The 111,349-nt window shown below is 72.5% G+C and carries 106 protein-coding genes, 4 tRNA genes and 1 riboswitch (2 of these 111 only partly in view); of the genes, 77 read left to right on the top strand and 33 right to left on the bottom strand.

Annotated features, from left to right (window positions below; all coding sequences use genetic code 11):
- From ACZ6KO_RS12965 to ACZ6KO_RS12955, 3 genes are all read left to right on the top strand, one after another.
- On the top strand, positions 1 to 2,055 hold the 3' portion of the coding sequence (locus ACZ6KO_RS12965) for a HelD family protein (RefSeq protein ID WP_469303670.1). Its footprint begins 279 nt before the window's first position; 2,055 of the gene's 2,334 nt are visible here — the last part of the coding sequence; the start codon falls outside the window, past its left edge; it ends in the stop codon at positions 2,053 to 2,055.
- A 434-nt stretch (positions 2,056 to 2,489) separates the two neighbouring features.
- Positions 2,490 to 3,914: an NAD-dependent malic enzyme gene (locus ACZ6KO_RS12960; RefSeq protein ID WP_469303668.1), complete on the top strand. Its 1,425-nt coding sequence runs from the start codon at positions 2,490 to 2,492 to the stop codon at positions 3,912 to 3,914.
- A 311-nt stretch (positions 3,915 to 4,225) separates the two neighbouring features.
- Complete coding sequence (locus ACZ6KO_RS12955) at positions 4,226 to 4,507, top strand: HU family DNA-binding protein (protein WP_030875040.1); 282 nt, start codon at positions 4,226 to 4,228, stop codon at positions 4,505 to 4,507.
- 96 nt (positions 4,508 to 4,603) lie between these two features.
- Here the strand turns inward: ACZ6KO_RS12955 and murA are convergent, their stop codons facing one another.
- Positions 4,604 to 5,944, bottom strand: coding sequence for a UDP-N-acetylglucosamine 1-carboxyvinyltransferase (gene murA, locus ACZ6KO_RS12950; protein WP_401450680.1), 1,341 nt, complete (start codon positions 5,942 to 5,944; stop codon positions 4,604 to 4,606).
- 285 nt (positions 5,945 to 6,229) lie between these two features.
- Between murA and ACZ6KO_RS12945 the strand changes: the two genes are divergently transcribed.
- From ACZ6KO_RS12945 to ACZ6KO_RS12870, 16 genes are all read left to right on the top strand, one after another.
- A complete protein-coding gene (locus ACZ6KO_RS12945) occupies positions 6,230 to 6,790 on the top strand; it encodes a YqgE/AlgH family protein (RefSeq protein WP_469303665.1) in 561 nt (186 codons plus the stop codon).
- A gap of 29 nt (positions 6,791 to 6,819) precedes the next feature.
- Positions 6,820 to 7,104, top strand: coding sequence for a DUF3039 domain-containing protein (locus tag ACZ6KO_RS12940; RefSeq protein WP_401450676.1), 285 nt, complete (start codon positions 6,820 to 6,822; stop codon positions 7,102 to 7,104).
- 235 nt (positions 7,105 to 7,339) lie between these two features.
- Complete coding sequence (locus tag ACZ6KO_RS12935) at positions 7,340 to 8,986, top strand: beta-N-acetylhexosaminidase (protein WP_469303663.1); 1,647 nt, start codon at positions 7,340 to 7,342, stop codon at positions 8,984 to 8,986.
- 316 nt (positions 8,987 to 9,302) lie between these two features.
- Positions 9,303 to 10,184, top strand: coding sequence for an FAD binding domain-containing protein (locus tag ACZ6KO_RS12930; RefSeq protein ID WP_469303661.1), 882 nt, complete (start codon positions 9,303 to 9,305; stop codon positions 10,182 to 10,184).
- Positions 10,181 to 12,571, top strand: coding sequence for a 2Fe-2S iron-sulfur cluster-binding protein (locus ACZ6KO_RS12925; RefSeq protein WP_469303659.1), 2,391 nt, complete (start codon positions 10,181 to 10,183; stop codon positions 12,569 to 12,571). The genes ACZ6KO_RS12930 and ACZ6KO_RS12925 overlap by 4 nt, the downstream gene beginning before the upstream one ends.
- Entirely contained in the window at positions 12,568 to 14,922 is a 2,355-nt protein-coding gene (locus tag ACZ6KO_RS12920; protein ID WP_469303657.1) for a xanthine dehydrogenase family protein molybdopterin-binding subunit, read from the top strand. The genes ACZ6KO_RS12925 and ACZ6KO_RS12920 overlap by 4 nt, the downstream gene beginning before the upstream one ends.
- Positions 14,923 to 15,121: 199 nt before the next feature.
- On the top strand, positions 15,122 to 15,637 hold the full coding sequence (locus ACZ6KO_RS12915) for a hypothetical protein (protein WP_469303655.1): 516 nt from the start codon (positions 15,122 to 15,124) through the stop codon (positions 15,635 to 15,637).
- Positions 15,637 to 17,091, top strand: a complete 1,455-nt coding sequence (locus ACZ6KO_RS12910; RefSeq protein ID WP_469303653.1) for a WXG100 family type VII secretion target — start codon at positions 15,637 to 15,639, stop codon at positions 17,089 to 17,091. Before ACZ6KO_RS12915 ends, ACZ6KO_RS12910 begins: the two co-directional genes overlap by 1 nt.
- A 20-nt stretch (positions 17,092 to 17,111) precedes the next feature.
- Complete coding sequence (gene mycP / locus ACZ6KO_RS12905) at positions 17,112 to 18,284, top strand: type VII secretion-associated serine protease mycosin (protein ID WP_469303651.1); 1,173 nt, start codon at positions 17,112 to 17,114, stop codon at positions 18,282 to 18,284.
- 80 nt (positions 18,285 to 18,364) lie between these two features.
- On the top strand, positions 18,365 to 18,793 hold the full coding sequence (locus ACZ6KO_RS12900) for a hypothetical protein (protein WP_401450658.1): 429 nt from the start codon (positions 18,365 to 18,367) through the stop codon (positions 18,791 to 18,793).
- 19 nt (positions 18,794 to 18,812) lie between these two features.
- Complete coding sequence (locus tag ACZ6KO_RS12895; protein ID WP_469303648.1) at positions 18,813 to 21,122, top strand: DUF6571 family protein; 2,310 nt, start codon at positions 18,813 to 18,815, stop codon at positions 21,120 to 21,122.
- Positions 21,122 to 21,670 (top strand): hypothetical protein, encoded by a 549-nt coding sequence (locus tag ACZ6KO_RS12890; protein WP_469303645.1) that lies wholly within the window; start codon positions 21,122 to 21,124, stop codon positions 21,668 to 21,670. The genes ACZ6KO_RS12895 and ACZ6KO_RS12890 overlap by 1 nt, the downstream gene beginning before the upstream one ends.
- A gap of 202 nt (positions 21,671 to 21,872) precedes the next feature.
- Entirely contained in the window at positions 21,873 to 23,351 is a 1,479-nt protein-coding gene (locus ACZ6KO_RS12885) for an MFS transporter (RefSeq protein ID WP_469303642.1), read from the top strand.
- 32 nt (positions 23,352 to 23,383) lie between these two features.
- A complete protein-coding gene (locus ACZ6KO_RS12880) occupies positions 23,384 to 23,584 on the top strand; it encodes a hypothetical protein (RefSeq protein ID WP_469303640.1) in 201 nt (66 codons plus the stop codon).
- The gene (locus ACZ6KO_RS12875; RefSeq protein ID WP_469303637.1) at positions 23,581 to 23,988 is read left to right on the top strand and encodes a type II toxin-antitoxin system death-on-curing family toxin; all 408 of its coding nucleotides are present in this window, start codon (positions 23,581 to 23,583) and stop codon (positions 23,986 to 23,988) included. The genes ACZ6KO_RS12880 and ACZ6KO_RS12875 overlap by 4 nt, the downstream gene beginning before the upstream one ends.
- Positions 23,989 to 24,127: 139 nt before the next feature.
- Positions 24,128 to 25,912, top strand: coding sequence for a DEAD/DEAH box helicase (locus ACZ6KO_RS12870; RefSeq protein ID WP_469303635.1), 1,785 nt, complete (start codon positions 24,128 to 24,130; stop codon positions 25,910 to 25,912).
- A 107-nt stretch (positions 25,913 to 26,019) separates the two neighbouring features.
- Here ACZ6KO_RS12870 and ACZ6KO_RS12865 read toward each other — a convergent pair whose 3' ends face one another.
- The gene (locus tag ACZ6KO_RS12865) at positions 26,020 to 27,087 is read right to left on the bottom strand and encodes a hypothetical protein (RefSeq protein ID WP_469303633.1); all 1,068 of its coding nucleotides are present in this window, start codon (positions 27,085 to 27,087) and stop codon (positions 26,020 to 26,022) included.
- 467 nt (positions 27,088 to 27,554) lie between these two features.
- Between ACZ6KO_RS12865 and ACZ6KO_RS12860 the strand changes: the two genes are divergently transcribed.
- Positions 27,555 to 28,196 carry an IclR family transcriptional regulator gene (locus tag ACZ6KO_RS12860; protein WP_190182650.1) on the top strand — a complete coding sequence of 214 codons (642 nt, stop codon included), beginning with the start codon at positions 27,555 to 27,557 and terminating at the stop codon, positions 28,194 to 28,196.
- A 261-nt stretch (positions 28,197 to 28,457) separates the two neighbouring features.
- Positions 28,458 to 29,255 carry a YlbL family protein gene (locus ACZ6KO_RS12855; protein WP_469303631.1) on the top strand — a complete coding sequence of 266 codons (798 nt, stop codon included), beginning with the start codon at positions 28,458 to 28,460 and terminating at the stop codon, positions 29,253 to 29,255.
- Here ACZ6KO_RS12855 and ACZ6KO_RS12850 read toward each other — a convergent pair.
- From ACZ6KO_RS12850 to ACZ6KO_RS12840, 3 genes are all read right to left on the bottom strand, one after another.
- Complete coding sequence (locus ACZ6KO_RS12850; protein WP_469303628.1) at positions 29,185 to 30,531, bottom strand: MFS transporter; 1,347 nt, start codon at positions 30,529 to 30,531, stop codon at positions 29,185 to 29,187. The genes ACZ6KO_RS12855 and ACZ6KO_RS12850 overlap by 71 nt on opposite strands.
- A gap of 48 nt (positions 30,532 to 30,579) precedes the next feature.
- On the bottom strand, positions 30,580 to 31,173 hold the full coding sequence (locus ACZ6KO_RS12845) for an ArsR/SmtB family transcription factor (RefSeq protein ID WP_469303625.1): 594 nt from the start codon (positions 31,171 to 31,173) through the stop codon (positions 30,580 to 30,582).
- 66 nt (positions 31,174 to 31,239) lie between these two features.
- Positions 31,240 to 31,710, bottom strand: coding sequence for an Lrp/AsnC family transcriptional regulator (locus ACZ6KO_RS12840; RefSeq protein ID WP_469303917.1), 471 nt, complete (start codon positions 31,708 to 31,710; stop codon positions 31,240 to 31,242).
- Positions 31,711 to 31,832: 122 nt separating this feature from the next.
- Between ACZ6KO_RS12840 and hppD the strand changes: the two genes are divergently transcribed.
- Positions 31,833 to 32,978: a 4-hydroxyphenylpyruvate dioxygenase gene (hppD, locus tag ACZ6KO_RS12835; RefSeq protein WP_469303623.1), complete on the top strand. Its 1,146-nt coding sequence runs from the start codon at positions 31,833 to 31,835 to the stop codon at positions 32,976 to 32,978.
- Positions 32,979 to 33,441: 463 nt separating this feature from the next.
- On the opposite strand, the gene ACZ6KO_RS12830 is transcribed toward hppD, so the two are convergent.
- Complete coding sequence (locus ACZ6KO_RS12830; RefSeq protein WP_469303619.1) at positions 33,442 to 34,902, bottom strand: tetratricopeptide repeat protein; 1,461 nt, start codon at positions 34,900 to 34,902, stop codon at positions 33,442 to 33,444.
- Between the two features lie 96 nt (positions 34,903 to 34,998).
- Between ACZ6KO_RS12830 and ACZ6KO_RS12825 the strand changes: the two genes are divergently transcribed.
- A complete protein-coding gene (locus tag ACZ6KO_RS12825; protein ID WP_469303617.1) occupies positions 34,999 to 36,387 on the top strand; it encodes an FAD-binding oxidoreductase in 1,389 nt (462 codons plus the stop codon).
- 37 nt (positions 36,388 to 36,424) lie between these two features.
- On the opposite strand, the gene ACZ6KO_RS12820 is transcribed toward ACZ6KO_RS12825, so the two are convergent.
- Entirely contained in the window at positions 36,425 to 36,907 is a 483-nt protein-coding gene (locus ACZ6KO_RS12820; protein ID WP_469303614.1) for an SsgA family sporulation/cell division regulator, read from the bottom strand.
- 273 nt (positions 36,908 to 37,180) lie between these two features.
- On the opposite strand from ACZ6KO_RS12820, the gene ACZ6KO_RS12815 reads away from it, so the two are divergent.
- Positions 37,181 to 38,629, top strand: coding sequence for an RDD family protein (locus tag ACZ6KO_RS12815; protein ID WP_469303610.1), 1,449 nt, complete (start codon positions 37,181 to 37,183; stop codon positions 38,627 to 38,629).
- A 68-nt stretch (positions 38,630 to 38,697) separates the two neighbouring features.
- Positions 38,698 to 39,447 (top strand): RDD family protein, encoded by a 750-nt coding sequence (locus tag ACZ6KO_RS12810; RefSeq protein ID WP_469303607.1) that lies wholly within the window; start codon positions 38,698 to 38,700, stop codon positions 39,445 to 39,447.
- 81 nt (positions 39,448 to 39,528) lie between these two features.
- Here the strand turns inward: ACZ6KO_RS12810 and ACZ6KO_RS12805 are convergent, their stop codons facing one another.
- Positions 39,529 to 39,825, bottom strand: coding sequence for a hypothetical protein (locus tag ACZ6KO_RS12805; protein ID WP_469303605.1), 297 nt, complete (start codon positions 39,823 to 39,825; stop codon positions 39,529 to 39,531).
- A gap of 384 nt (positions 39,826 to 40,209) precedes the next feature.
- Between ACZ6KO_RS12805 and ACZ6KO_RS12800 the strand changes: the two genes are divergently transcribed.
- Positions 40,210 to 42,615, top strand: coding sequence for an immune inhibitor A domain-containing protein (locus tag ACZ6KO_RS12800; protein WP_469303603.1), 2,406 nt, complete (start codon positions 40,210 to 40,212; stop codon positions 42,613 to 42,615).
- A gap of 157 nt (positions 42,616 to 42,772) precedes the next feature.
- Positions 42,773 to 43,078 carry a hypothetical protein gene (locus ACZ6KO_RS12795; protein ID WP_401450610.1) on the top strand — a complete coding sequence of 102 codons (306 nt, stop codon included), beginning with the start codon at positions 42,773 to 42,775 and terminating at the stop codon, positions 43,076 to 43,078.
- Positions 43,079 to 43,085: 7 nt separating this feature from the next.
- Here the strand turns inward: ACZ6KO_RS12795 and ACZ6KO_RS12790 are convergent, their stop codons facing one another.
- Together ACZ6KO_RS12790 and ACZ6KO_RS12785 are read right to left on the bottom strand one after the other, a co-directional pair.
- Entirely contained in the window at positions 43,086 to 43,688 is a 603-nt protein-coding gene (locus ACZ6KO_RS12790) for an isochorismatase family protein (protein WP_469303600.1), read from the bottom strand.
- Between the two features lie 101 nt (positions 43,689 to 43,789).
- A complete protein-coding gene (locus tag ACZ6KO_RS12785) occupies positions 43,790 to 45,118 on the bottom strand; it encodes a nicotinate phosphoribosyltransferase (RefSeq protein WP_469303598.1) in 1,329 nt (442 codons plus the stop codon).
- Positions 45,119 to 45,199: 81 nt separating this feature from the next.
- Here ACZ6KO_RS12785 and clpS point away from each other — a divergent pair, with 81 nt between their 5' ends.
- The 8 genes from clpS (at position 45,200) to ACZ6KO_RS12745 (ending at position 50,595) form a co-directional block, all read left to right on the top strand.
- Complete coding sequence (gene clpS / locus ACZ6KO_RS12780; protein WP_401450602.1) at positions 45,200 to 45,514, top strand: ATP-dependent Clp protease adapter ClpS; 315 nt, start codon at positions 45,200 to 45,202, stop codon at positions 45,512 to 45,514.
- A complete protein-coding gene (locus tag ACZ6KO_RS12775; RefSeq protein WP_469303595.1) occupies positions 45,514 to 46,116 on the top strand; it encodes a DUF2017 domain-containing protein in 603 nt (200 codons plus the stop codon). Before clpS ends, ACZ6KO_RS12775 begins: the two co-directional genes overlap by 1 nt.
- 390 nt (positions 46,117 to 46,506) lie before the next feature.
- Complete coding sequence (locus ACZ6KO_RS12770; RefSeq protein ID WP_469303593.1) at positions 46,507 to 47,970, top strand: amino acid permease; 1,464 nt, start codon at positions 46,507 to 46,509, stop codon at positions 47,968 to 47,970.
- Between the two features lie 80 nt (positions 47,971 to 48,050).
- Entirely contained in the window at positions 48,051 to 48,473 is a 423-nt protein-coding gene (locus tag ACZ6KO_RS12765; RefSeq protein ID WP_401450594.1) for a M67 family metallopeptidase, read from the top strand.
- A 77-nt stretch (positions 48,474 to 48,550) separates the two neighbouring features.
- Complete coding sequence (locus ACZ6KO_RS12760; protein ID WP_401450591.1) at positions 48,551 to 48,658, top strand: putative leader peptide; 108 nt, start codon at positions 48,551 to 48,553, stop codon at positions 48,656 to 48,658.
- A gap of 89 nt (positions 48,659 to 48,747) precedes the next feature.
- Positions 48,748 to 49,035, top strand: coding sequence for a MoaD/ThiS family protein (locus ACZ6KO_RS12755; RefSeq protein WP_469303590.1), 288 nt, complete (start codon positions 48,748 to 48,750; stop codon positions 49,033 to 49,035).
- Complete coding sequence (locus tag ACZ6KO_RS12750; RefSeq protein WP_469303588.1) at positions 49,035 to 49,985, top strand: PLP-dependent cysteine synthase family protein; 951 nt, start codon at positions 49,035 to 49,037, stop codon at positions 49,983 to 49,985. The genes ACZ6KO_RS12755 and ACZ6KO_RS12750 overlap by 1 nt, the downstream gene beginning before the upstream one ends.
- A 163-nt stretch (positions 49,986 to 50,148) precedes the next feature.
- Positions 50,149 to 50,595, top strand: a complete 447-nt coding sequence (locus tag ACZ6KO_RS12745) for a DUF7144 family membrane protein (RefSeq protein WP_469303586.1) — start codon at positions 50,149 to 50,151, stop codon at positions 50,593 to 50,595.
- Positions 50,596 to 50,617: 22 nt separating this feature from the next.
- Here ACZ6KO_RS12745 and ACZ6KO_RS12740 read toward each other — a convergent pair whose 3' ends face one another.
- Entirely contained in the window at positions 50,618 to 50,971 is a 354-nt protein-coding gene (locus ACZ6KO_RS12740; protein WP_469303584.1) for a DUF488 domain-containing protein, read from the bottom strand.
- Positions 50,968 to 51,384, bottom strand: a complete 417-nt coding sequence (locus tag ACZ6KO_RS12735) for a hypothetical protein (RefSeq protein ID WP_469303582.1) — start codon at positions 51,382 to 51,384, stop codon at positions 50,968 to 50,970. The genes ACZ6KO_RS12740 and ACZ6KO_RS12735 overlap by 4 nt, the downstream gene beginning before the upstream one ends.
- A gap of 212 nt (positions 51,385 to 51,596) precedes the next feature.
- Here ACZ6KO_RS12735 and ACZ6KO_RS12730 point away from each other — a divergent pair, with 212 nt between their 5' ends.
- The gene (locus tag ACZ6KO_RS12730) at positions 51,597 to 52,349 is read left to right on the top strand and encodes an MBL fold metallo-hydrolase (RefSeq protein WP_469303580.1); all 753 of its coding nucleotides are present in this window, start codon (positions 51,597 to 51,599) and stop codon (positions 52,347 to 52,349) included.
- Positions 52,350 to 52,450: 101 nt separating this feature from the next.
- On the opposite strand, the gene ACZ6KO_RS12725 is transcribed toward ACZ6KO_RS12730, so the two are convergent.
- Both ACZ6KO_RS12725 and ACZ6KO_RS12720 read right to left on the bottom strand, forming a co-directional pair.
- Positions 52,451 to 53,674: a PTS transporter subunit EIIC gene (locus tag ACZ6KO_RS12725; protein WP_469303915.1), complete on the bottom strand. Its 1,224-nt coding sequence runs from the start codon at positions 53,672 to 53,674 to the stop codon at positions 52,451 to 52,453.
- Between the two features lie 360 nt (positions 53,675 to 54,034).
- Positions 54,035 to 55,339 (bottom strand): PTS transporter subunit EIIC, encoded by a 1,305-nt coding sequence (locus ACZ6KO_RS12720; protein WP_469303577.1) that lies wholly within the window; start codon positions 55,337 to 55,339, stop codon positions 54,035 to 54,037.
- 152 nt (positions 55,340 to 55,491) lie between these two features.
- Between ACZ6KO_RS12720 and ACZ6KO_RS12715 the strand changes: the two genes are divergently transcribed.
- The 4 genes from ACZ6KO_RS12715 (at position 55,492) to rdgB (ending at position 57,749) form a co-directional block, all read left to right on the top strand.
- Positions 55,492 to 55,803: a PTS sugar transporter subunit IIB gene (locus tag ACZ6KO_RS12715; RefSeq protein ID WP_469303575.1), complete on the top strand. Its 312-nt coding sequence runs from the start codon at positions 55,492 to 55,494 to the stop codon at positions 55,801 to 55,803.
- Between the two features lie 106 nt (positions 55,804 to 55,909).
- Positions 55,910 to 56,635: a ribonuclease PH gene (gene rph / locus ACZ6KO_RS12710; RefSeq protein ID WP_401450567.1), complete on the top strand. Its 726-nt coding sequence runs from the start codon at positions 55,910 to 55,912 to the stop codon at positions 56,633 to 56,635.
- Between the two features lie 99 nt (positions 56,636 to 56,734).
- Entirely contained in the window at positions 56,735 to 57,127 is a 393-nt protein-coding gene (locus tag ACZ6KO_RS12705; RefSeq protein WP_469303573.1) for a hypothetical protein, read from the top strand.
- 19 nt (positions 57,128 to 57,146) lie between these two features.
- Complete coding sequence (rdgB, locus tag ACZ6KO_RS12700) at positions 57,147 to 57,749, top strand: RdgB/HAM1 family non-canonical purine NTP pyrophosphatase (protein WP_469303570.1); 603 nt, start codon at positions 57,147 to 57,149, stop codon at positions 57,747 to 57,749.
- A gap of 64 nt (positions 57,750 to 57,813) precedes the next feature.
- Here the strand turns inward: rdgB and ACZ6KO_RS12695 are convergent.
- The 4 genes from ACZ6KO_RS12695 to bcp form a co-directional block, all read right to left on the bottom strand.
- Positions 57,814 to 57,898: transfer RNA gene (locus ACZ6KO_RS12695), tRNA-Leu, on the bottom strand.
- 43 nt (positions 57,899 to 57,941) lie between these two features.
- The gene (locus ACZ6KO_RS12690; protein ID WP_469303566.1) at positions 57,942 to 58,466 is read right to left on the bottom strand and encodes an HNH endonuclease; all 525 of its coding nucleotides are present in this window, start codon (positions 58,464 to 58,466) and stop codon (positions 57,942 to 57,944) included.
- A complete protein-coding gene (locus ACZ6KO_RS12685; RefSeq protein WP_469303564.1) occupies positions 58,463 to 59,101 on the bottom strand; it encodes an HNH endonuclease signature motif containing protein in 639 nt (212 codons plus the stop codon). The genes ACZ6KO_RS12690 and ACZ6KO_RS12685 overlap by 4 nt, the downstream gene beginning before the upstream one ends.
- Positions 59,102 to 59,236: 135 nt before the next feature.
- Entirely contained in the window at positions 59,237 to 59,704 is a 468-nt protein-coding gene (gene bcp / locus ACZ6KO_RS12680) for a thioredoxin-dependent thiol peroxidase (protein WP_469303561.1), read from the bottom strand.
- A gap of 100 nt (positions 59,705 to 59,804) precedes the next feature.
- Here bcp and ACZ6KO_RS12675 point away from each other — a divergent pair, with 100 nt between their 5' ends.
- The 3 genes from ACZ6KO_RS12675 (at position 59,805) to ACZ6KO_RS12665 (ending at position 61,026) form a co-directional block, all read left to right on the top strand.
- Positions 59,805 to 60,125 (top strand): DUF3618 domain-containing protein, encoded by a 321-nt coding sequence (locus ACZ6KO_RS12675; protein ID WP_469303559.1) that lies wholly within the window; start codon positions 59,805 to 59,807, stop codon positions 60,123 to 60,125.
- A gap of 82 nt (positions 60,126 to 60,207) precedes the next feature.
- On the top strand, positions 60,208 to 60,510 hold the full coding sequence (locus tag ACZ6KO_RS12670; protein ID WP_264203395.1) for a GroES family chaperonin: 303 nt from the start codon (positions 60,208 to 60,210) through the stop codon (positions 60,508 to 60,510).
- A gap of 91 nt (positions 60,511 to 60,601) precedes the next feature.
- Positions 60,602 to 60,673: riboswitch (guanidine-III (ykkC-III) riboswitch) on the top strand.
- A 32-nt stretch (positions 60,674 to 60,705) separates the two neighbouring features.
- Positions 60,706 to 61,026, top strand: a complete 321-nt coding sequence (locus ACZ6KO_RS12665) for a DMT family transporter (RefSeq protein ID WP_401450553.1) — start codon at positions 60,706 to 60,708, stop codon at positions 61,024 to 61,026.
- Positions 61,027 to 61,049: 23 nt separating this feature from the next.
- Here ACZ6KO_RS12665 and ACZ6KO_RS12660 read toward each other — a convergent pair whose 3' ends face one another.
- Positions 61,050 to 63,458, bottom strand: a complete 2,409-nt coding sequence (locus ACZ6KO_RS12660) for a transglycosylase domain-containing protein (protein ID WP_469303555.1) — start codon at positions 63,456 to 63,458, stop codon at positions 61,050 to 61,052.
- 208 nt (positions 63,459 to 63,666) lie between these two features.
- On the opposite strand from ACZ6KO_RS12660, the gene ACZ6KO_RS12655 reads away from it, so the two are divergent.
- From ACZ6KO_RS12655 to ACZ6KO_RS12635, 5 genes are all read left to right on the top strand, one after another.
- Entirely contained in the window at positions 63,667 to 64,470 is an 804-nt protein-coding gene (locus ACZ6KO_RS12655) for an ABC transporter permease (RefSeq protein ID WP_469303911.1), read from the top strand.
- Positions 64,463 to 65,347, top strand: a complete 885-nt coding sequence (locus ACZ6KO_RS12650) for an ABC transporter permease (protein WP_469303552.1) — start codon at positions 64,463 to 64,465, stop codon at positions 65,345 to 65,347. The genes ACZ6KO_RS12655 and ACZ6KO_RS12650 overlap by 8 nt, the downstream gene beginning before the upstream one ends.
- Before the next feature lie 6 nt (positions 65,348 to 65,353).
- Positions 65,354 to 66,373, top strand: a complete 1,020-nt coding sequence (locus ACZ6KO_RS12645; RefSeq protein WP_469303550.1) for an ABC transporter ATP-binding protein — start codon at positions 65,354 to 65,356, stop codon at positions 66,371 to 66,373.
- Positions 66,374 to 66,431: 58 nt separating this feature from the next.
- Entirely contained in the window at positions 66,432 to 67,193 is a 762-nt protein-coding gene (locus tag ACZ6KO_RS12640) for a DUF1707 domain-containing protein (RefSeq protein WP_469303548.1), read from the top strand.
- A gap of 84 nt (positions 67,194 to 67,277) precedes the next feature.
- Positions 67,278 to 68,597 (top strand): DUF445 domain-containing protein, encoded by a 1,320-nt coding sequence (locus ACZ6KO_RS12635; protein ID WP_469303546.1) that lies wholly within the window; start codon positions 67,278 to 67,280, stop codon positions 68,595 to 68,597.
- Positions 68,598 to 68,812: 215 nt separating this feature from the next.
- Here the strand turns inward: ACZ6KO_RS12635 and ACZ6KO_RS12630 are convergent, their stop codons facing one another.
- Both ACZ6KO_RS12630 and ACZ6KO_RS12625 read right to left on the bottom strand, forming a co-directional pair.
- Positions 68,813 to 69,124, bottom strand: coding sequence for a hypothetical protein (locus tag ACZ6KO_RS12630; protein WP_469303544.1), 312 nt, complete (start codon positions 69,122 to 69,124; stop codon positions 68,813 to 68,815).
- A gap of 77 nt (positions 69,125 to 69,201) precedes the next feature.
- Positions 69,202 to 69,378 (bottom strand): hypothetical protein, encoded by a 177-nt coding sequence (locus tag ACZ6KO_RS12625; RefSeq protein WP_469303541.1) that lies wholly within the window; start codon positions 69,376 to 69,378, stop codon positions 69,202 to 69,204.
- A gap of 144 nt (positions 69,379 to 69,522) precedes the next feature.
- Between ACZ6KO_RS12625 and ACZ6KO_RS12620 the strand changes: the two genes are divergently transcribed.
- The 3 genes from ACZ6KO_RS12620 to ACZ6KO_RS12610 all read left to right on the top strand — a co-directional run bounded on the left by ACZ6KO_RS12620 (position 69,523) and on the right by ACZ6KO_RS12610 (position 72,168).
- Positions 69,523 to 70,059: a GNAT family N-acetyltransferase gene (locus ACZ6KO_RS12620; RefSeq protein WP_469303539.1), complete on the top strand. Its 537-nt coding sequence runs from the start codon at positions 69,523 to 69,525 to the stop codon at positions 70,057 to 70,059.
- A gap of 35 nt (positions 70,060 to 70,094) precedes the next feature.
- Positions 70,095 to 71,111 (top strand): hypothetical protein, encoded by a 1,017-nt coding sequence (locus tag ACZ6KO_RS12615; protein ID WP_469303537.1) that lies wholly within the window; start codon positions 70,095 to 70,097, stop codon positions 71,109 to 71,111.
- A 70-nt stretch (positions 71,112 to 71,181) separates the two neighbouring features.
- Positions 71,182 to 72,168 carry a YDG/SRA domain-containing protein gene (locus ACZ6KO_RS12610; protein ID WP_469303534.1) on the top strand — a complete coding sequence of 329 codons (987 nt, stop codon included), beginning with the start codon at positions 71,182 to 71,184 and terminating at the stop codon, positions 72,166 to 72,168.
- 23 nt (positions 72,169 to 72,191) lie between these two features.
- Here the strand turns inward: ACZ6KO_RS12610 and ACZ6KO_RS12605 are convergent, their stop codons facing one another.
- Complete coding sequence (locus ACZ6KO_RS12605; protein WP_469303532.1) at positions 72,192 to 73,199, bottom strand: SEC-C metal-binding domain-containing protein; 1,008 nt, start codon at positions 73,197 to 73,199, stop codon at positions 72,192 to 72,194.
- Between the two features lie 56 nt (positions 73,200 to 73,255).
- Here ACZ6KO_RS12605 and ACZ6KO_RS12600 point away from each other — a divergent pair, with 56 nt between their 5' ends.
- The 4 genes from ACZ6KO_RS12600 to ACZ6KO_RS12585 all read left to right on the top strand — a co-directional run bounded on the left by ACZ6KO_RS12600 (position 73,256) and on the right by ACZ6KO_RS12585 (position 76,330).
- A complete protein-coding gene (locus ACZ6KO_RS12600; RefSeq protein WP_469303530.1) occupies positions 73,256 to 74,098 on the top strand; it encodes a class E sortase in 843 nt (280 codons plus the stop codon).
- A gap of 118 nt (positions 74,099 to 74,216) precedes the next feature.
- Positions 74,217 to 74,513 carry a DUF6412 domain-containing protein gene (locus tag ACZ6KO_RS12595; protein ID WP_469303907.1) on the top strand — a complete coding sequence of 99 codons (297 nt, stop codon included), beginning with the start codon at positions 74,217 to 74,219 and terminating at the stop codon, positions 74,511 to 74,513.
- A 108-nt stretch (positions 74,514 to 74,621) separates the two neighbouring features.
- Positions 74,622 to 75,350: a YidC/Oxa1 family membrane protein insertase gene (locus tag ACZ6KO_RS12590; protein ID WP_469303528.1), complete on the top strand. Its 729-nt coding sequence runs from the start codon at positions 74,622 to 74,624 to the stop codon at positions 75,348 to 75,350.
- Positions 75,351 to 75,472: 122 nt separating this feature from the next.
- The gene (locus tag ACZ6KO_RS12585) at positions 75,473 to 76,330 is read left to right on the top strand and encodes a fumarylacetoacetate hydrolase family protein (RefSeq protein WP_469303523.1); all 858 of its coding nucleotides are present in this window, start codon (positions 75,473 to 75,475) and stop codon (positions 76,328 to 76,330) included.
- 91 nt (positions 76,331 to 76,421) lie between these two features.
- On the opposite strand, the gene ACZ6KO_RS12580 is transcribed toward ACZ6KO_RS12585, so the two are convergent.
- Entirely contained in the window at positions 76,422 to 77,498 is a 1,077-nt protein-coding gene (locus ACZ6KO_RS12580) for a Gfo/Idh/MocA family protein (protein WP_469303521.1), read from the bottom strand.
- A 56-nt stretch (positions 77,499 to 77,554) separates the two neighbouring features.
- On the opposite strand from ACZ6KO_RS12580, the gene ACZ6KO_RS12575 reads away from it, so the two are divergent.
- From ACZ6KO_RS12575 to ACZ6KO_RS12515, 13 genes are all read left to right on the top strand, one after another.
- On the top strand, positions 77,555 to 78,685 hold the full coding sequence (locus ACZ6KO_RS12575; protein WP_469303519.1) for an ROK family transcriptional regulator: 1,131 nt from the start codon (positions 77,555 to 77,557) through the stop codon (positions 78,683 to 78,685).
- A 798-nt stretch (positions 78,686 to 79,483) separates the two neighbouring features.
- Entirely contained in the window at positions 79,484 to 80,290 is an 807-nt protein-coding gene (locus ACZ6KO_RS12570; RefSeq protein ID WP_469303517.1) for a hypothetical protein, read from the top strand.
- Between the two features lie 133 nt (positions 80,291 to 80,423).
- Entirely contained in the window at positions 80,424 to 81,185 is a 762-nt protein-coding gene (locus ACZ6KO_RS12565; RefSeq protein ID WP_401450511.1) for a GntR family transcriptional regulator, read from the top strand.
- Positions 81,186 to 81,341: 156 nt separating this feature from the next.
- Positions 81,342 to 82,463 carry a TIGR03364 family FAD-dependent oxidoreductase gene (locus tag ACZ6KO_RS12560; protein ID WP_469303512.1) on the top strand — a complete coding sequence of 374 codons (1,122 nt, stop codon included), beginning with the start codon at positions 81,342 to 81,344 and terminating at the stop codon, positions 82,461 to 82,463.
- Positions 82,464 to 82,468: 5 nt separating this feature from the next.
- Entirely contained in the window at positions 82,469 to 83,191 is a 723-nt protein-coding gene (locus tag ACZ6KO_RS12555; RefSeq protein WP_469303510.1) for a phosphonatase-like hydrolase, read from the top strand.
- A complete protein-coding gene (locus ACZ6KO_RS12550) occupies positions 83,188 to 84,237 on the top strand; it encodes an ABC transporter ATP-binding protein (protein ID WP_469303508.1) in 1,050 nt (349 codons plus the stop codon). The genes ACZ6KO_RS12555 and ACZ6KO_RS12550 overlap by 4 nt, the downstream gene beginning before the upstream one ends.
- Complete coding sequence (locus tag ACZ6KO_RS12545) at positions 84,230 to 85,177, top strand: 2-aminoethylphosphonate ABC transporter permease subunit (RefSeq protein ID WP_469303506.1); 948 nt, start codon at positions 84,230 to 84,232, stop codon at positions 85,175 to 85,177. The genes ACZ6KO_RS12550 and ACZ6KO_RS12545 overlap by 8 nt, the downstream gene beginning before the upstream one ends.
- Positions 85,164 to 85,961, top strand: coding sequence for an ABC transporter permease (locus ACZ6KO_RS12540; protein WP_401450500.1), 798 nt, complete (start codon positions 85,164 to 85,166; stop codon positions 85,959 to 85,961). The genes ACZ6KO_RS12545 and ACZ6KO_RS12540 overlap by 14 nt, the downstream gene beginning before the upstream one ends.
- Positions 85,962 to 86,099: 138 nt before the next feature.
- Complete coding sequence (locus ACZ6KO_RS12535) at positions 86,100 to 87,182, top strand: 2-aminoethylphosphonate ABC transporter substrate-binding protein (protein WP_469303504.1); 1,083 nt, start codon at positions 86,100 to 86,102, stop codon at positions 87,180 to 87,182.
- Positions 87,183 to 87,475: 293 nt separating this feature from the next.
- Positions 87,476 to 89,029 carry an alkaline phosphatase family protein gene (locus ACZ6KO_RS12530; protein ID WP_469303501.1) on the top strand — a complete coding sequence of 518 codons (1,554 nt, stop codon included), beginning with the start codon at positions 87,476 to 87,478 and terminating at the stop codon, positions 89,027 to 89,029.
- 182 nt (positions 89,030 to 89,211) lie between these two features.
- A complete protein-coding gene (locus tag ACZ6KO_RS12525) occupies positions 89,212 to 89,991 on the top strand; it encodes an HAD-IIA family hydrolase (RefSeq protein ID WP_469303499.1) in 780 nt (259 codons plus the stop codon).
- A 100-nt stretch (positions 89,992 to 90,091) separates the two neighbouring features.
- On the top strand, positions 90,092 to 90,709 hold the full coding sequence (locus ACZ6KO_RS12520; RefSeq protein ID WP_469303496.1) for a hypothetical protein: 618 nt from the start codon (positions 90,092 to 90,094) through the stop codon (positions 90,707 to 90,709).
- Positions 90,710 to 90,725: 16 nt separating this feature from the next.
- Entirely contained in the window at positions 90,726 to 91,388 is a 663-nt protein-coding gene (locus ACZ6KO_RS12515; protein ID WP_469303494.1) for a class F sortase, read from the top strand.
- Between the two features lie 95 nt (positions 91,389 to 91,483).
- Here ACZ6KO_RS12515 and ACZ6KO_RS12510 read toward each other — a convergent pair.
- Positions 91,484 to 91,557, bottom strand: a tRNA-Lys gene (locus tag ACZ6KO_RS12510).
- Positions 91,558 to 91,774: 217 nt separating this feature from the next.
- Between ACZ6KO_RS12510 and ACZ6KO_RS12505 the strand changes: the two genes are divergently transcribed.
- The 5 genes from ACZ6KO_RS12505 (at position 91,775) to ACZ6KO_RS12485 (ending at position 99,150) form a co-directional block, all read left to right on the top strand.
- On the top strand, positions 91,775 to 93,364 hold the full coding sequence (locus ACZ6KO_RS12505; RefSeq protein ID WP_469303905.1) for a peptidoglycan-binding protein: 1,590 nt from the start codon (positions 91,775 to 91,777) through the stop codon (positions 93,362 to 93,364).
- A gap of 11 nt (positions 93,365 to 93,375) precedes the next feature.
- Positions 93,376 to 96,393 carry an SPFH domain-containing protein gene (locus tag ACZ6KO_RS12500; protein WP_469303492.1) on the top strand — a complete coding sequence of 1,006 codons (3,018 nt, stop codon included), beginning with the start codon at positions 93,376 to 93,378 and terminating at the stop codon, positions 96,391 to 96,393.
- A gap of 179 nt (positions 96,394 to 96,572) precedes the next feature.
- Positions 96,573 to 97,187: a lytic polysaccharide monooxygenase auxiliary activity family 9 protein gene (locus ACZ6KO_RS12495; RefSeq protein WP_469303490.1), complete on the top strand. Its 615-nt coding sequence runs from the start codon at positions 96,573 to 96,575 to the stop codon at positions 97,185 to 97,187.
- A 64-nt stretch (positions 97,188 to 97,251) separates the two neighbouring features.
- On the top strand, positions 97,252 to 98,949 hold the full coding sequence (locus ACZ6KO_RS12490) for an AMP-binding protein (RefSeq protein ID WP_469303488.1): 1,698 nt from the start codon (positions 97,252 to 97,254) through the stop codon (positions 98,947 to 98,949).
- A gap of 127 nt (positions 98,950 to 99,076) precedes the next feature.
- Positions 99,077 to 99,150: transfer RNA gene (locus tag ACZ6KO_RS12485), tRNA-Lys, on the top strand.
- Between the two features lie 97 nt (positions 99,151 to 99,247).
- On the opposite strand, the gene ACZ6KO_RS12480 is transcribed toward ACZ6KO_RS12485, so the two are convergent.
- Complete coding sequence (locus ACZ6KO_RS12480) at positions 99,248 to 100,006, bottom strand: IclR family transcriptional regulator (RefSeq protein ID WP_469303486.1); 759 nt, start codon at positions 100,004 to 100,006, stop codon at positions 99,248 to 99,250.
- Positions 100,007 to 100,246: 240 nt separating this feature from the next.
- On the opposite strand from ACZ6KO_RS12480, the gene ACZ6KO_RS12475 reads away from it, so the two are divergent.
- Positions 100,247 to 101,485 carry an LLM class flavin-dependent oxidoreductase gene (locus ACZ6KO_RS12475; protein ID WP_469303484.1) on the top strand — a complete coding sequence of 413 codons (1,239 nt, stop codon included), beginning with the start codon at positions 100,247 to 100,249 and terminating at the stop codon, positions 101,483 to 101,485.
- A 263-nt stretch (positions 101,486 to 101,748) separates the two neighbouring features.
- Complete coding sequence (locus ACZ6KO_RS12470; RefSeq protein WP_469303482.1) at positions 101,749 to 103,449, top strand: glycosyl hydrolase family 18 protein; 1,701 nt, start codon at positions 101,749 to 101,751, stop codon at positions 103,447 to 103,449.
- Positions 103,450 to 103,553: 104 nt separating this feature from the next.
- Here ACZ6KO_RS12470 and ACZ6KO_RS12465 read toward each other — a convergent pair whose 3' ends face one another.
- Both ACZ6KO_RS12465 and ACZ6KO_RS12460 read right to left on the bottom strand, forming a co-directional pair.
- Positions 103,554 to 103,940: a hypothetical protein gene (locus tag ACZ6KO_RS12465; RefSeq protein WP_469303480.1), complete on the bottom strand. Its 387-nt coding sequence runs from the start codon at positions 103,938 to 103,940 to the stop codon at positions 103,554 to 103,556.
- A gap of 145 nt (positions 103,941 to 104,085) precedes the next feature.
- On the bottom strand, positions 104,086 to 105,813 hold the full coding sequence (locus ACZ6KO_RS12460) for a putative bifunctional diguanylate cyclase/phosphodiesterase (RefSeq protein WP_469303477.1): 1,728 nt from the start codon (positions 105,811 to 105,813) through the stop codon (positions 104,086 to 104,088).
- Positions 105,814 to 106,266: 453 nt separating this feature from the next.
- Here ACZ6KO_RS12460 and ACZ6KO_RS12455 point away from each other — a divergent pair, with 453 nt between their 5' ends.
- Entirely contained in the window at positions 106,267 to 107,508 is a 1,242-nt protein-coding gene (locus tag ACZ6KO_RS12455; RefSeq protein ID WP_469303474.1) for a M6 family metalloprotease domain-containing protein, read from the top strand.
- Positions 107,509 to 107,563: 55 nt separating this feature from the next.
- Here ACZ6KO_RS12455 and ACZ6KO_RS12450 read toward each other — a convergent pair.
- From ACZ6KO_RS12450 to ACZ6KO_RS12435, 4 genes are all read right to left on the bottom strand, one after another.
- Positions 107,564 to 107,637: transfer RNA gene (locus ACZ6KO_RS12450), tRNA-Lys, on the bottom strand.
- 18 nt (positions 107,638 to 107,655) lie between these two features.
- Complete coding sequence (locus ACZ6KO_RS12445) at positions 107,656 to 108,246, bottom strand: bifunctional DNA primase/polymerase (protein ID WP_469303471.1); 591 nt, start codon at positions 108,244 to 108,246, stop codon at positions 107,656 to 107,658.
- 164 nt (positions 108,247 to 108,410) lie between these two features.
- A complete protein-coding gene (locus ACZ6KO_RS12440) occupies positions 108,411 to 108,746 on the bottom strand; it encodes a hypothetical protein (RefSeq protein WP_469303469.1) in 336 nt (111 codons plus the stop codon).
- Positions 108,747 to 108,827: 81 nt separating this feature from the next.
- A complete protein-coding gene (locus ACZ6KO_RS12435; RefSeq protein WP_469303467.1) occupies positions 108,828 to 109,376 on the bottom strand; it encodes an NADPH-dependent FMN reductase in 549 nt (182 codons plus the stop codon).
- A 110-nt stretch (positions 109,377 to 109,486) separates the two neighbouring features.
- On the opposite strand from ACZ6KO_RS12435, the gene ACZ6KO_RS12430 reads away from it, so the two are divergent.
- Positions 109,487 to 109,969 (top strand): MarR family winged helix-turn-helix transcriptional regulator, encoded by a 483-nt coding sequence (locus tag ACZ6KO_RS12430; RefSeq protein WP_469303465.1) that lies wholly within the window; start codon positions 109,487 to 109,489, stop codon positions 109,967 to 109,969.
- A gap of 6 nt (positions 109,970 to 109,975) precedes the next feature.
- Here ACZ6KO_RS12430 and ACZ6KO_RS12425 read toward each other — a convergent pair whose 3' ends face one another.
- Positions 109,976 to 111,313, bottom strand: a complete 1,338-nt coding sequence (locus ACZ6KO_RS12425) for an AAA domain-containing protein (protein ID WP_469303463.1) — start codon at positions 111,311 to 111,313, stop codon at positions 109,976 to 109,978.
- Positions 111,310 to 111,349 carry the 3' portion of a hypothetical protein gene (locus ACZ6KO_RS12420; RefSeq protein WP_469303460.1) on the bottom strand. Its footprint extends 1,544 nt past the window's final position, so the window shows 40 of its 1,584 coding nt (coding positions 1,545–1,584); the start codon falls outside the window, past its right edge; its stop codon occupies positions 111,310 to 111,312. Before ACZ6KO_RS12420 ends, ACZ6KO_RS12425 begins: the two co-directional genes overlap by 4 nt.

Here is a 111,349-nt window from a genome sequence, read left to right as displayed (position 1 = left end):
GGCAAGGACGGCGAGCGCGGCCCCGACGGCGCCTACACCTCGGTGGACCCGGCCGACGACGCGATCCGCGCCGACCTGACCGCCGACGTCGCCGAGACCCTGCACATCGGCCGCATCGGCGTGCTCGACGCCGACTACTCGCCGCTGGTCATCGACTGGCGGGCACCGGCCGCCGCGCCGTTCTACCGCTCCACGCCCAAGGACCCGGGCCGGGTCGTGCGCCGGCGCGTGATCCGTTCCAAGGGGCGCAAGGTGCTCGGCGTCGAGGACGACCTGATGCGTCCCGAGGTCACCGCGTTCCTCGACGGCGTCGAGCTGCCCGCCATCGGCGACGGTGCGCTGATGGCCGCGCTCGGCCGGGCCCGTACGCACTCCATGCGCGACATCGTCTCCTCCATCCAGGCCGAGCAGGACCTGGTCATCCGGGCGCCCGCCGCGTCGGTCGCGGAGGTCTCCGGCGGGCCGGGCACCGGCAAGACCGCGGTCGCCCTGCACCGCGCCGCCTACCTGCTCTACCAGGACCGGCGCCGCTACTCCGGCGGCATCCTGATCGTCTCGCCGACCCCGCTGCTGGTGGCGTACACCGAGGGCGTGCTGCCCTCCCTCGGCGAGGAGGGCCAGGTCGCCATCCGCGCCCTCGGTTCGCTGGTGGACGGCGCCGAGGCGACGACGTACGACGATCCGGCGGTGGCCCGGATCAAGGGCTCCTCGCGGATGCTCAAGGTGCTGCGCAAGGCCGTCCACGGATCCCTGGAGCTGGGCGGAGCGCCCGACCGGCTGCGGGTGGTGGCCTTCGGCCGCCGCCAGGAGCTGGAGGCCGACGAGCTGAACCGGATCCGGCAGTCGGCGCTGGGCGCCTCCACGCCGGTCAACCTGCTGCGGCCGCGGGCGCGCCGGCTGCTGCTGGACGCCCTGTGGGCCAAGTCGGGCGGCGCGGGCCGGCACTCCGACCCGGAGCTGGCCGCCGAGCTGCGCTCCGGCTTCGACGACGACGTCTCCACCGAGGACTCCTTCCTGGAGTTCCTGAACGCCTGGTGGCCGGAGCTGACCCCGCGCGGGGTGCTGACGGCGATGGCCGACGAGCGGCGGCTGGGCCGCTGGTCGCGGCGGGTGCTCAACCCGGGCGAGACCCGGCGGCTGGCGCGCTCGCTGCGCCGCGCGGAGCTGTCGGTGCACGACGTGGCGCTGCTGGACGAGCTGCACGGGCTGCTGGGCGCCCCGGCGCGGCCGCGGCGCAAGCGGGAGTTCGACCCGCTGGACCAGCTCACGGGCCTGGAGGAGCTGATGCCGACCCGTGAGGAGACCTCGCGGGAGCGGGCGGAGCGGCTGGCGGCGGAGCGTACCGAGTACGCGCACGTGATCGTCGACGAGGCGCAGGACCTGACGCCGATGCAGTGGCGGATGGTGGGCCGGCGCGGCCGGCACGGCACGTGGACGGTGGTCGGTGACCCGGCGCAGTCCTCCTGGTCGGACCCGCAGGAGGCGGCGGCCGCGCGGGACGAGGCGCTGGGCAGCCGGCCCCGCCGGCGCTTCACGCTGACCGTGAACTACCGCAACCCGGCGGAGATCGCCGCGCTCGCGGCGAAGGTGCTGCGGCTGGCCATGCCCGGGATGGAGCCGCCGACGGCGGTCCGCTCGACGGGTCTCACGCCCCGTTTCGTGGCCGCCGGTGCGGGTGCCGGTACCGGTGCCCGTGCCGGTGCGGGTGCGGACGGTCTGGGCGAGGCGGTCCGCGCGGAGACCGAGCGGCTGCTGGGCCAGGTGGACGGCACGGTCGGCGTCGTGGTCGCCATGGACCGGCGCGCGCAGGCGGCCGGCTGGCTGGCCGGCCTGGGCGAGCGGGCGGTGGCCCTGGGCAGCCTGGAGGCCAAGGGCCTGGAGTACGACGCCACGGTGGTCGTCTCCCCGGCGGAGATCGCCGCGGAGTCCCCGGCCGGCCTGCGCGTGCTGTACGTCGCCCTGACGCGCGCCACGCAGCAGCTGACCGTGGTCTCGGACGACCGCGACACCCCGGACGCGGCGGGCGTCCCGGAACTCCTGCGCGACCAGGCGTAGGGCGTACCGCCGGACGGTCCGCGCCCACTCGCGTGGTGAGGCCGGGTCAACTGCCGGGAGGGGGATCCGTTCCGGCGATCCTTTGTTAGCCTGGGTAGCGACACCGGCTCGATCCAAGCCCCCGGGCCCAACCTTCGTCGCCTAGAGCGACCACTTGCCGCGAGGCGAGCATGGCGGGTCGGTGTCATAGACGTTGCTACAGGTCCGCGCCCCTCACCTCATGAGGGGCGCGGACCTTTTTCGTACGGACCCACCCTTCCCCGCGGCCCCGCGTATCTCGTATGGTGGAAGTGTCTTTCCGAAATTTGTAGCTGGTTACCTTGTACCGGCCAGTAGGTGGGACGATCGGACAACAGGTCCCGCCGCGCCTGCCGCGTGTGGGGCCCGTGTACAGCGAAAACAGGGAACCCCAGGGAATGCAGAGGAACACGGCCATGGCAACGGCGCCCAGCGTCTCGTACTCGATGACGGTCCGCCTGGAGGTGCCCGCGAGCGGAACAGCGGTCTCCCAGCTCACCACCGCCGTGGAGTCCTCCGGCGGCTCGGTCACCGGCCTCGATGTGACGGCCTCCGGCCACGAGAAGCTCCGTATCGACGTCACGATCGCCGCCACGTCCACGGCGCACGCCGACGAGATCGTCGAGAAGCTGCGCGGTATCGAGGGCGTCTCGCTGGGCAAGGTCTCCGACCGTACGTTCCTCATGCACCTCGGCGGCAAGATCGAGATGGCGTCTAAGCACCCCATCCGCAACCGTGACGACCTCTCGATGATCTACACCCCGGGCGTGGCCCGCGTGTGCATGGCGATCGCCGAGAACCCCGAGGACGCCCGGCGTCTGACCATCAAGCGCAACTCCGTCGCAGTCGTGACGGACGGCTCCGCCGTCCTGGGCCTCGGCAACATCGGCCCCAAGGCCGCGCTGCCCGTCATGGAGGGCAAGGCGGCCCTCTTCAAGCGGTTCGCGGGCATCGACGCCTGGCCGCTGTGCCTGGACACCCAGGACACCGACGAGATCGTGGCGATCGTCAAGGCCATCGCCCCGGGCTTCGCCGGCATCAACCTGGAGGACATCTCCGCCCCCCGCTGCTTCGAGATCGAGGCGCGCCTGCGCGAGGCCCTGGACATCCCGGTCTTCCACGACGACCAGCACGGCACGGCCATCGTCGTCCTGGCCGCCCTCACGAACGCACTTCGCGTCGTGGGCAAGGCAGTTGGGGACGTCAAGGTCGTCATGTCCGGTGCCGGCGCGGCCGGTACGGCCATCCTCAAGCTGCTGCTCGCGGCCGGCGTGAAGAACGCCGTCGTCGCGGACATCCACGGTGTCGTGCACGCGGGCCGCGCCGACCTCGTCGACGCCCACGCCGATTCGCCGCTGCGCTGGATCGCCGACAACACCAACCCCGAGGGCTACACCGGCACTCTGAAGGAAGCCGTCGTCGGTGCCGACGTGTTCATCGGCGTCTCGGCCCCCAACGTCCTTGGCGGAGAGGACGTCGCGGCCATGGCGGAGGGCGCCATCGTGTTCGCGCTCGCGAACCCGGACCCCGAGGTCGACCCGGCCGTCGCCCGTCAGACCGCCGCCGTGGTGGCCACCGGCCGCTCGGACTTCCCGAACCAGATCAACAACGTGCTGGTCTTCCCGGGCGTCTTCCGCGGTCTGCTGGACGCCCAGTCCCGCACCGTGAACACGGACATGATGCTCGCCGCGGCCAGCGCGCTCGCCGACGTCGTCGGCGAGGACGAGCTGAACGCGAACTACATCATTCCGTCCGTCTTCAACGACAAGGTGGCCGGCGCGGTCGCCGGAGCCGTCCGCAAGGCCGCCACGGCCGCTGTGACGGGCCCCACGTCCGCCTGATCCCGGCGCGTCGCGGGATGCGGCGGGTGCGGGCCGCCTCTAGGGTTGCGGGGATGCCCGCGAGGTCCGCGGCTGCCGCGTCCCCGTTTCACCCACGGGCGCGGACGGAGCGTCACCGCGGCGTGACTGTGGCGCTTTTCGTGTGACCCTGGCGGGTGCCGGATTGGCTTTCCCGCCGCTGGTGGGGGCAGGATGCGTAACCGTGGCGAGAGGGTCTGACGGCAGACCCGGGTCCGGGGACTGTCCGAGGGCCCTGGCAGCATCGGCTTCGATCTCACGCCTCATAGGCAAGTTGAACACGGGAGTACAACATGAACCGCAGTGAGCTGGTGGCCGCTCTGTCCGAGCGCGCCGAGGTGACCCGCAAGGACGCCGACGCCGTTCTGGCCGCGCTCGCCGAGACCATCGGCGAGGTCGTCGCCAAGGGCGACGAGAAGGTCACCATCCCCGGCTTCCTGACCTTCGAGCGCACCCACCGTGCCGCTCGCACCGCTCGCAACCCGCAGACCGGCGACCCCATCCAGATCCCGGCCGGCTACAGCGTGAAGGTCTCCGCGGGCTCCAAGCTCAAGGAAGCCGCCAAGGGCAAGTAAGTCCCTTGTACGACGGCTTGCAGGCCTCGTAGAACGACGAAGGGCGGCCACCCGGTACCGGGTGGCCGCCCTTCGGCACGTTCGCCGCTACGGGCCCTACACGAGGTCGCCGTTGGGGAGCTCGACCTTCGCGCCGAGTTCCACCAGCTTCTCCATGAAGTTCTCGTAGCCGCGGTTGATCAGGTCGATGCCGTGGACCCGCGAGGTGCCCTCGGCCGCCAGGGCCGCGATCAGGTACGAGAAGCCGCCGCGCAGGTCGGGGATGACCAGGTCGGCGCCCTGCAGCTTGGTCGGGCCGGAGACGACCGCGGAGTGCAGGAAGTTGCGCTGGCCGAAGCGGCAGGCGGAGCCGCCCAGGCACTCGCGGTAGAGCTGGATGTGCGCGCCCATCTGGTTGAGCGCGGAGGTGAAGCCCAGGCGCGACTCGTAGACCGTCTCGTGGACGATGGACAGGCCCGAGGCCTGCGTCAGCGCCACGACCAGCGGCTGCTGCCAGTCGGTCTGGAAGCCGGGGTGGACGTCCGTCTCCAGGGCGATCGCGTTCAGCGGGCCGCCGGGGTGCCAGAAGCGGATGCCGTTGTCGTCGATCTCGAAGGCGCCGCCGACCTTCCGGTACGTGTTCAGGAAGGTCATCATCGAACGCTGCTGGGCGCCGCGCACGTAGATGTTGCCGCCGGTCGCCAGGGCCGCGGAGGCCCACGACGCCGCCTCCAGACGGTCCGGGAGCGCCTTGTGGTTGTAGCCGCCGAGGCGGTCCACACCGGTGATCCGGATGGTCCGGTCGGTGTCCATGGAGATGATGGCGCCCATCTTCTGCAGGACGCAGATGAGGTCCTCGATCTCCGGTTCCACCGCGGCGTTGCTCAGCTCGGTGACGCCCTCGGCCAGGACGGCCGTCAGGAGCACCTGTTCGGTCGAACCGACCGACGGGTAGGGCAGGCGGATCTTGCAGCCGCGCAGCCGCTGCGGGGCCTCCAGGTACTGACCGCCTTCACGCTTCTCGATGGTGGCGCCGAACTGGCGCAGCACGTCGAAGTGGAAGTCGATCGGCCGGCCGCCGATGTCGCAGCCGCCCAGGCCCGGGATGAAGGCGTGGCCGAGGCGGTGCAGCAGCGGGCCGCAGAAGAGGATCGGGATGCGCGAGGAACCCGCGTGGGCGTCGATGTCCGCGACGTTCGCGCTCTCGACGTGGGTGGGGTCGAGCACGAGCTCGCCCGGCTCCTCGCCGGGGCGGACCGTTACGCCGTGCAGCTGCAGCAGGCCGCGCACGACCCGGACGTCACGGATGTCGGGCACGTTGCGCAGGCGGCTCGGCTCGCTGCCGAGCAGAGCGGCGACCATGGCCTTGGGCACGAGGTTCTTCGCACCGCGGACACGGATCTCGCCCTCGAGCGGGGTACCGCCGTGGACAAGCAGGACATCGTCTGTGCCGGTCATGAATCTCGCGTTCCGGAGTTCTTTCCGGCGGGGCCGGAGAGAAGGTGGGCAGGGGGCCAGATAGAAGGGTAAGGGGCACCACCCCCCGGTTCGTAAGGCTGACGTGGCCGTAGGACTGTCATGAATTCGCCACAGCACCCTGAGTGGCGGTGTCATGGCGGAGGGTTGCATTCCGCCAGCCGGCCGTACGCGCGCTCCTCGCTGCTGCCGTGCGCCCTGAGCTGCGTGCAATCCGGTACGACCGCCCGCTCCCCCCGGAGGGCGAAGATGCGGGATCATGTCGGCATGACCGAGGTGTCCTCCCTCACAGGGCGGCTGCTCGTGGCCACCCCCGCCCTCGCGGACCCGAACTTCGACCGCGCGGTGGTGCTGCTGCTCGACCACGACGAGCAGGGCTCGCTCGGCGTGGTCCTCAACCGGCCCACCCCCGTGGACGTCGGCGACATCCTGCTGCCCTGGGCGGCGCTGGCCGGCGATCCGGGGGTGGTCTTCCAGGGCGGCCCGGTCGCCCTCGACTCCGCCCTCGGCATCGCGGTGATCCCCGGCGAGGAGGGCCCGCTGGGCTGGAGACGGGTGCACGGCGCCATCGGCCTGGTGGACCTGGAGGCGCCGCCGGAGCTGCTGGCCAGCGCCCTGGGGTCGCTGCGGATCTTCGCCGGGTACTCCGGCTGGGGCCCCGGCCAGCTGGAGGACGAGCTCAGCGACGGCGCCTGGTACGTGGTGGAGTCCGAGCCCGGGGACGTGTCCCACCCGGTGCCCGAGCAACTGTGGCGGGCGGTCCTGCGGCGCCAGCGCAGCGAGCTCGCGATGGTCGCCACCTATCCGGACGACCCGTCGCTCAACTGAGGCCCGCGGGGTTCAGTACCCTTGCCGGTATGAGCACTCTTGAGCCCGAGCGCGGGACTGGCGCGGGGACCCTCGTAGAGCCGACGCCACAGGTGTCCCACGGCGACGGCGACCACGAGCGCTTCGCCCATTACGTCCAGAAGGACAAGATCATGGCGAGCGCACTCGACGGGACTCCCGTCGTCGCGCTCTGCGGCAAGGTCTGGGTGCCGGGCCGCGACCCGAAGAAGTACCCGGTCTGCCCCATGTGCAAGGAGATCTACGACTCCATGGGTCCCGGCGGGGACAAGGACAAGGGCGGCAAGGACAAGTAGCCCCCACCGACCGGCCGTCCGGCCGGGGTCACGGCCACGGCCGCGGCTCCCGCCGTCGCGGGACGGCGCACGGCGCACGACGTACGACCACGACCGAGGGCCCCCGGGGCGCGCGACCGCGCGTTCCGGGGGCCCTCGGCGTACTAGGGTCGGCGGCAAAGCGCTCCGCGAAACGGTCGTTGCGCATCGTGCAACGATCTGCGCGTCCTGCGCGTCCGTCCGGCGAAGGGACGTCATGGATCTCATTCCGGCACCGGTGCACGTGGCCGTCGGCCCCGGCCACCTCGAACTCCTCGACCCCGCCCTGGCCGTCGGCCCCGGCACCGAGCGGGTCGCCCGCTGGCTGCGCCGGGAGCTGGGGGCGGCCACCGGCTGGGAGCTGCCCACCGCGCGGCCGGACGGCGTACGGGACGGCGGGGCGGACGGCGTGCGGGACGTCGTGCGGCTGCGGGTCGACGCGGCGCCGGCCCCCGAGGCGTACCGGCTGACCGTCGGCGCGGACGGGGTGGAGCTGGCCGGCGGGAGCGCGGCCGGGGTGTTCTGGGCCGCGCAGACGCTGCGTCAGCTGCTGGGGCCGCGGGCCTACCGGCGGGCGCCGCTGCGGCCGGGCCGGCCCTGGCGGCTGCCGCACACCGCGATCGAGGACGCCCCGCGCTTCGCCTGGCGCGGCCTGATGCTCGACGTCGCCCGGCACTTCCTGCCCAAGGACGGCGTCCTGCGCTACCTGGACCTGCTCGCGGCGCACAAGCTCAACGTCCTGCACCTGCACCTGACGGACGACCAGGGCTGGCGCGTGGAGATCAAGCGCTATCCGCGGCTCACGGGCGTCGGCGCGTGGCGGCCCCGCAGCCGGCGGGGCCACGGCTCCTCGCGGCTGTGGGACGACACCCCGCACGGCGGCTTCTACACCCAGGACGACCTGCGCGAGATCGCCGCGTACGCCGCCGAGCGGCACATCCGCGTGGTCCCCGAGATCGACGTGCCCGGCCATGCGCAGGCGGCGATCGCGGCGTACCCCGAGCTCGGGAACACCGACGTCGTCGACACCGCCGGGCTCGGCGTGTGGGACCGGTGGGGCATCAGCGAGAACGTGCTCGCGCCGACCGAGGCCGTCCTGCGCTTCTACGAGGGCGTCTTCGAGGAGCTGCTGGAGCTCTTCCCGGCGGAGGTCTCGCCGTTCGTGCACATCGGCGGCGACGAGTGCCCCAAGGCGCAGTGGCGGGCCTCGGCCGTCGCGCAGGGCCGGATCCGCGAGCTCGGCCTGGCCGGCGAGGACGAGCTGCAGGCGTGGTTCGTCCGGCACTTCGACACCTGGCTCGCCGCGCGCGGGCGCCGCCTCATCGGCTGGGACGAGATCCTGGAGGGCGGACTGGCCCCGGGCGCCGCGGTCTCCTCCTGGCGCGGCTACGCGGGCGGCGTCGCGGCGGCGCAGGCCGGGCACGACGTGGTGATGTGCCCGGAGCAGCAGGTCTATCTGGACCACCGTCAGGACGGCGGCGCGGACGAGCCGGTGCCCATCGGGTACGTGCGCACGCTGGAGGACGTCTACCGCTTCGAGCCGGTGCCGCCGGAACTGTCGCCGGCGGCCGCGGCGCACGTCCTGGGCGGGCAGGCCAACGTGTGGACCGAGGTGATGGAGAACCAGAACCGGGTGGACTACCAGACGTTCCCCCGGCTGAGCGCCTTCGCCGAGGTGATGTGGTCGGCCCTGCCGGCCCCCGCCGAGCGCGACTGGGCGGGCTTCGCCGCCCGGATGGCGGCCCACTACGCCCGGCTGGACGCGCTGGGGGTCGACTACCGGCCGCCGGGCGGGCCGCGGCCGTGGCAGCGGCGGCCGGGCGTGCCGGGGCGCCCGAGGGAGGGCGCGCCCCCGCGGGTATGAGGCCGTGGTGGCTGCGAGGCGGTGGCTGCGAGGCGGTGGCCGTCGGGTGCGGGGGCCGTGGCCGTCGGGTGCGGGGCCGCGGCCTGGCCGATCCGGGAAACGTGCCACATCTGCCGGAATGTCCTCTGATACGGGGTAAATCGGGCGAGTTGGTGCGGTGGGCGGGGGAGGGGATGGCCCAGGGGGCGCCCGGCGGACCCTCGCGCCGGGCGGTGCGGAAGATGTGCCAGAGTTGCCACGTCCCGGCGGTGAGCACGTACCGTACGGCGGACAGGCGCGAGCGCCGGGACCGGGACATCGGGAAGGGGCAGCTGGGTTGACCACGCACGCACCGCACGCAGCGCAGGCGGCGCAGTCCGTGACGCTGCCGGCCTCGCTCGACGAGGCCGTGGCGGCGCTCGCCGCCATGCCTGCCGCAGTACCGGTTGCCGGAGGCACCGATCTGATGGCGGCCGTCAACGCCGGACTGCTGCGGCCCGCCGCACTGGTCGGCCTCGGCCGGATCAACGAGATCCGCGGCTGGCAGTACCAGGACGGACACGCGCTGCTCGGCGCGGGACTCACCCACGCCCGGATGGGACGGCCGGATTTCGCCGCCCTGATCCCGGCGCTGGCCGCGGCCGCGCGCGCCGCCGGCCCGCCGCAGATCCGCAACGCCGGCACGCTCGGCGGCAACATCGCCAGCGGGGCCCCCTCGGGCGACGCGCTGCCGGTGCTGGCCGCGCTGGAGGCGGTGCTGGTCATCGTCGGCCCGGAGGGCCGGCGCGAGATCCCGGTCTCGCACCTGCTGGCGGGCCGCGAGATGCTGCGCCCCGGCGAACTGATCGGCTACGTACGGGTGCCGCTGCTGCACGCCCCCCAGGTGTTCCTGAAGGCCACCGGCCGGACCGGGCCGGGCCGCGCGGTGGCCTCGGTCGGCCTGGTCCTCGACCCCGCCCGGCGCGGCGTGCGCTGCGCGGTCGGCGCGGTCGCGCCGATGCCGCTGCGGCCGCTGGAGGCCGAGCAGTGGGTGGCCTCGCTGATCGACTGGGACGGGGAGCGGACGCTGGCACCGGAGGCTCTGGAGGCCTTCGGCGAGTACGTGGCGGCCGCCTGCGTACCGGACCAGGGCGACCCGGTTCCGGCGGGTGTACTGCATCTGCGGCGGACGGTGGCCGTGCTGGCACGGAGGGCCCTGGGGAGGGCGCTGACCTCATGAGTGAGAACGAGAACGTTTCCGGTACCGGCGGCTTCGGCTGGGAGCCGGTGCCGCACGGCGGCGACTACGACTCGGACGCCACGGCGTTCGTCAAGCTGCCCGACGACATGCTGGAGGCGCTGGGCACCGGCGAACCGCTGGCCGCGCCCGGGCACGGGTACGTCCCGCCGCCGATGATCGTGCCGCTGAACACGGCGGCCACCGCGGACCCGTCGGCGACGGGCACGTGGTCGCTTCCGGTGCAGTGGCCGGAGGCGGGTGCGGACGGCGGTGGGGCCGACACGTCGACGGCGGAGTGGCAGTTCCCGGATGCCGTGCGGGCCACGCCCGCCGTGCCCGTGACGCCGTCCGCCGACTGGAGCCAGGCGCCGGCCACCCTCCCGGGCGGAGCGGCCGCGCCGTGGGCCTCCCACCCGGACTTCGCCGCGGCGGCCGCGGGCGCGGACGCCGACGCGGACGCCGGCGAGCCCGAGGGCGGCCCCGCGCCGACCACCCTGAGCGCCGGCGTCCTCCCGGACGCCACCGCCCCGGCGCCGGCATCCGGCCAGCGGCTGCTGGGCGGTCCGGGCGTCGGCACGACCCCCGCGTTCCGCCGCGTCCTGGGCGGCCCCGGCGTGGGCACCCTCCCCGAGGGCGAGCCGGGCATCCACCCGGCCCCGGACATCGAGGCCACCCACGCCACGGCCCCCGCCCCGGCCCCGGCCGAGCGCCCGCACCCGACGGGCACCCCGGCCTCCGGCCACACCCTGGGCGAGGGCATCTCCTTCACGGGCGCCGAGCACACCGATCCGTACGCGGCCCCGCACGGCCACACCCTGGGCGGGGGCGTGTCGTTCGCCGACGCCACCGGTCACGGCGACCCGTACGCACCGGCGGCCGGTTACCCCGGTGCCCCGGAGCACACCCCGGCGGACGGCGTACCGGTCCCCGGCGAGGGTTCCGGCCACACGCTGGGCGGAGGCGTGCCGGTTGCCGGTGACGGTTCCGGTCACACGCTGGGCGGCGGCGTGCCGGTCCCTGGCGAGGGTTCCGGTCACACGCTGGGCGGCGGCGTCTCGTTCGCCATCGTCGAGCAGGGCGACCCGTACGCGTCGGGCGGTGCGTACGCCGTCTCGGCCGAACACCTCCCGCCGACGCCCGCCACGCCCGGGACGGCGCCCGCCGGTACGCCGTTCACCACCACCGGCGCGTACGCCGGTCACACGCCCGCCGAGGGGACCGTGTTCCCCGGTGGCGCGAGCGCCGACGGCGAGCCGTACGCCGGCCCGGGCGGCCACACCCCGCCCGAGGGGGTCGCCTTCCCGGCCTCCGCGCCGGCCGATGCCGACGGGTACGCCGCGCACACGCCCCCCGGGGGAGTCGCCTTCCCCGGCGCCACCGAGGAGCACGTCGGGGCCGACGCCGCCGGTCACACTCCGGCCGAGGGTTTCGCGGCCGCCGGGCACGGCGACGTACACGCGGGTCACACCCCGGCCGAGGGCGTCGCCCTTCCCGGTGCGGCGCTCGCCGGGGGCGAGCACGCCGACCCGTACGCGGGTCACACTCCGGCCGAGGGGATCGCGGTCGCCGGGCACGGCGACGCGCCCGCGGAGCACACCCCCGTCGACGAGGCGCAGACCCCGGACCCGGGCGCCCTGCTGCCCGAGGGGGAGGCGGCCGCGCAGGCCGACGGGAGCGGTACCGCCCCCGATCACGGGGGGCACCACGAGCACCCGCTCGCCTCCTACGTGCTCCGCGTCAACGGCGCCGACCGCCCCGTCACCGGCGCCTGGATCGGCGAGTCGCTGCTCTACGTGCTGCGCGAGCGCCTCGGTCTCGCCGGCGCCAAGGACGGCTGCTCGCAGGGCGAGTGCGGCGCCTGCGCCGTCAAGGTCGACGGCCGGCTCGTCGCGTCCTGCCTCGTGCCCGCCGCCACCACCGCCGGCAGCGAGGTCCGTACCGTCGAGGGCCTCGCCCAGAACGGCGAGCTGTCCGACGTACAGCAGGCCCTGTGCCGCTCCGGCGCCGTCCAGTGCGGCTTCTGCGTGCCCGGCATGGCCATGACCATCCACGACCTGCTGGAGGGCAACCACGCCCCCAGCGAGCTGGAGACGCGCCAGGCCCTCTGCGGCAACCTCTGCCGCTGCTCCGGCTACCAGGGCGTCGTCGACGCCGTCCGCGAGGTCGTCGCCGAGCGCGACGCCACCGCGGCGGCCGCAGCCGCTGTCGCCGCCGAAGCGACCGCCGCGGGCCCCGGCCCTGGCCCCGACTTCGGCCCCGGCCCCGGCCCCGACTTCGGCCCCGGCCCTGGCCCTGACTTCGGCCCCGGCCCCGAACCCCGTATCCCGCACCAGGCCGCCCCCGGCGAGGGCGGTATCCACCCCGACCACCACGGAGGCATGGCGTGAGCGGGAACGACGCGGCGACGGCGACGGCGACCGTCACGGCCGCGACCGACCCCCTCGGCGGCACGGGCGCCGGTGCGGGCGACGAGGGACCGCAGTCCGCCCCGCGCGGACTCGGCGCCTCCGTCCTGCCCGCCGACGCCCGCGCCAAGACCGAGGGCACCTTCCCCTACGCCGCCGACCTCTGGGCCGAGGGACTGCTGTGGGCCGCCGTGCTCCGCTCCCCGCACGCCCACGCCCGCATCCTCTCCGTCGACACCTCCGCCGCCCGCGAGATGCCGGGCGTACGCGCCGTCGTCACCCACGCCGACGTCCCCGGCGCCACCACGCACGGCCGCCGCATCGCCGACCGGCCCGTCTTCGCCCACGACGTCGTGCGCCACCACGGCGAGCCCATCGCCGCCGTCGCCGCCGACCACCCCGACACCGCCCGCCTGGCCGCCGCCGCGATCGCCGTCGAGTACGAGCTGCTGGACGCCGTCACCGACCCCGAGCAGTCCTTCGGAGCCGCCCCGCTCCACCCGGACGGCAACCTGATCCGCCACATCCCGCTGCGCTACGGCGACCCCGAGGCCACCGGTGAGGTGGTCGTCGAGGGCCTCTACCGCATCGGCCGCCAGGACCCGGCACCCATCGGCGCCGAGGCCGGCCTCGCCGTGCCCCGCCCCGACGGCGGCGTCGAGCTCTACACCGCCTCCACCGACCCGCACACCGACCGCGACCTGGCCGCCGCCTGCTTCGGCCTGGAGCCCGAGCGGGTCAAGGTCGTCGTCACCGGCGTCCCCGGCGCCACCTCCGACCGCGAGGACTCCGCCTTCCAGCTCCCGCTCGGCCTCCTCGCGCTGCGCACCGGCTGCCCGGTCAAGCTCGCCGCCACCCGCGAGGAGTCCTTCCTCGGCCACGCCCACCGCCACCCGACCCTGCTGCGCTACCGCCACCACGCGGACGCCGAGGGCCGCCTGGTCAAGGTCGAGGCGCAGATCCTGATGGACGCCGGCGCCTACGCCGACTCCTCGGCCGAATCCCTCGCCGCCGCCGTGGCCTTCGCCTGCGGCCCGTACGTCGTTCCGCACGCCTTCGTCGAGGGCTGGGCCGTCCGTACCAACAACCCGCCCTCCGGCCACGTCCGCGGCGAGGGCGCCCTCCAGGTCTGCGCGGCCTACGAGGGCCAGATGGACAAGCTCGCCGCCGCCCTCGGCATCGACGGCGCCGAACTGCGCCTGCGCAACGTCCTGGCCACCGGCGACCTGCTCCCGACCGGCCAGACGGTGACCTGCCCGGCCCCGGTCGCCGAACTCCTGCAGGCGGTGCGCGAGGCCGAACTGCCCTCCCTGCCCAAGGACTCCCCGGCGGAGGACTGGCTGCTGCCCGGCGGCCCCGAGGGCGCGGGCGAGCCCGGAGCCGTACGGCGCGGCGTCGGCTACGGCGTCGGCATGGTCCACATGCTCGGCGCGGAGGGCGCCGACGAGGTCTCGACGGCCACCGTCAAGGTGCACGACGGCATCGCCACCGTCATCTGCGCGGCCGTGGAGACCGGTCAGGGCTTCGCGACGCTGGCCCGCCAGATCGTCCAGGAGGTCCTGGGCCTGGACGAGGTCGTCGTGGCCCCCGTCGACACCGACCAGCCCCCGGCCGGCCCCGCCACGCACGGCCGCCACACCTGGGTGTCGGGCGGCGCGGTCGAACGGGCGGCGAAGATGGTCCGTACGCAGCTGCTCCAGCCGATGGCGCACCAGCTCGGCATGTCCACCGAGCTGCTCCAGATCACGGACGGCCGGATCACGTCGTACGACGGCGCGTTCTCGACCACGGTGGCGGAAGCGGTGGCCGGCAAGGAACTCTGGGCCACCGCCCAGTGCCGCCCCCACCCCACCGAGCCGCTGGACGCCGACGGCCAGGGCGACGCGTTCGTCGGCCTCGCCTTCTGCGCGATCCGCGCGGTGGTCGACGTGGACGTCGAGCTCGGCTCGGTCCGCGTCGTGGAACTCGCCGTCGCCCAGGACGTCGGCCGCGTCCTCAACCCCCGCCAGCTGCACGCCCGTATCGAGGCGGGCGTCACCCAGGGCGTCGGAGCGGCCCTCACCGAGAACCTCCGCACCGTCGCCGGCCTGGTCCGCCACCCCGACCTCACCGGCTACGCCCTGCCGACGGCGCTGGACGCTCCGTCCGTCCGCATCGTCAAACTGGTCGAGGAGCGCGACGTGGTGGCCCCCTTCGGTGCCAAGGCGGCGAGCGCGGTCCCTGTGGTGACGGCGCCCGCGGCGGTAGCCTCGGCAGTGCGTGCGGCGACGGGCCGCCCGGTCAACAGGCTCCCGATCCGGCCTTCCTCGGCGGTGGCGGGAACCAACTCGTGACCGTGTGACCCGCATTGCACGTGCAACCCCGTACTTGGGACTGTCGGAACCGGTCGCTAGAGTGATCGGTACGTCTGCGTGAGTCCGCGCGCGAACGGGTGCGAACAGGCCCGGGGACGGGGACAAGTACGGGTACGGGGACGAGGTGCGGCGGCAACGCCGTGTCAACGGGGAGCAACGGGGAGTCGGGGAGGCCATCGTGGCATGGGAAGGGGTGTTCGCCTCGCTCGGGGGCGGCATGTCGAGCACGGCATCGCTGATCGCCGCACAGGCGAAGAGGCTTTCGGTCGAGTACGACCAGCTGGACAAGTACAAGAGCCGCGTCGACGAGCTGATCAAGAAGCTCGAGGGCTCGGCCGCGGGTGACAAGCAGCTGAAGAAGGAAGGCGACCTGCCCAAGAACAACCTGGGCACGGGCTTCACCGAGGCGGCGGCGCTGCACACGGCGTACACCAGGACCGTCACCGAGCTGCAGACGCTCTCGCACGTGCTCACCCTCCAGCTGGAGGCACTGGCCATCGCGGTCGTCTTCTCGCGCAAGGGCTACGAGAACATGGACGACGAGACGAAGCGCACGATGGCGGGGCTGGCGGCGACGATCTCGGAGAAGTACGACGCGAAGCGCGATCCGAACGCGCGGCGTGTCGGGAACGGGAACCCGCAGAGCGATCCGAAGCAGGGGAACGACGGCGGCACGGCCGGGGGTGAGTTCTGATGGCGACGACGAATTTCGAGGACTACACGCACCAGCAGCTGCTGGCCATGATCGCCTCGGTCAACAGCGGTGCGGCGAGCGGCCGCGGCAAGGACCTGGTCGAGGCGGCCAAGGTCATCAAGCAGATCGGCGAGGACCTCAAGAAGTACCGCGTCGCGGACTGGGAGGGCGAGGCCGCCGACGCCTTCAACGAGTGGGTCAACGAGACCGGCAACACCACGCTCCGGCTGGCCGAGTACAGCGACGAGAGCGGCAAGTGGATGACGCGCGCCGCGGCGACGATGGGCGACTCGAAGTCGGCGATGCCGGCGTTCGACACGTCGGCGCAGGAGAACTATGACTCGGCCCGCAAGTACCGCAACGACCCGGACTCGCAGGAGATCGGCTCGAAGGCCCACTCGAAGCTGGCGTCGGACCGGCGCGAGGCGATCACTGCGATGACGCGGCTGGCGCAGTCATACGAAGCGTCGACGACGGGGCTGAACGGCCTGACGCCGCCTACTTATGCGCCGCCGCCGGACAATTTCGTGCCGCAGAGTGTGGGTAGTCGCGACATTGTTCGACCTGGTGGGGACGGCACTGGTTCCAGGGGCGTTGGTAGGTCGGACAAGTATGTGGCGCCCAGAGCTGACAGTGGCGATACGTCCAACAAGCCCGGCTGGGTGCCCGGACATGGCCCTAACCCGGACGCCACGGTGCCGTCGACGTCCACTCCGCCTCCGTCGGTCCCCGACAAGGACGTGAACGTCGATCTCGACAGCGTCCAGACGCTTCCGCCCTCGACGCAGCCCGCGACGCCGAACCTTCCCGCGCCTCCTGTCGGTCCCGGTCCCGGTCCCGGCAACCCGGGTCCGTTTCCGCCCTTCACCCTTCCGCCGACGGCCGGCCCCGGCCCGGGTCTGCCCGGTCCCGGCGGTCCGGGCACCCGCCCGCCGCAGTCCGGTCCTGGCCCTCTCGGCAAGAGCCCGGTTTCCCCCGGCCTGCCCCCGCGCGACAACGGCATCAGCGGTGGCCGTCAGATCACGACGAGCGGCCCGAACACCGGGATCCCGCGCAGCACGGTCATCGGCCACGGCGAGGGCGGACAGTCCGGCCAGACCGGGCGTGCGATGGGCGGTAGCGGCGGTCTGGGCGGCGGCGGTGTCGGCGGACCGAACAACACGGCCGGTGGCCGACGTCTGGCTCAGGAGCCGGGCGGTCTGGTCGGCGGACGTCAGCCGGGAGCGGGCGGCCGTTCGAGCACGGGAGGTCAGCCCTTCACGCAGGGCGGTTCCGGTCTCGTACGCAACCAGGGCCCCGGAGCGGTCGGCGGTCCCGTCGGTCACGCCGGCGCGGGTGCCCGTACCGCGGGCAAGCGTCGCGAGGGCCCGAACGGCGAGCGCCCTGATTACCTGACCGAGGACGAAGAGACGTGGCAGGGCAACCGTCGTGTTGTCCCGCCCGTGATCGACTAAGCGAACGGATCCTGCACGAGATGCGCATGCGTAAGACCACGTCTGCCCTGATCGGCCTCCTGCTGGCCGGAGTCGCCGCGACTCCGGCCCACGCGGAGACCATCCGGTCCATGCAATGGCATCTCGACTCGATGCAGGCCGACGAAATGTGGAAGTCGAGCACAGGAAAGGGCGTCGTTGTCGCGGTAATTGACACCGGCGTCGGAGCTGTGTCGGAACTCGAGGGCCAGGTCCTGCCCGGCAAGGACCTGGCTGTCGGTTACAAGGGCAATGAGCGTACCGACTACGAGAACCACGGCACGGCTATGGCCGGGGCGATCGCCGGAACAGGCAAGGGGGCCGCTGGTGGTGGGGCGTTCGGCCTCGCCCCTGGGGTCAAGATCCTTCCGATTCGGGTGCCGCATGAGAATTCTGTGGGCAAAACGCCGTCGTGGGTCGAAGCGATTCGGTTCGCGGCCGATTCCGAGGCGAAGATCATCAACATCTCCATGGCACGCAAGGGGGAGGACCCTCAGCTTCCGGAGGCGGTGAAGTATGCCCTCTCGAAGGGGAAGCTGATCTTTGCAGGTGTGGGTAACACCGGTGTGGGAGAGAATGCCGTGCTTTACCCGGCAGCGACTGCCGGGGTGGTTGGCGTGGCAGGTATCGATCGGCAGGCCAACGCCACCAAGGAGTCGCAGCACGGTCCCCAGGTGGACCTTTCGGCCCCTGGTGTGGACATCGTCTCCCCCTGCACGGGGGAGACCGGGGTCTGCAAGGGCCACGGAACCAGTGACGCGACTGCCCTCGCCTCCGCCTCCGCCGCGCTGATCTGGTCCGCTCACCCCGACTGGACCAACAACCAGGTCCTGCGCGTCCTCCTCAACACCTCCGGCAAGCCCCGCGACGGCGCGCAGCGTAACGATTCCATCGGCTACGGCATCGTCCGGCCCCGCGTCGCCCTCACCACCCCCGGCGACCCCGGCCCCGCCAACGAGTTCCCGATGCCCGACCTCGCCGCCGCGGCAGCCGGGTCGAAGTCGCCGTCCGGGCCCGCCGGTTCGCCGGCTGCCACGACCGGCGACACCGCCGCGCCCAAGGCGCAGCAGGACACCGGCGGGCTGCCCTGGACCTGGATCGGGCTCGGGATCGCGGTATGCGTGCTGATCGGCGGCGCGGTCACGGCGGTTGTCGTCAGGCAGCGGAACCGGTAGACAAGGCGGCGCCGAACCGAGCGGGCCGCCCCGCCGGTCGCCGGCCGCTGGACGCACACACCGAGAACGGGGAACATCGCATGTCCTTCGAGCAAGAGTGGTCCTCGGCGCGCTCCGGCGCCCACACCGGCGTGGCGATGCGGCTCAACCAGGTCGCCCCCGAACCCGGCGGCGGCAGCGGCGGCAAGGCCGACCTGAAGATCGAGGACGACCACATCGGGGCCATCGGCAGCGAGGCGTTCAAGCTGCACAACCGCCTCCAGACCGACGGCGACCACGCCCGCGTCGCCACCTTCGAGGGCGCGAACGCGCTCACGCGGCAGAACTTCACCAGCGGCTCCGCCCTCCTCATGGTCCACGACCGCTGGAGCTCCCAGCTGAAGGTGCTCGTCGCCGCCTGCGCGAACATCTCCAACCACTGCGACTACACCGTCACCCATCACGAACACGAAGAGCGCGACCTCGTCACCACGCTCAACGCCTCGAAGATCAACGAGTACCTCAAGTAGCCGAGGAAGGCCCGAGCGCATGCTGACGTTCGAGAACGTGATGAAGGCGCCCCTGGACCAGCTGAACACCGCGGTCACGGACTGGGGCGCGATGGTCAAGAAGCTCGACGAACTGGCCGAGTCGGCCCGTACGGGGATGAAGGCGCGCGCCGACAAGGCGGACTGGTCCGGCGTGAACGCCGACGTGACCAAGCCGTTCGTGCACAAGACGGCGAAGGAGTTCGAGGACGCCGCCAAGGAGGCCAAGGGCATCCACCAGCTGCTGTCGGACGGGCACACGACGATCAAGTTCGCCCGGGACCAGCTGAAGAAGGTCGTCGACGAGGAGGCTCCGGCGGCCGGGTTCCGCGTGGACGAGGCCGGCAAGGTCTCGGCGATCCCGATGGACCCCAAGACCGCGTACGCCGCCCGGCACGACCCGGACTACCCGGAGGTCCTGCGCAAGCAGGAGGAGAACCGCAAGGCGTGGCAGGCGAAGATCGACCGGCTGGTCGAGGACTGCCAGGACGCCGACGACTCGCTGGCCCGCGCGCTGCGCGCCAACGTCACCGACGACCACAACTTCACCGCGCCGAAGTACACCTCCCTGGACGGGGAGCAGGCCGACCGGGCGGCGCAGCTGATGAAGACCATCAGCAAGGACCCGGGCGGTACGGCGCGCAACGTGGAGAAGCTGCGCGAGCTGGAGGACCTGCTCGACGACAACCGCACGGACCCGGAGTTCTCCACCGCCTTCTACCGCACCATGGGCCCCGAGGGCACGCTGGAGGCGTACGCCCGGATGTCGATCGACGCCTCCTCGCTGGGTGAGCCGGGCAAGGACCGGCTGGCGATGGTCGGCAACATCCAGAGCGACATGGGCGCGATGCTGGGCCTGGCGACGCAGAAGAACGTGCCGAACCACCTGGACGCGGCCTGGACGACCGAGCTGATGAAGGCCGGCCGCAAGCCGATGGACGTGGGCCGGGTGTCGCCGGTGTACGGCTACCAGGCGCTGGGCGCGCTGCTGCACGAGGGGAAGTACGACAAGGACTTCCTGACGTCGGTCGGGCGGGACATGGTGGCGATGGACCGCCAGAACCCGAAGATCTGGGAGCACAACGCGCCGATCGACCCCAAGACGGTGCTCAGCCAGGACAAGGACGGCAGCCGGGGGTACTACCCGCTGACCGGGCTGATGGACGCGATGTCCCAGAACCCGGAGGCGGCGACGGCGTTCTTCAACGAGCCGGTGCGGCAGGACAGCAACCGCGACGGGATCGTCACGACGGCCGACAAGGTGGTCGAGGGCCAGCACGGCAAGATGCAGGGCATGGTCGACTACATGCTGGACAAGGAGTCGTGGGCCGGCAGCTTCGACCTGGCGGTCGGACACCCCGGCGGCGGGGCGCTCCCGGCCCAGCAGGCCGTGGGCAACGCGCTGGAGGCAGCGGTCACCGGCCGTGCCATCCCGGGCGAAGAGGACGCCAAGCCGGTGCCGCACACCAAGGAGATGACGGACGTCATGGAACGGGTCGTCCAGAAGGTGGGCGACGAGCCGGGCCTGGTGGCGGCGGACCCGGACGAGGACAAGAAGCCGAAGCTCGGGGCGCTGTCGGGCCACTTCGGCAACATGACGGCGGAGTACATCGCAGACTTCCAGGCGTCCGCCGAGAACGGTGGCGGGCAGATCAAGGTCACCGGGGAGATGGCCAAGTTCGACGAGGCCACCGTGGCCCGCTTCCTCGGCGCGGTCGGCCAGGACCCGGGAGCCTACGGCGCGATCACCAACGCCAACCAGGCGTTCACGGCGGTCCTGGTCAATGACGTCATCCAGCACCGCAGTGAGCACAGCCTCCTCGGCGAGGCGGTGGAGGTCGCCGTGACGCCGGGCGGCCAGATCGCCGGCTTCCTGACGGAGGCCCGTGCCCAGGGCATGCACGGCGAAACCGCCCACAAGAACGAGGAGTACGTGAAGGGCGTCGAGGACGGCGCGAAGTGGATCAACCGCGGCATCACGGCCGCCGGCGGCAAGTACCTCGAACTGGTGCCGATCGCCGGTGACGTCGTGGAATGGGTTCAGGAGGACGTCACCGAGCTGTTCGTCGAGGACGCCAAGGACAAGGGCAAGGAGGAGACGGGCAAGACCGAGAAGGCCGTGGGGGAGATGTACTCGCAAGCGGACATCAGCAACAGCACCGCGGCCGAGCGGGCGGTACGGCACGCGGCCGCGGGATCGGGCCTGTCCCAGAAGGACATCGACACCCTGGCCGGCGTGGCGTCCAAGGAGTCGTCGGTCGCGCACTCGGTCGGCCGTGGCCTGGTGGACAGCTCGAAGGCGCCGTCCTGATGCGCACGGCGAAACCGGCTCGCAGAGTTGCCGTCGTACTGGCTGCCGGGATATTGCTGGCCGGCTGTTCGGAGCCCGAGGAGAAGAAGGCTGCCGAGCCCGAGGTCCCGGACCGTCTGTGCTGGGGAGCCTTCGACGGGAAGACGGTGGCACCCCTGCTCGGCAGCGGGAAGACGGTCACGGAGGACACCAGGGACGCGTTCTCGCTGCCGGCCGATCTCAAGACGGTCACGTGCCGGGTGCAGCTGGACGCGGCAACGGTGATGACGGCGTCCGTGTGGCGCAAGCCGATGGGGAGCGACGCGTTCTGGCAGGCCTTCGACGCGCTGCACCCGGACAAGCTCGACCTGGGGCGCAAGGGTCTGGTGTGGGACGGTGGCGCCACGCTGCTCTACACCTGCCGGACCCCGGCGGAGTCCTTCGAACTGGAGCTCAGGATCGGTGACGGCCCGGCGTCCATCGACAGCACGAAGGCCAAGGCGCTGAACACCCAGCTGATGAAGGACCTCCAGGCCTTCACCAGCAAGCAGCTGAACTGCGCACCGTGACGCAGAGACCCGAAGACCACCCCGTGCGCCACCCGGGTGGCCCATGCCGGAGGACGTGACCGGAATCGGGTCGGTGTGACTCCCCGCGGGCGGGGAGCGCTGTCGGGGAGGTGTCCGGGTCGGGGTCCTACGTCCCGCGACCTAGGGGAAATCCGTCCGCTGGACAGGGGCCAGAACCTGTCACGGACCTTACGCTGGGGCGATGAGCGCCTCCCTGGACCCCGCAGCCCCGCACATATCCGATCCCGCCCCGCCGGCACCGCCGCGGGGCGGGATCCTGGGGCCCGCGCACCGGACGCTCAGCATCGGGATCATCTCCGTCGTCTTCCTCATCGCCTTCGAGGCCATCGCCGTCGGCACCGCCATGCCGGTCGCCGCGCACGAGCTGGACGGGGTCGGGCTGTACGCGTTCGCGTTCTCCTCCTACTTCACCACCAGCCTCTTCGCCATGGTCCTCTCCGGCCAGTGGTCCGACCGCAGCGGCCCGCTGCGCCCCCTGACCGTCGGCATCGCCTCCTTCGCGGCCGGCCTGGTGCTGGCCGGGACGGCCGGCGCCATGTGGGTGTTCCTGATCGGCCGGGCCGTCCAGGGCTTCGGCGGCGGCCTCGTGATCGTCGCCCTGTACGTCGTCGTCAGCCGCGCCTACGACGAACGGCTGCGCCCCTCGATCATGGCGGCGTTCGCCGCGGGCTGGCTGGTGCCGTCCATCGTCGGACCGCTCGCCTCCGGAACCGTCACCGAGCACCTCGGCTGGCGCTGGGTCTTCCTCGCCATCCCGGTCCTGGTCGTCGTACCGCTGGCCGTCGCGCTCCCCGCGATCCGGCGGACCGCGTCCGGCCCCGTGGACCCCGGCGCCCCGCCCGTGCCGTTCGACCGGCGGCGGATCCGGCTGGCGCTGGGCATCGCGCTGGGCGCGGCCCTGCTCCAGTACGCCGCCCAGGACCTGCGGTGGCTCTCGCTCCTGCCCGGTGCCGTGGGCGTCGCGCTGCTGGTGCCGGCGGTGCGGGGACTGCTGCCGCGCGGCACCTACCGGGCGCGGCGCGGGCTGCCCTCGGTGGTGCTGCTGCGCGGGGTCGCGGCCGGTTCGTTCATCGCGGCCGAGAGCTTCGTCCCGCTGATGCTGGTCACCCAGCGCGGGCTGAGCCCGACCCTGGCCGGGTTCTCGCTGGCGCTGGGCGGGGTGACGTGGGCGCTGGGCTCCTGGGTGCAGTCCAAGGGGCGCGTGCAGCCCTACCGTGAGCGGCTGATGGTGCTCGGCATGATCATGGTGGCCGCCGCCGTCGTGGGCGCGCCCGCCGTGCTCATCGACGCCGTACCGGTGTGGACCACGGCCGCGGTCTGGGCCGTGGGCTGCTTCGGCATGGGCCTGGTGATCGGCTCGACGAGCGTGCTGCTGCTGAAGCTGTCGCCGCCGGAGGAGGCGGGCACGAACTCCGCCGCCCTGCAGATCTCCGACGCCCTCGCCAACGTCGTGCTGCTGGCCGGCGGCGGGGCGGCGTTCGCCGCGCTCGGCGGCGGCGCGGTGGGGGTGGCGCACACGCTGACCGAGGGCGCCGCGACCGCCTCCCACCCGGGTGCGTTCGTCGCCGTGTTCCTGCCGATGGCGGCGGTCGCCCTGGCCGGCGCGTGGGTCGCCACCCGGCTCCACGCGAAGCCGGCCGCGCCCGGGAAAACCGGCTGAGCGGCCCCGGCGCCGGGCGGTACCGTCGCCGCGTGAACGAGCTCATCCTGACCCTGTCCCCGGCCGAGCGCGCCGCGCTCGACGACCTCGCCGACGCCACCGGGCGCACGCCCGAGGAGCTGGCGCTGGACGCCGTACGCGGACGGCTGACCGCCGACCGGCAGAGCGTGGGGCGGCACGCCCAGCGGCTGGCCCTGCGGCACGCCGCCCTGCTGAAGCGGCTCGGCGCATGAGCGCCCCCGAGCAGGTGCGCCACCTGACGCTCGCCGAGGTCACCGACCTCGCCGCGTACGCCTGCCTCGCCCAGGACCAGGCGGTCGAGCTGCGCGCCCCGGGGCTGCTGGAGTCGGCCGTCCACCGGCCCCGGGCGCGCATGTTCGGTACGTCCGCGTACGAGGACCTGTACGAGCAGGCGGCCGCGCTGCTGCACGCCCTCGCCACCAACCACCCGCTGGTGGACGGCAACAAGCGCACCGCCTGGCTCGCGGCCGTCACCTTCCTCGCCGTCAACGGGGCCGATCTGGCCGACGCCGACCAGGACGTGGCGTACGACCTGGTCATCGACGTGGCCTCCGGTGCCGAGGCCGATCTGCCGCGGATCGCCGCCCGGCTGCGCGCCCTGCACGCCGCCGTGTGACCCTCGCCGCACCCCCCGAGGTCACGGGCCTGTCCCGCCCGCCGGGGCGGGCCCGCACCGGTAGGGTGGCCCGGTTGTCCTACGTACGACCGCAACAGCCTGCGCGTACCAGATACGCCGAGAGCCCGAACCGGAGACCGTGACTACTACCGCCTCCCACCACCTCTCACCCGCCTTCCCCGGCCGTGCCCCGTGGGGCACGGCCAGCAAGCTGCGTGCCTGGCAGCAGGGAGCGCTGGACAAGTACGTCCAGACCCAGCCGCGGGACTTCCTCGCGGTCGCCACGCCAGGCGCCGGAAAGACCACCTTCGCGCTGACCCTCGCCTCCTGGCTGCTGCACCACCACGTGGTGCAGCAGGTGACGGTCGTCGCCCCCACCGAGCACCTGAAGAAGCAGTGGGCCGAGGCCGCGGCCCGGATAGGCATCCGGCTCGATCCCGAGTACTCGGCCGGGCCGCTGAGCAAGGAGTACCACGGCGTCGCCGTCACTTACGCCGGTGTGGGCGTACGGCCGATGCTGCACCGCAACCGCTGCGAACAGCGCAAGACCCTCGTCATCCTCGACGAGATCCACCACGCCGGTGACTCGAAGTCCTGGGGCGAGGCGTGCCTGGAGGCCTTCGACCCGGCGACGCGCCGGCTGGCCCTGACCGGAACCCCCTTCCGGTCGGACACCAACCCCATCCCCTTCGTCACCTACGAGGAGGGCAACGACGGGATCCGGCGGTCCTCCGCCGACTACACCTACGGGTACGGCAACGCGCTCGGCGACGGCGTCGTCCGGCCGGTGATCTTCCTGTCCTACAGCGGCAACATGCGCTGGCGCACGAAGGCCGGCGACGAGATCGCCGCCCGGCTCGGCGAGCCCATGACCAAGGACGCCATCTCGCAGGCCTGGCGCACGGCGCTGGACCCGCGCGGCGACTGGATGCCGAACGTGCTGCGCGCCGCCGACCAGCGGCTGACCGAGGTCAGGAAGGGCATCCCGGACGCGGGCGGCCTCGTCATCGCCTCCGACCAGGACTCGGCGCGCGCCTACGCCAAGCTGATCCGGGAGATCACCGGCACCAAGGCCACCCTCGTCCTCTCCGACGACACCGGCGCCTCGAAGAACATCGACACCTTCAGCGGGAACGACGAACGCTGGATGGTCGCGGTCCGGATGGTGTCCGAGGGCGTCGACGTGCCGCGCCTGGCGGTCGGCGTCTACGCCACGACCATCTCGACGCCGCTGTTCTTCGCGCAGGCGGTCGGGCGTTTCGTGCGTTCGCGCAGGCGCGGCGAGACCGCGTCCGTGTTCCTTCCGACGATCCCCTACCTGCTCGGCTTCGCCAACGAGATGGAGGTCGAGCGCGACCACGTCCTCGACCGGCCGAAGAAGCAGGGCGAGGAGGACCCGTACGCCGAGTCCGAGAAGGAGATGGAGGAGGCGAACCGGCAGGAGGACGAGGACACCGGCGAGGACGAGCAGATGTCCTTCGAGGCGCTGGAGTCCGACGCCGTCTTCGACCGGGTCCTCTACGACGGCGCCGAGTTCGGCATGCAGGCGCACCCGGGCAGCGAGGAGGAGCAGGACTACCTCGGGATCCCCGGTCTGCTGGAGCCGGACCAGGTGCAGCTGCTGCTGCAGAAGCGGCAGTCGCGGCAGATCGCGCACAGCCGCCGCAAGCCGGACGCGGCGGCGGACCTGCTGGAGCTGCCGGCGGAGCGGCGGCCGGTGGTCTTGCACAAGGAGCTGCTGGAGCTGCGGAAGTCGCTGAACACGATGGTCGGCGCGTACGTCCACCAGAGCGGCAAGCCGCACGGGGTGATCCACACCGAGCTGCGCCGGGTGTGCGGCGGGCCGCCGAGCGCGGAGGCGACGGCGGGGCAGCTGCGGGAGCGGATCAAGAAGGTCCAGGAGTGGGCGACGCGGATGCGGTAGCCCGCTACGGAATGTACGACGGGGTCCGTGCGGAGGTTCGCACGGACCCCGTCGGCGTGTGCGCCGGAGCCGGGAGGCTACGGCGCTACGCGCTCACACCTCACACGTCACGCGGTGGGACGGCGACGGCGGCCGGTGCCGGCGACGAGCGCGGCGCCCATGGCCAGGGCCACGCCCGAGGCGCCGAGGGCCCAGCTGGTGGCGGCGTCGGAGCCGGTCTCGGCGAGCTGGCCGCCGCCGGTCGCGGTGGTGCCGGTGGTGCCGGTGCCGGGGGCGACGATCGGCGTGGTGGTGGTGCCACCGTTGGGCTTGGTGGTGTTGCCGCCGCCGGTGTTGCCCGTGTTACCGGTGTTGCCGGTGTTGCCGCCCGTGCTGCCACCGCCGGTGACGATCTTCGAGCGGTACATGACGCTGTCGGACCAGATCTCCTCGCCCTCGGTCATGCTGAAGCCGACCGTGTGCAGGCCGATGCCGGTGGCCGGGGTGCCCTTGGAGAACTTCAGGCGCAGCTTGATGTCGACGCTGTCCTTCTTGGCGATGGGGCCGGTGCCGATGAAGAGGCCGTAGGCCTCCTCGGAGCCGTAGGCCTCGACCGGGTACCAGTCGAAGGACCCGCCGTCGCCCTCGAGGTAGGCCTCCAGGTGGATCTGGTCGGCCTTCATCTTCAGGGTGTCCGTGGCGATGAGGTTCAGACCCAGGGCGTAGTCCTCCAGGTCGCCACCGGCGGAGTTGTCCACGTGCAGGGTGAACGTCTTCCAGTCGCCGCCCGCGGTGAAGCTGGACGGCACGCCGCTCAGCGTCACCTTCGGGCCGTTGGCGACGAACTCCTCGTCGAGGTCGAGGTCGAGTTCCTCGTCGGCCTTGGCCGCGGGCGCCGGCGTCTGCGGCTTCTCCGCGACGGGCGGGGCCGGGACCACCGGGGGCTGCACGGCGGGCTGCGCCGGCACCGGCGGGGTGACGGCGGCGCCGTCCTTGGCCGGGCTCTCGGCCGCCGGGGTCTGCGCCGGGGTCTCGGTCTTGGTCTCCGGGGCCGCGGCGGGCGAGCCGTCGCCCTTCGGCGCGGCGTCCGGGACGATGACGGCCGGGTTCTCCTGGGCCATGGCCGGCGAGGCCATCAGGACCGTCGGACCGGCGACGGCGGCAGCGGCCGCGAGGGCCACGCGCTTGAGCTTCATCTGCTGCTACTCCCCCTACAGGGGCTCCGGGCACGCTGCTCCGGACCACCCACTCACTTTTTTGAACACGATCAGGGTAATCGGCAGGTAAAGCGGTTTTCAGCCACGGCGGATCACAAGTTGAATGCAATACCACCAGCCATTCCGGGAGAAACGGACGAAGGTGGCGAGGGGCGCGGGCGGTGCGTTGGTACCGCCCGGCACGGACCCGAAGTCGCCATGAACGGCCGTGAACGCGGTCGCGTACCCGTGCATAACGGTTGACGGCGCCCGGATTCTGGACGAGCCCTTCCGCTCAGCGGACCCGCTCGCTACTGTCCCCGCATCGAACGCCCCGTGGCAGCGCCGCCGCGGGAGCGCAGCCGGTGCCATGGCCTTACCGGCGGCCTCTCCGTGCGTCGCCGAAACGGACCGGCACGCTCCGCCCGTGAGAGTCACCCGCCGCTCACCACAGAGGGAGAGGCGTCGTGACCGCGGAGACCTCCCAGACTCTCGACCGAGGGCTCAGAGTCCTCAAACTGCTTGCCGACACCGACCATGGGCTGACGGTCACCGAGTTGTCCAACCGACTCGGCGTCAACCGCACGGTCGTCTACCGGCTGCTGGCCACGCTGGAACAGCACGCCCTGGTCCGCCGTGACCTCGGCGGCCGCGCCCGGGTCGGCCTCGGCGTGCTGCGGCTGGGCCGCCAGGTCCATCCGCTCGTACGGGAGGCCGCGCTGCCCGCGCTCCGCTCGCTCGCCGAGGACATCGGGGCCACCGCGCACCTGACCCTCGTCGACGGTACGGAGGCGCTGGCCGTGGCCGTCGTCGAGCCGACCTGGACCGACTACCACGTGGCCTACCGGGCCGGGTTCCGGCACCCGCTGGACCGCGGGGCCGCCGGCCGGGCCATCCTGGCCGCCCGTCAGGGCTCGCTGACCGAGCCGGGCTACACGCTGACCCACGGCGAGCTGGAGGCGGGCGCCAGCGGTGCCGCCGCGCCCCTGGTGGGCATCACGGGCCTGGAGGGCAGCGTCGGCGTGGTCATGCTCGCCGACGCCGTGCCCGAACGGGTCGGCCCCCGCGTGGTCGACGCGGCCCGCGAGGTGGCCGACGCCCTCCGCTGACCGAAAATCGACGTTTGCAGTCATGGGTGAGGGGTAGCCGACCGCGGCTACGCGCCGGGCGGTACGGGCCCCAGGGCCCGGCCCCCGGCTCCGACGACCGGCTGGTCCCGGGGGCGCCGGCGCACGCCGCGGCCCTGGGGCCGGCGCCGGGTCGGCGGGCCCCCGGGGGCGGACGCCGGGCCGGCGGGAACCCCCGCGGCGGACGCCGGCCCGCGCCCCGCCGCTCCCGGCCCGGTCGCGGTGGGCGGTTAGATTGGCCGGGTGCTCACTCGCCTCTCACGTCTGCCGCGTCCCGCCGCCCTGGCCGTCTGCGCGGCGCCCCTGGCCGCCCTGCTCGCCGTAGCGGTCTTCGCGCCGCTGCCCTTCGCCATCGCACTGCCCGGGCCGACGGCCAACGTGCTCGGCTCCGAGGACGGCAAGCCCGTCATCAGCGTCAGCGGCGCGCCGACCCGCGAGACCTCCGGCCAGCTGCGCATGACCACGATCAGTGCCACCGGCCCCTCCGAGAACACCAACCTCGTCGAGCTGGCCCGGATGTGGTTCCGCACCGACCGGGCCGTCATGCCCAAGGAGGCCGTCTACCCGACGGGCGGAAGCGACGAGGAGATCGAGAAGCACAACCTGGAGGAAATGACCTCCTCGCAGACGACCGCCACCAAGGCGGCCCTCGGCTTCCTCCACAAGAACCCGGACGACGTGAAGGTCGACCTCAACCTCGCCGGCGTCGGCGGCCCCAGCGCCGGTCTGCTGTTCTCCCTCGGCATCGTCGACAAGCTCGACGGCGACGGCAGCGGCGGAGACCTCACCGGCGGGCGCAGCATCGCCGGTACGGGCACCATCGGCGCCGACGGCGAGGTCGGCGCGGTGGGCGGCGTGGCGCTGAAGACCCAGGCCGCCCACCGGGACGGCGCGACGGTGTTCCTCGTACCGGCGGCGGAGTGCTCCGACGCCCGCGCCGACCTGCCGAAGGGCCTGCAGCTGATCCCCGTCACTTCGCTGTCGGACGCGGTGAACTCTCTGCGTGCGCTGAACCGTGGGGGAGAGGTTCCGTCCTGCTGACGGCGGCGGCCGGCCGCCGGTCCATCTCCCGCCAGGCCGGGAAGACCAGCGGCGAGAGCGTGGTCAGCAGGTAGAGACCGCCGAACAGCAGCAGCGCCGGCGTCAGCCCGAAGCCCTCCACCAGCAGGCCCGCCGCGAGCCCGCCCAGCGGCATCGTCAGCTCGCACCCGGCCGTGGTCACCCCGGCGACCCGGCTGCGCAGCGCGTCGGGGATCCGCTCGTACATGACCGTCGTCAGGACCGGGTTGAGAATGCCCGCCGTCAGCCCCGCCAGGGCCATCGTCACCGCGAGCGGCAGCGTGGTGTCGGTCAGCGCGGCCGTCAGGTAGCGCGGGGCACCCGAGATGAGGAAGGCCACCGCGAACACCGTCCGGCGCGGCAGGCGTTCGCCGTACGCCCCGTACAGCAGGGCGCCCAGCAGCGCGAACCCGCCGAACAGTGAGATCAGCAGCCCCACGGCGGCGGCCCCGCCCAGCTCGTCCCGGCCGTGCACCGGGAGCAGCACCGAACTCCAGCCCTGGTCCATGCCGTTGGTCATCATGACCATGAAGGTGATGCCCAGCAGCAGCCGGCTGCGGGCCAGGAACGCCCAGCCCTCGCCCAGTTCGGCCCGGTACCCGGCGAGAGTGATCTTCCCGGCCGCCTTCTGCGGCTCGGCCGCCGCCACGCCGCGCACCCCGAAGGCGACGAGCGCCGCCGAGACGGCGAAGGTCGCCGCGTCCAGCAGCAGCACCGTCTCGGCGCCGAGCACGGCGATGAGCAGGCCGGCCACGGCCGCCCCGATCATGCGGGCACCGCGCGAGACGGCGTCGTAGAGGCCGGCGGCCCGCCCGAGGGTCGTGCCCGCCTCCTCGGCGAGGTGGGGGAAGAGGACGTATCGGGCGGTCAGGCCCGGCGTGTGGACCAGCCCGCCGACCGCCATGAGCGCGCAGAGCATCCAGAACTGCAGCAGCCCGGCGTAGTGCAGCAGCGGGATCGCACCCACCGCGACACCGCAGACGGCGTCGGAGACCACCGAGACCCGGCGGCGGCCGAGCCGGTCGATCACGGGCCCGCCGATCAGGGCCGCGACGACGACGGGAAGCGTGGCGCAGAAGGCGACGACTCCCGCCCGGCCGGCGCTGCCGGTGGTCTGGAGGACGAACCAGGGGACGCCGATGAGGGTGAGGGAACTCCCCGCGATGGACACGGTGTTGGCGGCCAGTACGGCGGCCAGTGGGCCACGGCGGCGCACCGGGCCGGGACCGGCCGTCCCGGTGGTGCTGATGGCGTGCATGCAGAACTCCTTCGGGAGGCGGAGGGGTGGCGAGGGCGGGGAGGGCCGCTACACGTCGGCGCGCGGGAAGACGTGGACGTGCACCCGCACCGACTCGGCGCCCGGGGCGTCCCCGTCGGCGTCCCCGCCGGGGGCCCGGTCGCGGAAGCTGTCGATCACGGCGTGCAGCTGGTGGATGAGGTCCAGCGCCTGCTCGGGGCCGAGCCGCAGCGTGAAGTCGCTGAGGTCCGAGCCCCGCCGCCACGCGAGCGGCCAGTGCTGTGCGCCGCCCAGCCAGCGGTTCAGCTCCTGGGCGTGGATCGAGGCGATCTGCTGGAGGAAGACGTCGGCGGCGCCGCGTACGGCCGGGTCGGGGTCGTGGATCAGGTTCTCGTCGAAGAGCGTGCCGTCGTGGGCGGCCCGCCACCAGCGCTCGCGCCCCTTGCCGTGCTCGGGGGCGTCCTCGACGAAGCCGTGCGCGGCGAGCTGGCGCAGGTGGTAGCTGGTGGCGCCGCTGGACTCGCCGAGCCGCTCGGCGAGGCGGGAGGCGGTCGCCGGTCCGTCGTGCCGCAGCGCGCCCAGCAGCCGGATGCGCAGCGGGTGCGCGAGGCCGCGCAGTGAACGGGCGTCGAGCGTACGGATGTTGAGCTCTTTGTCGGGCACGGACGCGACAGTAGAGTTGCAAAGATTCCTATGCAACGCCTTTTCTGCACGGGGTGCCCGGCCGGCTCAGTCGTCCTCGGCCGCCTGCTCGACCAGCGGGATGATCCGCAGGGGTACGGGGTTCTCCATCACGATCGCGGTCGACGCCCGCACGATGCCCTCGAACCCGACGACCCGGTCGATCACGCGCTGCAGGTCGGCGTTCGAGCGGGCGACCAGCCGGCACAGCATGTCCCCGTGCCCCGTCGTGGTGTGCAGCTCCAGCACCTCCGGGACCCCGGTCAGGTGCGCCCGTACGTCCGCCCCCTGCCCCTGCTTGATCTCCAGCGTGGCGAAGGCGGTCACCGGGTAGCCCAGCGCCGTCGGGTCCACCTGCGGGCCGAAGCCGCGGATGACCCCGCTCGACTGGAGCCGGTCCAGCCGGGCCTGGACCGTGCCGCGCGCGACCCCGAGCCGGCGGGAGGCCTCCAGGACGCCGATCCGGGGCTCACGGGCCAGGAGAACGATGAGCCTGCCATCGAGATTGTCGATGCCCATGAGGCGCCTTCCGCTGGTCATACTGCACAGATACTCCAGCCATGCTGGGGCTGTGCTGTACATCTTGTCCAGGCAAAATGGAAACTATTGCGCAGCTTGTGGTTCGGCGGGACTCTGCGCTCATGACTGAGACCCTGCATCACACCCCCGACACCGCGCGTGAGGCCGACCCCTTCCCGGTGAAGGGCATGGACGCGGTCGTGTTCGCCGTGGGCAACGCCAAGCAGGCCGCCCACTACTACTCGACCGCCTTCGGCATGAAGCTCGTCGCCTACTCCGGACCAGAGACCGGCAGCCGCGAGACGGCGAGCTACGTCCTCACCAACGGCTCGGCGCGCTTCGTGATGACCTCGGTCATCAAGGCGACGACCGACCACGGCCGCTTCCTGGCGGAGCACGTCACGGAGCACGGCGACGGCGTCATCGACCTGGCCATCGAGGTGCCGGACGTGCGGGCGGCGTACGCCTACGCGGTCGAGCAGGGGGCGCGGGGTCTGGAGGAGCCGCACGAGGTGAGCGACGAGCACGGCACGGTCGTCCTCGCGGCGATCGCGACGTACGGCCAGACCCGCCACACCCTGGTGGAGCGGTCGGCGTACACCGGCCCGTACCTGCCCGGCTTCGTGGCCGTCGAGCCGATGGTGGCCCCGCCCGCCAAGCGGACCTTCCAGGCGATCGACCACTGCGTCGGCAACGTCGAGCTCGGCCGGATGGACGAGTGGGTCGGCTTCTACAACAAGGTCATGGGCTTCACGAACATGAAGGAGTTCGTGGGCGACGACATCGCGACCGAGTACTCGGCGCTGATGTCGAAGGTGGTCGCGGACGGGACGAAGAAGGTCAAGTTCCCGATCAACGAGCCGGCGATCGCGAAGAAGAAGTCGCAGATCGACGAGTACCTGGAGTTCTACGGCGGCCCGGGCGTCCAGCACATCGCGCTCGCCTCGAACGACATCGTCGCGACGGTGCGGTCCATGCGGGCGGCGGGCGTCCAGTTCCTCTCGGTTCCGGACACCTACTACGACACCCTGGGTGAGTGGGTCGGCGACACCCGCGTCCCGATCGACGAGCTGCGCGAGCTGAAGATCCTGGCGGACCGTGACGAGGACGGCTACCTGCTGCAGATCTTCACCAAGCCGGTGCAGGACCGGCCGACGGTCTTCTTCGAGATCATCGAGCGGCACGGGTCGATGGGCTTCGGCAAGGGCAACTTCAAGGCGCTGTTCGAGGCGATCGAGCGCGAACAGGACAAGCGCGGCAACCTGTAATTCCGGGTTCCGGGCCAGGCTGACCCACCCCCGGCCCCACGGGGGCCCGCCCGGGCGCTACGCCCCGGACCCACCCGCCTCCCCGGGGCGCGCGCCTCAAGCGCCGGCGGGGCTGGGCGGGTGGGCGGAGGCTCAGCCCGGAGCCGGACACGTGCGCTGCGCGCCCGTGCGCTCAAACGCCGCGCGGGCTGGATTTGCCGCTGCGCGGCAACCAGCCGCGCCCAGCACCCACCCAGTTCCACCGGGCACCACTGCAGCCCCGTCGGCGTTTGAGGCGCGGGGGCCCGGGGGCGGAGCCCCCGAGACCGGCGCCGCCGGGTGCCCTTCCGGCGCCGTCGGGCACCCAATCCAGCCCCGCCGGCGTTTGAGGCGCGGGGGAGTGGGGGCGGAGTCCCCGTACGTTTGGCGTGGCCCGCGCCCGCCGGGCACCACCGGCACGCCGCCCAGCTGGGCCCCGGGCGGGCTACGGCGCGGACTTGGGGACCACCGTCACCTCCGGTTGGACCCACCGGCCCCGCGGGCGGACGTTCTCCGGGCCGCCCGGGGGCGGGTTGCCCAGGGCGGCCAGGGCCTGCTTCGCCAACGGGGCACGCAGCGGCGAGAACCGCGGGTTCGTCCGCAGCGCCTCCTCGAAGTGCCGCCGCGCAGCCCCCGCGTCGCCCAGCGACCGCTCGATCTGCGCCCGGTGGTAGGAGAACTCCGCGCTCCGCAGCCCCAGATCGGTCGCCTTCTTCGCGTACTCCAGCGCCTCCTCGTCGTCCCCTGCCCGGTGCAGCGCCCATCCCAGCGCGTCCGCCACCTGCACGCTCTTGTGCCGCGCCCACTCCGCCGTCAGCCGCGTCACCGCCGCCGTCGCGTCCCCGTGGTCCGCCTCGTACAGGCCGAGCACCACCGACTCGTTCACCCCGTGCGCGGTCCCCCGCACCACCAGCCCGCCGAGCTTCGCGTACGGATCCTTCGCCTCGTCCGTCCGCCCGCGCGCCTCCAGCAGTTCGCCCAGTTCCAGCGCCAGCGCCGGCACCGCCACCCGCCCCAGCGCCATCCGGTAGTCCCGTACGGCCTCCCCGTCCCGCCCCAGCGCCGCCAGCACCCGCGCCCGGCCGCCCAGCGCCGCGCCCGAGCCAGGGTCGGCGCGCAGCGCGCCCTCGAACTGGCGCAGCGCCTCCGACGGCTCCCCGCGCTCCCACGCCAGTTCGCCCAGCCGGTACAGCGCGTACCCCTTCTCCGCCGGCGTCTTCGCCGCGCCCGCGCCGTGCTCCATCGACAGCACCGCGTCCTCGCGCCAGCCGTGGTCACGGTAGACGGCCGAGGCCCGCGCGTACGCCGTCAGCCCCGGCCGCAGTTCGAGCAGCCGCTCCAGCGCCCGGTCGGCGGCCTTGTAGTCGCCGAGCCCGCTGTACGCGTCCACCAGCACCGGGTACGCCGTCCAGTGCTTCGGCGCCTGCGCCCGGACCAGCTCGCCCCACTTCTTGGCGGTCCCGTAGTCCCGCCGGGCGTTGGCCAGCGTGCCCATGCCCGTCATCGCGTCGACGTTGTCCTTCTCCGCCGGCCGCAGCTCCAGCGACTTCTTCAGCGCCCGCTCCGCCTTCGGGTACCAGGCCGAGTCCGCCGTCCGCCGGGCCTGCTCCAGGTACGCCGACCCCAGCACCGCCCACGACGCGTCGTCGTCGGCGTGCTTCTTCAGCCACGCCTCGCGGTCGGTGACCAGTGCCGTCAGGTCCATCGCGGCCACCGGCGAGCCCATTCCCACCGCCGCCGCGGCCCGCTGGCTCGGCCCGGGCGGGCGCGCGTCGTCGTCCTGCCGGGCCGGCCGGATCAGCAGCGCGCCGGCGATCAGGACCACGGCGACCGCGGCCGCCACGAGCGTCTTGCGGCCGGTGAAGGTCACGGGCGGTGCCGGGTGCGAATCCTCGTCCATGTCCATGCGCTTACTGTGCGTCAATATGAAGAGCGTGCGGCGGTGTCCGAAGAGGGTCGCGGCACGGTTCACACCGATGGCCCCGAGTGCCACGCTGACCTCATGGATCCCAAGGACGATCTCCACGCCAGGCTCCACACCGCCCTCCGGACGGGTCTGCCCGACGAGGCCCTGCACACCGATCCGCAGGTGACCGCCTCCTATGCCACCGACATGGCCAGCTTCTGCGCCGCCGGCACCCCGGCCGCCGTCGTCATGCCCCGTACGGTCGAGCAGGTCCAGCACGTCATGCGCACCGCCACCGCCCTGGGCGTCCCGGTCGTCCCCCAGGGCGCCCGTACCGGGCTGTCCGGCGCCGCCAACGCCTCCGACGGCTGCATCGTGCTCTCCCTGCTCGCGATGGACCGCATCCTGGAGATCAACACCGTCGACCGGACCGCCGTGGTCGAACCGGGCGTCGTCAATGCCGTCCTGTCCCGGGCCGTCGCCGCCCAGGGCCTGTACTACCCGCCCGATCCCTCCAGCTGGGAGCAGTGCACCATCGGCGGCAATATCGGCACCGCCTCGGGCGGTCTGTGCTGTGTCAAATACGGCGTCACCGCCGAGTACGTCCTCGGCCTCGACGTGGTCCTCGCCGACGGGCGGCTGCTGCGCACCGGCCGCCGCACCGCCAAGGGGGTCGCCGGATACGACCTCACCCGGCTCTTCGTCGGCTCCGAGGGCAGCCTCGGCATCGTCGTCCAGGCCGTGCTCGCCCTGCGCCCGGCCCCGCCCCGGCAGCTCGCGCTCGCCGCCGAGTTCCCCTCGGCCGCGGCGGCCTGCGCCGCCGTCTGCGCGGTCATGGAGGCCGGGTTCACCCCCTCCCTGCTGGAGCTGATGGACCGCACGACCGTCCGCGCCGTCAACGCGCTGGGCCGGATCGGGTTGCCCGAGACCACCGAGGCGCTGCTGCTCGCCGCCTTCGACACCCCGCACGCGCCCGACGACCTCGCCGCCGTGGGCGCGCTGTGCGCGGTGGCCGGGGCCACCGCCGTCGTCCCCGCCGAGGACGAGGCCGAATCCGAGCTGCTGCTCCAGGCCCGCCGGATGTCCCTGACCGCCCTGGAGGCGCTGCGCCCGGCCACCATGATCGACGACGTGTGCGTGCCGCGCTCCCGGCTCGCCGAGATGCTCGACGGCACGAACGCCATCGCCGACCGGTACGACCTCACCATCGGCGTCTGCGCCCACGCCGGCGACGGCAACACCCACCCGGTGGTCTGCTTCGACCCGGCCGACGCCGACGAGGCGGCCCGGGCCCGCGCCTCCTTCGACGCGATCATGGCGCTCGGCCTGGAGCTGGGCGGCACCATCACCGGCGAGCACGGGGTCGGCGTACTGAAGAAGGAGTGGCTGGCCCGTGAGCTGGGCCCGGTCGGACTGGAGCTCCAGCGCAAGGTCAAGGAGGCCTTCGACCCGCTGGGACTGCTCAACCCCGGCAAGCTGTTCTGACGGCGGCGCCCCTGCTCCCGCGTCGACGTGACGGTGCTCATGCGTCGCCCTCCCCGGACTCGTCGGAGGGCCACGGGTCGCGCAGCCACAGCTCGTCCGCCGGGGTCGGGGTCAGCAGCTCCGCCAGGGCGGCGTCCAGGCCCAGCAGCGCGGGCTCGTCCCCCGGCGGCACCACGCGCAGGGTCCGCTCCAGCCACGCCGACACCGAGGCGGCCGGGGCCTCCAGCAGGGCGTCGCCGTCGGGGGAGCTGAGCGCCATGCACAGCACCGCCTTGTGGTCGACCTTGGTGGGCCAGATCCGCACGTCCCCGTGCCCGCACGGCCGGAACACCCCCTCGACCAGCAGCTCACGGGCGAAGGTCCAGTTGACGGGGGTGCTGGACCCGGTGTGGAAGGTGATGTGCACGGCGTACGGGTCGTCGGCGCGGTAGCTCAGCCGGGCGGGGACGGCGACGCTGCGCTCGGGGGACAGGACCAGCTTGAGCTCCAGCTCGCGCTCGATGACGGGGGTGTGGTGCATGGGGTGCCTCGCTTCGGTTCAGTTCGGCTCGGTGCGGTGCGCGCGGCCCGGTCCGGGCCCCACACCCGTGAGAGCGCCGAGACGCCCGGTTGTGACGCGACTTCGCGAGGTTTTCCGAAAACTGGCCGGATTCTGTCGGCTGACTGAAAAAGGCCTTCGGGCTCCCGTTCCCCCGAAGGCTTGGATTCTCCCGTTACCCGGCCTGCCGGGGCGGGGTTCTTGGCTATGGTCCTGCCCTGCACAAGCCTCAAGCCACGATCGGAGTTGGGGACATTGACGGCCTCCCCTGGTGACGGCGAGCACGCGGCCCGCGAGGGCTACTACCCCGATCCGTCCATCCCCGGGTACGTCCGGTACTGGAACGGCGGGGCCTGGGTGCCCGGCACGAGCCGCCCGGCCGCCCCGGCCGACGAGACCGGACCGGTCTTCCTCGACGACACCTCGCTGTCGGAGGTCCTGGCCGTTCCCCGGCCGTCCCCGGTCCCGTCCCCGATCCCGGTCGCGTCCCCGATCCCGGCACCGGCCCCCTCCCCGTGGCAGGCCGATCCCCTCCACCAGGCCGGCTTCGGCGGCCCCCACGACCGCAGGGTCTCCTGGGGCGGCCCCGACGTGCCGGCCCCGGCCCCGGCCCGGGCCGCCGCGGCGGCCCCGGCCCCGGCGGGCGTCTCGCTGCGCCGCAGCGCCGCCGTCGCCGCCCAGGCCGCCCCGCCGGCCCCGGCCTGGCCCGAGGCCAGGCGCGCCGAGGAGGAGGCCGTGCCGCCCCCGCCGTCCCCCCGGCCGCTGCGCCCGGTACCGGCGCCCGAGCCCGCACCCCGCCCCGACCCGGAGCCCGTCCGCCCGGCCGCCGACGCAGCACCGGCACCCGCCCCGCCCGTACGGGAACCCGCGTACGAGCCCGTACGGGAACCCGTCCGTGAATCCGTGCGGGAACCCGTACGTGAACCCGTGCGGGAACCCGTACGCGAGCCCGCACCGGAGTCCCTGCGCCCGGCCGCCGCGCGGTACGCCGAGGGGCACGCCCCGCGCCCGGTGCCGGCTCCCGACCCGGCCCCGGCCCCGGCCCCCGCGCCGACGCCGAGCACGGCGCCGGAGACCGCGGCCAGAACCGCGCCCGCGCCCAGGACCGCGTCCGAGCCCGAGCGTGCCCCCGGCCGGGAACCGGACGGGCGGACCGGCGGCGCCGCCGACGACGGCCCCGTCCGCGGCGCCGCCGCCACCCGCGAGGTCTTCGAGCGGATGGCGAAGCCCGACCCCCGGCCCGCCGGGTTCGGGCGCCGGCTGCTCGCCCGTACCGTCGACGGCCTCGTCCTCGCCGCCGTCGGCACGGCGGTCGCCCTGCCCTTCGTCCCTGATGTGACCGCCCACCTCCAGGCCAAGGTCGACGCGGCCGCCGCCCGGGGGAGCGGGCAGCCGGTCACCGTCTGGCTGCTCGACGCCACCACCGCCGGCTACCTCGGGATCGTCCTGGGCGCGCTGCTGCTCTTCGGGGTGTTCTACGAAGCCGTACCGACGGCCAAGTGGGGCCGTACGCCCGGCAAGAAGCTGTGCGGGATCCGGGTCCTGGGCGCCGCGACCCGGCGGCCGCCCACCTTCGGGGCGGCGCTGCGGCGCTGGCTGGTGTACGCGCTGCTCGGCCTGCCCGGAGCCCTGTGGGCGCTGGTCGACCGGCCCTGGCGGCAGGCCTGGCACGACAAGGCGGCGGGCACCTTCGTCGCCCGCTGAGCGCAACGGGTCGCCCGGACGGCGGCCCTCCCGTTGCGGGGTGCGGACCCCCGGGTTCGACTCGGGCCATGAGTACCGATCAGCCGCCGCCGGGCGAGCGACCCGAGGACGACCCGTTCCTCAAGAAGCCCCAGGAACCGACGCCTCCGTCGGGCGGTTCGCCGTACGGCTCACCGCCGCCCCCGGAAGGCACTCCGCCGCCCGGCGGCCCGTACGGAGGCGGCACCGGCGAGGGCGGGGGGTACCCGCCGCCGCCCCCGCCTCCGCCGCCCGGTGGCCCGTACGGAGGCGGTGGTCCCGGTGGCCCCGGCGGGTACGGCATGCCGGACCCGCTCGCGGGCATGCCCCCGCTCGCGGACTTCGGCAAGCGGCTGGCCGCCCGCGTGCTGGACGTGCTGATCGTGGCGATCCCGCTCTTCCTCATCCAGCTGCCGTTCGACAACCGGCGGTACATGGTCGAGACCGACCAGGGCGAGGACGTCACCGAGATCATCAGCAAGTCGTACAGCGGCACCGGGCTGATCTGGACCCTGATCGGGGTCATCGCGTACGTCGGCTACGACTGGTTCTTCACCCAGAAGAGCGGCCAGACCCTCGGCAAGAAGGCGCTGGGCCTGCGCGTGGCGATGCTCAACGACGGCAGTGTCCCGCCCTCCGGAGCCGCACTCGCCCGCGCCGCCGTACTGTGGCTGCCGACCCTGCTCTGCTGCTTCTGCCTGTGGCCGATCGCGCTGATCATTTCGATGCTGGTCGACAAGCCCTACCGGCAGGCGCTGCACGACAAGGTCGCCAAGACGGTGGTGGTCACCACGACCTGAGGCGCGCGACGGCCTGGGGTGCGACGACTTGGGGCGCGACGGCCTGAGGCGCGCCACGCGGGTACGACCCGCTGTCAGTACTCAGTGGTGGACGGGATGTTCGGCTGCGGCCGCCCGGGGCTCCGGCACCCGGGCGGCCGCAGGTGCGGGTGCCGCCTGCGGGGCGGCGGCGGAAGCGGCTGCCGCGGCCCGCGCGGAGCCGCGTCGCTTCGGCATGGGTACAGTGAGCGCCACGAGCAGGCCGAGGGCGAGGGCGGCCGCGGCGATGACCGCGACGCCGAGCCCCGTACGCGTCTGCGAGAGCAGCAGCATGGCGATGGTCGACACGACGACGGTGGCGGTCCCGTAGGCGAGCTGTGCGGCAGTCGGTCGCGGCATGGCGATTTCCGTCCTCGGAGGCGGGGAGGGGAGTCGGCTCAACTCGGTCGCGCTGTCAAGAGACTCTACGACGGGGGATTCCCGGGTGGAACCGCCAGTAAGCGTGACCTGACCCACGGTGCCGGGGAGCAAGGGGGGCGCACGGGGGCATCGTGCGCGCCCCGCAGGGGTGCGGACGTGACGTTCGCCCCATATGGCTGGGGAACGTCCGGATACCGGAACTGACTGACCGCATAGTGCAGTTGACCTGGTCAAGTCAAGGTCTGTCTTTTCTTGAGCCTGTCCGGTCAAATGTCGTCACTTGAGACGCGCGCCGCGCGGAACCCCCCACTCCTATGGAGAAGTTCCGACAGTCCATGCGGCCGCGGGAGGGGAACACATCAAGTGACCAGCAATTCCGTGAAGCGGCGCGCCCTGCGCGCCGCTGCCGTCGGTGTGGCGCTCGCCGCGTGCGCCACCACCGCCGCCGCATTCACCACGGCTCAGGCCGTTTCCGGCCCGGGCGCCCCGGCGGTCGACCGCCAGGACCCGACGGCCCCGGCGAAGACGAAGGTCGACCACGACCTCCAGGGCCCGTTCAGCAAGCAGCAGGAGCAGGCCCGCGAGGCCGCCCTGGACCAGGTGCTGTCCGGCAAGAAGGACGTCGAGCAGCGCGGCGCCTCCAAGGTCGTCAAGCTCGACGACAAGAAGTACGTCGAGCTCGGCCGCGAGAAGACCGACAAGATCTTCACGATCCTCGTCGAGTTCGGCGACCAGGTCGACAGCACGACCATGCACGACCCGGACGGCCCCGGCCCCAAGCCGCCGGCCCCCAAGTACGGCGGCGAGCCCGGCCCGCTGCGCAACGCCATCCCGAAGCCGGACCGCGCCAAGGACAACAGCACCGCCTGGCGCGCCGACTTCAGCCGCGAGTACTTCCAGGACCTGTACTTCGCCACGGGTGAGGGCAAGCACTCGCTGAAGACCTACTACGAGAAGACCTCCTCGGGCCGTTACTCGGTCGAGGGCGAGGTCTCCGACTGGGTCAAGGTGCCGTACAACGAGGCCCGTTACGGCTCGAACTTCTGCGGCAGCTCCAACTGCTCCAACGTGTGGGACACCGTCCGTGACGGCGTCACCGCCTGGACCGAGGCGCAGAAGAAGGCCGGCAAGACCGACGAGCAGATCAAGGCGCAGCTGTCCCAGTACGACCAGTGGGACCGCTACGACTTCGACGGCGACGGCAACTTCAACGAGTCCGACGGCTACATCGACCACTTCCAGATCGTCCACGCGGGCGAGGACGAGTCGGCCGGTGGCGGCAAGGAGGGCACCAACGCCCTCTGGGCCCACCGCTGGTACGCCTACGGCACCAGCGCGGGCAAGACCGGCCCGGAGAACAACAAGGCCGGCGGCACGCAGATCGGCAACACCGGCATCTGGGTCGGCGACTACACCATGCAGCCCGAGAACGGCGGCCTCGGTGTCTTCGCCCACGAGTACGGCCACGACCTCGGTCTGCCGGACCTCTACGACACCACCGGTGGCGGCGAGAACGGCGTCGGCTTCTGGTCCCTGATGTCGGCGGGCTCCTGGCTCGGCGAGGGCAAGGACTCCATAGGCGACATGCCGGGCGACATGACCGCCTGGGACAAGCTCCAGCTGGGCTGGCTGAACTACGACAAGGCCAAGGCCGCGACGAAGTCCACCCACAAGCTGGGCGTGGCCGAGTTCAACACCAAGGACAAGCAGGCGCTGGTCGTCGAGCTGCCCAAGAAGCAGGTCAAGACCGAGGTCGTCGCGCCCGCCGAGGGTTCCACCCAGTGGTGGAGCGGCATGGGTGACGACCTCAAGAACACCCTGACCCGCTCGGTCGACCTGACCGGCAAGTCCTCCGCGTCCCTGTCCCTCAAGGGCTGGTGGGACATCGAGAAGGACTACGACTACCTGTACACCGAGGTGTCCACGGACGGCGGCGCCACCTGGACCGCCCTCGCCGGCACCGCCAACGGCCAGCCCATCCCGGTCGACGCCGCGGGCTCCCCGTCGCTGACCGACGTCTCGGGCGGCTGGCAGGACCTGAAGTTCGGCCTCGACGCCTACGCGGGCAAGAAGGTCGACCTCCGCTTCCGCTACCAGACGGACGGCGGCGCGGGCGGCAAGGGCTTCACCGCCGACGCGATCACCCTGACGGCGGACGGTGCGCAGCTGCTCACCGACGGTGCCGAGGCCGGCGACAACGGCTGGACCCTCAAGGGCTTCTCCCGGATCGGCGCGAGCTTCACCAAGGAGTACGCGCAGTACTACATCGCGGAGAACCGCCGCTACGTCTCGTACGACAAGACCCTCCAGGTCGGCCCGTACAACTTCGGCTTCGCCAACACCCGTCCCGACTGGGTCGAGCACTACCCGTACCAGGACGGCCTGCTGATCTGGCAGTGGGACACCTCCCAGAAGGACAACAACACCAGCGTCCACCCCGGCCAGGGCCTGATCCTGCCGATCGACGCCAACGCCAAGCCCATGAAGTGGGCGGACGGCACCCTGCTGCGCAACAAGATCCAGCCGTACGACGCGACCTTCAGCGCGTACAAGACGGACGCGTTCACCCTCCACAAGAACGGTGAGTCGCTGTTCCTGAAGCCGAAGCCCGCGAACCTGGTCTTCGACGACCGCAAGGGCACGTACTACTACGACGAGAACCCGACCGGTTCGGTGAAGGTCACTGACACCAACACCAAGATCAAGATCCTGAAGGAGACCTACGACGGCGAGGTCATGACCATCGAGGTCGGCCCCTCCGCGAAGTAGTCGGTAAAACCGCAGGTCAAAGCATGATCGGCCGTCGCCCTCTAGCGGGCGGCGGCCGATCGCGTTTAGATGCGGGGGCGAGGTTCGTTATTGACACCGGCACGACCGCCGGCGTCGGCACCGCGAACCCCTTTCCATCTCACGGGGGAGATGCACCATGCCAGGCGGAGGTTTCACCAAGCTCCCGAGCGGGACCGTCGTGGTCGCCCTGACCCTGCCCAGACCGGCCGGGGACGGCGGCCCGGTCCGGGTGCTCGTGCACGCCGCGAACCGGGCCCGCGCCCTGACCAGGCTGCGCAACGTCGGCATGCGGGCGGTCTACCTGCGGGGCAACACCCAGCCGCCGACCCCCGACGAGGTCACGGCGGTGCTGCACCACCCGGACGGCCTGCTGTGGCGGACGGTCCCGGACGACGTCGAGGAGCTCTGGCACCCCATACGTGCCCTCCTGCGGGGCGCGTAGGGCCCCTCTAGCCGCCCGCCACGACCGGGGTGCCGGTCAGCTCCACCCCGGCCTCCCGGAGCTCCTCCAGGGCCCGCCGGGTGGTGTGCGGGGCCACCCCGGCGGTCAGGCCGAGCAGCACGCGGGTGGCGAAGCCCTCGCGTACGGCGTCCAGGGCGGTCGCCCGGACGCAGTGGTCGGTGGCGATCCCGACGACGTCGACCTCGCTGACGTGCCGGTCGCGCAGCCACTGGGCCAGGCCGGTGCCGTTCTCGTCGGCGCCCTCGAAACCGCTGTACGCGGCGGCGTGGGCGCCCTTGTCGAAGACGGCGGCGATGCTGCCGGAGGCGACGGCGGGCGCGAAGTTCGGGTGGAACCCGACGCCCTCGGTGCCGGCCACGCAGTGCACCGGCCAGGACGTCTCGTAGTCCGGCTCGGCGGGCGGCCGGGCGAAGTGCGGGCCGGGGTCGACGTGGTGGTCGCGGGTGGCCACCACGTGCCGGTAGCCCGCCGTGGCCTGGCCGATCAGCTCGGTGACGGCGGCGGCGACGTCGGCGCCGCCCGCCACGGCGAGGCTGCCGCCTTCGCAGAAGTCGTTCTGTACGTCGACGACGATCAGTGCGCGGTGCATGACGCGGTCCTTAGGTCGATGTCTTCGGCGGCCGGCTTTCCCTGCGGGGCCTTTCCCCCACCCCGCCCCTTCCCGAAACGGTGGCGGAGCCCGCGGAGGGGTCAGGCGTACTCCGTCGGGATCACCGGTTCGCCCCGCGACAGCTGCGTCGCGGACAACGGCAGGGCGGCCCGCGCCGCCACGTGCCGGTCCCGCGCCGCCTCCAGCGGCTCGCGCGCGACCACCTCGCCCCCCTTGACCAGCTCCACCAGCAGCTGCCGCGACGACAGCGCCGCCGGCACCGGGCCCGTGCCGATGACCTCCGCCTCGGCGACCCCGTCCGCGTCCGGCCGCCGCGCCGCCCACTTGCGGCCGCCGATCGAGGTCTTGCCGCCGGAGGACTTCTTCGCCACCGGCACCAGCGGCGCCTTCGGGTCCGCCGACCCGGCCCGCGCGACGAGCTTGTAGACCATCGAGCAGGTCGGGTGCCCGCTCCCGGTGACCAGCTGCGTGCCCACCCCGTACGCGTCCACCGGGGCGGCCGCCAGCGAGGCGATCGCGTACTCGTCCAGGTCGGACGTCACCACGATCCGGGTCCCCGTCGCGCCCAGCTCGTCCAGCTGCTGGCGGACCCGGTGGGCCACCAGCAGCAGGTCGCCGGAGTCGATCCGGACGGCGCCCAGCTTCGGCCCGGCGATCTCCACCGCCGTGCGGACGGCCTCCGCGACGTCGTAGGTGTCCACCAGCAGCGTCGTTCCGCCGCCCAGCGAGGACACCTGCGCCTGGAACGCGTCGCGCTCGCTGTCGTGCAGCAGGGTGAAGGCGTGGGCCGCCGTCCCCACCGTCGGGATCCCGTACCGGAAGCCCGCCGCCAGGTCCGAGGTCGAGGAGAAGCCGCCCACGTACGCGGCCCGCGCCGCGGCGACCGCCGCCAGCTCGTGGGTGCGCCGCGCGCCCATCTCGATCAGCGGCCGGTCACCGGCGGCCGAGGCCATCCGCGAGGCCGCCGCCGCGATGGCGGAGTCGTGGTTGAGGATCGACAGGATCACCGTCTCCAGCAGCACGCACTCCGCGAAGCTGCCCTCCACCCGCAGCACGGGCGAGCCCGGGAAGTAGACCTCGCCCTCCGGGTAGCCCCAGATGTCGCCCGAGAAGCGGTACGAGGACAGCCAGTCCAGGGTCCGCATGTCGACGACGGCCCGCTCCCGCAGGAACTCCAGCACCGCCGAGTCGAAGCGGAAGTTCTCCACCGCGTCCAGCACCCGGCCGGTGCCCGCCACGACGCCGTAGCGCCGGCCCTCGGGCAGCCGCCGGGTGAACACCTCGAAGACCGAGCGGCGGTCGGCGGTGCCGTTGGCCAGGGCGGCCTGCACCATCGTGAGCTCGTAATGGTCCGTGAAGAGCGCTGTCGACGGCACGTCCACCGGCAGGCCCAGGTCCGCAGGGTTCATGTCACGGATGCTAGCGCACATTTCGTCAAACTGACGAGATGGGGAACCCCGTTTGTGCGACCGACCGGTCACAGTGGCAGCATGGGACGGGTGAGTGTTGCTCCCATTGAGATCGAACGCACCGAATCCGCCGAGGAGACCTTCGCGGTCCCCTCACCGGACGTCCCCTGGGTGACCCTGGTGCACAACGACCCGGTCAACCTCATGAGCTACGTGACGTACGTGTTCCAGGCGTACTTCGGCTACTCCAAGGACAAGGCGCACAAGCTGATGCTCGACGTCCACCACAAGGGGCGGGCGGTCGTCTCCAGCGGCACCCGCGAGGAGATGGAGCGCGACGTGCAGGCCATGCACGGATACGGCCTGTGGGCCACCCTCTCGCAGGACCGCGGCTGATGGGCGGCACCTTCCAGGCCCTGGACGGCGGGGGCGCGGCCATCGTCCTCGACGACATCGAGATCTCCATCCTGCGCTCGCTGGCCATCCAGCTGCTGGAGCTGATCGGGCCGGGCGAGCCCGAGCCGGCCGCCGACGCCGACCCCCTCGCCGCGCTGTTCGCGGAGGGGCCGAGCGAGCCCCCGTCCGACCCGGCGCTGGCTCGGCTCTTCCCCGACGCCTACGGCGGGCCGGCCGGCCCGCAGGCCCCGGGCGTCGACCCGGCGGAGCAGGCGGCGATGTCGGCGGAGTTCCGCCGGTTCACCGAGAACGACCTGCGCACCCGCAAGCGCGAGGACGCGCTGGCCGTCGTACGGAGCCTGGACGCCCTGGCGCCGGCCGGGGGCGGCGAGGTCGAGCTGGAACTGACCGGCGAGCTGCCGATGCGCTGGCTGGGCGCCCTGAACGACCTGCGGCTGACCATCGGGGCGCGGCTGGAGATCACCGAGGACGACGAGAGCGCGCAGCTCTTCCGGCTGCCGGACGACGACCCGCGCAAGCCCATGGTGATGGCGTACCTGTGGCTGGGCGGGCTCCAGGAGACCCTCATCGAGACCCTCTAGTCCGGCCGGCGCAGTGGGGATCTCGTCCGGCCGGGCCGGCCGGACGGGTGGGCCCGGTGCCCGTTCGTCACCCTTTGGGCGCCTCCCGTTCGCTCAGCGGACGCTCAAATCCGGATAACGATCGGATCACCACCATGTGGTGATCTGATCTTTTTCGGGCCGTCTGCCCTGATTTCGGTGTGGCGCGTGTCACATTCGGTCCCGCTGGTCACCCATGAGCCCGTGATAGATCTTCACGACCGCCGCCGGGACGCCACCCCTGTCCCCACGGCGCTGCTTGAACCGGCCGACCGCCGGCGTGCAACTCCATCCGTATCCGGGGGGATCGAGGAAACCCGATCCGCTGCCACTTCCAGGGCGCGGGTCGGCGTGGAGAAAGGCGCACCAGACATGACCTCTGTGCAGGTCGAGCAGCACGACAACGGGCCGGCCAAGCCGGCAGGTGGCGGCGAGGGCGAGGGCGACGGTTATCACCGCGCACTCGGCGCCCGCCAGATCCAGATGATCGCCATCGGCGGGGCCATCGGCACGGGCCTCTTCCTCGGCGCGGGCAAGGCCATCTCCAAGGCCGGACCCAGCCTGATCCTGGCCTACGCCATCGCGGGCCTGGTCATCTTCTTCATCATGCGGGCCCTGGGCGAGCTGCTCATGTACCGCCCCGTCTCGGGCTCCTTCTCGGACTACGCCCGCGAGTTCCTCGGCCCCTTCTGGGGGTACGCGACGGGCTGGACGTACTGGCTCTTCTGGGTGGTCACCGGCATCACCGAGGTGACCGCGGCCGCGCAGTACATGGCCTACTGGACGGGCGACAGCTTCCCGCAGTGGGCGTACGCGCTGATCTTCACCGTGATCCTCTACGGCGCGAACCTGATCTCCGTGAAGCTCTTCGGCGAGCTGGAGTTCTGGTTCTCCATGGTCAAGGTCACCGCCATCGTCGGCATGATCCTGATCTGCGCCGGCATCCTCACCATCGGCTTCTCGGACGCCGCGGCCACCGCCTCGGTCTCCAACCTGTGGAACGACGGCGGCTTCTTCCCCAAGGGCATCGGCGGCACGCTGATGACCCTGCAGATCGTGATGTTCGCCTTCCTCGCCGTGGAGCTGGTCGGCGTCACCGCCGGCGAGTCCAAGGACCCGGCCACGACCCTGCCCAAGGCCATCAACACCGTGCCGTGGCGCATCGCCGTCTTCTACGTCGGCGCGCTCATCATGATCCTGTCGGTGGTGCCGTGGTCGCACTTCCAGCCCGGCGTCTCGCCCTTCGTCGCCGCCTTCGAGCGGATGGGCCTCGGCGTCGGCGCGGCCATCGTCAACTTCGTCGTGCTGACCGCGGCGCTGTCCTCCTGCAACTCGGGCATGTACTCCACCGGCCGCATGCTGCGCGACCTCGCGCTCAACGGCCAGGGCCCGAAGGTGTTCACCAAGCTGACCAAGAACGGCACGCCGCTGGTCGGCACCACCTTCTCGGCCTCGCTCATGCTGGTGGGCGTCTGGATCAACTACGTGGCCCCCGGCAAGGCCTTCGACTACGTCGTCTCCTTCGCCACCATCTCCGGCATGTGGGCCTGGATCATGATCCTGGTCTGCCAGATCCGCTACCGGGCCAAGTCGGACCGCGGCGAGCTGCCCGCGTCCCCGTTCCGCGCCCCCGGCGCCCCGTGGACCAGCTGGTTCGCCCTGCTCTTCATCGGCATGGTCATCGTGATGATGGGTGCCGACAAGGACGCCCGCGTCTCGCTGTACTGCGCCCCGCTGTGGGGTCTGCTCCTCGGCGTGTCCTACCTGGTGCTGACCAAGCGCGCCGGCGGCTCCGGCGGCACCAGCGTCAAGATCTCGGTCGACATCGACGCCTGATCCGGCGCCCCCGTCCAGCATCCGGGCCCTTCCGTACCACTCCTCGGTACGGGAGGGCCCGTCTGCTTATCCTGTCGCTCATGCTGACCCTCACCCAGGCCCTGTACGACCAGATCGTCGAGCACGCCCGCAAGGACCACCCGGACGAGGCGTGCGGCGTCGTGGCCGGCCCGGCGGGCACCGGCCGCCCCGAGCGGTTCATCCCGATGCTCAACGCCGCCCGCTCGCCCACGTTCTACGAGTTCGACTCCAAGGACCTGCTGGCGCTCTACCGGGAGATGGACGACCGGGACGAGGAGCCCGTGATCATCTACCACTCCCACACCGCGACCGAGGCCTACCCCTCGCGCACGGACGTCACGTACGCGAACGAGCCCGGCGCGCACTACGTGCTGGTCTCCACGGCCGACACCGACGGGGCGGGGGAGTTCCAGTTCCGCTCGTACCGCATCGTCGACGGCGTGATCACCGAGGAAGAAGTGCAGGTTGTGGCGGCCTACTGACCACTATGCGAGAAGGGTGCGTCCGGGATGTGGGATCACACTCCTAACCGCCATCGGGGAATCGTTAACATGACCGCATGGTTTCCCACGACGTGAGCATCGAGACGCCCGGCACAGTGCTGCTCGTGGCGCGGCTGCACGTCGACCTGTGCCGCCTCGCCAGCGCCATCTGTCCTGCTGTCTGAGCCCGCCGCACCACCTTCCGCACCACACCACAGCCCCTCTCGCGCGGGGGCTCAGAGCCGCGCGCCCCATGTGACAACAGGAGCCTGTCATGGCCATCGAGGTCCGCATCCCCACCATCCTCCGCACCTACACCGACGGCGAGAAGGCCGTGAGCGGTGAGGGCACCACGCTCGCCGAGCTCTTCGCCGACCTCGAGACCCGCCACAAGGGCATCCAGGAGCGCATCGTCGACGAGTCCAAGGGCGGCGAGCTGCGCCGCTTCGTGAACGTCTACCTCAACGACGAGGACGTCCGCTTCCTCGCCGGCATCGCCACCGAGGTCAAGGACGGCGACAGCGTCACCATCCTCCCGGCCGTCGCCGGCGGCTCGAAGTAATGCGTTACGACTCCCCGCTCGCGGCGGTCGGCCACACCCCGCTGGTCCGGCTGCCCCGGCTGTCGCCCTCCGCCGACGTCCGGATCTGGGCCAAGCTGGAGGACCGCAACCCGACCGGCTCGATCAAGGACCGCCCGGCGCTCCACATGATCGAGCAGGCCGAGAAGGCCGGCCGCCTGACCCCCGGGTGCACGATCCTGGAGCCCACTTCCGGCAACACCGGCATCTCGCTGGCCATGGCCGCGAAGCTCAAGGGCTACCGCATCGTGTGCGTCATGCCGGAGAACACCTCCCAGGAGCGGCGTGACCTCCTGGCGATGTGGGGAGCCGAGATCATCTCCTCGCCGGCCGCGGGCGGCTCCAACACCGCCGTGCGCGTGGCGAAGGAACTGGCGGCGGAGCACCCGGACTGGGTGATGCTCTACCAGTACGGCAACCCCGACAACGCGGGCGCCCACTACGCCACCACGGGCCCGGAGATCCTCACCGACCTGCCCTCCATCACCCACTTCGTGGCGGGCCTGGGCACCACCGGCACCCTGATGGGCGTCGGCCGCTACCTGCGCGAGCACAAGCCCGACATCAGGATCATCGCGGCCGAGCCGCGCTACGACGACCTGGTCTACGGCCTGCGCAACCTCGACGAGGGCTTCGTCCCCGAGCTCTACGACGCCTCCGTGCTCACCTCGCGCTACTCGGTGGGCTCCGCGGACGCCGTCACCCGTACCCGCGAACTGCTGCGCGAGGAGGGCATCTTCGCCGGCGTCTCCACCGGCGCCGCCCTGCACGCGGCGATCGGGGTGGGCCGCAAGGCCGTCGCGGCGGGCGAAGCGGCGGACATCGTCTTCGTCGTGGCCGACGGCGGCTGGAAGTACCTCTCGACGGGCGTCTACACCGCGGCCACCACGGAAGAGGCCATCGAGGTCCTCCAGGGCCAGCTCTGGGCCTGACCCCACGATCCGCCCGGGCCGGGCCGGGAACCCGACGGTTCCCGGCCCGGCCCGTTTCCGTAGTCCCCTCCCGTCACCCGTTCGGCCGCCCGCGGGTCGCCGTCGGCAGCGGCGCGGCGGACGCTCGAATCGCCCGACCGTCCCAGGAGAGGAAGGTGGCGCGATGACGGCCACACCCGGCGGCGCACCCCGCAGTACCCCGTCCGCCGCCAAGGACCCGTACGGCGGATGGGTCTCCGGACCCGCCTCGTTCGCCGGGTTCATGCTCAGCCTCTTCGGCGTGTCCGCGATCTTCGAGGGCATCGCCGCTCTGGCCGACGACGACGTCTACCTGGGCGTCGGCCAGTACACCTTCGCGTTCAACCTCACCACCTGGGGCTGGATCCATCTGATCCTGGGCGTGGTCTCGCTCGTCACCGGCCTCGCCCTCCTCAAGGGCCGGGCCTGGGCGCGGATCGCCGGCCTCGTCATCGCGACGCTGTCGGTGATCCTGAACTTCATCTGGCTGCCCTACCAGCCGTGGTGGTCGCTGATCGCCATCGCCATCGGCCTCTACATCGTCTACGTCCTGTGCTTCGCGGTGCCACGGGGCGCGGCGTCCGGCCTCTGACCCGGAGCTGCTGGCCGCGCCGTCAGGACGGCGCGGCCAGCAGCTCCGCCAGGATCGACGCGTGACTGGACTGCGGCGTACGGACCGCCGTCACCAGCGTCAGCGGACCCGCCGCCGCCAGCGCCCGCAGATGCGCCAGCGCCGCCTCCGCCTCGGGCGCCCGCAGCTCCTCCTCGTACCGGGCCCGGAACTCCTCCCACGACCCCCCGCCGTGGAACCACGTGCGCAGCTCCGAGGACGGCGTCACCGCCTTGGGCCACTCGTCCACCCGCGCCGCCGCCTTCGCCAGCCCGCGCGGCCACAGCCGGTCCACCAGCACCCGCACGCCGTCCGCCACCGGGTCCGGTGCCTCGTACACACGCCGCAGCCGGATCATGAGTGCCCACCTCCGAGCCCCTTGACCTCGTCCCACACCGCGGGGTCCAGCACGCCCACCCGCCGCCGGAACTCCCACACCGACACCTCCACCGGCCGGTCCGCCTCCAGGAACCCCGGCCGGCCGTGCGCGTCGCCCACCATGCCGGGCGGCAGCGGGATCACCCCGGCCCGCTCGTCGTGGTACTTCCCCGTGACCTGCGCGATCCGCGCCCGCCGGCCCCGTACCGACAGCACCAGACACGCCCGGTCGTCGGCCAGCCGCCAGAGCTCGCCCGCCCGGGGCCGCGGCGCCGGCCCCGGACCGCGCACCGCACGGGCCGCCGGCGCACCGCGGGCCCGGCCGCCCGCCACCAGCACGACCAGCGCCACGGCCACCACCGCGGCCACGGCCGGCCACCAGGACGTGTCCATGGATCGACCGTAACCGCGCCCCGGCCACCCGGCACGGCAACCTCCGCGGCCCTGTCGCTCCCCCGGGTGACACCACAGGTGAGTTCCCCCACAACGGCACGCCGTGGAGGAGCGACCGGAGGTTTCGCGCCTTACGCTCGACGCACCGCACGACCCCCGACGCCCTCCCCGTCTCCGCCCGCCACGGACCGTCCACGGAGGTTCCCGCTCCCATGAAGCTCACCGTCGTCGGCTGCTCGGGTTCGTTCCCGTCCGCGGAATCGGCCTGCTCGAGCTACCTCGTCGAGGCCGACGGCTTCCGGCTGCTCCTCGACATGGGCAACGGCGCCCTCGGCGAGCTGCAGCGCCACATCGGTCTCTACGACCTCGACGCGATCTTCCTCAGCCACCTGCACAGCGATCACTGCATCGACATGTGCGCGTACTTCGTCGCCCGCTACTACCGCCACGAGGGCGGCCGCTGCGGCACGATCCCGGTGTACGGCCCGGAAGGCACCGAGAAGCGCCTGACCGCCGCCTACGAGGACGTCCCCGACGAGCGTTCGATGAGCGAGGTCTTCGAGTTCCGGACCCTGAAGTCCGGCACTTTCGAGATCGGCCCCTTCCAGGTCCGCACCGAGCGCGTCTGCCACCCCGTCGAGGCGTTCGGCATCCGCGTCGAGCACGACGGCCGCTCCCTGACGTACTCCGGGGACACCGGCGTCTGCCCCGAGCTGGGACTGCTCGCCGAGGGCGCCGACCTCTTCCTGTGCGAGGCCTCCTTCACGCACGGCAAGGAGGACATCCCCGGCCTGCACCTCAACGGCCGCGAGGCCGGCGAGTACGCGCAACGGGGCGGCGTCGGGCGCCTGGTCCTGACCCACATCCCGCCGTGGACCTCCGCCGAGCAGAACCTCGCCGACGCCCGCGCGGTGTACGGCGGCCGGGTCGACCTCGCGTACGCGGGCGCCGTCTACGAGGTCTGACCCGGCCCGCACGGCGCGTCCGCACGGCACGTACGGATACGGCGGAGCCCCCGCCCTCCCGTCAGGGAGAGCGGGGGCTCCGCCGTGTTGCCCGGGGTGTGTTACTTGGCCTCGGCCTTGGCCAGCTCGGCCAGCTCCTCGTCGGACTCGCGGCCCGGCGTCGGGAGGTTGAACTTGGTGATCGCGAAGCGGAAGATCACGTAGTAGAGGGCGGCGAAGCACACGCCGACCAGCAGCAGGCCCAGCGGCTTGGACGCGATGCCGTAGTTCAGCAGGTAGTCGATCGCACCTGCGGAGAAGCCGAAGCCGTCCTTCATGCCGAGTGCCCAGGTCAGCGCCATGGAGACACCGGTCAGCAGCGCGTGGATCGCGTACAGCACCGGAGCGATGAACATGAAGGTGAACTCGATCGGCTCGGTGATGCCGGTGATGAAGGCGGTGAGCGCGAGGGAGAACATCATGCCGCCGACGACCTTGCGGCGCTCGGGGCGGGCGCAGTGGACGATCGCGAGGCAGGCTGCCGGGAGGGCGAACATCATGATCGGGAAGAAGCCGGTCATGAACTGGCCGGCGGTCGGGTCGCCGGCGATGAAGCGGGCGATGTCACCGTGCACGGTGCCGTCGGGGCCCTCGTAGGAACCGGCCTGGAGCCACGGGAAGGAGTTCAGCAGGTGGTGCATGCCGACCGGGATCAGCGCACGGTTGGCGACACCGAAGATGCCCGCGCCGGCGGCGCCGGAGCCGACCAGCCACTCGCCGAAGCCGTGGATGCCCTTGCCCAGGACCGGCCAGATCAGACCGAAGACGATGCCGAGGACCAGACCGGCGAAGGAGGAGAGGATCGGCACCAGGCGGCGGCCGCCGAAGAAGCCCGCCCAGTCCGGCAGCTTGGTGCGGAAGAACCGCTGGTACAGCAGGGCGGTCACGATGCCCATGACCACGCCGCCCAGCACACCGGCGTCCACCGCGGGCGCCACCATGACGATCTTGTGGTCGACGATCGCCTCCACCTTCGGCAGGCTGCCGTCGGTGAACTTGCCGAGGACCGCCTTGAAGACCAGGTAGCCGGTGACCGCGGCGAGACCGGTGGAACCGTCGGCCTTCTTCGCGAAGCCGACGGCGATGCCGACGGCGAAGAGCAGGGCCATGTTGCTGAAGATGGCCCCACCGCCGGCGGCCATGTACGAGGCGATGGTGTTGACGAACTCGGGGAGCGACTTGCTGCCCAGCAGGTCGTTCTGGCCGAACCGGACCAGCAGGGCGGCGGCCGGCAGGACGGCGATCGGCAGCATGAGGCTGCGGCCGATGCGCTGGGCCACGGCCATCGCGCCGGAGCCCTTCTTCTTCTCGGCCGCGGGGGCGGCAGCCGTGGTCACAAGTTCCTCCAGTGGGCAAGGCGCCGCCCGGGGGTGGAAAGCACGGGGGCCGGCGGCGTCTTCAGAAACAGGGGACTCACGGGCCCCGGTGAGGGGGCGCGTGGTCTACACCAATGCGTGGTGTAGACCAGTTGTAGCATGGTCCGGGTTAGATAAGGAACCTTCGATTTCCTGTGGCCTGGATCACATTCTCCGCCCCGGGCCGAAGCCACCGGCACCGCCCGTTTCCGGGCACGCCGAAGGCCCCCGGACCACTGGATCCGAGGGCCCTTCCCACCGGGCCGGAAGCCCTGCGGCGCCTTGGGGCCGCTACGCCTTGACGTTGTCCCGCTGCATCTCCTCGATCTCCTCGTCCGACTCCCGCCCCGGCGTCGCCAGGTTCAGCTTCGTGATCAGCACCCGGAAGACGACGTAATAGACCACCGCGAACCCCAGTCCGATCGGGATGATCAGCCACGGCTTGGTCGCCAGCCCCCAGTTGATGACGTAGTCGATCAGGCCCGCGGAGAACGTGAACCCGTCGTGGACCCCCAGCCCCCAGGTCACCGCCATCGACACACCGGTCAGGACCGCGTGGATCACGTACAGGAGGGGTGCCACGAAGAGGAACGAGTACTCCAGCGGCTCGGTGATGCCCGTGACGAACGACGTCAGCGCCACCGACAGCATCAGCCCGCCGACCTCCGCGCGGCGCTGCGGCTTCGCGCAGTGCGTGATCGCCAGCGCCGCCGCCGGCAGCGCGAACATCATGATCGGGAAGAAGCCCGACAGGAACTGCCCCGCGTTCGGGTCGCCCGCCAGGAACATCGGGATGTCACCGTGCACGACCTGCCCGTCCGGCTTGGTGTACGAGCCGAACTGGAACCAGATGGGCACGTTCAGGAACTGGTGCAGACCGATCACCAGCAACGCCCGGTTCGCCACCCCGAAGATCCCCGCCCCCCAGGACCCGATGTCCACCAGCCAGTCGCTGAACGCCTCCAGCGCATCGCCGATCGGCGGCCAGATCCACAGGCACAGCGACGCGAACACGATCGCCACGCACGCCATGATGATCGGCACCAGCCGGCGGCCGTTGAAGAAACCCAGCCAGTCCACCAGCTTCACCCGGTGGTAGCGCTGCCAGAACCACGCCGTCAGCAGCCCCATCACGATGCCGCCGAACACCCCCGGATTCGTGTACGTGTACCCCGCGAACACCTCGTCCGGCCCCAGACACGCGCCGCCGATGTCCCGCGACCCCGGCGGACACGGGTTCGGGAACGCCCGCAGCACCCCCCGGTACGCCAGGAACCCCGCCACCGCCGCCAGCGCCGTCGACCCGTCCGCCTTCTTCGCCATACCGATCGCGACACCGACGCAGAACAGCAGCGGCAGCCCGAGATCACTGTCCAGCAGCGCACCGCCCGCACCCGCCATCACCCTCGCGACGGTCTCCCAGCCCAGACCGTCCGAACCGAACGCGTCGACCAGGCCCAGTCGGTTCAGGATGCCGGCCGCCGGCAGCACCGCGATGGGCAGCTGGAGACTGCGGCCCATCTTCTGCAGCCCCTGGAACAGACCGTTCCACCACTGGTGCCGCGGCCCCGCGGCCGCGGCGCTGTCCGCGCTCATCCGGCAACCTCCCTGACGGCCCGTTTTGGCGGCGGCGGCCGGTGCGGCACACTGGTGTAGACCACCTGTGATGCGGTCGCCTTCACCCGCCCGGAGGGCGGGTCGCCGCTGATCGTCATCATTCGGCAGAAGCACCACCCGCGCTCGCGAAGATGGGCCAACCGTGGGCTACCGTGACAAAGCGGTTCCCGCATGCGGACCCCGCGCATACAGGCACTCAGGGAGAACACATGGCCACCAAGGCTGAGAAGATCGTCGCCGGACTCGGCGGCATCGACAACATCGAAGAGGTCGAGGGCTGCATCACCCGCCTGCGCACCGAGGTGGCCAACCCCGACCTCGTCGACGAGGCCGCCCTCAAGGCCGCCGGCGCCCACGGCGTCGTCCGCATGGGCACCGCCGTCCAGGTCGTCATCGGCACCGACGCCGACCCGATCGCCGGCGAGATCGAAGACATGATGTGAGCTGAGCCCGAGGCTCACCCCGAAGACCCCGTCCCGGCCGCATCCGGACGGGGTCTTCCCGTTCACCCGTCCTTGCCGTTCACCCGCAGCGACTAGGCTCACCACCATGTCTCGCATCGACGGCCGCACCCCCGAACAGCTCCGCCCGGTCACCATCGAACGCGGATGGAGCAAGCACGCAGAGGGCTCCGTCCTCATCTCCTTCGGCGACACCAAGGTCTTCTGCACCGCCTCCTTCACCGAAGGCGTCCCGCGCTGGCGCAAGGGCAGCGGCGAAGGCTGGGTCACCTCCGAGTACTCGATGCTGCCCCGCTCCACCAACACCCGCGGCGACCGCGAATCCGTCCGCGGCAAGATCGGCGGCCGCACCCACGAGATCTCCCGCCTCATCGGCCGCTCGCTGCGCGCCGTCATCGACTACAAGGCCCTCGGCGAGAACACCATCGTCCTGGACTGCGACGTCCTCCAGGCCGACGGCGGCACCCGCACCGCCGCCATCACCGGCGCCTACGTCGCACTGGCCGACGCCGTCGCCTGGGGCCAGTCCAAGAAGCTCATCAAGGCCGGCCGCAAACCCCTGACCGGCACCGTCGCCGCCGTCAGCGTCGGCATCGTCGACGGTGAACCCCTCCTCGACCTCTGCTACGAGGAGGACGTCCGCGCCGAGACCGACATGAACGTCGTCTGCACCGGCGACGGCCGCTTCGTCGAGGTCCAGGGCACCGCCGAGGGCGAGCCCTTCGACCGCAAGGAACTCAACGCCCTGCTCGACCTCGCCGCCGGCGGCTGCGCCGACCTCGAGGCCATCCAGCGCGGAGCACTCGGCCTCTGACGCAACCGCGGCCCGCTCCGCACCGTCTCTACCAGTACGGGCGCACGATCCACCATCGTGCGCCCGTCCACGTATCCGACCCAGGGGGGATCCGTCCCGATGACCACGCACCACCGCCACCGTCTGGCCGCGCTCGCCCTCGCCGGAGCCCTGGTGGTCCCGGCCCTCGCCTCCTGCTCCGCCCTCTCCACCGCCCTGGACTGCGCCAACACCGCCGTCGCCATCAGCGAGGGGGCCGGCGACCTCCAGCAGGCCGTCTCCCAGGCCGGCAACAGCCCGCAGGACGCCCAGAACGCCCTCAACCAGATCGAGACGAGCCTGAAGAAGATCGGCGACCAGACCGACAACGCCGACCTCGGCAAGGCCATCGACTCGATGAACACGGCCGTCAAGAACGTCCGCACCGCCCTCGAGCAGGGCAACCCCACCCCCGACGTCAAGCCCGTCGCCGATGCCGCCTCCGAGATCTCCAAGGTCTGCACACCCGGCTGACCGGAGATAATCGGTGACCATGACCCGCCTGATCCTCGCGACCCGCAACGCGGGCAAAGTCACCGAGCTCCACGCCATCCTGTCCGCGGCCGGCCTGCCCCACGAGCTGGTCGGCGCGGACGCGTACCCGGAGATCCCGGACGTCAAGGAAACCGGCGTCACCTTCGCCGAGAACGCCCTGCTCAAGGCCCACGCCCTGGCCAAGGCCACCGGACTGCCTGCCGTCGCCGACGACTCCGGCCTCTGCGTCGACGTCCTGAACGGTGCCCCGGGCATCTTCTCCGCCCGCTGGGCCGGCCGCCACGGCGACGACCGGGCCAACCTCGACCTGCTCCTCGCCCAGCTCTCGGACATCGACGACGCCCACCGCGGCGCCCACTTCTTCTGCGCCGCCGCCCTCGCCCTGCCCGACGGCACCGAACGCGTCGTCGAGGGCCGCCTCCTGGGCACCCTGCGCCACACCCCGTCCGGCACGGGCGGCTTCGGCTACGACCCGATCCTCCAGCCGGCGGGCGAGACCCGCACCTGCGCGGAACTCACCCCGGCCGAGAAGAACGCCATCTCCCACCGCGGCCAGGCCTTCCGCGCCCTGGTCCCGGTGGTCCGGGAACTGGTGAGCTGAGCCGCTTCACGAACGCCACGAGGCCCCGGTCCACGCGATGCGGATCGGGGCCTCGCCGTACAGGTGCGGTCGGGGGGACTCGAACCCCCACGGGATTTCTCCCACAGGTACCTAAAACCTGCGCGTATCGCCTATTTCGCCACGACCGCGATATTTCGACCCGAATCGGACATTGAGCCTGGTCGACTGCGGTCAGTGTACGGCGGCTGCACTCTCCTCCGCGACCAGCCTCCGGCGTCCTCCCCGGCACCAGGTGCTGGTGATCGCATGGCAGTTGGGGCACAGCAGTCGGAGGTTCTCGCGCCGGTCGTCGCTCCAGTCGCCGTTGATGTGGTCGACCTCCAGGGTCATGGGATGGCCCAACCACTCGGGCGGCGTTCCGCACGTGTGACAGCGCTCAGGAACTCCAACCTCATGCAATGCCCGGCGCAGCATGCGAGTGCGGGTGCGTCGAGTGCCGTCATGCTTGACGAGGATCTGCCGTGCGGGTTTCAGCGGTGTCGACCCGGGTTGGCCGCGCCTGTGGGCCCGGCCCAGGAAATGCGCGGTCGAGAGACCGTCCTCACGAATCCATCGCTTGAGCTTGTCGTTCAGCTGCCCGTTCTCCGGGAGGCCCAGTGTGCGCAGGGTCTGGGCCAGGCTGTAGGAGGCGGTGACGGCTTCACGGAGCACTGACGCCGGCGGTTTCGGGTGCCGCGTGTACGTGCGGGTACTCATCGGCGGCCCTTGCCGCGGCCCCGGTAGGTGTCCGTCGTCGAGTGGCAGTTGGGGCAGAGGTAGCGCAGGTTCTCCTGCTGGTTGTTGCGCCAGTCGCCGTCGATGTGATCGACCTCAAGCGCAAGAGAGTGTCCCTGCCAGGTTCCTTCGTTGCCGCACATCGTGCAGCGTTCCGGGACGCCCCGAGCGGTGAGTGCTTCCCTCAGGCGGTCGCTCGGTATCCGACGCGAGCGGGTGTCGTCCTGCCTGACCAGCACCGTTTCCGGGGTGCGTCGTCGCTTGGTGCGTCCTGCCGGGGACGGCAGGATGAAATGCGAAGTGTCGATACCGAACGCCTTCACCCGGCGGCTGATGTGGGTGTGCTGGCCTCCGACCACCTCGACCCCCAGCCGGCGGAGCACGTCGGACATGTTCGTCGAGGCGGCGACCGCCTCCTCGAGCACATCCTTCGTCCACTTCGCCCCCTCCGCCGTGAAGTGCGAAGTGTCGACGCCCAGTTTGCGCATCCGGTCGTGGAGGTACCTCCGTGACCCTCCCCGCGGCTCTACCCCGAGCTTCCCCAGTGCCTCGCTCAGCGTCCGCGACGCCCCGGCCGCCTCGGCCAGCCGTTCCTTCGTGTACGGGCTCTCCGGCATGTCGCCCCTCCATTCCGGCCGCTCGTTCGTGCGACCCTCGCATGGAGTAACGCCCCGATATGTGAATGGTTACGTCCGATAAACGGAACGGCCCGCGCCGGGGTGGGGGGCGGGCCGATCGCGGGGTGGGGTGGGTCAGATGCCGAGGTCCTTGATGATCTTGGCCACGTGGCCGGTGGCCTTCACGTTGTACAGGGCGCGCTCGACCTTGCCCTCCTCGTCCACGATCACCGTCGAGCGGATCACGCCGGTCACCGTCTTGCCGTAGAGCTTCTTCTCGCCGAAGGCGCCGTACGCCGTCAGGACCTCCTTGGAGGGGTCGCCGACGAGGGTGACCTTCAGGTCCTCCTTCTCGCGGAACTTCGCCAGCTTCTCCGGCTTGTCCGGGGAGACGCCGATGACGTCGTAACCGGCCGTGGCCAGCAGTGCCAGGTTGTCCGTGAAGTCGCAGGCCTGCTTGGTGCAGCCCGGGGTCAGGGCCGCCGGGTAGAAGTAGACGATCACCTTGCGGCCCTTGTGGTCGGCGAGCGAGACCTCGTTGCCGTCCGCGTCGGGCAGGGTGAAGGCGGGGGCGGTGTCGCCCGGCTGGAGTCGCTCGCTCATGTCTCACAGTCTCCTCGGGAGGGGATCGGTACCACCCGAGCGTAAGCTGACAGACTGTCCATCCAGGACCATGCCCACACACGACGACGGAGGCGGCGCGGTGCCCGAAGCAAGGACCCCTGCGCAGATCGAGGCGGACATCATCCGCAGGCGCGAGCAGCTCGCCGAGACGCTCGACGAGATCGGCGTGCGCGTGCACCCGAAGACGATCATCGGGGACGCGAAGGCCCGGGTCGCCTCGTCGGTGGAGCAGGCGGCGGGCCGGGCGGTCTTCGCCGTGAACCGGGTGGTGACCGACGTCAAGGCCGGGTTCCGCGACGATGACGGCGCGCCGCGCGTGGAGCGGCTGGTGCCGGTCGCGCTGGTGGCCGTCGGGCTGGTCGGTCTGCTGGTGGTGTCGGCGCGCCGTCGGCGCGGCTGACCCGCTGGATTACAAGGCCGGCGCCGGCAGGTAGGTTCGAGTCGTGAGCAACCACACCACCCACGACAAGCTGCCCATTCGTATGCTGCACGACCGTGTGCTCGTGCGGTCCGATTCGCCCGAGGGCGAGCGCCGCTCGGGCGGCGGCATTCTGATCCCGGCGACGGCCGCGGTCGGCAAGCGGCTGGCCTGGGCGGAGGTGGTCGCGGTCGGGCAGAACGTGCGGACCGTGGAGCCCGGCGACCGGGTGCTGTACGACCCCGAGGACCGTGCCGAGGTCGAGGTGCGGGGCGTGGCGTACGTGCTGATGCGGGAGCGGGATCTGCACGCGGTGGCGGCGGAGCGGCTGGAGGGGTCCGAGGACTCCACCGGGCTGTACCTCTGACCGTCGTCCGCGGCTGTCTCATCCGCGGCCGTGTTATCCGCGGCCGTCTCATCCGTGGCAGGGGCCGGTGACCGAGGTCACCGGCCCTTTGGCGTGCCGTTTGTTACGGTGAAGAGGGACCCCGACGAGACGCGCCGTACCGGGTAGGACAAGACGACGCACCCCTGTTCCGCTCTCGTTCCGGAGGTGCCCGTCATGGCCTGGGTTCTGTTGCTGCTCGCCGGTCTGCTCGAGGTCGGCTGGTCGATCGGTATGAAGTTCACCGAGGGTTTCACCCGCCTGTGGCCGTCCGTGTTCACGGGTGCCGGGATCGTGGCGAGCATGCTGCTGCTGTCGTACGCCGCCAAGACGCTGCCGATCGGTACGGCGTACGGCGTGTGGGTGGGGATCGGCGCGGCGGGGGCCGCGGTGGTGGGAATGGCGGTCCTGGGCGAGCCGGTGACCGCGGCCCGGATCTTCTTCGTCTGTCTGCTGCTGGTGGCGGTGGTGGGGCTGAAGGCCACCTCCGGTCACTGACCGGGCGTTCATCGTTCCGGCGTTCATCGTTCCGGCGGGCGGCCGCCTTCCGCCGTCGCGCCGTCGGGGCGACCTCCGGCGGTGTTGCCGCCGGAGGTCCGGCCGCCGTTCGCGGGGTTGCCGCCGCCTGTGTCGCCCCCGTTCGTGTCGCCTCCGTCGGTGTCGCCCCTGCCGGTGGGGTTGCCGCCGGTCGTGTCGCCCCCGTCGGTGTCGCCGCGTCCGGTGTCGTCCCCGTCCGTGGGGGTGTCGTCGGTGGGGGTGCCGCCGGGGCCGCCGTCGGTGTCGCCTGGGGGCGGCGTGGCCGGCGGGCGGATGCCGGGGGATTCGTGGCCGGGCGGTGGCGGCGGCGGGGGCGGGGGCCGGCGGTCGGCGCCGGGCTGGAGGTCGAGTTCGAAGTCCAGCGGGTCGTTGTCGCCCAGTGCCGCCTTGGTGTACGCGGCCCAGACGCGGGCCGGGTAGCCGCCGCCCCCGATGCGTGGTTCGCCCAGTGCTCCGTAGAGGGACTGCAGGGTTCCGGTGTCGGGGTCCTGGCCCATCATGGCGACGACCGTGACGAGGTCGGGGGTGTAGCCGGCGAACCAGGCCGAGCGGTCGAGCTCGCCGGTGCCGGTCTTGCCGGCGGCGGGGCGGCCGGCGGCCAGCGCTGCGGTGCCGGTGCCGTTGTCGACGACGCCGATGAGGACCGAGGTGGTGGTGTCGGCGGCCTCGCGGCTGATGGCCTGGGTGGGGGCGCGCTCGGGCAGGGGGATCCCGTCGGAGCCCTTGGTGATCTTCTCGAGGAAGGTGTACGGGGTGTGCCGGCCGTGGTCGGCCAGTGTCGCGTACGCCACGGTCATGTCGAGGACGCTGGCCTGGAGGGTGCCGAGTGCCATGGCGGGGCCGGCGTCGAAGTTGGGGGTGTTCTCGGGGATGCCGAGGGCGACGGCGGTCCGCTTGACCTTCTGGGTGCCGACGTCGACGACCATCTGCGCGAAGACGCTGTTGACGGAGAGGTCGGTGGCGGTGCGGACGGTGATGGGGCCGTAGGAGCGCTGGTCCTCGTTCTCGGGGGCGTAGGGGACGCGGCTGCCGACGACGGGGCGTCTGTTGTCGCCGTTGTACAGGGTGTTGGGGGTGATGGGGCGGCCGTCCTGGGTGCGGGAGTCGTTGTCGACGGCGGAGGCGAAGACGAACGGTTTGAAGGTGGAGGCGACCTGGTAGTCGTGCCGGGTGGCGTTGTTGACGTACTGCTTGGTGTAGTCGACGCCGCCGTAGAGGGCGACGACCTTGCCGGTGAGGGGGTCGATGGAGGCGCCGCCGGCGCGGACGATGCGGTCGGCGGGGTGTGCGGCGGGGTCGAGCCGGGAGAGCATCTGCTGCTCGACGGCGGTGACGAAGTCGTTCTGGCGGGCCTTGTCGATGGTGGTGGTGATCCGGTAGCCGCCTTCGGCGAGGGCCCGGTCGTCGACGATCTCGTTCTCGACGATGTAGTCCTTGATGGCCTCGACGAGGTAGCCGCGCTGTCCCGACAGGCCGGCGGCCGGGCGGACCTTGCCGGGTTCGGGGAACCGGGTGGCGGCGCGTTCGGCGGGGGTCAGCCATTTCTTCTTGACCATGCCGTCGAGGACGTAGTTCCAGCGGGCGAGGGCGCGGTCGCGGTTCTGGGGGTGGGCGACGACGTCGAAGGCGCTGGGGGAGTTGAGGAGGGTGGCGAGGTAGGCGCCCTCGGCGGTGGTGAGGTCGCTGACGTCCTTGCCGTAGTAGGCCTGGGCGGCGGCCTGGATGCCGTATGCGTTCCGGCCGAAGTAACTGGTGTTCAGATAGCCTTCGAGGATGTAGTCCTTGGACTTCTCGCGGCCGAGTTTGATCGCGATGAAGAATTCCTTGACCTTGCGTTTGATGGTCTGTTCCTGGCCCAGGTAGTAGTTCTTGACGTACTGCTGGGTGATGGTGGAGCCGGACTGGGTGCCCTTGCCGGTCGCGGTGTTCCAGGCGGCGCGCACCATGGCTTTGGGGTCGACGGCCCGCTCGGAGTAGAAGTCCCGGTCCTCGGCGGCGAGTACGGCTTCCTGGACGGTGCGGGGGACCTGGGAGAGCGGCGCGTTGACGCGGTTGACCTCGCCGTCGCGGGCGAGCTGGGAGCCGTCGGAGTAGAGGTAGAGGTTGGACTGCGCGGTGGCGGCGGCGTTGGCGGGCGGGATGTTGACGAGCAGGTAGCCGGCGACGAGGCAGGCGCCGATGACCAGGGCGACGAGCAGGACGGTGCCCACGACCACGCGCCAGGTGGGGATGAACCGGCGCCATCCGGTGCGCTGTCGGCGCACGGGGCGGCCGGGTTCGGTCTGTTCGCCGGGTGTGCTCCGCGGGTGCGGCGGCGGGTGGTGCGGGGGCGGTTGGTGCGGCGTGTCCGGGTCCCGGGGGCTCCAGCCCGGTCGGGGGGAGGGGTCGCTCATCTCCGGGGCTCCTCGACGCCGTGGGAAACATCCACGTTTGTACCTGAAGGTCTGCTTGCTGCTCTATCTGATGCTGTCTACCCGATGGCTGAACGATCCGTGCCGGACGGGCGTTATTCGGTCGCGTGGATCGCCCCTCCGCACTAAGCTCGCGCGCTTTGGCCGACGCAGGGAAACGAGTGGGAGGGGAGACAGGGTGCGCCTGCACGTGCGCCTGTATCTGGCGGTCGCCGCGGGCGGCTTCCGCCGCTACGCCACCTACGGGACCGCGACCGCGGCCGGGGTGTTCACCAATACGGTCTTCGGGTTCATCGTCGCCTTCACGTACATCGCGCTGTGGGAGCAGCGTCCCGGGCTCGGCGGCTACGACATGGCGCAGGCACTGACCTTCGTGTGGGTCAGTCAGGCGCTGCTGGCGGCGGGTGCGCTGATCGGGGGCGGCTTCCACGAGGAGGTCCAGGAGCGGATCCGTACGGGTGACATCGCGGTCGACCTGTACCGGCCCGCCGATCTGCAGGTGTGGTGGCTGGCGGCCGATCTGGGCCGGGCCGCCTTCCAGTTGGTCGGGCGGGGCGTGGTGCCGCTGGTGGCGGGGGCGCTGGCGTTCCCGCTGGCGCTGCCCGCCGATCCGGTGCGCTGGCTGCTGTTCCTGGTGTCGGTGACGCTGGGGCTGGTGGTGGGTTTCGCGCTGCGCTACCTGCTGGCGCTGGTGGCGTTCTGGCTGCTCGACGGGTCCGGTCTCAACCTGGTCGCGACCGTCGTCTCGATCTTCTTCTCGGGGATGCTGCTGCCGCTGACGGTCTTCCCGGGCGCCTTCGGGGAGTTGGTGCGCGCGCTGCCGTGGGCGGCGATGCTCCAGGTGCCGCTGGACGTGCTGCTGGGCGAGCACGCGGGGGCGGGCGGCGCGGCGCCCGCGCTGGGCTTCCAGTTGCTGTGGGCGGTCGTCCTGCTGGGCTGCGGGCGGCTGCTGCAGTCCGCGGCGACGCGGAAGGTGGTGGTCCAGGGTGGCTGAGGCGACGACGGCCGGCGGCGGCGAGCGGGTGGCGGTGCGGCGGGAGCCGGCCGGGATCCCGGAGCGCAACCGCGCGCTGGAGGGCGTACGCGGCTACGGGCTGATCGTGGCCATGTGGATCCGGGCGACGATGACGTACCGGACGTCGTTCCTGCTGTCGGTGTTCGGCAACGCGGCGATCACCGGGCTCGACTTCGTCGGCATCTTCGTCATGTTCCGGCACGTGGACGCGCTGGGCGGGTTCTCGCTGGCGGAGATCGGGCTGCTGTACGGCTCGTGTTCGGCCTCGCTGGGGCTGGCGGACCTGATCCTGGGCAACACCGACCGGATCGGGACGCGGGTGCGTGACGGTTCGCTCGACACGATGCTGGTACGGCCGGTTCCGGTGCTGGCGCAGGTCGCGGCGGACCGCTTCGCGCTGCGCCGGGTCGGGCGGATCGTGCAGGGGCTGGCGGTGCTGGGGTGGGCGCTCTCGGTGCTGGACGTGGACTGGACGGTGGGGCGGGTGCTGCTGGTGCCCGTGATGGTGGTGGCCGGGGCGGCGATCTTCGGGGCGGTGATGGTGGCGGGGGCGGCGTTCCAGTTCGTCGCGGGGGACGCGGCGGAGGTGCAGAACTCCTTCACGTACGGCGGCAACACGATGCTGCAGTACCCGCCGACCATCTTCGCCAAGGAGCTGCTGCGCGGGGTGACGTTCGTGGTGCCGCTGGCGTTCGTCAACTGGCTGCCGGCGCTGGAGGTGCTGGGGCGGCCCGATCCGCTGGGGCTGCCGGGGTGGCTGGCGTACGCGAGCCCGCTGGTGGCGTTCGTGGTGTTCGTACCGGCGTCGCTGGCGTGGCGCGCGGGTGTCCGTTCGTACCGGAGTACGGGGAGCTGAGGACCGATGTCAACGACATCGACGTCGACGCCGAGGTCGGCATCGCAGGAGACGGAGCTGGTGATCGAACTGGAGGAGGTGGCGAAGGTCTTCGACGTCCGGCGCCGCACCGGTCTGTGGCGGCGGGAGAAGCGGCAGGTCAGGGCGGTGGACGGGATCTCGTTCACGGTGCGGCGCGGTGAGATGGTCGGCTACATCGGTCCGAACGGCGCCGGCAAGTCCACCACGATCAAGATGCTGACGGGCATCCTGACGCCGAGTGGCGGCCGGCTGCGGGTCGCGGGGATCGACCCGGCGCGAGAGCGGACCCGGCTGGCGCACCGGATCGGGGTGGTGTTCGGGCAGCGCACGACGCTGTGGTGGGACCTGCCGCTGAAGGACAGTTACGGCCTGATGCGCCGGATGTACCGGATCCCGGACGACCGTTACCGGCGCAACCTGGCGCGCTGCGTGGAGCGGCTGGACCTGGGCGAGCTGCTGGACGTACCGGTGCGGCAGCTGTCGCTGGGGCAGCGGATGCGCGGGGACATCGCGGCGGCGCTGCTGCACGATCCGGACGTGCTGTACCTGGACGAGCCGACGATCGGGCTCGATGTGGTGAGCAAGGCGAAGATGCGGGGATTCCTGCGGCAGTTGAACGAGGAGCTCGGTACGACGGTGCTGCTGACCACGCACGACCTCCAGGACATCGAGCAGCTGTGCGAGCGGGTGATGGTGATCGACCACGGGCGGCTGATGTACGACGGGCCGCTGGGCGGTCTGCACGCGGCGGGGGCGGCGGGGGCGGGGGAGGAGATCGAGCGGACGCTGGTGGTGGACCTGGAACGGGAACTTCCGCCGATCGAACTGCCGGGCGCGCGGATCGTGCGGGTGGAGGGGCCGCGGCAGTGGCTGGCGTTCCCGGCGGGATCATCGGCGGCGCCGCTGGTGGCGGCGGTGGCGGAGCGGTACCCGCTGGTGGACCTGTCGGTGCGGGAGCCGGACATCGAGGACGTGATCGCGCGGATGTACGCCGGGCGGGGGTAGTGCGTTTCCGCGCGATCAAGTCGTATGACATGGATGGCGTACTGAATAGGCTGTGCCCATGAGTGACGAGCGGCCGGAGAAGCCGTTGCCGGAGAAGGCGGACGTGGACGGGGCGGCCCCGCGGAAGGCGGACCTGAGCAAGGAGCCGGCGGGGAGCACCCCGGCGTCCGATCCGCAGCCGGCGCAGCCGGCGCTGCGGGCGTCGGACGCGGACCGTGAGCGGGTGGTGGAGCGGCTGCGGGACGCCGTGGCCGAGGGCCGGCTCGACATGGACGAGTTCGAGGAGCGGCTGGAGGCGGCGTACACGTCCCGTACGTACGCCGAACTGGAACCGCTGACGCGCGACCTCCCGGCGGTCGCCCAGGCCTATCCGCCCGTGCCCGGCGACCGGCCGGCGCCGGGCACCGGAACGTCCTGGCCCGCCCGGATCGGCGGCGCGGGCACCTCCTCGGGGGCCGTGGCGATCATGTCCGGGTTCCAGCGCAAGGGGCACTGGACGGTGCCGCGCCGTTTCACGGCGGTGGCGTTCTGGGGCGGCGGCGAGATCGACCTGCGCGAGGCGAACTTCGCCGAGCGCGAGGTCGAGATCACGTGCGTGGCGATCATGGGCGGCATCGAGATCGCCGTACCGCCGGGGGTGGAGGTCGACGTGCGTGGCATCGGCATCATGGGCGCCTTCGACCAGCGCGACAGCCCGCCGCCGGCGGATCCCGGGGCACCGCGTGTGGTGATCACCGGCCTGGCGTTCTGGGGCGGGGTGGAGATCAAGGTGAAGGCGCGCAAGGACCTGGGCCGGGGCAAGACCCGCAAGGAGCTGTAGCGGGGCGACGGGGGTGACCGGGCGATCGGGGCGACGCGCCGGGAGCCGTCGGGAACTCTCGGAGCCTCCCGGGAGTCGGATGCTATGCAGACAAACCCGACGACGCCCCCGGGGGGAAGGCAGGCCCGCGTGTCATCCAGCTCATTCGTCTTCAACGCGGCGGACGAGGAACGCCGCCGCGGCGTACGCCGCATGAAGAGGACGGCCACCGGCCTGCTCGTGCTGGTGGCGCTGGTCTACGTCCTCGCGAAGTGGGCCCAGCAGGAGGGGGCGGGCGCCTGGGCCGGGTATGTGGCGGCCGCTGCAGAGGCGGGCATGGTGGGCGCGCTGGCGGACTGGTTCGCGGTCACCGCCCTCTTCCGCCGCCCCCTGGGCCTGCCGATCCCGCACACGGCGATCATCCCGACCAAGAAGGACCAGCTGGGCGTTTCGCTCGGTGAGTTCGTCGGCGAGAACTTCCTCTCCTCGGAGGTCGTGCGCGACCGCCTGCACGCCCTGGGCATCGGCGGCCGGCTGGGCGCGTGGCTGGCGGAGCCGGCGCACGCGGACCGCGTCACGGCGGAACTGGCCACCGCGCTGCGGGGTGCGCTGACGGTCCTGCGCGACTCGGACGTCCAGGCGGTGGTCGGCGAGGCCATCACGCGGCGCGCGGAGACGGCGGAGATCGCGCCGGGCATCGGCAAGACGCTGGAGCGGGTCGTCGCGGACGGCGGCCACCGGCGGGTGGTGGACCTGGTCTGCGCGAAGGCCCACGACTGGCTGGTCACGCACGGCGACTCGATCTCGGACGCGGTCCAGGGGGGTGCACCGGGCTGGACCCCGCGCTTCGTGGACCGCAAGGTCGGCGAGCGCGTCTACAAGGAGCTGCTGCGCTTCGTCACGGAGATGCGCGACATGCCGGAACACCCGGCGCGGGGCGCGGTGGACCGCTTCCTGCACGACTTCGCGTCGGACCTGCAGTCGGACACCCGGACGCGGGTGCGGGTGGAGCGTCTGAAATCGGAGATCCTGGCCCGGGACGAGGTCCAGGACGTGATCGCCTCGGCGTGGACGGCGATCCGCACCATGATCATCTCCGCGGCGGAGGACGAGCGGAGCGAACTGCGCCTGCGCGTGCGGGCGTCCCTGATCTCCCTGGGCCGCCGGCTGGCCACGGACGATCGCCTCCAGGCGAAGGTGGAGGGCTGGATCGAGGGCGCGGTGGTGTACGTGGTGACGACGTACCGCGCGGAGATCACGTCCCTGATCACGGACACGGTGGCGAGCTGGGACGCGGAACACACCTCGCGCAAGATCGAGGCCCACATCGGCCGCGACCTGCAGTTCATCCGCATCAACGGCACGGTGGTGGGCGCCCTGGCGGGCCTGCTGATCTACACGGCGTCGAAGGCCCTGGGGGCGTAGCACCCCGCACCGGCCCCGCAACGCCTCACCCACACCCGACGCTGCTGGTTAGCCCCGGTGCTCCGGGTGGCCCGGGCCTCGGGTGCTCGGGGGTGGCCCGGGCCTCGGGTGCTCTGGGTGGGCTCCCGGACCCCCCGGCCTCCGGGCCCCGGGCCCGCGGGGCCGGTGGGGGGTCCGGGGGCCGGAATGTGGGGGTTCCGGACCCGGGCCCGGCCCTACGCCCGCACGCGCCGCCGGTCAACGGTGGCCCAGGCTGCCGCCCCTACCACCCCCGCCACACCCAGCACCGCCGGCCAGGCCCCCACCTTCTTCGCCAGCGGATGCGCCCCGGCGAACCCGCCGACGTACAGCGCACCCAGCGCCGCCGCGACCGGCGCCCCGGCACGCCGGTGCCACTCCCGCCCGGCCGCGACCCCGGCCGCGCCCAGGACGACACCGCCCAGCGGCCGCTTCCGCGTCCACCGCGCGACCGCGTACCCACCGACCAACCCCGCAGCGGCCACCGCCGCCGTCGGTACCTGTGCCATCGCCGATCAACTCCCCGTACGTAGTCCACACCTGAACGCGCGACGGCCGCGTCCTGCGACCCGCGCCCGACCCGAGGCTAACGCGCCCGTCGCCCCAACCTCAGCGCCCCCACCACCCCCAGCACCAGCACCACACCACCGATCACGCTGTCGGGCACCGAGTCCCGCAGGGCGTCCGGCAGCAGGGCCACGCCCCCGAGGACGAGAAGGAAGGAGACGGCGGCGCCGCCGGCGCCGAGCAGCAGTCGGTCCACGCGGTGTTCAACGACAGGAGAGGCGATTTGTCGCACACTCGCCGGATCCGCCCATCCGCCCACCTCCGGAACCCGCACCCCGTAAATTCACTCTTCCAGCCAAGAACCCGGAAAACCGGAGAACATCACCAGGAGCGGACAATCGTGATCTCCTACGGACCGGCCGTCCTCGATCTCGCGGATGAGCTGGTCGACGCCTACGCCGACGTCTTCGCCGCCCCGCCGTGGAACGAGGACGAAGAAACCATTCGTCAGTTCGGGTCCCGGCTCCAGGCCGACGCCCGCCGCCCCGGCTTCCGTACCGCCTTCGTCCAGTCGGCCGCCGGCATCGACGGCTTCGCCACCGCCTGGGTGACCCGCGATCCCTTCCCCGCCGACCGCTCGTACGTGCACGTCGCGGCCCAGCTCGGCCCCGACCGCGTCAGGCAACTCCTGGTCGGCGCCCTGGAGATCGACGAACTCGCCGTCCGCGCCCACGCCCGCGGACACGGCACCGGCCGTGCCCTCCTCGCCGAGATCACCGCCGATGCCCCCGGCCGGCGCGCCTGGCTGCTGACCGCCCGCAAGGCCACGGACACCGTGGCGACGTACCGCCGCCTGGGCTGGCACGAGGTCACCCCGCTGCCCGGCACCGCGAACGGCGTCCTCGTCTTCCTCTCTCCCGATCACCCCGATCACTGAGCGTCACCACCCCCTCCGGCGGGCATAGCCGGACCATGAACCCCTCAGCCGCACCACGCCAAGCCACCCACCCCACCCACCCCACCCACCGTCAACTCAACCTGGCCACCCGCCCCCAGCTCCTCCACACCGGCCTCTCCCCGGCCACCCTCACCCGCCGCACCCGCCCCGGCGGCCCCTGGCAACGCCTGCTGCCCCGCGTCTACCTCCTCCAGACCGGCCCGCCCTCGCGCCACCAACGCGCACTGGCCGCCGTCCTGTACGCCGCCGACCCCACCGGAGACCCGCTCTCCGGCGCCACGGCGGCCCTCACCGGCGGCGCGGCCCTCGCCCTGCTCGGCATCCGCGACGCCTCGCCCACCCCGCACGACGTCCTGATCCGGGCACCCCGAAGACTGACACCCCAGCCCGGTGTCCGTCCCCTGCCCACCAGGCGCTGGCCGGCCACGATGTCCGTCTCCGGCATCCCCTGCACCCGGCCCCTGCGCGCGGCGGCCGACTTCGCCTCCCGGGCCGGCGCCCCCGACGCCGACCTGGTCCGCTCGGTCCTCGCCAACACCGTCCAGTCCGGCTGGTGCCATCCGACGGACCTGTACGCCGAACTGCGCGCCGGCCGCCTCCTGGCCCGCCCCGCGGTCCGCGCGGCCGCCGCCGAACTCCTGGCCGGCGTCTGCTCCATCGCCGAGGCCCACGCCCGCGATGCCCTGGCCGCCACCGACCTCCCCGAACCCCTGTGGAACGCCCGCCTCCACACCCCGGACGGCACGTTCCTGGCCAGCCCCGACGCGTACTGGCCGGACGAGGGCGTGGCCCTGGAGATCGACTCGGCGGAGTACCACTACACGCGCGACTCCTGGCACGCCACCCTCCGCCGCAGGCTCCACCTCGAAGCCCACGGCATCCTGGTCGTCTCCACGACGCCCTCGATCCTGCGCGCCACCCCGACGGAGGTCACCGCGGCCCTCCGCACCCTCCTCACCCTGGCCACCACCCGCCCCACACCCCCCACGGCCCGGGCCCGCGGCCACCAACAACTCGCCCTCCCGATGTAGGGCAGGAGGGGGGCAGGAGCGGGCGGAAAAGGTCTGCCGGATGGAGAACCACGACGATTAGGGTGAGCTGATGAAGGCAGAGAGAGTCATCGGGCATATCGAAGGCGTCGTACCGGGCATCGTGCTTGAACGGCGAACGGACGTCCGGGACGCGTCGTTGCACAGCGACACGATGCGTGGCATCTCCCGGCTGAAGGGCGCGGACGGTACGTACGTATCCGATGCGATCGTCCTCAGCGGCGGCTATCTCGACGATGACGATGCGTGGCATCAGATCCGCTACACCGGAGCCTCGCCGGACGCGGAGAAGCACCCCGAAACCAAGCAGCCCATGAAGAGTCAGAGTTGGGACTACCGCGACAACGCTGCGCTGAAGCTCAGCTGGGAGCGGAAGCATCCCATCCGCATCCTTCGTGGTCACAAGGGTGATGCCCGGTACTCGCCGAAGTCCGGCTATCGCTACGACGGTCTGTACGTGATTACGGCGATCCGCACCGCCACCTCCCAGCACGCCGTCGGCCCGGCTGGTGAGCCCATCGAGATCTGTCAGTTCGACCTCGAGCGCCTGCCGGAGCCGGCGCAGGAGCTCACGCAGATCGAGATTTCCGCAGCTGAAGTGCTCGGATTCGGTGACGGGGAGAAGTTCCCGCAGACCCGCACCACGCAGGTTCAGCGCATGATCCGCGATACGGCCGCTGCCCGCCGGATCAAGGAGCTCTACGACGGCCAGTGCCAGACCTGCGGCATACGGCTGGTCGGCGCGGGCTCCAAGCCGTACAGCCAGGGCGCCCACCTGAAGCCGCTCGCCGCGCCCCACCGGGGCCCCGACGTCGAGCGCAACATCCTCTGCCTCTGCCCGAACTGCCATGTGCGTCTCGACCTCGGTGCCATCTCTTTCGATGATGACTGGTCGGTGATCGACCGCGCGCCCGAGGGAGAACCTCGGACGACGCGGCCCAAGCTGCTGATGAAGAAGGGACACGGGCTTCACCCCGGATACGCCCGCTACCAGCGTGAATGGTGGGACAAGCTCTGGGGTGAGACCACCGGCGAGTAGCCCGCGCCCTTCCTGTCAGCGGCTCACGGTCGCGATGCCTCGCCGTGGCAGTGGGTGTACGGCTTGCCCGAGGTGCACCAGCAGGGGGCCGTGGGGGTGGGGGGCCAGGGGGTGGCCTTGCCGCGGGCGGCGAGGGTCGTGGCGTACTCGGGGAGGAGGGACGGGGAGGCCGGGGAGGTCTTCTCGGACGCCGCGAAGGCTTCGTACGAGGGGACGCTCGCCGTCACGATGCCCAGGTTCGTCGTGCCCGAGGCCGCCAGGGCGCGCAGGGAGGCCTCGATCTCCGTCAGGTGAGCCGTATGGGAGGGGTACTCCGCCTTCAGGGTGGGGTACGCCGTGATGAGCTCGGCCAGTTCCGCCGCCGGCCAGTGCAGGAGGGCCACCGGGAACGGGCGGGAGAGCGCGGCGCGGCGGTCGCCGAGTTCGGCGCGCAGGCGGGCGATCTCGGCGCGGAGCTCGGCCGGGTCGTTGGAACCCAGGGCCCAGATGCGCTTGGGGTCGTGGAGCTCGTCCAGCGGGATGGGACCGGTGTGGCGGGTGTCGGCCACCATGTCCCAGTCGTCGTGGGGGAGGGCGAGGAGGCGGCGTACCCGGTGCCGGCCCGTGAGCAGGGCGGTGGTGGCGGGGGTCAGCGGGGCGTCGTCGGAGATCAGGAGGGTGGCCGCCTGGGTGAAGGCCTCGTGGGAGGCGTCGAGTTCGTCGTGGGTCTCCAGGGCCTCGGCGATCACCTCCCAGGGGGCCGGGTCGGTCGGGGCGGCGTCGCGGATGCCCGAGATGAGGGCGCGCGCCTCGGCCTCGTGTCCGTACTCCCACAGGTTGGCCGCCTGGAGCGCCTTGATCAGGTGCGGCTTGGCGGGTGAGGCCGACAGGAGCTGGTCGTAGAGGGCGCTGGCGCGGTCCCGGGCGTCGGCCAGTTCGAGGTGGGCCGCGGCCTGGAGGAGCAGTGGCTCCTGGTCCTCGGGGTAGCGGGTCGCCGTGCGGATGAGGCGCTCGGCTTCGGCGATGTGCTCGGCAGGCGTGTCGGGGCGCATGGTTCACACCGTACTGCCGCTGGTCAGTTGACGGGGGAGGACTTAAGGTGCGGGCCGTGCGAGATCACACGGTGCGGGTATGGCGGGTGCGGGTCGCGCGGATGCTGTGGGTCGGGGCCGAGGTGATCACCACCGTGGGGGTGGTGGTCGCGTTGCTGGTGGTGCATCAGGTGTGGTGGACCAATCGGCAGGCGGCGGCCGGGGCGCGGGAGTTGGTGCGGGGGCTGGAGGGGGAGTGGGCCGGCGGGACGGCCGACGCGCCGGCCGACGGTACCGGGGCATCGGCCGGGGGTGCTGGCGGGGCGGTTGTGCCGGATGCGTCGGATGAGCCGGTGGTGCCGGGGGTGCCGGTCGTGCCGGAGGTGCCCGCCGCGGGCGGGGGTGGCGGTACGGCGTCGGCCGGGCCGGCGCCCGGCGGGGGGAAGCCGGCCGGGCCCGGGTCGGGGCCGCGGCTGGACCAGGCGTACGCCGTGCTGCGCATCCCCCGGCTCGGGGTGGTCGTACCGGTGGCCGAGGGCGTGGGCAAGCGCGGGGTGCTGGACAAGGGGTACGCCGGGCACTACCCGGGGACCGCGGCGCCCGGGGCCGCGGGGAACTTCGCGCTGGCCGGGCACCGCAACACCCACGGCGAGCCGTTCCGGTACATCAACCGGCTGCGGGCGGGGGACGAGCTGCTGGTCGACGTGAAGGGGAGGCGGTTCACGTACGTGGTCGGGAAGGTGCTCCCGGAGACCACGGAACGGGACACGGGCGTCATCGCGCCCGTACCGCGGAGTGCGGTGAAGCCCGGGTACGGCTACGCCGAGCCCGGCGCGTACATCACGCTCACGACGTGCACGCCCGAGTACACCTCCAAGTACCGGTTGGTCGTATGGGGGACGCTGAAAGATGCGACTTGAGAGTGAGGCCGTCGACGGGTGGCGGTGGCTAAGATCGAATCCGTACTCGAATCGCGAGTCGTTGCGTTGCGTTGCATAGCGTTGCCGATGCCGGGAGGGGGCACCTGTGGGCAGGAACATGTGGGTGTCCGTGCTGCTCCTGAGCGTGTTCGGGGTGCTCGGGCCGGCGGCGCTGTTCGGCGAAGGCGGCTTCGCGGCCCTCGTGACCGTGGCGGCCACCGCGGCCGCCGGGGTGGCCCTGGTGGCCTGTGCCGCCTTCGCGGCGCGCGCTGCGCGCCCCGTGCCGCCACACCGAATACGTACCGCGATCCGTGATCGCGAGCAGCGCACGGCGTTCCTGCCGCAGCGCGATCCCGACGCGCAGGGCAAGTCGCGTCCCAGGGCGCCCGGTCGTCCCGTCCTGACGGCCGCGTAGGGGCGCTCAGCCCGCTTCCTCACCCTTCACACCGCTGTTGTCGCCCCTCGTGGGTCGTCACGCCGAAACCCGTTTTCGACGTTCGACGAGACCCCTCGGAGGGCCCGCGTGTCCGTATTCACCCACCTTGTTGCCGAGCTGGCCCAGTTGCTGGAGCCGGTGCTGGCCCAGTCCGCGACCGCTGCGGCGATCGTGCTGTTCACCCTGCTGGTACGGCTGGTCCTGCACCCCCTGAACCGGGCCGCCTTCCGGAGCGCGACCCCGATGGCCGGGTGCCTGCCGGTGCTGCTCCAGCTGCCGGTGTTCTTCGTGATGTACCAGGCCTTCTCCGCCTCCGAGGTCGGCGGCGCGGCCAACGAACTGCTCGGCCACCGGCTGTTCGCGGCGCCGCTCGGGGACCGGTGGGCGGACGCCCTCGGGGACGGCGGGCTGGTCGGGGAGTCGGGGCTGGTGTTCCTCGGGCTGTTCGCGGCGATCGCCGCCGTAGCGGCGTGGAGCGCGGTCCGGGGCCGCCGGGCGGCGCGCACGGCCGGCGTCGCGGGCGTCGCGGGTGGAGCAGGGGGCTCCGCCGCCGGGAAGTCGGCGCGCGCGGGCGGCCGCACGGGTCCGGTGCCGACTCCGGAGCAGGAGGAGGCCGTACGCAAGGTGATCGGTGTGCTGCCGCTGCTGTCGTTCGGGACGCTGATCACCGCTGCCATCGTGCCGCTGGCGGCCGGGCTCTACCTGCTCACGACCACCGCGTGGACGGTCGCCGAGCGGATCTGGCTGGAGTGGCGCAAGAACCGGGCGAGCCGCGGGGAGGAGAGGGTCGGCGCTGCGGTGCGTTCCAGTCTGTGAACAGGGTCTTGCGGATTGGGCTGCCTTCTTGGAGGATCAACCAATCCTCCGATGGCCGCAACCCATCGTCCGGCCCGGGGCATGCCCGCGGGCCGACCACCCTCGACCACGGGAGAATGCCCATGAAGCTGCTGCGTGTCGGACCGGTGGGGGCGGAGCGCCCCGCGCTGCTCGACCAGAACGGGATCCTGCGCGACCTGTCGGGCCTGATCACGGATGTGGACGGCGGACTGCTCGCCGATGCGTCCGTGCTGTCCCGGGTGCGCGACGCGGCGGAGTCCGGGCAGCTTCCGGTCCTCGACGGCGAGGGGCTGCGCACCGGTGCGCCGGTCGGCCGGATCGGCAAGATCGTCGGCATCGGCCTGAACTACCACGGTCACGCCGCCGAGATCGGCGCGGCGACGCCCGAGGAGCCGATCATGTTCCTCAAGGCGCCCGACACGGTCGTCGGCCCGGACGACACGGTGCTGATCCCGCGCGGCAGCGTGAAGACCGACTGGGAGGCTGAGCTCGGCGTCGTCATCGGCGCCACCGCCCGCTACCTGGACACCGCCGAGGAGGGCCTCGCGCACGTCGGCGGCTACCTGCTCGTGAACGACGTCTCCGAGCGGGAGTTCCAGATCGAGCGCGGCGGCACCTGGGACAAGGGCAAGAACTGCGAGACCTTCACCCCGCTCGGACCGTGGCTGGTCACGGCCGACGAGATTCCGGACCCGCAGGCCCTGGACGTGAAGCTGTGGGTCAACGGTGAGCTCAAGCAGGACGGCGAGACCTCGGACCAGATCTTCCCGGTGGGCGAGGTGGTCCGGTATCTGAGCCAGTTCATGACGCTCCACCCGGGCGACGTCATCATCACCGGCACGCCGGCGGGCGTGGCGATGGGCCAGCCGGAGCCGAAGCCGTACCTGCGGGCCGGTGACGTGGTCGAGGTGGCGATCGAGGGGCTCGGGCGGCAGCGCCAGGAGTTCAAGAGCGCGTAGTCACCGGCGCCCGGCTCCGGCGTGTTTCCCGTCGGCTCCCGGCTCCCGGCACCGTCCGGCCGGTTCCGCCCGGCCGTTCGGTCCAGACGGTTCAGTCGAGGGTGATGGCCACGCCCTCCCGGGAGGAGCGGTGCGCCGCCTCCAGTACGGCCAGGCAGGCCGCGGCCTCGTGCGCGGTGACCGGGGCCGGGCCGCCGGTGCGCAGGGCCTCCTCGACCGCCGCGTAGTACGCCGGGTAGTCGCCGGGGACGGTCGGCTCGGGCCGGCCGCCGCCGGTCAGCGGGGACTCGCCCGAGCCGACGCGGCCCCAGCAGTGTTCCGGTTCCTCGCCCCACGGCTGCCCCGGTTCCGGGCGGCGGCCCTCGCGCAGCGCGGCCTCCTGCGGGTCCAGGCCGTACTTCACGTACCCGGCTGCCGAGCCCAGGACGCGGAAGCGCGGGCCCAGCTGGGCGGTGGTGGCGCTGACGTACAGGTGGGAGCGGACCCCGCCGGCGTGGGTGAGGGCGATGAACGTGTCGTCGTCGGTCTCGGCGCCAGGGCGGCGTACGTCGGCCTCGGCGTAGACCCGGACGGCCGGACCGAAGAGCACCAGCGCCTGGTCCACGACATGGCTGCCCAGGTCGTAGAGCAGGCCACCGATCTCCTCCGGCGCCCCGGACTCGCGCCAGCCGCCCTTGAGCTGCGGGCGCCAGCGTTCGAAGCGGGACTCGAAGCGCTGGATCTCGCCGAGCTCGCCGGAGGCGAGGAGGCGGCGCAGGGTGAGGAAGTCGTTGTCCCAGCGGCGGTTCTGGAAGACGGAGAGGAACGTGCCGCTCCGGTCGGCGAGCGCGGCCAGGGCGTGGGCCTCGGCGGCGGTGGCGGCCAGCGGCTTGTCGACGACGACCGCGGTGCCGGCTTCCAGGGCGGTGGTGGCGAGCGGGACGTGGGTCTTGTTCGGGGAGGCGATCACGACGAGGTCGAGGCCGCGGTCCCGGAGCTCGTCGGGGTGGGACGCGATCGTCACGTCCGGGTGGGCGTCGCGGGCGGCGTCCTGGCGCTCGGGGTTCGAGGTGACGACGGTGTCCAGGACCAGGCCCGCGGTGGCGGCGACGAGCGGGGCGTGGAAGACGGAGCCGGCGAGTCCGTAGCCGATGAGGCCGACGCGGAGGGGGCGGGTGGGGGCGTTCATGGACGCCACTTTGGCAACAGTGTTGCCGAAGTGCAAGGAGAGGGGAGAATGGGTGCGTGAACAGGGGTAACAGGGGTGGCACGGGGAGTGGCGGGGCGAGTGGCGGCAACGCGGGCTTCAATCTGCCGGCGCTGCGCAGCCACAACGGGGCGCTGGTGCTGGATCTGCTGCGGGGCGCGGGGGCCGAGGGGATCGGCCGGGGCGAACTGGCCGACCGTACGGGGCTGACGCCGCAGGCCGTCAGCAAGATCACGGCGCGGCTGCGGGCGGAGGGGCTGGTGGCCGAGGCGGGCCGGGGCGCGTCGACGGGCGGCAAGCCGCGCACTCTGCTGCGACTGGTGCCGGAGGCCGGGTACGCGGTGGGGGTGCACCTGGACCGGGACGAGCTGCACGTGGTGCGCGTGGACCTGGCGGGGCGGGTGGTGTCGCAGTGGCGCGGGGGGCTGGATCTGGGGGAGGGACCGGCGGCGGTCGTCGACGCGGTCGTGCGGGCGGTGGGTGTGGTGGTGCCGGTGGTCCCGGCGACGGCGACGGGGGTGGTGGCGGGGGCCGGTGTGCCGGTTGTGGGGGTGGGTGTCGCGGCGCCCGGGCCGCTGGACCGGGAGGCCGGGGTGCTGGGGCGGGTGACGGGTTTCCCCGCGTGGGCGGGGTTCCCGTTGCGGGAGGTGCTGGCTGGGCGGCTGGGGTGGCCGGTGGTCCTGGACAAGGACACGAACGCCGGGGCGGCGGGGCTGGGTCCGGGCAGCTCCGCGTACCTGCACGTGGGAACGGGTGTCGGGGCCGGGCTGTGCCTGGACGGCGAGGTGTACCGGGGGGTGCGGTCGGGGGCGGGGGAATTCGGGCACCAGGTGCTGCTGCTGGACGGGCCGGTGTGCCGGTGCGGGGCGCGGGGGTGCGTGGAGGCGCTGTGCCTGGCGGCAGTGGCGCGGGGGGATGTCCGCGAGGCGGCGCGGGTGCTGGGGGAGGCGGCGGCGAACCTGGTCGCGCTGCTGGACGTGGAGCGGGTGCGGTTGGGCGGGCGGGTGGTACGGGCGGCGCCGGAGGTGTTCGTCTCAGGGGTACGGCAGGTGCTGGCCGAGCGGGCGCTGGGGCCGGTGGTGGCGTCGGTCGGCCTGGCGGGGGGCGGGGTGGCGGAGGGGGCGGCGGAGCTGGTGCTGGGGCCGCTGCTGTTCGGGCGGGCGGGGTGACGGTGGGCCGCGGCGCCGGGCGGAGCGACGGTCGCCCCGTCGCCTGGTGCCCCTCGCCCGGTGCCCGGTGCTCGGCGGGGGGTGGCTGCACGTCCCGTGCGGGTGGCACGCCGGGGGTGGCCGTGCGTCGTCGGAGGGCCGGGCCGGTACGGCGTACCGATCTGCGTCGGAGGCTTCGTGGCCGCTGGCCGCCTCCGCGTGGGCTGCCCGCGGCGCCGTTGGAGGCCTCACGCCCGTGCGGGGTGGCCCGCGCTGCGCGCGGGCTGGTTTCCCGCCCGCACCGCCCGTGACGCGGGGGTGGAGGGCCGGCCTCTCTGTCGTCGGCCGAGCGCCGTCGGCGGCTGCGGGCCGGGTGTGCCCGCCGAATCCGGTGACCCGCCCCGGGGCCGCAGGTCGACCGAGTGCCTTCCGAGCCGCACGGTGTCCTCCGGGACCCCGCGGCCTCGGCCGCTCCGGCCTTCGAAGGGCCCAGAGGAGGCGGGAGCTGTCTTCCCGGCCGCACGGTGCTTTTCTGGGTCCGTCGCCTCGGCCGCCCTCGACGGCCCGGGGCGGGCGACGGGGTGCCTTTCGGGCCGCATGGTGTTGTCCCGGGGCCCGTCGCCTCGGGCGGCTCGGTTCTCGGAGGGCTCGCCGCCGTCGCGGCTCAGCGCGCTTGACGGTTTCGGCTGAATGGGGGTAAACCGGGCGGTGCTGGGTGGCGTCTTGGAGGAGGATGGCGGGCCGGCGTGGGAGGGTGCGGGAGGGCGGGGTGATTGTCACCTCGTCAGATCATCGTCCGGCGAGCTGCGAAGGCCCTTCATGCGCGCACGCAAAGCCCTTGCCCTCACCGCCGTCCTGGTCGCCGTCGCCGCGCCGGCCGCCACCGCCGCGGCTGCCACCGTGCCCGCACCGCCGCCCACCCGGGACGTCGGGTCCGGCTCCGGCGCCGGCCCGGGCGCCCGGCCCGCACCCGCCCTGCCCTCCCGCGCGAAGGCCACCTGCGGGGACGGCAGGAGCACCGCCTTCCCCATCGGTGCCCGCATCCGCGGCGGCCCCGCTGTCTACCGGACCGGTGGCGACCCGCAGGCCTGGTACCTGGACCTGACGAACATGACCGCCGGCAACTGCACGGCGATCCACCCCGTGGTCGTCTTCACCGACCAGGCCCGCCTGCTGCGCCCCGCCCACCTGCGCATGGAGTTCGACGCCCCCGGCGGCCCCTTCCATGTCAGCCTCGAACGCACCGACCGCGACGAGATCGTCGCCGTCTTCGACGGCGGCAGTGCCTTCCCCGGCTTCGCCGTCGGTCCCGGCGGCACCGTCACCGTCAAGGTGCGCCTCGCCTTCGCCCCCGACGCCCCCACCGGCGAGGTCCTCGCCGACGCGGCCCTCGTCCAGCGCAAGGGCGACGACGGCGACTGGGTCGGCGAGGCCGGTGGGTACCGGTTCAGCGTCGAGGGACCGCGGGAGCCGTCCGAGGCCGCCGGTTCGCTGGCCCATACCGGCGCCCACGCCGGTGACCGGACCGGCCGCCCCGCCGCCGGATACGGCATCGCCGCCTTCGCCGCCACCACCGCCGGCGCCGCCCTGCTCGTCGCGGCCCGCCGTCTGAGGCGACAGTCCTGATCCACACCATCCAAACCCGATAGTCCTCGTCCGCCCGGCAGGTCCGCCATACGGTCCCGGTCCGCCCCACGGTCCTGGTCCATGCGGCAACCCGCGCACCGCCCCCGTCCCCTTCCCCCCGTACAGTCCCTCCGTGGAAGAACCGACCCAGCACCGCCCCGGCTCGCCCGTCCGCTCCGGCATTCCCGAGCACGGGCGCATCCCCAAGTACTACGCCGTCAAGGCCCGCATCTCCGAGCTCGTCGAGGAGCTCGGCGAAGGCGGGCTGCTCCCCACCGAGCGCGATCTGGCCGAGCGGTACGAGGTCTCCCGCGAGACCGTGCGCCAGGCCCTGCGCGAGTTGCTGCTCGAGGGCCGGCTCCGGCGTTCCGGGCGCGGTACCGTCGTCGCCGGGCCCAAGTTGGAACAGCCGTTGTCGCTGGCCAGCTACACCGAAGGCGTACGCCGCCAGGGCCGGCGCCCCGGCCGTAACCTCATCGGACTGGAACAGTTCCCCTGCCCGCCCGACCTCGCCCCCGCCCTCGGCGCCGAACCCGGCGAGCCCGTCTGGCACATGGAGCGCGTCCTGCTCGCCGACGACGAGCGCGTGGGCCTGGAGAGCACCTACATCCGTGTCGCCCGCGCCCCCCGCCTGGACGTCGAATTCAAGCCTGACTCCTCCTTCTACCTCTACCTCAAGGACAGCCTCGGCATCAGCTTCGGCGACGCCGACGAGAAGCTGGAGACCGTCCTCGCCACCCCCCGCGAGGCACTGCTCATCGGTACGCCGCCGGCCCTCCCGATGCTCCTCATCCACCGCTTCTCGCGCGACCAGGACGGCCGTCCCCTGGAGCGGGTCCGTTCGCTCTACCGTGGTGATCGGTTCAGCTTCACGACCCACCTGCGTCCCGAATAGCCCGTTCCCACCCCACTCCCCCTGCGCATTACGCCCGAAACGGGCACCTGTGTATCACAGAAAGATAACGGGTCTAGTCCAACCGTCGAGGCCTGTTCACCGTTCCGTTGCCCGTCGGACCTTTCCGGGTCATGGTCCGCGACCACCGTTGCCGACGTGAGAGTCATAGTCGTCGGAGGCGGCGTGGTCGGCACCATGCACGCCTGGCAAGCAGTCGAACGCGGCCACGAGGTCGTCCAGATCGAGCGTGAGGCCGAGGCGCGCGGCGCCTCACTGCGCAATTTCGGCCAGATCTGGGTCAGTGGCCGGGCCGGGGGCGCGGAGCTCGACACCGCCCTGCGGGCCCGCGAGCTCTGGGAGCGGATCGGTGAGCGGGTCCCCGGCCTGGGCTTCCGCGCCATCGGATCGCTGACCCCGGTCCGGGGGGCCCGCGAGTACGCGGTCGCCGAGGCGGCCGTCGCCCGCCCCGACGCCGCCGCCCGTGGCTACGAACTGGTCACCGCCGACGAGGCGCGCGCCATCAACCCCGCCCTGCGCGGCGACTTCGAGGCCGCCCTGTGGTGCGAGCGCGACGCCGCCGTCGAGCCGCGCACCGCCCAGCTGCACCTGCGCGAGGCCCTCCGGGCGACCGGCCGCTACACCTTCCTGCCTGGACGGGAGGTGCGCGAGGTCGTCGGCGCCGCCGCGGTCCGCGACGACCACGGTGACGTCCACCGCGGCGACGCGGTCGTCCTGGCCACCGGCGCCTGGCTGTCCGGCGTGGTCCGCGAGCTGGTCCCCGACCTGCCCGTACGCCGCGTACGCCTGCAGATGATGCAGACCGAGCCCCTCGGCGAGGCCCTGACCACCTCGGTCGCGGACGCCGACAGCTTCCGCTACTACCCGGCGTACAAGTCCGCCGCCCTGGACGCGCTCAACGCCGAGCAGGCGCAGGCCCCGATCGCCGCCGCGCACAAGATGCAGCTGCTCATGGTCCAGCGCCTGGACGGCGGTCTGACCATCGGCGACACCCACGAGTACGAGCACCCCTTCGCCTTCGACACCCTCGAAGACCCCTACGACCACCTCACCGAGGTCGTCGAGTCCTTCCTGGGCCGCCCGCTGCCGAAGATCAAGCACCGCTGGGCGGGCGTGTACGCGCAGTGCACCGACACCTCCCGCGTCGTCCACCGCCAGCAGGTGCGCGACGGCGTCTGGCTGGTGACCGGACCCGGCGGCCGCGGCATGACGTGCTCGCCCGCCATAGCCGAGACCACCGCGAACGAACTGGGCTGGTAGAGAACATGAGCGACATCCACAGCAGCAGCAGCAACAGCAACAATGACCGGCGGCGCGCGCTCGTCGTGCTCGACATGGCCGGTACCACCGTCGCCGACGGCGGGCTCGTCGAGCGCGCCTTCGAGCGCGCCGCGCAGCGCCTCGGTGTCGAGCCCGGCTCCGCCGACCACGACGCCAAGCTCCAGTACGTCCGCGACACCATGGGCGAGTCGAAGATCTCGGTCTTCCGTCACCTCTTCGGCACCGAGGACCTCGCCCGGCAGGCCAACACCGCCTTCGAGCAGGCGTACGCCGAACTCGTCGACGGCGGCCTGATCGAGCCGGTCCCCGGCGCCCGCGAGGCCATCGAAAAGCTCCGCGCCGACGGCCGTACCGTGGCCCTGACCACCGGGTTCGCCCGGGTCACCCAGGACGCCATCCTCGACGCCCTCGGCTGGCAGGACCTGGCCGACCTCACCCTCTGCCCCGCCGACGCCGGCGGCCGCGGCCGCCCGTACCCGGACATGGTGCTCGCCGCGTTCCTGCGCACCGGCGCCGTGGACGACGTACGCGACATCGTCGTCGCGGGCGACACCGCGTACGACATGCTCAGCGGCACCCGCTCCGGCGCCGGCCTGGTCGCGGGCGTGCTGACCGGCGCGCACGGCCGCGCGGCCCTGGAGGAACACGGCGCCACCCACGTGCTCGATTCCGTCGCGCAGCTGCCCGCCCTCCTGGAGCGGCCGTGAGCGGCATCCGCTTCGACGCGGTCTCGGTCGCCTACCACGGCACGACCGTCCTGGACTCCCTGGACCTGACCGTCGAGCCGGGCGAGGTCATGGCGCTGCTGGGGCCCTCCGGTTCGGGCAAGACCACGGCGCTGCGGGCCGTCGCCGGCTTCGTCACCCCGGTCTCCGGCCGGGTGCTGATCGGCGGCCGCGACGTCACCGGGCTGCCGCCGCACCGGCGCGGCATCGGCATGGTCGTCCAGCAGTACGCGCTCTTCCCGCACATGCGGGTCGAGGACAACGTGGCCTTCGGCCTCAAGGCGCAGAAGGCCCCCAAGGCCGAGATACCCGCCCGGGTCGCCGAGGCCCTGGAGATGACCGGCATGGGCGCGTACGCCAAGCGCTACCCGCGCGAGCTCTCCGGCGGCCAGCAGCAGCGCGTCGCCATCGCCCGCGCGCTCGCCATCCGGCCGGGCGTGCTGCTGCTGGACGAGCCGCTCTCCGCGCTCGACGCGCAGCTGCGCTCCGGGATGCTCGCCGAACTGGCCCGGCTGCACCGTGAACTGCCCGACGTATCGATTCTCTACGTCACCCACGACCAGGTCGAGGCGCTCACGCTCGCCGACCGGATCGCCGTCATGGACCGGGCCCGCCTCCAGGACTGCGGCACCCCGCAGCAGCTGTACCGCGCCCCGCGTACGGAGTTCACCGCGTCCTTCGTCGGCAACGCCAACCTCCTGCCGGTGACGGTGGCGGACTCCGGCGCGGTCTTCGAGGGCCGCGCCCTCACCCTCGACGTCGGCAGCGCCGCGCCCGGCTCGCGCGCCACCCTGTGCGTACGCCCGCACCTGCTGGCCCTGGGCGAGGGGCCCAACGCCCTGCGCGGGCACATCGCCGAGGTCCAGTGGCGCGGCTCGACGCACCGGCTGTACGTCGACGTGGCCGGCCACCGCGTCAAGGCGGACCTGCCCGAACTGCGCGAGACCCCGGCCCTGGGCGACGAGGTGACCCTGCACTTCGAACCCCGCGACGCCGTCCTCCTGACGGCCGGGGTGTCCCATGGCTGAGGCCACGGGTCCGGCCACGGACACCCGCACGCTCCAGGAGCGGCCGCCCGCCCACCCGGGTGCCGTCCCCGTCCCCGCCCCCGCCCCCGCCCCCGGCCCCGTCCCCGCCCGCGGCCCGCGCGGCGTACCGGGCTGGGTGTGGGCGCTGCCCCCGCTCGCCGTGCTCGCCCTCGTCTTCCTCTACCCGCTCGCCCTGGTCGTCCAGCAGTCCCTCACCCCCGACAACGGCGGCGGCGCCTTCTCCGCCTACGCCGGCGTCTTCGGCTCGAACGCCTTCCGGGACGCGCTGGGAACCACGGTGTGGCTGGCGGTCGGCGCCACCGCCGGGTGTCTCGTCCTCGGGTTCACCCTCGCGCTGATCATCGCCTTCGTGCCCTTCCCCGGGGCGCGGGCCGTCGCCAAGTTCATCGACGTCTTCCTCTCCTTCCCCTCCTTCCTCATCACCCTCGCCCTCCTGTTCATCTACGGAACGGTCGGCATGGCCAACGGGGTCTGGACCGACCTCACCGGCGCTGCCGAGGGCCCGTTCCACTTCCTGACCACGCCGTGGGGCGTCCTCCTCGCGGAGATCACCTACTTCACCCCGTTCGTCATGCGCCCGCTCCTGGCCGCGTTCTCCCAGCTCGACACCGCGCAGCTGGAGGTGGCCTCCAGCCTCGGCGCGCGGCCGGGCAGGATCATCCGCCGGGTGATCCTGCCCGAGGCGCTCCCCGCGCTCGGTGCCGGCGGCAGCCTCGTCCTGGTCATGTGCCTCAACGAGTTCGGGATCGTCCTCTTCACCGGAGCCAAGGGCGTCACGACCCTCCCGATGCTCATCTACGGCAAGGCCATCCTCGAATCCGACTACCCGGCCGCCTGTGTGGTCGCCGTCGTCAACATCGCGATCTCCGTCGGCCTGTTCGGCCTCTACCGGGTGGTGAGCAAGCGTGCTGGTGCATAGCAAGGCGGGCCGCTGGGCCGCCTGGGGCGTCTTCGGGGTCCTCTTCCTGCCGCTGTTCGCCCTGCCCCTGCTCGTGGTCGTCGCGGCCTCCTTCGCCGGCCACTGGTCCGGGGCCTTCCCCTCCGACCCGACCACCGAGCACTACGCCGCGGCCGTCCGCGGCGAGTCCCTGGAGGCGCTGACCACCAGCCTGGTGACGGCCGTGGTGGCGAGCGTGCTCGCCCTCACCGTCGGCAGCTGGGCGGCCCTGGCGGCCGCCGGCCTGAGGAAGCGCGGGAAGCGGACGCTGGACGCCCTGTTCATGCTGCCGGTCGCCGTGCCGTCCGTGGTCGTCGGCCTCGCCGTCCTCGTCGCCTTCAGCCGGCCGCCGCTGCTGCTCAACGGCACCAGCAGCATCGTCATCCTCGCGCACACCATCCTTGTCACGGCGTTCGCCTACCAGTCGGTGTCGGCCGCGATCGTCCGTCTCGATCCCGCGTACGAGCAGGCGGCGGCGTCCCTGGGCGCCCGTCCCGCGTACGTGCTGTGGCGGGTCAAACTGCCCCTCCTGTTGCCGTCCCTCACCGCGGCGGCCGGACTCTGCTTCGCCCTGTCCATGGGCGAGTTGAGCGCCACGATGATGCTCTACCCGCCGGACTGGCTCCCGCTGCCCGTCCGTATCTTCACTGCCACCGACCGCGGTTCGCTCTTCAGCGGCTCCGCCGTGGCGGTGGTCCTGATGGCCACGACCCTGCTCGTCCTGCTGGCCGTCTCCCGTATCCGCACCAGAGCCACCTACCGCTAGCCCCTCCCCAGCCGTAGCCGGCATCCCCGCACCACCCCCGCACCACCCCCGCACCACCCCCGCAACCCCCCGCGCCGCCGCACCTCCCCGCACCGCCCTGCATCTCCCCGCAGTCCCTGTCCCGAGGAGCTCCACGCCATGTCCCGTTACGTCCGCCCCCTCGCCGCCCTCACCGGCAGCCTCGCCCTCGCCGCCTCCCTCACCGCCTGCGGCGGTTCGTCCGACACCTCCGGTTCCGCCGAGTCCAAGGGCGGTGGCGAGAAGGTCGTCACCGTCTACAGCGCCGACGGCCTCAAGAGCGACAAGGGCGACGGCTGGTACGACAGGGTCTTCGCCGACTTCACCAAGAAGACCGGCATCGAGGTGAAGTACGTCGAGGGCGGCTCCGGCGAGATGGTGCAGCGCGCCGTCCGCGAGAAGACCAACACCCAGGCCGACGTGCTGATCACGCTGCCGCCGTTCATCCAGCAGGCCGACGGCAAGGGGCTGCTGCAGTCCTACAAGCCGCAGGGCTCCGACAAGGTCAACGGTGCCGACAAGGCCCCCGACGGCAAGTGGACCTCGGTCGTCAACAACTACTTCGGGTTCATCTACAACAAGAAGGAGCTCCCCGCCGCGCCCAAGACGTGGGAGGAGCTGCTGGACGCCAAGTACAAGGGCAAGCTGCAGTACTCCACCCCGGGCGTCGCGGGCGACGGCACCGCCGTGCTCATCAAGTCGATGCACGACTTCGGCGGCAAGGAGCCGGCGATGGAGTACCTGAAGAAGCTCCAGGCCAACAACGTCGGCCCGTCCTCCTCCACCAGCAAGCTCGCGCCCAAGACCGACAAGGGCGAGCTGCTCGTGGCCAACGGCGACGTGCAGATGAACTTCGCCCAGTCCAAGTCCATGCCGAACCTGGGCATCTGGTTCCCCGCCAAGGACGGCGGCAAGCCCACCTCCTTCGCCCTCCCGTACGCGGCCGGCCTGGTGGCCGACGGCCCGCACTCCGAGAACGGCAAGAAGCTCCTGGACTACCTGCTCAGCGAGGAGGCCCAGAAGCTGGTCAGCGAGGTCGGCGGCGGCTTCCCGGCGCGTACGGACGTCAAGCCCACCGACGCCAACGCCGTCGAACTCACCAAGCTGATGGGCGGGGTCGAGATCTTCGAGCCCGACTGGGCCGACATCGACAAGAACCTCTCGTCGTACGTGGACGCCTGGAAGGCCGCGACGGGCAGCTGACGTCCGGCGCGCTCCACGGCTCGTCGCCTCAACCGGTCAACCGTACTTCCGCTCTTGCGTTCCTCCCCTGGTGCCCCGCCGGATCCTCCGGCGGGGCACCGCCGCGTTCACGCGGGCGGCGGCTCTCGTCCCGGAGGCCGACGGGCGAGCGCAATCAGCTCTTAACCGGGCGGCCATGCGGGCCGGACATGCTCTGGACCGGTCGCTCGTGCATCGCTTTGATAACGGGTCTGGACCAAACGCGTGCCGCACCCGCACCCCCGTCCTTCACCACCTGCTCCCAGGAGGAGTACGTGTCCCCTGTCCTGCCCGGACGCCGTGCCGTGGCCCTGACCGCCTCGGCCGCCGCCCTGATCGCCGCCACCGTCGCCGCCGCCCCGGCCGGCGCCGCGACCGCGGCCGTCCCCGCCGCTGCTGCCGCTGCCGCCGCCGCGAACACCGACAAGGTCCTCGTCATCGGCCTGGACGGCGTGGTCGTCGACCGCGTCAAGGCCGCCAACGCCCCCCACCTCAACGGTCTGATGGCCCAGGGCCTCACGGCCAAGAGCACCCTGTACGCCAACCCCATGGGCGCCACCTCCTCCGGCCCGGGCTGGTCGACCATCGCCACCGGCGTCTGGCCCGACAAGCACGGCGTGAAGGACAACTCCTTCAACGGCAAGAACTACACCGCGTACCCGGACTTCCTGACGCGCGCCGAGAACGCCAACCCGGCGCTCAACACCTACGCGGCCGCCGACTGGGAGCCCATCACCTCCACCGACCAGAACGGCCCGATCTTCTCCCCGAAGGTCGACAAGCGCCTCTCCCTCAAGGGCGACCGCGACGGCTACCGCAACGAGGACCCGAAGATCGCCGCCGCGGCCGCCACCGAGCTGCGCACCGGCAACCCGGACGCCTCCTTCGTCTACTTCGGCGAGGTCGACGCCGCCGGCCACTCCAGCGGCGCGGGCAGCCAGGCGTACCTCGACGCCATCGCCCGCGTCGACGCGCTCGTCGGCCAGGTGCTCACCGCCGTCCAGCAGCGTCCGACGTACGCCCAGGAGAACTGGAAGATCCTCGTCACCACCGACCACGGGCACACCGGCTCCGGCGGCCACGGCGGCTCCTCCATCGCCGAGCGCGGCACCTTCGTCATCGCCAAGGGGGCGGGTATCCCGGCCGGTTCGGTCCGTGACGACGTCCGTCTCGTCGACGTCGCCGCGACCGCGCTCCAGCACGTCGGCGTCTCCACGGCCGGCCTGGACGGCGTACCGCTGAACGCCCCCGACAGCGACCCCTTCGACGCCCTGCGCCCGGCCCTCCAGGCGCGCGTGGACGAGACGGGCATCCCCGCCGGGGTCAAGGGCTTCACGCACACCCCGCCGGCCGGCTGGTCGGTGGACAACTCCAGGATGGGCACCGGCGGCGTCACCGAGTGGGCCGGCTGGGCGTTCGCGACCGACGAGTTCTGGAGCCAGGCGCAGCGCGACCAGTGGCGCGAGCTGAACGTCCGTTCCCGTGACGTCTTCGCCGTCGCCGACTCCGACGAGTGGGACGACAAGAGCCACACCGGCACCTTCGACTCCACGCTGATCACGCCCAAGTGGGCGGTCACCGGCGGCTCCGTCGCGACGCTGCGCTACCAGACCCACTACCGTCAGGAGGCCGGCCAGACCGCGCAGGTCCTGGTCTCCTACAACGGCGGCACCCCGACGGTGGTCAAGAACTACACCGCCGACGCCGTCGCCAAGGGCGAGGCCCTCAGCCTCCAGGTCCCGGCCGGTGCCACCGACGTCCAGGTCCGCTTCCGCTACAGCGGCAACAACAACTGGTACTGGACCGTCGACAACGTCACCCTGGGCTGATCACCGCGCGCGGCCACGGCCCCGCAGGGCCGTGGCCGTGCCGGGGCCCTGGCCGTGCCCGGGCCGTGCGGGGCCCGTGATCACGGTTCGGACGCGGGGTCACCCGTTCGCCCGACCTCGATAGGGTGGTCGAGACCAACCGACCCCAGAGGTCAGAGGCCACCGCAGAGCGGAGAGAAGTCGTGGCAGAGCGCAAGCCGATCGAATCCTGGCTCACCGACATGGACGGGGTCCTCATCCACGAGGGCACCCCGATTCCCGGCGCCGACGCCTTCATCAAGCGGCTGCGCGAGTCCGGCAAGCCCTTCCTGGTGCTGACGAACAACTCCATCTACACCCCGCGCGACCTCCAGGCCCGCCTGAGCCGCATGGGCCTGGACGTGCCCGTCGAGAACATATGGACCTCCGCCCTCGCCACCGCGAAGTTCCTCGACGACCAGCGCCCGGGCGGCACCGCGTACGTCATCGGCGAGGCCGGCCTCACGACCGCGCTGCACGACATCGGCTACGTGCTCACCGACCACGAGCCGGACTACGTCGTCCTCGGCGAGACCCGCACGTACAGCTTCGAGGCCATGACCAAGGCGGTCCGCCTCATCAACGCCGGTGCGCGTTTCATCTGCACCAACCCCGACGAGACCGGCCCCTCCACCGAGGGCCCGCTGCCGGCGACCGGCGCCGTCGCCGCGCTGATCACCAAGGCGACCGGCAAGAAGCCGTACTTCGCGGGCAAGCCGAACCCGCTGATGATGCGTACGGGCCTCAACGCGATCGGCGCGCACTCCGAGTCCAGCGCCATGATCGGCGACCGGATGGACACCGACGTGCTGGCGGGTCTGGAGGCGGGCATGCAGACCTTCCTCGTGCTGACCGGTCTCACCACGGTCGACGACACCGAGAAGTTCCCCTTCCGCCCCACCAAGATCGTCGACTCGATCGCGGACCTCGTCGACCTGGTCTGACGGGCTGCCGGTCTGCTGAACCCGTACGGACCAGCGGCGCGCCGCTCCGGATGCGGAGCGGCGCTCTGCGAGTGAATCTTCTGGGACGAGGAGGTTCACGATGCGCACTGCTCTGCTCGCTCTCCGTGTCACCGGCGCCGCGGCCGTCCTGACGGCCGTCTCCGCCGTGACCGTTCCCGCCGCGCTGGCGAACGAAGGCAACCGGGGCACGGTCTCGGTCAGCCCCTCCACCGCCCGCCCCGGGGAGGAGGTCGAGCTGCGCGTCCACGGCTGCGACGGCCGCCGCGGCTGGGCGAAGTCCCCGGTCTTCGTCGCCGACGCCGAGCTCTTCGGCCGCGAGGGGCACGGCAGTCCGCTGTTCGGCGAGGCGAAGATCCGCGCGCACGCCGATCCGGGCTGGCACACCATCCGGGTGAACTGCGACGGCCGTCACGACAAGGCGACCGGCTCGATCCAGATCGTCCGCCACGGCGGCGGGCACCAGGGCGACCACCACGGCGAACACCGGCCCGATCACCGCCCCACGCCCGTCTGGCCCGTCCACGCGGGCGGCGGCGGGATGTCCGCCGAGCTCGCCGCGTCGACCGCGAAGAAGCAGCACGACAGTGACGGCCCCGGCCTGCCCCACACCGTGATCGGTGCCGTACTGGCCGCCGTCGCCACGCTCGCCGTCGCCGGCAAGGCGCTGGCCATGCGCCGCCGCCGCAGCGCCGAGTGAGCGAGGGGGCCCGCGGATGACGGAGGAGCCCCGGGCCACCGGCGGCGGCCGGCTGCTGACCACCGCCGCCTGGACCGTCCTCGTGCTGGGGCTGTGGCTGTGGGGCCGGGAGATCACCGAGGCGCCGCCCCCGGACCCGGGTGGCGCGGGCTCGGCGTACGTCGTCGGCCTGCCCGCCGCGCACGCCCCGCAGACCGCCGCCGGCCTGCCGCAACGCCTGGACGTCCCGTCGCTGCGCATCCAGGCCCCGGTGATCGCTCGCGGCCTGGACGCGCAGGGCGCGATCGACCCCCCGCCGTACGACAGGCCGGGCACCGTGGGCTGGTGGTCCGACGGCACCCGGCCGGGCGTGGCCGGGACCGCGCTGCTGGTGGGGCACGTGGACACCGAGTCCAAGCCGGCCGTCTTCTACGGGCTGAGCACGGCCCGGCCGGGGGACAAGGTGCGCGTCGTGCGGGACGACGGGACGGTGGCCGAGTTCACCGTCGACGACGTGCAGGTCTACGAGCGGCAGGCCTTCGACCCGCACAAGGCGTACGGGTCGCGGGTCAAGGGGCGGGCTGAGCTGCGCCTGGTGACGTGCGGGGGGACGTACGACAAGGTGGCCAAGCAGTACACGGCGAACGTGGTGGTGTCGGCGTACCTGACGGGAACGGGCGGCGTCGCGCGCGACGTGTGAGCCCCACCGGTCCGCCCGCCTCGGTACGCCCCGGCTACGTCCCGCCCCGGACAACGAAGAAGCCCCCCGCTCGCGCGAGGGGCTTCTTCCGTCTGTGCGCCGCCAGGGACTCGAACCCCGGACCCGCTGATTAAGAGTCAGCTGCTCTAACCAACTGAGCTAGCGGCGCCTGCTGACAGAGAAAACTCTACCCCACGTTTCGCGGTGTCCGTGACCAGCCACGCCCGACTTGTCCGATTAACGAATATTCGAGGGGTTTTCGTGCACGATATCTCTCGGTCGATCCGTATCTGACGCCCCGCCAGATGCGCGCTGTCGGCTGCCGCCCGGGACGAGACCGAGACGTGGACGAGCAGGGGAGTGGGTTGGGCATGCAACAGCCGCAGATGCCGATGCCGGTCTTCGAGGAGTACGAGCCCGCCGGCGACTGCGCCTGCCAGGGCTGCGCCGAGCGCCGCCGGGCGCCGGCCATAGCGCTGCGGGACGGCGGGCACCCCGCCGCGCACGGCGCCCGGCGCGCGCTGGTGCTGGCCACGGCGGCCGGCGTGGTGCTGGGCGGCGGCGGTGGCGCCGGCATCGGCGGCGTGGGGACGGCCGCGGCCCTGACCCCGGACGCCGTCCCGGCCGCCCCGCGGACCGACGCCCCGCGGACCGATCCCCCGCAGGCCGAGGATCCGCCCGGTTCGCCCCAGGGCAAGCGGTCCCCGCTCCACGGCCGGCCGGGCCGGCCCGGGCCGCAGGCGGGAGCGCCGGGGGCGGCGAAGCGGATCGACCGGGCGACGATCATCAACCGGGCGAAGGTGTGGCTGGACGCCGAGGTCCCCTACAGCATGGAGAAGTACTGGACGGACGGCTACCGGCAGGACTGCTCCGGCTACGTCTCGATGGCGTGGAACCTTGGTACGAACGAGTGGACCGGCAGCCTGGACAAGTTCGCCACCAAGATCACCAAGGAAGAGCTGCTCCCCGGTGACATGCTGCTCTTCCACAACCCGGCCGACCCCAACAAGGGCTCGCACGTCGTGATCTTCGGCGGGTGGGTGGACGACACCCGGACGCACTACGTCGCGTACGAGCAGACGAAGCCGAACACGCGGAAGCTGGCGACGCCGTACGGGTACTGGAACAACTCGGCCAAGTACCTCCCGTACCGCTTCACCGGCGTGACGGGCGGCGTCGAGCCCCAGCCGCAACCCCAGCCGCAGCCGACGCCGCAGCCCCAGCCGCAACCGCCGACGGGGCCGGCCGCCCAGGGGTCGATCTCGCAGGCGTTCCCGGGCGCGGCGAAGTTCGGGCCGGGCGCCGACAACGAGTACGTCGCCCAGCTCGGCCGGATGCTGATCGACCGGGGCGGCCGCCGCTTCTACCCGAAGGGCGCCAGCACCAAGTGGAGTGACGCCGACCGGCTGGCCACGCAGGCCTTCCAGCAGGCGCAGGGCTGGACCGGCGCGGACGCGGACGGCATTCCGGGCGAGCACACCTGGCGCCTGCTGGTGCAGAAACAGGGCAAGGACATCGTCCCGATCCGCACCGGCACGCCAGCCCAGGCCACGGGCAACAGCGCCCGCCCGGCCACGGGCAAGGGTGCCCGCCCGGTCACGGGCAACGCGGGCCGTCCGGTCGCGGGCAACGCGGCCCGTCCGGCTACGGGCAACGGTGCCCGTCCGGTCACGGGCAACGGTGTCCGCCCCGCCACGGGCCCGGGCGCCCGTCCCGTCGTCGGCGCCGGGCACCCGATCCCGGCGTTCCCGGGTGCGGCGGTCTTCCGCCCGGGCAGCAGCCACCCCTCGATCGAGGCGCTGGGGCGGCAGCTCCGCAAGAAGGGCTTCGGTACGCACTACACCTCCGGTCCGGGCGCCCGCTGGACCGAGGCCGACCGCCGCAACGTCGAGGCCTTCCAGCGCGCCCAGGGCTGGCGCGGCGCCTCGGCCGACGGCTACCCGGGCCCGGAAACCTGGCGCCGGCTGTTCGCATGACGGAGGCAACGATGTACCCCACGCGCACCACGTTCACGACGGGCACCCTGCTGCTGCCCCCGTCACGCCTGTCATCACCGCTGTCGCCGCCGCTGCCGCCCGCGGCACCGGTCAGCTCGGGGTACGGGGTGGTCCCGGCCTGGGCCGTCCCGGAGGCGGACCTGCCGGGGGCCCGGGCCGCGGAGTACGGGCGGATCCCCGCGCCCGGGGTCGAGGTGGCCGTGGCGCAGGCCGTAGCTCACGCGATGGCCGAGGCGGACACGCCGGACCTGCCGCGGCTGCCGGCGGTCGGCGGAAGCCTGGTCACGGAGGTCCCGGCGGACCTGCCGTTCGCGGCCCCCCGCACCCCGGCGCGCCCCACCGCCTCCGTCGACGACCCGCTCCCGGCCCCGGCCGCCACCCCGGGACCGCCGCCGCCCGCCGCACCGCCCCCTGCGACCCCTCCCGCGGGTCCCTCGGCGGCCCGCCCGCCACGGCCGTCGGGCCCGCACCCGCAGACCCCGGCCGCACCCGCGTGGGCCGGCGGGCCCGCCGGGTTCCCGGCACCCCACGCTTCCGCCCCGGCGGAGCCGGTGGCCGTCGACGGCCGGGAGGCGACGTCCGCCGGATCGGCGGCGTCAGGCCCAGTGGCCGGGCTCCGCCCGGGCGCTCGCGCCGACGCGGAGTCCACGGCGGCCGATCGGTCCGTGCGGCCGGTGGCCGGCGACGGCCCGCGGCCGGCATACGCGGGCCCGGCCGGGTCCGCCCGGGACACCCGCCCTCCGGCGGACGAAGGGCGTGCCCCTTCGCCGCTGCCCTCGGCGGAGTCGGCGGCCGCTGGCCGACGCGCCGGGAAGCCGTCGACGAGGGCGTTCACCGACGACCCGGTGTTCGCCACCGGCTGGGCCGCCGCTTCCGTGCCCGGACACACGGCCCCTTCCGGCCCGGACGTCATGGACGCGGCGCGGTCGCTCGCGGCCGACGGACGGACCGGCGGCCCCTCCGCGGACCCGTACGCCGCCCACCCGGCGGCCCTCTCCACGCCGGACCCGGTGCGCCGCGCCGCACCCGAGGCGGACGTCCACGCCGACGCGGAACCGTACGTCGTGCCGGGCCCCGTGCGGTCCGCCGGACCCCAGCCGAGGGACGTATCCGATGTCGGCGCCGACATCGGCATCGCCGCGGCCCCGGCGTACGACGGTTCCGCGCCGGACCCCGGCCCCGTCGCACACGGCTTCGTGGGGGAGACGACGGACGCCGCCCCCGGTGGCCACCCACGCGCCGAGGGCGCGGCGCACGCCTCCCTGCCGGTCCGCCCGTTGGGCTTCACCGGGCGCCCGGACACCGGTCCCGCCCCGGCAGCGGCCCACACCGGCCCCGCCGCCACACCCGTTCCCGCCGTTCTCCGCGGCCCTGCCGCCGGCGCGGCCTCCCCGGCCCCGTCGGCCCTCGGCCCGGTCACCGCGGACGGCGCACCCCACGTGGCTTCCCGCCAAGCTGTCACGGCCCCCGCGGCCCCGCTCTCCGGGGCTGCGGCAGTCGGCACGGGGACGGCGCACGACGGTTCGCTCGCGCCTGCCCGCCTCGACGTCACGCGGGGCGCCGCCGCCACAGGCCGGGACCCGGAGGGCCACGGTCCCCGCCCGGCCCGCCTCCCGGTGGCCCCGCCCGGCGACGCGCCCCGGGTGCGACCCCGTCCCGAAGGAGCAGCGGGTGCAACCCCCGCCCCGGCCGCCGCGGACGGTGTTCCCGCCCCGGCCGACGGTGTTCCCGTATCCGCCGCTTCCACCGCCGCCCCGGCAGGCGGGACGAGCCTCGCCGACGCTCCGTCCCGCCCCGACACCGCCGACGGGACCGGGGCCCACCCGGTGCCCCCGTCCGAGGGCGCGCCGGACGGCGCCCCCGCCCCCGCCCCCGGCACCCGCAGGGTTCGTCTCACCGGTGCCTCGCTCAGCGGTGGTCCCGCCGCCCTCGCCGGGGCCGCGGCTTCGTTCGTCGTCGCCGGGAAGGCCGTCAGCCGGGTCGGCCTGAGCCGGAACACCGGCCCCGGCCCCGGCCCCACCCCCGACACCGGGCACCGGAACGACACCGCTCCCACCCCCGCTGCGCCCCGGACCACGCCCCCCGTCGCCGTACCCCCGCGCCGTGTGCCGCTCGGCGACGCGCGGTTGCGGGAGGTGCGCGGGCCCGTGCTGCCCGGATGGGTCGGGGTGCTCGTCGGGCTCGTCGCGGCCGCCGGGTGCGCGGGCGTGCTGTGGCGGGCCGGGGTGCTGCCGGCCCAGGTGGTGGCGGCGTTCGGGGTCGAGCCCCGGCCGTACGCCGGGCTGCGGGCGTACCACTGGCCCCCGCTCGCCTTCCTCGGCATCGTCGCGCTGCTCGCCCTCGGCGGCCTCGGCCGCGGCAAGGTCGGCCACGCCTGGGTGCTCACCCTCTTCGGGCGCTACCGGGGCACGGTCCGCAGGGCCGGGCTGCTCTGGATCAGCCCGTTGCTCCTGCGCCGCAGGGTCGACGTACGCATCCGCCACTGGCGCAGCGAGCCCATGCCCGCCGTCGACGCGGGCGGCCTCGCCCTGCGGGTCGTCGTCCAGGTGGTCTGGAGGGTCAAGGACACCGCCCGCGCCACCCTCGCCGTCGCCGACCACACGGCGTACCTGGCCGAACAGGTCGAGTCCGCCATGGCCCGCGTCCTCTCCCAGCTGCCCGCCGACGCCTTCCACGAGGACGCGCCCACCCTCCGCGACGCCGAAGCCGTCGGTGACGCGCTGACCCGGATGCTCGCCCTCGAGACCGAGGCCATCGGTGTCGAGGTGTACTCCGCCCAGCCCACCCGGATCGAATACGCGCCCGAGGTCGCCGCCGCCATGCAGCGCCGCCGCGTCGCCGCCATCGACGCCAAGCACCGCGACAGCGTGCTCACCTCGGTCGTGGACGCCGTCGACGACACCGTCAACCGGCTGACCACCCGGGGCCTGGTCGAGCTCGACGACTACGAGCGCAAGGCTCTGGTCAAGGACCTCACCGTCGCCTTCTACACCGGCCGCGCCGAATAACCCAGCGGCACACCCCACCCCGCACCGCGATTGGTATGGACAACGTCAACTCGCGTCAATAATCTGAGACTTGGTCTAGACCTGGATCCCCGGTGCCGGCCGCACCGGGGAACCGTCATCCCCACTTCCCCACGCGTGCGCACGCTCACCGGACATCCCCCCACGTTCAAGGGAGCATCATGCGTAACACCCGCACCGTCTCCGCCAGACGGGCCGGCGCCGCCACGCTCGGCCTCGGTCTCATAGCCGGCGCCTCTCTCCTCATGGCCCCGAGCGCGAGCAGTCACGGCTACACCGACAGCCCCATCAGTCGCCAGAAGCTCTGTGCCAACAGGACCGTCGCCAACTGCGGTCAGATCCAGTGGGAGCCGCAGAGCGTCGAGGGCCTCAAGGGCTTCCCGGCCGCCGGCCCCGCCGACGGCAGGATATGCGCCGGCGGCAACGGTCAGTTCGCCGAGCTCGACGACCCCCGTGGCGGCGCATGGCCCACCACCAGGCTGACCAGTGGCCAGAACTTCACCTTCCGGTGGCAGTTCACCGCCAACCACTCCACCACGGACTTCAAGTACTACGTCACCAAGAACGGCTGGGACCCCTCCAAGCCCCTGACCCGCGCCTCCCTGGAGTCCCAGCCCTTCCTGACCATCGCCTACAACGGCGCCCGCCCGCCGATGACCTTCTCCCACCAGGGCGCGCTCCCCAGCGGCAAGACCGGACGCCACCTGATCCTCGCCGTCTGGACCATCAACGACACCGCCAACGCCTTCTACGCCTGCTCCGACGTCCAGTTCTGACGTTCAGTTCTGACGTCCGGTCCGGCGTTCAGTTCTGACCCTTCGTCAGCTACTCTCCGGCCGCATGCGGACCACACCCGGAACCGTCGCGGAGCTCATCACGCGCCAATGGGGCGACCACCGGCCCGGGCTGCGGTACGGCGACACCGTCCTCAGCCACCACCGGACCGCCCAGGAGGCCGCCGCCCGCGCCGCGCTCCTGGCCGACCTGCTGCCGCCGGGCGCGCAGCCGCACGTGGGGGTGCTGCTCGACAACACCCCCGAGTTCCCGTTCTGGCTCGGCGCGGCGGCCCTCGCCGGGGCCGCCGTCGCCGGGATCAACCCCACCCGGCGCGGCCCCGAGCTCGCCCGCGACATCCTGCACACCGAGTGCGCCGTGCTGGTCACCGAGCAGGCCCACCTGCCGCTGCTCGCCGGGCTCGACCTGCCCGGCGTACGAATCCTGGTCACCGACGGCGGCGAGCACGGCGACGAGCGCGCCGAGGAGTACGCCGCCCTGCTCGCCCCCTACGCCGGCGCCCGCCCCGAGGACGTCGCCGCCCGCGCCCCCGGTCCCGCCGACCGGCTGCTGCTCTACTTCACGTCCGGCTCCACCGGCGCGCCCAAGGCCGCCATCTGCACCCAGGGCCGGCTGGCCGCCGCCGGGGCCTCCCTGGCGCGCCAGTTCTCCGTCGGCCCGGACGACGTCCACTACGTCTGCATGCCGATGTTCCACGGCAACGCCGTCATCGCCGACTGGCTCCCGGCACTCGCGGCCGGCGCCTCCGTCGCCCTGCGCCGGCGCTTCTCGGCCTCCGCGTTCCTGGACGACGTCCGCGCGTACGGCGCGACCTACTTCACCTACGTCGGCCGGGCCGTCCAGTACCTGCTGGCCACCCCGCCGCGCCCCGAGGACCGCGACCACGCGCTGCGCCTCGGCTTCGGCACCGAGGCCGGGGCGGTGGACGCGGCGCGCTTCGCGGAGCGGTTCGGGGTACGGCTGGTCGAGGGGTACGGCGCCACGGAGGGCGGCGCCTCCGTCCAGCGGACCCCGGACACCCCGCCCGGGGCGCTCGGCCGGGCCGGCGCCGGGGACGACCTGGCCGTCGTCGACCCCGCCACCGGCGCGGAGTGCCCGCCGGCCCGCCTGGACGCCGACGGCCGGCTGCTGAACGGTTCCGAGGCCATCGGTGAGCTGGTCAACCGGGGCCGCAGCCTCTTCGAGGGCTACTGGCGCAACCCCGGCGCGGAGGCCGCCCGTACCCGCGACGGCTGGTACTGGACCGGCGACCTGTTCTTCCGCGACGCCGAGGGGTTCCTCTACTTCGCGGGCCGCACGGACGACCGGCTGCGCGTGGACAGCGAGAACCTCGCCGCCGCGGTGATCGAGAACATCCTGGCCCGCTGGGACGCCGCGAGTGCCGTCGCCGTCTACGCGGTCCCCGACGAACGGGCGGGCGACCAGGTCATGGCGGCCCTCGCGCTGCGCGACGGCGTCGCCGCCTTCGACCCGGAGGCGTTCACCGCCTTCCTCGCGGCCCAGCCCGACCTCGGCACCAAGATGGCCCCGCGCTACGTACGGGTCCTCGCCGCCCTGCCGGTCACCGCGACCAACAAGATCCACCGGGTCGCCCTGCGCCGGGCCGGCTTCGCCGCTCATCCCGACCCGGTCTGGTGGCGCCCGCCGGGGTCCGCCGCGTACCGCCCGCTGACCGACCGGGACCGGACGGAGCTGCTCGCCGCGTACGCCGCGCAGGGGCGGGCGGACCTGCTGGGCCGCTAGGCCCTGTCGCGACCGGGGCGACCCCAGGCGACAGGGGTGACCCGGGTGACCGGGGTCACGTTTGGCGGCCCCGGGATGGTGGTCACGAGCACCCCTCGGGACCAGGTAGTATTTTCTCTGTCAGCAGGCGCCGCTAGCTCAGTTGGTTAGAGCAGCTGACTCTTAATCAGCGGGTCCGGGGTTCGAGTCCCTGGCGGCGCACCTGAAGCTCAGGGCGGGTACCGGTTCACCGGTACCCGCCCTGAGGCGTTTCCGGAGGTCCCAGAGGTCCCGCAGGTCCCAGAAGCCCGGGGCTCGTCTAGAGCGTCAGCGACAGCAGCAGGGGCGCGGCCTTCCGGTTCAGCGCGTCCGCCGCGGCCCGCAGCCGGTGCGCGTGCTCGACCGGCATCGACAGGGCCAGGCAGCCGACCGAGGCCCCGGCCGTGATCGGTACCGCCGCGCAGACCGTCCCCACCGCATACTCCTGGAGGTCCAGCACCGGCACCGTGGCGGGCTGGGAGTCCAGCTTCGAGAACAGGATCCGTTCGTTGACGATCGTCTTCGACGTCAGACGGGCGATCTTGTGCCGGGAGAGGTGGTCGCGGCGCCCGTTCTGGTCGAGCTGCGTCAGCAGGCACTTGCCCACGGCGCTCGCGTGCGCCGCCGAGCGGAAGTCGACCCACTCGTGGACCTTCGGTGTGCGCGGGCTGTCCGCGAACTGCGTGATCCTGACCTCGCCGTCGACGTACCGGCTGATGTAGACGGCGGCCCCCACCGAGTCCCGCAGCCGGTCCAGGGTCTCCTGCAGCTTGTTGTGCAGGGCCTGCTGGCGGTCGATGCCCGAGCCGAGCAGGACGAGCGAGTCACCTATCGTGTACGCGCCGTCCGACACCTGCAGGACGTACCCCTCACGGCGCAGCATGAGGAGCATGGGGGCGAGATGGACGGCGGGCAGGCCGGTCTCGCGGGCGATCTGTACGTCGGTCACACCGCCCGCGTGCCGTCCGATCGTTTCCAGCACGCGCAGGGCGTACTGCACCGAGTGGAACGGCGCGGTCGGCTCGGGCTTCAGCGCCACGGTTTCCCCCTAGCAGGTTGTTACCGCTTGCCCTACCACGATAGCCATCAAGAGGCCCATGTGGAGCGCCTGTTGATGAGATTGATGGCTCAATCATGCCCCTTCGCCAGTGGCTACTCGCATGGCATATGCCAAGGTCATGAACCGTGCCCCGGTGCACCGGGAATGACTGCCCGCCGCAGCCTGTTCGATCCCTTCGTACGGGCGGACTGACCTGAGCGGTATGTGAGGGGAGCGACGATGAGTGACGCCGGGGACGGGCTCGGGGGCCGGGGGAAGCCGGGCGCCGCCGGGGGACGGGGCGAACGCCAGACCGGGGGTCCCGTCGAACCAAAGACCGAGAGCCCCTCCGAACACCGGACCGAGGATCCCGTCGCACACCGGACCGAGGGTTCCGCCGCCCCCGCCCCCGCCGACCCGATCCGCGGCGCGGCCCGCGGCACGGCGCCGGTGCCGCTGTCGGTGCTGGACCTGGTCACCGTCGGCGTCGGCAGCACCGCCCACGCCTCCCTGCGCACCAGCGTGGCCCTCGCACGGCTGGCGGAGTCCCGCGGCTTCGAGCGCCACTGGGTCGCCGAGCACCACTCCATGCCCGGGGTCGCCAGCTCCTCCCCGGCGGTGATCCTGGCCCACCTCGCCGCGCACACCTCCCGCATCCGGCTCGGCTCGGGCGGGGTGATGCTGCCCAACCACGCGCCGCTCGCCGTCGCCGAGCAGTTCGGCACCCTGGAGGCCCTGGCGCCGGGCCGCGTCGACCTCGGGCTCGGCCGCGCCCCCGGCACCGACGGGCGCACCGCCCTCGCGCTGCGCGGGCCGGGCCGGCTGGACGAGGCGGCCGAGGAGTTCCCGCGCCAGCTCGCGGAGCTGACCCGGTTCCTCGACGACGACTTCCCCGACGGCCACCCCTACGCCCGCGTGCACGCAGTCCCCGGCCCGGTGCAGGGTCCGGCCGCCCGGCCCCCGCTGTGGCTGCTGGGCTCCTCCGGGTTCAGCGCGCGCCTGGCCGGGCAGCTCGGGCTGCCGTTCGCGTACGCCCACCACTTCTCGGCGGCGGGCACCGTACCCGCGCTGGAGCTCTACCGGGACAGCTTCCGCCCCTCCGTCGTGCTGGACGAGCCGTACGCCGTCATCGGGGTCGCCGCGCTCGCCGCCGAGGACGCGGCCACCGCGCGGGCCCAGGTGCTCACGGGCGCGCTGTCGATGCTGCGGCTGCGGTCGGGCCGCCCCGGGCTGGTGCCGACGCCCGAGGAGGCGGCGGCGTACCCGTACACCCCGCTGGAGCGGGAGTTCGTGGAGGGCTGGCTCGCCACGATCGTGCACGGCACGCCCGACGAGGTCCGGTCCGGGCTCGACGACCTGGCCAAGCGGACGGGCGCGGACGAGCTGATGCTGACCACCAACGCGCACAGCGGGGCGGCGCGGCTGCGGTCGTACGAGCTCGTCGCAGATGCGTACGGGATGCCGACGGCCGCCTCCTGACCCGGCCGGCGGCGCGTGAACGGGGTTTGGCTGGTTTGTTGCCGAAACCGTGCGCCGGGCCTCCTCAAGGGAGCCTTAAACCGCTCGTCACCAGGGGTGGCGAGCGGTTTCTGATGTGACGTCAGGCTCCTGACTTGGGAAAATGCGCCACGAGTGGTCTAGTCCTTATTTGGTTCAAACCATTGACGCGGTGTTCACGTGATCGCTATCACTGCTTCCACCCGGGCTGTCACATCCTCCCCTCCCACATCCGGAGGCTGTTCATGCACATTCGTAAACCCCTTGTCGCGGCCGCCGCCACGGCCGCGCTCGCCGCCGGAGCACTGGCCGCGTTCGCGGGTCTCGGCACGGCCGCCGCCGCCGACTCCACCGCGGGTACGACCGCCGCCGCGGGCGGGGTGCGCATCGCGTACTACGACCAGTGGAGCGTGTACGGCAACGCCTTCTATCCCAAGCACCTCGACACCCGGGGCATCGCGGGCAAGCTGGACGTCATCAATTACTCGTTCGGCAACATCCACCCCACCGAGCTCACCTGTTTCGAGGCGAACAAGGCCGCCGGCGACGACAACAACCCCAACGCCGGTGACGGCGCGGGTGACTCGTACGCCGATTACCAGAAGTCCTTCAGCGCGGCCGACAGCGTCGACGGCGTCGCCGACAAGTGGGACCAGCCGATCGTGGGCGTCTTCAACCAGTTCAAGGAACTGAAGGCCAAGTACCCCCACCTGAAGATCAACATCTCGCTGGGCGGCTGGACGTACTCCAAGTACTTCCACGACGCGGCCAAGACCGACGCCTCCCGCAAGAAGTTCGTCGCCTCCTGCATCAAGCAGTACATCAAGGGCGACCTCCCGGTGGAGGGCGGCTTCGGCGGCCCCGGCACCGCGGCCGGCATCTTCGACGGCATCGACATCGACTGGGAGTACCCGGGCTCCTCCGGCGGCCACCTGGGCAACCACTACGGCCCCGAGGACAAGGCCAACTTCACCCTCCTGCTGGCGGAGTTCCGCAAGCAGCTCGACGCCGAGGGTGCGGCGGGCGGCGGCAAGAAGTACCTGCTGACCGCGGCCCTGCCGGCCGGCCAGGACAAGATCAAGTACATCGAGACCGACAAGATCGGCCAGTACTTGGACTACGCCAACATCATGACGTACGACATGCACGGCGCCTGGGACGGCGACGGGCCGACGTACCACCAGTCCCCGCTCTACCCGTCGGCGGCCGACCCGACCGACCCGATCGCGCCGGGCACCGAGAAGTACTCGATCGACAACGCCATCGACTCCTGGATCGACGGCAACCCGGCGTACGGCATCACGGGCGGCTTCCCGGCGAACAAGCTGACGCTGGGCTACGAGTTCTACTACCGCGGCTGGAAGGGCGTGCCCGCCGGCACCACCAACGGCCTCGCGCAGAGCGCCACCGGCGGCTCGGGCGCCCGTCCGCTGAGCCAGCAGGCCGGCATCGCGCACTTCAAGGAGCTCGGCGGCATCGTCGACAACCCGGCGACCACCTTCTGGGACGACCAGTCGAAGTCCTCGTACTTCTACAAGGACGGCGAGTTCTTCACCGGCCTGAACCAGAAGTCGATCCAGGCGCGCGTCGACTACGGCAAGCAGCGCGGCCTGGCCGGCGCGATGATGTACTCCCTGCTCGGCCTGGACAACAACATCACGCTGCTGAACCAGATCAACACCGCGCTGGGCGGCACCACGGTCCCGCCGACCACGCCTCCCACGACCCCGCCGACCACGCCTCCGACCACCCCGCCGACGACTCCGCCGACGACCCCGCCCACGGGCTGCGGCTCCACGCCGGCGTACGTCGCGGGCACCGTCTACACCGGCGGCAGCGAGGTCGCCCACAACGGCCGCAAGTACAAGGCCCAGTGGTGGACGCAGAACGAGACGCCGGGCACCACCGGTGAATGGGGTGTCTGGAAGGACCTCGGCGCCTGCTGATCCCCCCACCCCGCGCCGAGCGACGCCTCCGCCCCGCCCCGGATTCCGGGTGCGGGGTGGCGGTGTGTCACACGACTGCCGGATGCTCCGGACCGTGAGCGGGCTCAGACGAAGTACAGGAGCTGGACCCTGATCGAGAGGTCCGCGGACCAGCGCGATTCCACGCGGACCATCACGCGCTGCCCGTCCAGGGGCACCACGCTGTGCAGGCTGATGACCGCGTCTCCCATGATGGGCTTGCCGCTGCCGGGGGTGAACTCCGTGACGCTGGCGAGCACCATCGCGAAGGCTCCCCCGAAGCCGGGGGCGTTCAGCACCCTGTCGAAGACGCCTCGGCCCCGGAGGTCGTAGTAGTAGGCGGCCAGCTCCGGACCCAGTTGTGCCGTGCCCGGGCCCCCGCCGGTGGGCTCGATCCCCTGCTCGGATCCGGCCGTCGCCGCGCTGCCTGCCGTGCTCCCGGTCGCGGGTTCACGGAGATCGCTGTGAGACATGTCCGTTCCCTTCGGTGAGGAGGGATGTTCCGCTTTCCCTTCTCAGGGTGGGCCGGATCCGTCTCGCCGCGACCCCCGAAATGTGGGGATGGACAGGCCGCCGGGGAGCCGCCACGCGCGCCCCGTACCGCCCGTACCGCCCCGGCTACCCCTTGGCCGGGGCGACGGCCTCCCGGGTGACGATCATCTCCGCGATCCGTTCCGGTGCCACCGCCCGGGAGTACAGCCAGCCCTGGCCCGTGTCGCAGCCGACGCGCCGCAGCCGGGCCGCCTGCCCCGCCGTCTCCACGCACTCGGCGGTGACCGTCAGCCCCAGCCGGTGGGCGAGCTGGACCATGGCCTCGACGATGGTCTCGTCGGCCGGGTTGGGGTGCGTGCCCTCCTCGTAGCGGAAACCGCGGACGAAGGAGCCGTCCAGCTTGAGCACCGAGACCGGGAGCCGGCTCAGGTACGCCAGGTTGGAGTAGCCGGTGCCGAAGTCGTCGATGGCGATGCGCACGCCCATGTCGCTGAGCGCCTGGAGGGCCTGGAGCGGGCGCCCGGCCGAGCCCATCACCGCCGACTCGGTCAGCTCCAGCTGCAGCAGCTGCGGGGCGAGGCCCGTCTCCGCGAGGATCTCCGCGACGTCGCCCACCAGGTCGGAGTCCCACACCTGGCGCACCGCCACGTTGACGGACACGAACACCGGCGAGTCGCTGGGGTGCTCGATCTGCCAGCGCCGGGCCTGCCGGCAGGCCGTACGCAGCACCCACTGCCCCAGCTGGACGATCGACCCGTCCTCTTCCGCAATTCCGATGAACCGATTCGGCGTCAGCATGCCGAACTGCGGGTGGTTCCAGCGCACCAGGGCCTCCACCCCGCGCACGGCCCCGCTCTCCAGGTCCACCAGCGGCTGGTACTCCAGCTCGAACTCGCCCCGTTCGACCGCCGGCCGGAGGGTGGAGGACAGGGCCTGGCGGGTCATGCGGTGCGCGTTGCGCTCCGGGTCGAAGAGGGTCCAGCGGGCCTTGCCGTCCGCCTTCGCCCAGTACAGCGTCGTGTCCGCGGCCTGCATCAGCCCCGTCGCCGAGGTCCCCTCCGTCGTCCGCTCCACCACCCCGATCGACGCCGACACCGACAGCCGCTGCCCGGCCAGGTCGAACGGCTCCTGGACGGCGGCCAGGACGGACCGGGCCAGGTCGGCCAGCTGCTCGGTGCCCGTGGAGTCCTCCACCAGCAGCGCGAACTCGTCCCCGCCCAGCCGCGCCACCAGGTGGCCGCCCGTGCGCCCGTACCCCGACTGGTCGGCGCACGTCGTCAGGCGTGCCGCCACCGCCGTCAGCAGCCGGTCGCCCACCCGGTGCCCGAGCGTGTCGTTGACGGCCTTGAAACCGTCCAGGTCCAGGTAGCACAGCCCGATCCGGCCGGTGCCGCCGTGCTCGTACGAGGAGGACTCCAGGGCGGCCGAGAGCCGTTCGAAGAACAGCGCCCGGTTGGGCAGCCGGGTGACCGGGTCGTGCATCTGGAGGTGCCGCAGCCGGGCCTGGAGGTCGCGCCGGTCGCTGATGTCCGCGACCGACAGCAGCACGTCACGGCTGCCGGGTACGGGCCCCAGCGTGACCTCGGTCCACACCGAGTGCCCGTCGGGGTGCTTGAGCCGGCGGGTGCAGCGCAGCCGCGCCTGCCGGCCGCGCAGCACCTCCCGGTACGCCTGCCAGGTCCGGGCCTCGGCGGCCAGGTCCACGAGCTCGGCGGCCCGCTGCTCGACGAGCGCGTGCGGCTCGGTGCCCAGCAGCGTGGCCAGCGCGTCGTTGGCCGCGACGACGAATCCGTCCCGGTCGACGACGGCCATCGGGAGGTGGGCGGCGTTGAACGCGGCCCGGTAGTCGCGCATTTCGGAGCCGCTCCGGGACGGCCCTGCCGCCATCGGAGTGTAACGCTCCGTAGTGGCCGGACGGAAGCTGTCGGCCGCCGAACCGGTTCCCTCTGAGGTTCCGCTCACCGCTCGCTCCCGCAGTTCTCGTGATGGCCGCGCAGGAAAGTGTGCCGATCATAGAGGCACCCGCACGGGCCTATCCAGCGGCGTCGCCGTCCGTGGGGCGGCAGTTCGTCAGCGTGACGGTACGGGCGGGGGGTGCTGCCCGATCGTTTCTGCACGCCTCTGAGCAGGCAAACTCCGCAGCTGATCCCAGGTGATCGGTCGTGACGTTCTGTAGGCGAGACGTGAAGGCCGGGGGTCATCGGCGCGCCCGTCCGCTCACTCGCGTGGGGCAGCGGAACAGGACATATGGCAGTAAGTCGCCGCAAGGTGGAGGAGTTATCGCAAAAACCACCACCGGAGGTCGATGTGCCGCGACAGCAGACACCCGGGGGAGTGGAGCGTGACCGCGACCGCGCCCGCAGCGCCGCGGCCGCCCTCACCTCCCTGACGGCACTCGCCGCCATGTCTCTCGTCGCGGGGCCCGCGGTCGCCGACTCGGGGGCCGGGCCCTGCGCCCTCACCCGTACGGCGGCACACCACTCCCTGGGTCTGGACACCTGGAACCGTGCCTACCCCCAGCCCGTGCGCACCCTGAACGCGGTCATGGTGTTCCTCTCCTTCCCCGACGCCGGGCCGCGGGTCACGCCGAAGGAGCTGACGGGCGACTACTTCCCGGTGACCAGCGAGTTCTTCGAACGCGCCTCGTACGGGAAGTTCAAGCTGGTGCCGCACCCGCAGCCGGAGTGGGTCCAGATGCCCAAGCCGTCCACCGCGTACGGGATACAGCGCGACTGGGCCCCGGAGGACCGGGCGGCCTACCTGCGCGACGCGGTCGCCACCGCGGACGAGAAGGTCGACTTCTCGGCGTACGACGTCGTCTACTTCGTGGCCGACCCGGACGCGCCGGGGGTGGACTCCGACGCCACCAAGGTCGTCAACTTCGACCGTCCGATCCGGGCGGACGGCACGGACCTGCGGCGCATCGTGACCGTCTTCGAGCAGCACCCGCCCGACCGCAACGTCCTGGCCCACGAGACGGGCCACGTCTTCGACCTGCCCGACCTCTACCACCGGCCGACGGACGGCAAGGGGGACTGGGACACGTACGTCGGGGACTGGGACGTCATGGGCAGCCAGTTCGGCATGGCCCCGGACCTGTTCGGCTGGCACAAGTGGAAGCTGGGCTGGCTGGGCGCGGCGCAGGTGGACTGCGTGCAGAACGGCTCCTCGCTGCACACCCTGGTCCCGCTCGGCGAGGCCCCGCCGCGGGGCGGCAGCGGCGGGACCCGGCTGGCGGTGGTCCGTACCGGCCCGGGCAGCGCGATCGCCGTCGAGGCGCGGGGCTCCGCCGGCAACGACGGGGAGACGTGCACGGAGGGCGTGCTGGTCTACCGGGTGCGCAACGAGGCGGCATCGGGCGGCGGCCCGATCGAGGTCCTCGACGCGCACCCGGAGTCGGAGGCCTGCTGGGACCGCTCGGTGTACCCGCCGCTGGCGGACGCGCCGCTGGAGGTGGGGGAGTCCTACGCGGTGCCGGGCGAGCGGATCCGGATCGAGGTCGCGGACCGGACGCGGTCGGGCGCGTACACGGTGAAGATCACGACGTAGCCGGTGGACAGACGAACAAGGCCCCCTTCTCGCGAAGGGGGCCTTGTTTTTGTCGTGCGCCGCCAGGGACTCGAACCCCGGACCCGCTGATTAAGAGTCAGCTGCTCTAACCAACTGAGCTAGCGGCGCCTGCTGACGTGGTAGACATTAGCATCCGGACCGGCGGAACGAAAAATCGATATCCGCAGGTCCGCGGTGGCGGTCGCTCCGACCGGCCTGGCCGGCCAGGCCGGGCCGACCGGGCCGTCCTGCCCGTCCGGCGCGGACGCAGGCCCACAGCAGGGCCTCGGGGCCGGGCAGCCAGGGGGTGCGGCTGTCGGGGGCCACCAGCCAGCGGGAGGGGCCGGGCGTGGCGGTGAGCGCCGGGACGGTCACCGCGTCCCCGCGGCCGTGGCACAGCGGGCTGGGGACGTCGTCCTCCCACTCCTCCCAGCGCAGCAGCGAGGGCAGCCGGTCGGCGGTGCCGGGTTCGGCGAGGAGCAGCATCCGCCCCCGGTGCACGGCCACCGGCCCGGACCCGGGCCCCTCGTTCCACAGCAGGTCCAGCATCCGCCGCCCGAACACGACGGGCACGTTGACGACGTCGAACACGGTCCCGCACGGCAGCACGGCGGGCGCGCCGGGCCGGGCCTGCCAGAGGGCGAGGGTGCTGCGGGGGTACGGCGCGGCCGAGGCGAGCCAGGCGGCGCCGTCCGGGGTGACGTGGGGGCGCGTGTCCGTGGTCAGCATCGTCGTCATACGGACCAGGTCTACCGGGCGTGCCGGGTCGCTTGCGCAGAGTTGCGCAAACGGAGGACACCGCCCCCCGGAATGCGCTATGGCCCCGCCGACGTGTGAGGAGCCGGGGGTCTCCGGACGGAATCCGGGGGAGGTCCCGGGGAGGCCCGGGGGCGGGGTCCCCGCTATTCGGGGTCCGACGCCCCGCGGAGAAGGGCTTCGCCGAACTCGATCATCTTGCGCGCGTAGTCCTCCGTCCACTCCGCCCGCTCGGCGATCGCGGCCGCCGGCACCCGGTCGAAGCGGCGCGGATCCGCCAGCTGTGCGGCGGCGATCGCCTGGAACTCCACCGCCCGGTCCTGCGCCGCCCGGAACGCCAGCGTCAGTTCGGTCGCACGTGCCAGCAGCTCGCCCGGGTCCTCGATCGACTCGAGGTCGAAGAAGTGCTCGGGGTCCGCGGCGGCCTCCGCGGGCTCGAAGAGCAGCGGCGCGGGCCGCAGCCTCCGCTCGGGCTCTGCCATGCCTGTCCTCCTACGTCGGTGCCGGCTTTCCGGGCCATCCACCATTGTCCAACCCCGCGCAAGACCACCCCCGTGAGGTCCCTACGCCTCCGCGGCCAGCTTCGCCAGCTCGTCGAGCAGCTCGGTGACCTGGCCGCCGAGGCCCTCCGGGGCCTGGAAGGCGCCGTCCGCGACCAGCGTGTGGATGCCCGCCACGGCCGGGGCCTGCGCGGCCGTACGGGTGCCGATGCGGTCCAGCACGGTGCGGATCATCTCGGCGGCCGGCGCGCCCCCGGTCGGCCCCGCGCTGTAGCTGACGAGGCCGACGGCCTTGCCCTTCCACTCCTTGTAGAGGTAGTCGACGGCGTTCTTCAGCGCGGCGTTGAAGCTGCCGTTGTACATCGGCATGACGAACAGCACGGCGTCCGCCGACTGCACCAGCGCGCTCCAGTCCTTGGTGTGCTGGTGCGTGTAGACGCCGGTGGCCGGCTGCTCCGGCTCGTCCAGGAGCGGCAGGGCGATCTCGCCGAGATCGGCGGGGGTCACGGCGAAGCCGTCGTGCGCACGCGCGGTCTCGGTGACCCAGGCGGCGAGGGGGCGGCCGAGGGAGGTGGGGCGGGTGCTGGTGGACAGGACGAGCAGACGCGGCATCGCGCGGCCTCCGATAGGGAGTAGTAGTTGACGTGTCACTGATCAAAGCGGGCACTGTGTGATGTGTCAACTAGGTAGATGACGTGTCACCCAACGGCTACAGTCTCCGCATGACGGAACCCGCGCCGACCGCCGAGCCCGCCTGGCTCACGGAGTCCGAGCAGCGCGCCTGGCGAGCCTGGCGCCGGATGTTCCCCCTGGTCAACGCACGGATCGCCCGCGACCTCGGCCAGGACAGCGCACTCTCCGAAGCCGACTACGACGTGCTGTCCGTCCTCAGCGAGAGCCCCGGTCGCCGCCGCCGCGTCAGCGACCTCGCCGAACGCATGCTCTGGTCGCGCAGCCGGCTCTCCCACCAGATCACCCGGATGGAGCTGCGCGGCCTCGTCCGCCGCGAGGAGGTCGCCTGCGACGGCCGCGGCGCCGAGGTGGCGCTCACCGAGGCCGGGCTGCGGACGGTCACCGAGGCCGCCCCGCCCCACGTGGCCTCCGTACGCCGGCACCTGATCGACCTGCTCACCCCCGCCCAGATGGAGGCCCTGACCCAGCTCGGTGACGCCATCACCGAGCGGCTGGTGGAGGAAGGGCCCTGACGAGCCTCACGGCCGCCACGTCACCCGGTGTTCCGCCAGGTGCGCCAGCACCGAGTGGTTGGCCTCCCAGCCGTCCGGGAACTTCACCGTCACGCCCAGCTGCACCGGTTCCGTCGACGGGTGGTCGTCCAGCAGGTCCGCGATGCCCGCCCGGGCCACGACCACGCACGCGTGCCGGTGCCGGGACGCCAGCACGCACAGCCGGCCCGTCTCCAGGTGGAAGGCGGTCGCGTCCGGGCGGCCGGACAGCGGGTGCAGCACCACCGTCAGGTCGTACTCGCGGCCCTGCAGCCGGTTCGCGGTGTCCACCGTGACGCCCGTGACCCCGAGCTCGGCGAGCGCCGCGCGGACCGCCGAGGCCTGGTCGCGGTGGGCCGTGCCGACCGCGATCCGGTCCGCCGACAGCGGCCGCGGGTCCGGGGACTGCTCGTCCGCCGTCACCGCGCCGCGGTCCAGCGCGCGCCGTACGACCAGGGCGACCGCCCGTACCGCCTCCGGATCCGTGCGCGGGGTGTGCCGCGCGGGCAGCTCCAGCAGGCCCCAGCCCGCCTCCGCCGCCTCGTCCAGGACCCGGTCCGGGCCCGAGCCGTCCGAGGCCACGCCGTACGACAGCCGCCGGTCGCCGTGGCCCGTACCGCTGCGGAACGGGGTGTACGGGTAGAACGCGCCGGACACCAGGGGCGCCGCCGACGCCGGCAGCCGCCAGGACACCGGCAGCCGGTGCTGCGGCAGGTGCGGATTGTGCGCCAGGAGCGTGGAGACCGCGCTCGCCGACGGGTCGTACGACAGCCCCGCCCACTGCTCGGCGCCGACCACGCTGAACGGGTCCAGCTGCCCCGGGTCGCCCACGAACAGCGCCCGCTCGAACAGCCCGGCCACGGCAAGCAGCGCGTCCGAACGCATCTGGTACGCCTCGTCGACGATCGCGTGCTCCCAGGGCTCCACACCCTGCGTGTGCGCCCACTTGGCGGCTGTGGAGATCACGATCGGCAGCCCGGCCAGATCGCCCGCCTTGGCCGAGAGGGTGACCGAGGGCAGCTCGCGCAGCGCCGGGTCGTACGCGTCGCCGTCGCTGCTGTGCAGCCGGCCCACCTTCAGCTCCGGGTCCTTCTGCGCCAGCCGCAGCACCAGATCGTCCACCTGCGCGTTGGTCTGCGCGACCACCATCAGCCGGCGGCCGGCCCCGGCCAGTTCACGGGCGGCCCGGACCACGAGCGTGGACTTGCCGGCGCCGGGCGGGGAGTCGACGACCACTCCCCGCTCGGTGCCGTGGAGCGTGTCATCGAGGATCGCCTCGGTGGCCCGAGCGGCGGCGGTGCCCGGGTCGAACGCGGTCGCGGTCACAGGATGTCCTCGTCGGTCACGGCGTCAACGGGGTGG

The sequence above is a fragment of the Streptomyces sp. NPDC042102 genome (assembly GCF_055582305.1).
This window is presented reverse-complemented; position numbering and strand designations above follow the sequence as displayed.

What these genes read in the sequence shown, in the direction of transcription:
- ACZ6KO_RS12960 (WP_469303668.1), top strand. Translation starts at nt 2,490, where the DNA reads ATGGCAACGGCGCCCAGCGTCTCGTACTCGATGACGGTCCGCCTGGAG.
- ACZ6KO_RS12955 (WP_030875040.1), top strand. Translation starts at nt 4,226, where the DNA reads ATGAACCGCAGTGAGCTGGTGGCCGCTCTGTCCGAGCGCGCCGAGGTG.
- murA (WP_401450680.1), bottom strand. Translation starts at nt 5,944, where the DNA reads ATGACCGGCACAGACGATGTCCTGCTTGTCCACGGCGGTACCCCGCTC.
- ACZ6KO_RS12945 (WP_469303665.1), top strand. Translation starts at nt 6,230, where the DNA reads ATGACCGAGGTGTCCTCCCTCACAGGGCGGCTGCTCGTGGCCACCCCC.
- ACZ6KO_RS12940 (WP_401450676.1), top strand. Translation starts at nt 6,820, where the DNA reads ATGAGCACTCTTGAGCCCGAGCGCGGGACTGGCGCGGGGACCCTCGTA.
- ACZ6KO_RS12935 (WP_469303663.1), top strand. Translation starts at nt 7,340, where the DNA reads ATGGATCTCATTCCGGCACCGGTGCACGTGGCCGTCGGCCCCGGCCAC.
- ACZ6KO_RS12925 (WP_469303659.1), top strand. Translation starts at nt 10,181, where the DNA reads ATGAGTGAGAACGAGAACGTTTCCGGTACCGGCGGCTTCGGCTGGGAG.
- ACZ6KO_RS12910 (WP_469303653.1), top strand. Translation starts at nt 15,637, where the DNA reads ATGGCGACGACGAATTTCGAGGACTACACGCACCAGCAGCTGCTGGCC.
- mycP (WP_469303651.1), top strand. Translation starts at nt 17,112, where the DNA reads ATGCGCATGCGTAAGACCACGTCTGCCCTGATCGGCCTCCTGCTGGCC.
- ACZ6KO_RS12900 (WP_401450658.1), top strand. Translation starts at nt 18,365, where the DNA reads ATGTCCTTCGAGCAAGAGTGGTCCTCGGCGCGCTCCGGCGCCCACACC.
- ACZ6KO_RS12895 (WP_469303648.1), top strand. Translation starts at nt 18,813, where the DNA reads ATGCTGACGTTCGAGAACGTGATGAAGGCGCCCCTGGACCAGCTGAAC.
- ACZ6KO_RS12890 (WP_469303645.1), top strand. Translation starts at nt 21,122, where the DNA reads ATGCGCACGGCGAAACCGGCTCGCAGAGTTGCCGTCGTACTGGCTGCC.
- ACZ6KO_RS12885 (WP_469303642.1), top strand. Translation starts at nt 21,873, where the DNA reads ATGAGCGCCTCCCTGGACCCCGCAGCCCCGCACATATCCGATCCCGCC.
- ACZ6KO_RS12875 (WP_469303637.1), top strand. Translation starts at nt 23,581, where the DNA reads ATGAGCGCCCCCGAGCAGGTGCGCCACCTGACGCTCGCCGAGGTCACC.
- ACZ6KO_RS12865 (WP_469303633.1), bottom strand. Translation starts at nt 27,087, where the DNA reads ATGAAGCTCAAGCGCGTGGCCCTCGCGGCCGCTGCCGCCGTCGCCGGT.
- ACZ6KO_RS12850 (WP_469303628.1), bottom strand. Translation starts at nt 30,531, where the DNA reads ATGCACGCCATCAGCACCACCGGGACGGCCGGTCCCGGCCCGGTGCGC.
- ACZ6KO_RS12840 (WP_469303917.1), bottom strand. Translation starts at nt 31,710, where the DNA reads ATGGGCATCGACAATCTCGATGGCAGGCTCATCGTTCTCCTGGCCCGT.
- hppD (WP_469303623.1), top strand. Translation starts at nt 31,833, where the DNA reads ATGACTGAGACCCTGCATCACACCCCCGACACCGCGCGTGAGGCCGAC.
- ACZ6KO_RS12830 (WP_469303619.1), bottom strand. Translation starts at nt 34,902, where the DNA reads ATGGACATGGACGAGGATTCGCACCCGGCACCGCCCGTGACCTTCACC.
- ACZ6KO_RS12825 (WP_469303617.1), top strand. Translation starts at nt 34,999, where the DNA reads ATGGATCCCAAGGACGATCTCCACGCCAGGCTCCACACCGCCCTCCGG.
- ACZ6KO_RS12820 (WP_469303614.1), bottom strand. Translation starts at nt 36,907, where the DNA reads ATGCACCACACCCCCGTCATCGAGCGCGAGCTGGAGCTCAAGCTGGTC.
- ACZ6KO_RS12810 (WP_469303607.1), top strand. Translation starts at nt 38,698, where the DNA reads ATGAGTACCGATCAGCCGCCGCCGGGCGAGCGACCCGAGGACGACCCG.
- ACZ6KO_RS12805 (WP_469303605.1), bottom strand. Translation starts at nt 39,825, where the DNA reads ATGCCGCGACCGACTGCCGCACAGCTCGCCTACGGGACCGCCACCGTC.
- ACZ6KO_RS12795 (WP_401450610.1), top strand. Translation starts at nt 42,773, where the DNA reads ATGCCAGGCGGAGGTTTCACCAAGCTCCCGAGCGGGACCGTCGTGGTC.
- ACZ6KO_RS12790 (WP_469303600.1), bottom strand. Translation starts at nt 43,688, where the DNA reads ATGCACCGCGCACTGATCGTCGTCGACGTACAGAACGACTTCTGCGAA.
- ACZ6KO_RS12785 (WP_469303598.1), bottom strand. Translation starts at nt 45,118, where the DNA reads ATGAACCCTGCGGACCTGGGCCTGCCGGTGGACGTGCCGTCGACAGCG.
- clpS (WP_401450602.1), top strand. Translation starts at nt 45,200, where the DNA reads ATGGGACGGGTGAGTGTTGCTCCCATTGAGATCGAACGCACCGAATCC.
- ACZ6KO_RS12775 (WP_469303595.1), top strand. Translation starts at nt 45,514, where the DNA reads ATGGGCGGCACCTTCCAGGCCCTGGACGGCGGGGGCGCGGCCATCGTC.
- ACZ6KO_RS12770 (WP_469303593.1), top strand. Translation starts at nt 46,507, where the DNA reads ATGACCTCTGTGCAGGTCGAGCAGCACGACAACGGGCCGGCCAAGCCG.
- ACZ6KO_RS12765 (WP_401450594.1), top strand. Translation starts at nt 48,051, where the DNA reads ATGCTGACCCTCACCCAGGCCCTGTACGACCAGATCGTCGAGCACGCC.
- ACZ6KO_RS12760 (WP_401450591.1), top strand. Translation starts at nt 48,551, where the DNA reads ATGGTTTCCCACGACGTGAGCATCGAGACGCCCGGCACAGTGCTGCTC.
- ACZ6KO_RS12755 (WP_469303590.1), top strand. Translation starts at nt 48,748, where the DNA reads ATGGCCATCGAGGTCCGCATCCCCACCATCCTCCGCACCTACACCGAC.
- ACZ6KO_RS12750 (WP_469303588.1), top strand. Translation starts at nt 49,035, where the DNA reads ATGCGTTACGACTCCCCGCTCGCGGCGGTCGGCCACACCCCGCTGGTC.
- ACZ6KO_RS12745 (WP_469303586.1), top strand. Translation starts at nt 50,149, where the DNA reads ATGACGGCCACACCCGGCGGCGCACCCCGCAGTACCCCGTCCGCCGCC.
- ACZ6KO_RS12740 (WP_469303584.1), bottom strand. Translation starts at nt 50,971, where the DNA reads ATGATCCGGCTGCGGCGTGTGTACGAGGCACCGGACCCGGTGGCGGAC.
- ACZ6KO_RS12735 (WP_469303582.1), bottom strand. Translation starts at nt 51,384, where the DNA reads ATGGACACGTCCTGGTGGCCGGCCGTGGCCGCGGTGGTGGCCGTGGCG.
- ACZ6KO_RS12730 (WP_469303580.1), top strand. Translation starts at nt 51,597, where the DNA reads ATGAAGCTCACCGTCGTCGGCTGCTCGGGTTCGTTCCCGTCCGCGGAA.
- ACZ6KO_RS12725 (WP_469303915.1), bottom strand. Translation starts at nt 53,674, where the DNA reads ATGGCCGTGGCCCAGCGCATCGGCCGCAGCCTCATGCTGCCGATCGCC.
- ACZ6KO_RS12720 (WP_469303577.1), bottom strand. Translation starts at nt 55,339, where the DNA reads ATGAGCGCGGACAGCGCCGCGGCCGCGGGGCCGCGGCACCAGTGGTGG.
- ACZ6KO_RS12715 (WP_469303575.1), top strand. Translation starts at nt 55,492, where the DNA reads ATGGGCCAACCGTGGGCTACCGTGACAAAGCGGTTCCCGCATGCGGAC.
- rph (WP_401450567.1), top strand. Translation starts at nt 55,910, where the DNA reads ATGTCTCGCATCGACGGCCGCACCCCCGAACAGCTCCGCCCGGTCACC.
- ACZ6KO_RS12705 (WP_469303573.1), top strand. Translation starts at nt 56,735, where the DNA reads ATGACCACGCACCACCGCCACCGTCTGGCCGCGCTCGCCCTCGCCGGA.
- rdgB (WP_469303570.1), top strand. Translation starts at nt 57,147, where the DNA reads ATGACCCGCCTGATCCTCGCGACCCGCAACGCGGGCAAAGTCACCGAG.
- ACZ6KO_RS12690 (WP_469303566.1), bottom strand. Translation starts at nt 58,466, where the DNA reads ATGAGTACCCGCACGTACACGCGGCACCCGAAACCGCCGGCGTCAGTG.
- ACZ6KO_RS12685 (WP_469303564.1), bottom strand. Translation starts at nt 59,101, where the DNA reads ATGCCGGAGAGCCCGTACACGAAGGAACGGCTGGCCGAGGCGGCCGGG.
- bcp (WP_469303561.1), bottom strand. Translation starts at nt 59,704, where the DNA reads ATGAGCGAGCGACTCCAGCCGGGCGACACCGCCCCCGCCTTCACCCTG.
- ACZ6KO_RS12670 (WP_264203395.1), top strand. Translation starts at nt 60,208, where the DNA reads ATGCTGCACGACCGTGTGCTCGTGCGGTCCGATTCGCCCGAGGGCGAG.
- ACZ6KO_RS12665 (WP_401450553.1), top strand. Translation starts at nt 60,706, where the DNA reads ATGGCCTGGGTTCTGTTGCTGCTCGCCGGTCTGCTCGAGGTCGGCTGG.
- ACZ6KO_RS12660 (WP_469303555.1), bottom strand. Translation starts at nt 63,458, where the DNA reads ATGAGCGACCCCTCCCCCCGACCGGGCTGGAGCCCCCGGGACCCGGAC.
- ACZ6KO_RS12645 (WP_469303550.1), top strand. Translation starts at nt 65,354, where the DNA reads ATGTCAACGACATCGACGTCGACGCCGAGGTCGGCATCGCAGGAGACG.
- ACZ6KO_RS12640 (WP_469303548.1), top strand. Translation starts at nt 66,432, where the DNA reads ATGAGTGACGAGCGGCCGGAGAAGCCGTTGCCGGAGAAGGCGGACGTG.
- ACZ6KO_RS12635 (WP_469303546.1), top strand. Translation starts at nt 67,278, where the DNA reads ATGCAGACAAACCCGACGACGCCCCCGGGGGGAAGGCAGGCCCGCGTG.
- ACZ6KO_RS12630 (WP_469303544.1), bottom strand. Translation starts at nt 69,124, where the DNA reads ATGGCACAGGTACCGACGGCGGCGGTGGCCGCTGCGGGGTTGGTCGGT.
- ACZ6KO_RS12615 (WP_469303537.1), top strand. Translation starts at nt 70,095, where the DNA reads ATGAACCCCTCAGCCGCACCACGCCAAGCCACCCACCCCACCCACCCC.
- ACZ6KO_RS12610 (WP_469303534.1), top strand. Translation starts at nt 71,182, where the DNA reads ATGAAGGCAGAGAGAGTCATCGGGCATATCGAAGGCGTCGTACCGGGC.
- ACZ6KO_RS12605 (WP_469303532.1), bottom strand. Translation starts at nt 73,199, where the DNA reads ATGCGCCCCGACACGCCTGCCGAGCACATCGCCGAAGCCGAGCGCCTC.
- ACZ6KO_RS12595 (WP_469303907.1), top strand. Translation starts at nt 74,217, where the DNA reads ATGTGGGTGTCCGTGCTGCTCCTGAGCGTGTTCGGGGTGCTCGGGCCG.
- ACZ6KO_RS12585 (WP_469303523.1), top strand. Translation starts at nt 75,473, where the DNA reads ATGAAGCTGCTGCGTGTCGGACCGGTGGGGGCGGAGCGCCCCGCGCTG.
- ACZ6KO_RS12580 (WP_469303521.1), bottom strand. Translation starts at nt 77,498, where the DNA reads ATGAACGCCCCCACCCGCCCCCTCCGCGTCGGCCTCATCGGCTACGGA.
- ACZ6KO_RS12570 (WP_469303517.1), top strand. Translation starts at nt 79,484, where the DNA reads ATGCGCGCACGCAAAGCCCTTGCCCTCACCGCCGTCCTGGTCGCCGTC.
- ACZ6KO_RS12555 (WP_469303510.1), top strand. Translation starts at nt 82,469, where the DNA reads ATGAGCGACATCCACAGCAGCAGCAGCAACAGCAACAATGACCGGCGG.
- ACZ6KO_RS12545 (WP_469303506.1), top strand. Translation starts at nt 84,230, where the DNA reads ATGGCTGAGGCCACGGGTCCGGCCACGGACACCCGCACGCTCCAGGAG.
- ACZ6KO_RS12535 (WP_469303504.1), top strand. Translation starts at nt 86,100, where the DNA reads ATGTCCCGTTACGTCCGCCCCCTCGCCGCCCTCACCGGCAGCCTCGCC.
- ACZ6KO_RS12520 (WP_469303496.1), top strand. Translation starts at nt 90,092, where the DNA reads ATGCGCACTGCTCTGCTCGCTCTCCGTGTCACCGGCGCCGCGGCCGTC.
- ACZ6KO_RS12515 (WP_469303494.1), top strand. Translation starts at nt 90,726, where the DNA reads ATGACGGAGGAGCCCCGGGCCACCGGCGGCGGCCGGCTGCTGACCACC.
- ACZ6KO_RS12505 (WP_469303905.1), top strand. Translation starts at nt 91,775, where the DNA reads ATGCCGATGCCGGTCTTCGAGGAGTACGAGCCCGCCGGCGACTGCGCC.
- ACZ6KO_RS12500 (WP_469303492.1), top strand. Translation starts at nt 93,376, where the DNA reads ATGTACCCCACGCGCACCACGTTCACGACGGGCACCCTGCTGCTGCCC.
- ACZ6KO_RS12495 (WP_469303490.1), top strand. Translation starts at nt 96,573, where the DNA reads ATGCGTAACACCCGCACCGTCTCCGCCAGACGGGCCGGCGCCGCCACG.
- ACZ6KO_RS12490 (WP_469303488.1), top strand. Translation starts at nt 97,252, where the DNA reads ATGCGGACCACACCCGGAACCGTCGCGGAGCTCATCACGCGCCAATGG.
- ACZ6KO_RS12475 (WP_469303484.1), top strand. Translation starts at nt 100,247, where the DNA reads ATGAGTGACGCCGGGGACGGGCTCGGGGGCCGGGGGAAGCCGGGCGCC.
- ACZ6KO_RS12470 (WP_469303482.1), top strand. Translation starts at nt 101,749, where the DNA reads ATGCACATTCGTAAACCCCTTGTCGCGGCCGCCGCCACGGCCGCGCTC.
- ACZ6KO_RS12465 (WP_469303480.1), bottom strand. Translation starts at nt 103,940, where the DNA reads ATGTCTCACAGCGATCTCCGTGAACCCGCGACCGGGAGCACGGCAGGC.
- ACZ6KO_RS12460 (WP_469303477.1), bottom strand. Translation starts at nt 105,813, where the DNA reads ATGCGCGACTACCGGGCCGCGTTCAACGCCGCCCACCTCCCGATGGCC.
- ACZ6KO_RS12445 (WP_469303471.1), bottom strand. Translation starts at nt 108,246, where the DNA reads ATGACGACGATGCTGACCACGGACACGCGCCCCCACGTCACCCCGGAC.
- ACZ6KO_RS12440 (WP_469303469.1), bottom strand. Translation starts at nt 108,746, where the DNA reads ATGGCAGAGCCCGAGCGGAGGCTGCGGCCCGCGCCGCTGCTCTTCGAG.
- ACZ6KO_RS12435 (WP_469303467.1), bottom strand. Translation starts at nt 109,376, where the DNA reads ATGCCGCGTCTGCTCGTCCTGTCCACCAGCACCCGCCCCACCTCCCTC.
- ACZ6KO_RS12430 (WP_469303465.1), top strand. Translation starts at nt 109,487, where the DNA reads ATGACGGAACCCGCGCCGACCGCCGAGCCCGCCTGGCTCACGGAGTCC.